This window comes from Streptomyces sp. NPDC107538 (genome assembly GCF_055657445.1).
In genome coordinates this window covers 441,512-553,643 of record NZ_JBVKAY010000005.1, presented here as the reverse complement: position 1 = coordinate 553,643, position 112,132 = coordinate 441,512, and the positions used below count along the sequence as shown (strand labels likewise).

The following is a 112,132-nucleotide window of genomic DNA, read 5'->3' as shown; positions in this document are numbered from 1 at the left end:
GTGACCCGGTCCCGCCAGCCGGGGAAGCCCAGGTCGAGCAGGTGCTCGGCACGGGCGAGACCGTCCGCCCGGGACTCCCGCGGACCGATCGGGAACTGCCCCTGGAGCAGCTGCTCGCCCGCCGGGGCCAGCGTGCGGTCCTGCGCGGTGAACCGTTCGATCCAGCCGGGCGCGTCCAGGTCGGAGACCGCGAACGGGTCACCGCGACGGGTGCGCAGGGCGAGGTCGAGGAGGGCCGTACGGCCGCTCGGCCAGGTCAGCGAGTCGTCCCCGAGCAGCCGGCGGGCGGCGTCGAGGGAGGTGGCGACGATGACCGGGCCCGAGCCGGTGCCTTTGCTCCTGCCGGTGCCGGTGCCGGTGCCGGTGGCGGTGGCGGTGAGGGCGTCGAGGGAGTCGACGCGGCTGAGGGTCTCCATCCGGACGCCGAGGTTCCAGGCGCGGGCCGCCATCCGGTCGATCACGCTCGCCCAGCCGCCGCGCGGATAGTGCGCCTCCGGGGGCAGCTTCGTCGCCCGGCGCAGCCGTTCCTGGACGAACGCGGCGGACAGGGAGCCCGGGTCGTGGTGGAACACCGCCACCGCCGCGTAGTTGGCGGCGGCGCGCGCGGCCTCCTCGCCCGCCTGTTCGGTCGCCCAGGTGAGGAAGTCGACGTCCACGGGCGCGTGTCCGCCCGTACGGCCACGGCCACGGCGCGGGCGGAGCAGCTTGAGCATCGCGAACGGCGGGGTCCGGCGCAGCGCGCCCCGGTGGTGCAGGCGCAGCCGGGCGGCCTCCAGGGGCGGGAGGGGCGCGAGCGGGCCGATCAGGTCCCGCTGGGCGAGCCAGGTCCAGTGCGGGCCGCCGCTGTACAGGGCGTGCGGTCCCTCGTTCGTCCGGTACGGGCCCTCCGCGGTCCGGGCCCGGCCGCCGAGGGTGTGGTGCGCCTCGTACACGGTGACCCGCGCGCCCGCCTCGGCCGCGGTGATCGCCGCGGTGAGCCCGGCGAAACCGCCGCCGACGACGGTGAGGGGGGTGGGGGCGGGGCCGCCTGAGGTGCGGTACGGGGCTGGGGCGCGGTGCATGGCTGGGGCTCCCTCGGTCGGTGCCGGGCCGTCCTTGCGGCTGTCGTGGGTACGACGGGTCGGGGGCGCCGGAATGTGACATGGGGCCGGGTGGGGGTGCGTTTGCGCAGGTCGGGGGGATTGTCAGTGGGTGGGTGCAGGATGGGGGCATGGTACGGGCGAGGTCGGTGGTGAAGGCGGCGCGGCGGCCGGAGGTGCGGTTGCCGGTGCTGGAGGCGTACGCGGGCGGGGAGTTGGAGCCCGACGGGGACTACGACGGGCTGGAGTTCCGGGAGGAGGACTTCGTCGGGCAGGACGGCGGGGGCGCGCGGTTCATGGACTGCGCGCTGACGGGGTGCGCGCTGGACGAGACGCGGCTGCACCGGGCCCGGGTGCTCGACTCCGTCCTCACCGGGATCCGGGGTGTCGGCACGGATCTGGCCGAGGCGACCCTGCGTGATGTGGAGCTGGTGGAGGCGCGGCTCGGTGGGGTGCAGTTGCACGGGGCCGTGCTGGAGCGGGTGCTCGTGCGTGGGGGGAAGATCGACTACCTCAATCTGCGGGAGGCCCGGCTCAAGGACGTGGTCTTCGAGGACTGTGTGCTGGTCGAGCCGGATTTCGGGGGTGCGCGGCTGGAGCGGGTCGAGTTCGTGGGGTGTGCGGTGCGGGGGGCCGATCTGAGTGGGGTGACCTTGGTGGATGTGGATCTGCGGGGGGCGGCGGTGGTGGAGATCGCTCGGGGGGTGGAGCGGTTGTCCGGGGCGGTGATCAGTACGGCGCAATTGATGGATCTGGCGCCGGTGTTGGCGGGGGAGATGGGGATTCGGGTGGAGGGGTGAGCCTCTGGCGGGGGCGGGGTGCCTAATAGCTCGGGGGTTCGGGTGCGTTGGCGGGTGCGGGCCCGGTGGGGCTTCTCGCGCAGTTCCCCGCGCCCCTGAAAAGCCGGGGCTGCGCCCCATGCTTTTCAGCCCGCAGCCCGCAGCCCGCAGCCCGCAGCCCGCAGCCCGCAGCCCGCAGCCCGCAGCCCGCAGCCCGCTGCCCTGTCGCCTCTTCGGGCCCGCAGGGCCGTGGTGTTTCAGGCCCGCAGGGGCCTGGTCTTTTGGGGGCGCGGGGAACTGCGCGAGAAGCCCCACCGGGCCCGCAGACGAACGACGCGGCCCACAACCCTTACGGCACTCGGGGAAAGCGGGCCTGCAGCGTCCAGATCGCCGGATTCTCGGCCAGCGCGTCGTGCAGATCGCACAGGTCGGCGATGACGTCGTGGAGGAAGTCGCGGGCCTCACGCCGGAGTTCGGCGTGGGAGAAGGTGAGCGGGGCCTCCTCCGCCGGCATCCAGTCCCCCTCGACGTCCACCCACCCGAAGCGGCGCTCGAAGAGCATGCGGTCCGTGGACTCGGTGAAGTCGAGTTCCGCGTACTGGGGCCGGGAGGCACGGGACCCCGCCGGGTCCTGGTCGATCCGCTCCACGATGTCGCACAACGCCCACGCGAAGTCCAGCACCGGCACCCATCCCCAGGCTGTGGACAGCTCCCGGTCCGCCTTGGTGTCGGCGAGGTACACATCACCGCAGAACAGGTCGTGCCGCAGCGCGTACACGTCGGCCCGGCGGTAGTCCGTCTGCGGCGGGTCCGGGAAGCGGTTGGAGAGGGCGTAGCCGATGTCGAGCACGTAGGCGATGGTGTCATGTCCTCATAGGATCGCCGTCGTGTCCCGATCCGCACCGGTCGTCCCGGCCGCCCTGCTCACCGTCGCGCTGGCCCTGACACTCACCTCGTGCACCGGGGGCGACGGGGAGGCCACGCCGGCCCGGGGCTCCGCCGGCCTCCGGGACCCGTACTTCCCCCGGCTCGGCAACGGCGGCTACGACGCCACCCACTACGCCCTCACCCTCGCCTACGACCCCGGGGCGGACGCCCTGCTGCGCGCCACCGTCGTGATCACCGCACGGGCGACGCAGGACCTCCGCTCCTTCAACCTCGACCTCAAGGGGATGGACGTCGAGTCGGTCGCCGTCGACGGCGTGACGGCGCGGTGGAAGCGCGCGGGGCAGGAGCTGACCGTCACCCCCGCAGACGCCGGCCTCGAGGAAGGGAAGACGTTCCGCACGACCGTGCGCTACTCCGGCACCCCGGAGACGCTCACCGACCCGGACGGCTCCCGGGAGGGCTGGCTGCCCACCGCCGACGGCGCCCTCGCGCTCGGCGAACCGGCGGGCTCGATGACCTGGTTCCCCGGCAACCACCACCCCTCCGACAAGGCCGCCTACGACCTCACGGTCACCGTCCCCGAGGGCCTGCACGCCGTCTCCAACGGGGAGTTGCGGCGCGAGTCCACCGAGGAAGGCCGTACGGCCTTCTCCTGGCACACCGCCGAACCGATGGCGAGCTACGCGGCCACGCTCGCGATCGGCACGTACGAGATCCGGCGCTCGACAGCGGGGGGAGCAGAGGGTGGGGGCGCGGGGCCGCTTCCCGTGTACGTCGCCGTCGATCCCTCGCAGGCCGAGGACAGCCGTGCCGTGCTCGGGCGGATTCCCGAGATCATCGCGTGGGGGGAGAAGCACTTCGGCCCGTACCCTTTCTCCTCCACCGGGGCGATCGTCGACAGGCCGGAGGACTCGGCGTACGCGCTGGAGACCCAGAACCGGCCCGTCTTTCCCGGTACCCCCGACCTCTCCCTCCTCGTCCATGAACTGGCCCACCAGTGGTACGGCGACTCCGTCACCCCGAGGAGCTGGCGGGACATGTGGCTCAACGAGGGGTTCGCCACGTACGCCGAGTGGTTGTGGGAGGAGGACCACGGCGGTGACAGCGCCCAGGAGACCTTCGACGCGCTGTACGAGGGCGACTACTACCCGGACGCCGCCTCGAACGAGGCCGTGTGGGACTTCCCGCCCGCGCGGCCGCCGAGCGCCGCCCGGATCTCCGACAGCCCGGTGTACGAGCGCGGTGCGATGGTCCTGCACAAGGTCCGGGAGGCCGTCGGCGACGACACCTTCTTCGAGCTGATCCGGGGCTGGGCGGCCGCGCACCGCCACGGCAACGCGGACACGGCCGACTTCACGGCGTATGCGGAGAAGTTCGCGGCGGAGTCCTCGCGCAGGACATCTCGGGACGCGGATCTGACGCCGGTCTGGGAGGACTGGCTGTATGGGAAGGGCAAGCCGCCGCAGCCCTGAGAGGACTCGCTCAGCCGGCCGGATGTTCGGCCTCGAACTCCCTCAGCAGTCGGGGCAGTTGGGGCGGCCATACGGGCTCGGCCGCCGGGTCGGCCAGGTCTGCGGGGGTCCACCAGCGCCAGGTCAGGATGCCCTCCTGGGCGCGGGTGGTGGTGAGGAGGCCGCCGACCGGCTCGCGGCGGGGGCCCCGGGCCACGAAGATGTCGTCGTACTGGCGGACGGGGACGTCGGCGCGGGTGAAGTCGTGCTCCCAGGAGCAGAGGAACGCGCCCGGCTCCACGTCCGTCCAGCCCGTCTCCTCGCGCAGTTCCCGCCGGGCACCCTCGCGCGGTGACTCGCCCTCCTCCAGACCGCCGCCGGGCAGGGCCCAGTGCAGGCCCACCTCGTCGTTGACGTACTGGAAGAGGAAGACGGCCCCCTCCGGGTCGAGTACGGCGACCCGTGCGGCTCGGCGCGTCCTGCGCAGCGACTTGCGCAACACCGTGCAGGGGCGCCCCAGTTGGCGGTCCCGGCGGCGCTCGACGACCTCGTAGCCGAGGGAGGTCCAGAACGCCAGGGCGCCGGGGTTGTTGTCGAGCACCGCCAGCCGTGCGGCGGTGCGTCCGGCCCGCCGGAACCGTTCCTCCACGAGGGCCGCCAACTCCCGCCCGTGCCCCCGTCGCTGAGCCCCGGCGTCGACGAGCAGCAGCCCGATCCACGGGTCGGGGTCGGCCGGATCGGGGTGGCGCGCGAGGGTGATGGCGATCCCGACGAGCGGCCGGCGGCCGGGGGCGTCCCCATCCTCCGTGCCCGGCCCGCCCTCCCCTCCCTCCCCGCTCTCCCTGCTCTCCCTGTTTTCTCCGCTCTCCGTGCCCTCCCTCGCGAGCAGGATCTCCACGTCCGGGTTGGCCAGCTCCACGGACAGGGCCGCGGCCACCTGTTCGGGACGGATGTCGTTCGCGTCCGGGAAGTCACGGCTCAGGGCGTAGAAGTCGCGGTTGGAGGCGTGCAGGGCGGTGAGTTCGGCGAGGAGGGGCCCGGGAACGGTTCCGTCCTCGGCCGTACGGAGGGGTTCGAGACGCAGCATGCCCGCACGGTATCGATCAGGGGACCTGTCAGGGGGACCTACAGTTCCTCCGGATGTGCGGGAGGGGATGAGGCGGTGGAGCAGCGCGTACGCGTGCACAAGGCCCGGCTGGGTGGTGCCGAGTTCCGGGTGATCCGGCCGGAAACGTCGTCGGCCCGGCTGGCGTTGCGCGACGACCGGCACTGGCTGTCGATGTACGTCGACCGGGCCGGCGCGGAGCAACTGGTCGCCCTGTGGGCGCTGGCCGCCCGGTCCGCCCGGTCGCTGGTCCATCTGCCGCTCCGGGCCGCGCCCGTCCCCGACGGCGTCGTCGGCGGCGACGGCGACGGCGAACCTGTCGCGCTGGACCTGGTCCTGGTCCACCACAGCCTGCGGTTCCCGACCGCCTCGTGGAAGGAGGTGCGGTCCCGGCTGGACGCCGGCCGGCCCCAGACCACGGCGACACCGGAGCGGGACTTCCCGGACGAGGACGCCATCGACTACGGGAGATGGCACCACCGTTCGAACCGCGACCAGCTCGCCTTCGACATCGCGGCGCACACCCTGTTCGTCGTGGGCAGCCCGACCGCGTTCCGCGAGCGCGGTGCCGCGCTGCGGGGTCTCATCGACGAGGCGCCGTCGTTCCCGCACCGGTACCCGGACGCCGGGCACTTCTGCGTCGAACTCGATCCGGGGCCCTGGTCCCGGATACGGAACCGGCGGCGTGTCCCCGCCTCGCTGCACATCCAGTACTGCGCCGACTGGCGCGTATGACGGCCGGAGGCCCCGCCGTCACACGGCCGGAGGCCCCGCCGTGTGACGGCGGGGCCTCCGGTGAAGCGGTGAAGCGGTGAAGCGGTGGTGCGGTGAAGCGGTGGTGCGGTGGTGCGTTGAGCCGGGACTCAGACGCTGACGCCGAAGTCCTGGGCGATGCCGACGAGACCCGAGGCGTAGCCCTGGCCGACCGCGCGGAACTTCCACTCGGCGCCGTTGCGGTACAGCTCGCCGAAGACCATGGCGGTCTCGGTGGCGGCGTCCTCGGAGAGGTCGTAGCGGGCGATCTCGGCGCCGCCGGCCTGGTTGACGATGCGGATGTAGGCGTTGCGGACCTGGCCGAAGTTCTGCGAGCGGTTCTCCGCGTCGTAGATCGAGACCGGGAAGACGATCTTGTCGACGTCGGCGGGGAGGCCCGCCAGGTTGACGTTGATCGCCTCGTCGTCGCCCGCGCCCTCGCCCGTGCGGTTGTCGCCGGTGTGGACGATCGTCTGGTCCGGGGTCTGCTTGTTGTTGAAGAAGACGAAGTGTCCGTCCGAGTAGACCTTGCCCTGCGGGTTGACCGCGATCGCGGAGGCGTCGAGGTCGAAGTCCGTGCCGGTGGTGGTGCGGACGTCCCAGCCGAGGCCCACGGTGACGGCGGTCAGGCCCGGAGCCTCCTTGGTGAGCGAGACGTTGCCACCCTTGGACAGGCTTACAGCCATGGTTGGGAGTCCTTCCCTCGTTGCGTACGTGCCTTACGGGCTTCGTGCCGGGGACGAAGCTACCTGTACCCCTATGAACGTCGGGAGGGGCGCCAGAGGTTCCAGCGCTTTTTACTTTCTTTACCCGGACGGTCGCTCGACGCGGCTCCGGAAAAGAGCGTGACGTGGACCGGACATTCGGGTGACCATAGGGGCATGTCCGGTCCTCACGTCATCCGTGGCTCCGTCTCGCTTCCCGAGGCCGAGCTGATGTGGCGTTTCTCCCGGTCCTCCGGTCCCGGGGGGCAGCACGTCAACACCAGTGACTCGCAGGTCGAGCTGCGGTTCGATCTCGCGAACACCGAGGCGTTGCCCGAGGTGTGGAAGGCGCGGGCGCTGGAGCGGCTCGCGGGGCGGCTCGTGGACGGGGTCGTGAGTGTGCGGGCGTCCGAGCATCGGTCGCAGTGGCGGAACCGGGAGACCGCGGCGGTGCGGTTGGCGGCGTTGCTGGCGGAGGCGACTGCGCCGCCGCCGAAGCCGCGGCGGGCGACGCGGATTCCTCGGGGGATCAATGAGCGGCGGTTGCGGGAGAAGAAGCAGCGGTCCGATACGAAGCGGGGGCGGGCGGGGCGCGACTGGGGGTGACGGTGCGGGTCGCTTGGTTGGGGGTTTCTCGCCCCCGCCGCCCCTACCCGTCCCATCCTCCAGGGGCTGCGCCCCTTCGACCCCCCAGGGTCGGTTGTCGGTTGTCGGCTGCGGGTCGGTGGGGCTTCTCGCGCAGTTCCCCGCGCCCCTTAAAAGCACGCGGTCCCCGCGTCCCCTCTGCGAAGCACGGGCGTGGCTCCTCGCGTCCCCGTAAAAGCACGCGCAGTTCCCCGCGGCCCTTGACCCTCTACGGGGCCAGTTGCCTGTAGCGGCCCCGGAAGTACGTCAGTGGGGATCCGTTCGCGCCCGGGGATGTCGAGGACAGGACCTGTCCGATGACCAGGGTGTGGTCGCCGGCGGTCACGCGTTGTTCGGTGCGGCACTCCAGGGTGGCCAGGGCGCCGGTGATCAGGAGGGCGCCGGTGACTTCGCCTCGGGTGTGGGGGAGGTCGGCGAAGAGGAGGCGGTCGCTGACGCGGTTCTTCATGGCGAAGCGGGACGCCACCGTGCGCTGGTGGTCGGCGAGGACGGAGACGGCCCACAGGGGCTGCTCGGCGAGCAGGTCGTCCATGCGGGAGCCCTCGCGGAGGCTGACCATGACGAGGGGCGGGTCGAGGGACACGGACATGAAGGACGTGGCGGTCATGCCGACGTCCTCGCCGCGCGGCCCCTCCGGGTCGAGCGCCGCCTCGTGCGCGGTCACCAGAACCACACCGGCCGCCAGCCGGGACATCGCGGCACGGAACTCGTCTTCACTCACCCCCTCAGCATGCCCGCCGGGGAGGCCGGCGGAGGCAGCCGGGGTCTCCCCGACAGCCACCGAAGGATTTGCGAGCGGAACGGGAGCAAGGGGAGCAGAGGGAGACGCCGGAGCAACGGGAGCAACAGGGGGAACGGTCACCTTCGCACGCTAGGTCGCCGCGGTCGGCCGTCGCATCGGGCCAGGGCCCGAACCGTCACCCGGACCTGCGACCTAGGGCCCGGCTCGCGGCCCGCGCCCGACACCCGCTCGCGGCCCGCGCCCGGCACCCGCTCGCGGCCCGCGCCCGGCACCCGCTCGCGGCCCGCGCCCGACACCCGCTCGCGACCCGCGCTCGCCCCCCGCTCCGCACCCGCTCAACCCCGCTCACAGTGCCTACACAGAGTTCTGAATTCTGTTCAGGAAGCGCACGAGGGAAACGCATAAACTCCACTCAATTGCTCATGTTCTGTTGTGACTTGAGTCACAGGAGCCATATTTTGTTGACCCTGTGTACCGAGTGGGCTTCGCGCTGTGATTCAGTGGCGGGGAAGCTGGAACCTGTAAGCGGGAACTGTAAGCGGTTGTAAGCCCGCGAGTTAAGCGAGTCGAGCAGGTTGGGCAGGTCACCTGGAGCCTGGAGCTGCCACGAGATCTCGGGGGGAGGGCGAATGGAGACCGAGTCGGAGCCCTACGTCCGTCTGGGGACGCTGCGGCAGCTGCACCAGGTGATGGCGGACATGAACACCGCGCGCAGCCTGGCCGACACCCTGCAGACCGTCGCCGACGGCGTGGTCAACGGCCTGGGCTACGAACTGGCCTGTGTGAACCTCGTCCGCCCCGACGGCGACCTGGTCGTCGCCGCCCTCTCCGGGAACAGCGCCGCCGAGGCCCTCATCACCGGCCGCGTCGGCTCCCGTGCCTCCTGGGACCGCCGGCTGACCATGGGCGAGTCCTGGGGCGACCTGCGGTTCATACCGCACACCGAGGGCTGGGTGCTCGACGAGGACGACGTCCCCCAGTGGTACACCGACGGCCCCGCGCCCCGCTTCGAGGACGAGTGGCACCCCTCCGACCGGCTCTTCGCGCCGATGTACACCCCGGGCGCCGGCGGCGCCTCCTGCGGTGAGCTGCTGGGCGTCATCTCCGTGGACCGGCCGCGAAACGGTCGTCGACCGGGCGCATGGGGACGCGAAGCGCTCCAGATGTACGCCTTCCAGGCCGCCATCGCGATCAGCAACGCTCGGCTGCGCGCCAACATGCAGCGTGCACTGGTCAGGCTCGAAAGGGAGCAGCAGGCGCTGCGGGCCAGTGAGGAATCCTTCCGGCAGGCGTTCGAGTACGCCCCCTCCGGTATGGCCATCGCGGAGATGGGCGGCGACCAGCACGGCCGGATCCTGCGGACCAACGACGCGCTGTGCCGGCTGCTGGGCCGCCCCGCCTCCGCCATGCGCCGCTACGCCTTCTCCGATCTCGTCCACCCCGAGGACATCGGCACCCTGCTGCGGACCTCCGCCGAGGGCGGGCGCGCCGAGCTGCGGCTCGGGCGGCGCGACGGGACGTACGTCTGGGTGTCGCTGCGCAACAGCGTGGTCGCGGACGCCGCCGACGGCCCCCGCTTCCTGCTCACCCACGTCGAGGACATCGAGGAGCGCAAGCGGCGTGAGCTGCAGCTCGCGCACCGCGCCTCGCACGACGCCCTCACCGGACTGCCGAACTCCGCGGAGCTGCGCTCGCGCCTGTCCGCCCGGCTCTGCCAGCGCCCCCAGTCCCTCCCGGCGGGCGCGGCGGCCGACTCGATGCATGTGGCCGACTCGATGAACGCGGCCTTCGGGGAGTACGGAGGGGAGCACGGGGAGTTCGGCGGCGCCGAGTCCCCGCCGCGGCTGCCGCACCCGTCGTTCGACGAGTACGAGGCCGCGGGCCACGGCGGGCACGCCTTCGACTTCCACGCGGCGGGCGGGCCGTACGACGCCTTTGACCACCATGTGCACACCGTCGCGCCCGAGGACGAGCGGGACGACGGGACCAAGGGTCTCGCGGTGCTCTTCTGCGACCTCGACGGGTTCAAGTCGATCAACGACCGGTTCGGGCACAACTCGGGCGACGCCGTCCTCATCGAGGTGGCCCGCCGGCTCAGCCGGGGCGTGCGCGACGGCGACACGGTGGCCCGGCTCGGCGGTGACGAGTTCGTCGTCCTCGCCGACGGCCTCGGCCGCGCGGACGCCCAGGACCTCGCCGTACGCCTGCGCAACGAGATCATCCAGCCGATCCGGGTCGACGGCCGCGCGATGCGCGTCGGCGCCAGTTTCGGTATCGGATGGGCCCACTGCGGAATGACGGCGGACGAGGTGTTGAAATCAGCTGACGAGCGGATGTACGTCGAGAAACGATCTCGCCCCAGGCAGCACAGACGGGCCGGATGACGCCCGGAGTGACGTCCGAGACATGCCGGGAAAAGCCCAGGTCAGCGAGGGATCGTGGCGGGATTTCACCTGGTGGACGGTGGCCCGGCCGGGCGATGAGGTCCGAGTCACCCGTTTGGGGCACGGCGAGCGGGTAGGCTCGCTCTTCTACACCCCCACGCAACAACCCGCCACCCGTACGTGTAAGTACCGCACCGCTGAGGAGACCTAGGGATGACGCCCGGCAACAACGGCGCGAGCACGCCCGAGGACGACGACCCGTTCGGCTACCTCTACGAGGACGGGCAGGCCCGAGGAGCCCAGCCGCCCAGCGGGAGCTACGGCTACCCCAACGCGGTCAACCGGGTCCGGCCGGTCGGCGAACGCCAGTACGGGCAGCAGACCCAGCAGGCTCCGCAGGCCGCCACGGCGCAGTACGGGCAGGTCCCGCAGCAGGGGTACGGCCAGCCGCAGGGCGCCCCCGGTCAGCCGAACGCGCACTACCAGGCCCCCGAGAGCTTCGGCGGCGGCGGTGCGCCGACGACCCGTCAGCAGGGGCACGGCGGGGGCGGTGGCCGTGGCCGGGGCCCGAACACCAAGGGTCTCCTCATCGGCGCGATCGCCGTGGTCGCCGCCGTGGTGATCGGCATCGGCGTCGCCATGCTCGGCGGCGACGACTCCGACAGCGCCTCGGGCGACGACACCGGCGCCTCCACCGGCCCCACCACCGAGCAGAGCGCCGACCCCAGCCCCTCGGCCAGCAAGTCCAAGGAAGCGGAGACCACCGAACTCCCCAAGGCCGAGGCGAAGACGCTTCTGCTCGGCGGCACGGCGGTCACCGCGTCCGACATCGCGGGCGCCAAGTCGGACGGCGGCTTCTACGTCACCAACTTCAACTCGGTCGGTTCGTCGATCACCTGGAAGATGGAGGACGTCCCGGCGGGCGGCAAGTACACGCTGTACGTCATCTACGGCGTCCCGGGCAAGAAGGCCGACGCCACCCTCTCGGTCAACGGCACGGCCCAGACCCGCCCGCTCAACCTGGACAACTTCGCGAAGGCGCCCGAGGGCGACTACGAGAAGGGCTGGACGAACACCTACGCGTCCATCCAGCTCAACAAGGGCAGCAACGAAGTAAAGATCTCCTGCGAGAACGGCAACTCCTGCGACGTCAACTTCGACCAGCTGTACCTGGAGAAGGGCTGGAAGTGAGGCCCGCCCTCACCGGCTGAGCCCGCTCACGCCGCCGTGACCTCCCCCGTCACCGCCACCTGACCCACCAGCTCCTCGTACGCCTGGCGGTCGAACTCGCCCGCCACCGGGGTCAGTACGGTCGCCGCCGAGAGGGCTACGGCTCGGGCGAGGCGGTCCGGCCAGGGCAGGCGGTCGATCAGGCCCGACAGCAGGCCCGCGACCGCGGAGTCGCCCGCTCCGGTCGGGTTGCCGCGGAAGCGGCGCGGTGGGGTGGCGCGCCACTGGCCCTCGGGGGTGTGGGCGAGCAGACCGTCCGGGCCGAGGGAGGCGACGACCGCCTGCGCGCCCCGGCGGCGGGCGTCCCGGGTCGCGCGGGACGGCTCGTGGGAGCCGGTCAGTTCGGCCAGTTCGTCGGCGTTGGGCTTCACCAGATCGGGCCGGGCCGCCACCCCGCGCCGCAACGGCTCACCACTGGTGTCCAGCAGCACCGGCACGGAGAGCGTACGGGCCGTACGGACCAGGCCCGCGTACGCGTCCACCGGCACCCCCGGCGGCAGACTGCCGCACAGGGCCACCACCGAGGCGGAGCGCAGCAGTTCGACGTACGCCTCCTGGAACGCCGACCACTCGGCGGGGGTGATGAGGGGGCCGGGTTCGTTGAGCTGAGTCGTGTCACCGCTCGCGTCGGCCACGGCGACCGTCCGGCGCGTCGCGCCCCGCACCGGAAGCAGCGCGTCCACCACGCCCGGTGTGTGCGTCAGCCGGTCCTGCACGGCACGGCCGGTCGCGCCGCCGACGAAGCCGGTGACCGTCACCTCGTGGCCGAGCGCCGCCAGCACCCGGGCCACGTTCAGGCCCTTCCCGCCGGGCCGTTCGGTCACCTCGGTCACCCGGTGCGTGGTGTGCGGACGCAACTCCCGTACGCGGTAGGTGATGTCGAGAGCGGTGTTCAGCGTGACCGTGAGGATCACCTGCGCCGACCCCCTTGAGTCTCGGCTGCGCGGAGGCTCGATCATGCCAAACGAGCGGCGGTCGGCCCAGACCCCCGGACCGACCGCCGCACTGCGCGCCGATGTCAACAAACGGACGGATCAGGTCAGTTGGGGCCGTCCGTCGAGGGGCGGTCACCGAACGGGGCGACCACCCATTCGCCCTTGCGCAGCACGCCCCTGAGGTCGAAGTCCGCGTCGAGGAGGACGAGATCGGCGTCCTTGCCGGGCTCCAGGGAGCCGACGCGGTCGTAGAGACCGAGGAGCTTGGCCGGGTTGGCGGAGAGGGCGGCCACGGCGTCCTCGACGGGGAGGCGGTCCAGGGTGACGGCGCGTTTGAAGGCGCGGTCCTGGGTCAGGGTCGAGCCCGCGATCGAGCCGCCCTCCACCAGCCGGGCCACCCCGTCCACGACCTCCACCGCCAGCGGGCCGAGCGTGTAGAGGCCGTCGCCGAAGCCGGCCGCGTCCATCGCGTCCGTGATGAACGCGACCCGGGCCGCGCCCGCGTGACGGAACGCCAGCTGGAGGGAGGCCGGGTGCAGATGCGTACCGTCGTTGATCAGCTCGACCGTGATCCGCTCGTCCTCCAGCAGCGCCGCGATCGGGCCAGGCTCACGGTGGCCCAGCGGCGGCATCGCGTTGAAGAGGTGGGTCGCCACGGTCGCGCCCGCGTCGATGGCCCGCACCGTCTGCTCGTACGTCGCGTCCGTGTGCCCGATCGCCGCGATGACGCCGTGCTCGGCGAGGAGGCGTACGGAGTCGAGGCCGCCCGGGAGTTCGGTCGCGAGGGTGACCATGCTCGCCCGGCCGCGCGCCGCGTCGATCAGTTTGCGGACCTCGGCGGGGTCGGGGTCGCGGAGCAGTTCCTCCGAGTGCGCGCCCTTGCGGCAGGGGGAGATGAACGGGCCCTCGAAGTGGATGCCCGCGATGTCGCCCTGCTCGGCGAGTTCGGAGAGGAGGCCGGCGCGGTGGGCGAGGCCGTCCATGTCGTCGGTGACCGTGGAGGCGACGAGGGTGGTGGTGCCGTGGAGGCGGTGGGTGTGGATGCCGCGTAGGACGTCGTCGACGGTGCCGGAGGTGAAGGAGGCTCCGCCTCCGCCGTGGTTGTGGAGGTCGATGAATCCCGGGAGGGCCCAGTAGCCGCGGACGTCGAGGGTGGGGGCGTTCTCGGGGGCGCTCGCGGTGATTTTGGTGCCGTCGATGGTGAGGCGGCCGTTTTTCACGATGCCGGTGGGGAGGACGACGTTGGCGCCTTCCAGGACGTACGGGTGCGCTGTGTGGGGCGGCCGCGGGTTCGTGGGGGCTGGTCGCGCAGTTCCCCGCGCCCCTGACGGGGCGCTGCTGTCGGACCCGGTGTCGGAAAGTGTGGGGGCCATCAGGTGGTTACCTCCGAAGGGTCCATGGGGGTCGTGGGGGTGAGGAGGTCCCAGGCCAGGAGGCCGGCGCCTCGGCAGCCCGCGGTGTCTCCGAGGGCGGCCGGGACGATGGCGGGGACCTTCTGGAAGGTGACCCGGTGGTCGACGGCGGTGCGCAGGGGGGTGAAGAGGGTTTCACCGGCCTCCGCCAGGCCGCCGCCGAGAATGAGGGTGCGGGGGTCGAGGAGGGTGAGGGCGGTGACCAGGCCGTCGGCGAGGGCGTCGACGGCGTGCTGCCAGACAGTGGCGGCGCGCGGGTCGCCCGACTTGACGGCCTTGGCGCAGTCCGCCGCGTCGGCCTCCGGGTCGCCGGAGGCCTCCGCCCAGGCCTGGCTGACGGCCGCCGCGGAGGCGAACCGCTCCAGACAGCCGTGCTGCCCGCACGGACACGGGGTGCCCCCGGGCCGTACGACGATATGGCCGATCTCGCCCGCGAAGCCGTGGGCGCCCGCCTCCACCCGGCCGTCGACGCCGATCGCGCCGGCGATCCCGGTGCCGAGCGCCACGAAGAGAAAGCGGTCCGCGCCCTGGCCCGCGCCCACGCGCCCCTCCGCGAGCCCCCCGGTGCGCACATCGTGGCCGAGGGCGACCGGGACGCCGCCGAGGCGCTCGGTGAGGAGCGCGCGCAGCGGGACGTCGCGCCAGCCGAGGTTGGCGGCGTAGACGGCGATGCCCTGGCCGGCGTCGACGATGCCGGGCACGGCGACCCCGGCGGCGGCCGCGGGCTCGCCGAAGTGCCGCTCGCCGTACGCGCGCAGCTCGGCGGCGAAATCGAGGATCGACGCGACCACGGCGTCCGGCCCGCGCTCGCGTCCGGTGGCCCGGCGCGCCTGGTGCAGCAGCTCGCCTTCCGCCCCGACCAGTGCGGCCTTCATCCCGGTGCCGCCCACATCGAGGGCGATGACATGTCTCACGGAGAACAGTGTGACCCTTCGACCCATGAGAGGTCTAGTCCACTTACGTGGTGCAGACCTTATGGAGAAGGGTGGGGAAGAGTGGGGAAGGTTGGCGAAGTTCGAAAAGTTGAGCGATTGACGGCCTTGGGTGCGAGGCCGGTGATCCAGGCTGTTGTGCGCGGGGCCGGTACGACAGGTTGGGGCAGTACGAGTGGGACAGCGGCAGCGGCGGACGAAGACCGGCGTCGGAAACAGCGGAACGGCGGCACTGGCCGCCCTGTCGGCGCTGGGACTGATGGCGACGCTTGCGGGCTGCGGCGCCTCGGAGGCGAGCGGCCCCGGCGTCACCCTGAAGCTGGTCGCCGCCGACTACGGCGACTCCGAGGCGAACAGCTCCCAGAAGTACTGGGACGCGGTCGTGAAGGCGTACGAGAAGAAGACGCCGGGCGTCAAGGTCGACGTCAGCGTCTACTCGTGGAACGACGTCGACCGCAAGATCAAGGAGATGGTCGCCGCCGGTGACCCGCCCGACCTGGCGCAGGCCGGCACCTACGCCGACTACGCCTCGGCCGACCGGCTCTACGAGGTCGACGACCTGCTCTCCATCCCCGTCCAGGCCGGTTTCCTGCCCCAGCTCGCCGACTCGGGCAAGGTACGGCGGATCGCGTACGGGATGCCCTTCGCCGCCTCCACCCGCGTCCTCTTCTACAACAAGAAGCTCTTCGCCGAGGCGGGCATCGACAGCGCCCCGCGCAGCTGGAGCGAGCTGGCGGCCGACGCCGAGGCCCTCGACGAGGCCGGTGTGAAGACGCCGTACGCGCTGCCACTCGGGCCCGAGGAGGCCCAGGCCGAGACGATGCAGTGGCTGCTCAGCGGCGGTGCCGGCTTCACCGACGACGTCGGCACCTACCGGATCGACTCCGAGGAGAACGTACGGACCTTCACCTGGCTCAAGGACAAGCTCGTCGACAAGGGGCTCACCGGGCCCACCGCCCCCGCCGAGCTGAACCGCGCCGACGCGTTCGCGGCGTTCGCGCGCGGGGAGGTCGGCATGCTCAACGGGCACCCCAGTCTGATGCGGATGGCCTCCGACCAGGGGGTCGAGTACGGGACGGCCGCGATGCCCGGGTACGACGGGCGGGAGCACGCGACGATGGGGGTGACCGACTGGATGATGGCCTTCAAGCAGAACGGTCACCGGGAGCAGATCGGGGACTTCCTCGACTTCGTCTACAGCGACGCGAACGTGCTCGACTTCTCCCGTGAGTACGACCTGCTGCCGGTGACCGCGTCGGCGTCGGAGGAGATGGCGGCGTCGTCGCGTGACGCGGGGATGAGGCCCTTCTTGGACGAGTTGCCCAGCGCGGAGCTCTATCCCGTCGGGAAGACGTCCTGGGCGGGTGTCAGCGCGGCTGTCAAGCAGCGGATCGGGCGGGCGGTGCGGTCTGGGGTGAAGCCGGGGGTTGTGCTGGAGCAGCTCCAGCAGACGGCGACGGTGGCGGATCGGGAGGGCTGAGGGTGCCATGGGGGTGGGCCGGGTGGGGTGCGTTGTCGGGTGCGGGTGCGTGGGGCTTCTCGCGCAGTTCCCCGCGCCCCTAAAAGATCGCAGGCCCTCGCGGCCCTGAAAAGCGACCGGGGGCGGTCCTGAAAGACGACCGGGCTGCGGGCTGAAAAGCCTGGGGCGCAGCCCCTGCTTTTCAGGGGCGCGGGGAACTGCGCGAGAAGCCCCACCGGAGCCGCACCCGCCAACGCACCCGCCCCCCCGAGCTCCCCGGCGCAATGTCACCCCCGTCCATTACCGTCGTCGCATGGACGACCTGGACCCCCGTGAACAAGCCATCCTCGCCGTGGAGCGGCAGGGGTGGGTGGGGCCGGGGGCCAAGGAGCGGGCCATTCGGGAGCGGCTGGGGATCGCGCCCGTGCGGTACTACCAGCTGCTGAACGCCCTGCTCGACGACCCCCGCGCACTCGCCCACGACCCGGTCACGGTGAATCGGCTGAGGAGGGTACGAGAGGCCCGCCGGGACGAGCGGTGACGGATCGAGGGCGGATAGGGTCGGAGACATGGGCAGCCACAAGGACGCAGAGAACCCCGTAGCCCCCGTAGCCCCCAAGGCCACCTTGCCGACCCCCGTGACCCCCGCCGGACGGGACGCGCTGGCCGCGATCCTCGCCCGCCCCGCCCGCACGGTGATCGCACTCGACTTCGACGGCACCCTCGCCCCGATCGTCCCCGACCCCGAGCAGGCCCGCGCCCACCCCGACGCGGTCGCCGCGCTCGCCGCCCTCGCCCCGAAGGTCGCCTCCGTCGCCGTGGTCACCGGCCGCCCCGCGGGCGTCGCCGTCCGCCACGGCGGCTTCGCCGGTGTCCCCGGCCTGGAGCGCCTCGTCGTCCTCGGCCACTACGGCGCCGAACGCTGGGACGCCGCCACCGGCACGGTCCGCGCCCCCGCCCCGCACCCCGGCGTCGCGGCGGTCCGCGCGGAGCTGCCCGGCTTCCTGGACGGCGTCGGCGCCTGGCAGGGCACATGGATCGAGGAGAAGGGCCGGGCACTCGCCGTCCACACCCGCCGCGCCACCGACCCCCAGGCCGCCTTCGAGGCCCTGCGCGCCCCCCTCACCGACCTCGCCGCCCGCCACGGCCTCATCGTCGAACCCGGCCGTCTGGTCCTCGAACTCCGCCCCCCGGGCATGGACAAGGGCGTCGCACTCCGCGACTACCTGGCCGAGACCACCGCCGAATCCGTCCTCTACGCCGGCGACGACCTAGGCGACCTCCCCGCCTTCGCCACCGTGGAAAAACTCCGCACCGAGGGCACCCCGGGCCTCCTCGTCTGCAGCGGCAGCACAGAAGTCACCGAACTGTCCGAGCGAGCGGACCTGGTGGTCGACGGCCCGGCAGGAGTCGTACACCTACTGACCACCATCGCCGAGCACGTATAGCACCAGGGGGCGCCTCAGCTCTTTTGTCTTTCAGGGGCGCGGGGAACTGCGCGAGAACCCCCGCCGAACCCGCACCCGCCCACGCACCCCTGCCCCCCGAGCTACCGGGCGCCCTCCAACTCCCTCAACTGATCCAAGAACCACTGCGTAGGCGACAACGCCGTCGCCGCCGCAGCAAGCCGCTTCACCCGCTCCCCCCGCTCAGCCGTCGGCAGACACAACGCCTCGTGCAGCGCCGCGGCCGTCCCCACCACGTCGTACGGATTCACCACCACCGCGTCGTCCCCCAACTCCTCGTACGCCCCGGCCTCCCGCGACAGCACCAGCACGCACCCCTCCTCGGAGACGACGGGCATCTCCTTGGCGACGAGGTTCATGCCGTCGCGGATGGGGTTGACGAGGGCCACGTCCGCGAGCCGGTACGCCGCCAGGGACCGGGCGAAGTCGTCCTTCAGATGGAGGATGACCGGGGTCCAACCCGGCGTCCCGTACCGCTCGTTGATGTCGTCCGCGACGCGCTGGACCTCGGTCATGTAGTCCCGGTACACCGCGAGGTCCTGCCGCGACGGGTAGGCGAAGGCCACGTGCACCACGCGCTCGCGCCAGGACGGCTGGTCGTCGAGGAGCTGCCGGTAGGCGTGCAGGCCGCGCACGATGTTCTTGGAGAGTTCCGTGCGGTCGACGCGGACGATGGTGCGGCGCGGGGTGCCGTCCGGGGCCGTACCGATCTGCTCCCGCAGCGCGGCCATCCGGTCGTCGACGTCCGCCTGGTGCGCGCGGGTCCGCAGGAAGTCCGCGTCGGCGCCCAGACCGTGTACGCCGATCCGGGTGCCGGACGCGGCGTCGGGGCCGAGGACGGCACGGGCGCACTCGGTGAACGCGTCCGCCCACCGCCGGGTCAGGAACGCGGCCCGGTCGGCGCCGAGGATGCCGTCGAGGACCTGCGCGGCGATGTCGTCGGGGAGCAGCCGGAAGTAGTCGACGGGCGCCCACGGGGTGTGCGAGAAGTGGCCGATCCGCAGGTCGGGGCGGAGTTCGCGGAGCATCCGGGGGACCAGGGTCAGGTGGTAGTCCTGCACGAGGACGGCCGCGCCGTCCGCCGCCTCCTGCGCGAGCGCCTCGGCGAAGGCGCGGTTGTACGTCTCGTACGACGCCCACTGGCGCCGGAACTCCGCGTCGAAGGCCGGCTCCAGCGGGGTCTGGTACAGCATGTGGTGCACGAACCAGAGCGTGGAGTTGGCGATGCCGTTGTACGCGTCGTGGTGCACGTCGGCCGGGATGTCCAGCATCCGCACGCCGGGCTCGGAGACGCCGCGCCGTACGGCCTCGCGGTCGCCGTCGCCCAGCGCCGAGCACACCCAGACCGCGCCCGACTCCGGGTCGATCGCGGACAGCCCGGACACGAGACCGCCACCGCCGCGCTTGGAGGCCAGCTCGCCGGTCGTCTCGTCCAGCGTGTACGTGACGGGGCCCCGGTTGGACGCGACCAGGACCTGGGCCGTGCGGTGCGTTGATGACATAGGGCTCAACCTAGCCCTTGGGTTCGGAGGTCAAACGTACGGTTCGGCCGGGCCCCCACCCGCGTGCCCCCACCCGCGCTCACTGGACCGGCGAGTCGGGTGGGGGAAGGCGGATCGTGTGGTCCCGGTCGACGGAGTCGACTCCGTCGACTGCTTCCAGGGTGCGCAACGCGTCCTCGGCGACGGTGCCGGAGAGCGTGCCCACGATCGGCTGGGTGCCGGTGACCGTCAGCCCCGCATGCCGTAGCGCCTCGACGATGTCCGCGAACCGGTCGGGGTCGACCGCGATGATGACCCCGACCGGTTCGGACGTGGACGACTCGTTCACGAGGTCACGGGTCCACGAAGTGGCGAGATCACGAGGTCACGGGGCCTGGAGCAGGCCCGCGCCGACGTCCCTGACCGGCTGCACCAGCGGGAACGCGCCGGCCTTCAGGCTGGCCATGAGCTGGGCCGCGGTGGCGGTGGGGGACGCCTGGGCGAGCAGCGCGACGACACCCGCGACATGCGGGGTGGCCATGCTGGTGCCGCTCAGGACCTGGTACCCGCCGTTGGGGGCCGCCGAGCGGATGTCCCTGCCCGGCGCGGCGATGTTGATCTCGCCGCCCTGGTCGTTGAGCCCGGCGTTGGAGAAGAACGACGGGCTGATCGCCTTGTCGACCGAGGCCACCGCGAGGATGGAGGGGCAGTTGGCGGGTCGGCTGACCGGGATCATCTGCCCGGGGCGCCGGCTGTCGTTGCCCGCGGCGGCGACGATCACCGTACCCAGCTTGAGCGCGCGCCGGGCCAGGATCTCGTACGTCTGCGGGAACAGCTCGCCCGGCTGGACCCGGGCGCCCAGCGACATGGAGATCACCTTCGCGCCGTTGGCGATGGCCCAGGCCATGCCCGCCAGGATCTGGCCGTCGCTGCCGCTGCCCGCGTTGCTGAGCACCTTCGCCGCGAGGATCTGCGCTTCGGGCGCCACGCCGTAGCGGGGGCCCTGCCTGGGGTTGGCCGGACCGGCGGCGGTGCCGACGCAGTGCGTGCCGTGGCCGTTGCCGTCCTCGACGGTCTCGTTGGGCACGAAGGAGGACGTCGCCGTGATGCGTCCGGCCAGGTCGGGGTGGTCGGTGTCCACACCGGTGTCCAGAACCGCGATCTTCACACCCTTGCCGGTGAGGTGGGACAGGTTGGCGCGGATCGCCTGAAGGCCCCAGGTCCAGGTCTTCTCGTGCCAGGCCGGGCCCTGGCCGGTGGCGATCTCGGCCTCGGTGTGGCGGCTGACCACGTCCTCGTCGCTGCGGAAGGCCGGGAAGAACTCGGTCGGCGCCTGCTGCGGGGCGGTGATCGGCATGGCGTAGACCATGCGTTCGGGCTCGGCGGCGATGATCGACGGTTCCGCCTCGGCCGTGGTCACCAGCGCGTGGCGCTGCGCGAGCGGTACCTCGACCACGGCGGCGGCGAGGTCCTCGAACAGGACCGAGACGTCGGGCCGCTCAAGGAGTTCGGTGACGTTCGCGGACTCGGTTCCCCGCACCCGCTCGACGGCCGCGATGTCGGCGTTGGCGCGCAGCGCGTTCAGTCCGCTCTCCTGGTCGTTCGGGTCCAGCAGGACCACATACCGACCGGTGTACTCCGAGTTCCGTCCGGTGAGAGGTTCACCGGGGCGGTGGGGCTGCTCGCCGAAGGCATGGCTGTCCATGGGGCCGTTCGCCATTGAATTCCCGCTTTCTGTGTTTCCCCCGGTTCGAGGTCACGCGCGGTTCTGAGGACACGCGCCGCTCCACGGTCGTCGGGCGCCGACGACGGTGGGCACCACCCCCGATCGACCGTCGCACCGGTCACCGGGGTCCGCAATTCGGTCCCGTCTCCCGCCCGCCTCCGAGGCCGGGCGGCTGGGCCGAATGGCTGGGCCGGACGGACGGGACGGCGGCTTCGGAACGGGTTCGGTGGCGGGACCGGCGTGATAGTGGGCCCATGACTGATCACCAACCGCCGTCCCGGTTCGGGCGGAAGTGCGAGAAGCGGCAGTGGGAGCTCCGCGAGGCGATCCGGTCCCGTATCGGTGAGATCCGGGCTCTGCTGGAGACCAAGAAGCAGAGCGCGGAGCAGGACGACGATCCGGTGGTGCGGGACGCGGCCCCCGTGCTCCACGCGAGGGCGGTCGCCGAACTGGACCTCGCCGAGGAGCGGCTCAGCCACTGCGACTGCCCCCGGCGGCTGGCCGCCACCCACCTCGCCGCGGCGCAGTCACACCTCGACGTGGCGCTCAACCTGCTGCTGCGTCTGGCCCCGCTGGGTGATGTGACGGCGCGCATCCCGAATCTGCTGGCCCTGGTCAGGGAGCACCTCTCCGGCGACGATCCGCGGAGGATCCGGGTCGAGCAGATCGCGAAGAACGCGCTCGCGGCACCGGAGGAGGCGAGGCTGCTCACCCGCGTCGAGCGGGAGACCCTCATCGACGCGGTGACCGTCGCCCGTCAGGTCCTGCAACGCGAGCATCTGCGCGTCCTGAGCTTCGTACGGATCGTGCTCTGGGTGACCCTCGGTCTCGCGGTGATCGTGGTCGGGGTCGCCGTGCTGGGCAGTCTGCACCCCGATCTGGTCCCGCTGTGCTTCCGGGCGGTCCAGCCGGATCTCCAGTCCGTCGAAGCGGTCTGTCCCACGCGGGAAAAGTCGTTCCGCAAGGTGCGTGACGTGGACTTCGCCATGGTCTCCTCCACATGGGACTACCTCGTCGTCGAGGTCATCGGGGTCGTGGCCGCGTCCGTGGCCGCGGCGGCCAGCCTGCGCCGTATCAAGGGCACGTCGACCCCGTACGACGTGCCGGTGGCCCTGGCGCTGCTGAAGCTGCCGACCGGCGCGCTCACCGCGCTGCTGGGTCTGCTGTTGATGCGAGGGGAGTTCGTCCCCGGGCTGACCGCCCTCGACACCCCGGCCCAGATCATCGCCTGGGCCATCGTCCTCGGCTACGCCCAGCAGCTCTTCACCCGGCTCGTCGACAACCAGGGCCAGGCCGTCCTCAACGCCGTGGGCGGCCCGGGAGACTCCCGTTCGACGAGCGAGCGCGAGACACGCGATCCATCAGAAGGGCCCTGACCCGATTGCGCCCTGACCCGATTGCGCCCTCACCCGATTGCTCCCTCCTGGTTGCACCGCACGCCCGGTGTCCGCCTCCTGGAAGCCAGGTGCAGTAGGTGCAGGACCGCACAGGACGGGTGGATCCCCATGGTGGTGACAGGCGTCGCTCGCGCGGAGCAACGGAGACAGGCCGAGGCCGCGGCGGAGCGGTATCGCCGGACGAGTACCGAGCGCCGGCAGATCGAGAAGCAACTGGGTGCCGGGGTGGCGTTCCCGGACTCACCGGAGGCGATCGCGGCCCGTGCCGCCCGGCTGCTCGACCGCCAGGCGGTGTCGGCCTCGGCGGCGGTGGAGAGCATCCGGGAGGAGCCGCTGGACGCGCCCGCCGCGTACGAACGCATCCTCGGCCTCTCCAAGGAGCTGCAGGCCTGGAGCTTCCTGCCGCGCGGCGCCCGCGCCGCCCGTACCGTGGCCCGGATCTCGGCGCGGGAGAACGGCCGGGAAGTGCCGCTCGGCACCGGGTTCCTGGTCTCGCCGCGCCTGCTGCTGACCAACCACCACGTTTTGCCCGACGAGGCGACCGCCCAGCGGTGTGTCGTCGAGTTCGACGCCCAGGTCACCGTCGACAACACCCCCGCCGTACCGGTCCGGCTCGAACTCGACCCCGGCACGCTCTTCCTCGCCGACCAGCGGCTCGACTTCGCGCTGGTGCCGGTCCGGTCCCTCGACGGGGACCAGCCACCGGGAGAGGTGTTCGGGTGGAACAGGCTCAGTGGGCAACTGGGCAAGCTGGTCATCGGCGAACCGGTGAACGTCATCGGTCACCCCATGGGCCGCCTCAAGGAGATCGCGGTCCGCGACAACGCGCTCCAGGTCCGGCTCGACGACTTCCTGCACTACCGGACCGACACCGAGCCGGGGAACTCGGGCTCACCGGTCTTCAACGACCAGTGGGAAGTGGTCGCCCTGCACCACAGCGGGGTGCCGGAGCAGGACGAGGAGGGCCGCACCCTGCGCAAGGACGGCAAGGTGTGGCAGCCGGGCGACGGCGACGACGCCATCTCCTGGGTGGCGAACGAGGGCGTGCGCATCAGCTCCATCCTCAGACACCTCGCCTCCCTGCCCGTCGACCACACGTCCACGGCGAGGGCCCTGCTGGGCGAGATGGGCCGGGACGCCGGCCTCCAGACGCTGACGGCAGCGGCGCCTGCGGTAGCGACCGTTCCGACAGTGGTCCCCGAAACGTCGACCACGTCCGTGCCCGAGACCACCACCGCCCGCACCGGTCTCCGCCCCCGGGCGACCGCCTTCGGCGGCAGACGGCACATCGTCTTCCTCCACGGCAGGAGCCAGGAGAACAAGATCCCCAAGGATCTGCGCATCGACTGGACCGCGGGACTCAACCACGGCCTCACCCGTGCCGGGGTCGCGCCGATCGACCCGGCGGACGCGTGGTTCCCGTTCTACGGAAACAAGCTCATGGACGCGCTCAAGCAGAACGAGTCCGTCCCCCGCGCCCACCAGGAGATGGCGGCCGGCCAGGTGGCGGAGGCCTGTGCGCCCGCCGGTGCGGCCAGGAGCACCTACGAGGCGCTCATCGCCGAAGCCGCCGGCAACGCGGGGATGCCGCCGGAGGCCCAGCTGGCCACCGAGGCCTTCGGCGGACGGATCGTCGGCGCTCTCCAGCGGCAGCTGAGCTGGCTGGCGGCCAACACCGACGTCGACGAGTGGTTCATCGCCGCGGCCCTGCGCGACGTGGCCGCGTACCTCGACGAGCCGGGTGTCCGGGACGCGGTCCTGGACACCGTGCTCGACTGCGTGCCCACCACGGGTGAACTCGTGCTCGTGACCCACAGCCTCGGCACCGTCGTCGGCATGGACCTCATCACCCGGCTCGCGCCGGAGGTGGAGATCTCCCTGCTCGTCACCGCGGGCAGCCCGCTCGGACTGGACACCGTCCAGCGCCGGCTCCTCGCCGGTGGTCCCCAGCGTCCCCAGCGGGTGGCCCGCTGGGTGAACGCCTGGTGCCCGACCGACGGTGTCGCCATCGGCTGCCCGCTCGGCGACGACTGGCAGGGCGAACTGACCGACCTGGCCGTCCGCAACACCCGTGCCCGGGCGCACGACATTGACGAGTACCTGGCCCACCGGGAGGTCGCCGCCGAGATCGGGCGCGTGATCACCGCGGGCTGAGGAACCCTTACGCCGCCTTGCGCTCCACGTACTCCTCGATATCGATCATCGGCGGCCGTTCCTCCAGGTCCACCGAGTACGTGCGCGGCTCGAAACCCTCCCGCCCCCGCTCGAACTGGGTCAGGACGGGCCGGATCAGGTGGCCGCGGGCCAGCCGGAGCTGGGCGGTGCGGTAGATCGCCGCGGACATACGGCCCAGCGCCGCCCCGTCCTGGTGGCGGTGTTTGCGGACGCCCACGTCGACCTGGGAGAGCGCGTCGAGGCCGACGAGGTGCAGCGCGTCGACGAGCATGCCCAGCTCGACGCCGTAGCCGACGGGGAACGGGAGCCGCTCCAGGAGGGAGCGCCGGGCCGCGTACTCGCCGCCGAGCGGCTGGACGAAACCGGCCAGCTGGGGCCAGTGCATGTTGAGGAGGGGCCGGGCCATGAGTTCCGTCACACGGCCGCCCTGGCCGGCGGCGGAGCCGAGGGGGCGGTCGTACATCGCCTTGACGAGGTCCACCCCGGGGTCGGTGAGCAGCGGGCCGACGATCCCGGAGACGAAGTCGGACGAGAACTCCTTGAGGTCCGCGTCGATGAAGCAGACGATGTCGCCGGACGTCACCAGGAGCGACCGCCACAGCACCTCGCCCTTGCCGGGCACGGCCGGGAGGCGGGGGAGGATCGCGTCGCGGTGCACGACCGTCGCCCCGGCGGCAGCCGCGACCTGGGACGTCCGGTCCGTGGAACCGGAGTCGACGACCACGATCTCGTCGACGAGCGGGACCTGCCGCATGAGGTCATGGCGGATGATCGCGACGATGTCGCCGACCGTCTCCTCCTCGTTCAGCGCGGGCAGGACGACACTGACCGTCTGTCCCGTGGCCCGTTTCGCGGCCATGATCTTGTGGAGCGGGCGGTCGGACATGGACCAGGAGCGGGTGCTCAGCCAGCGCTCGACTTCCTTCAGCACAGTGCGCGGCTCCTCTGCGTTCATCTCGCGGTTCGGACGGCTCTCTCAACTGTCCTGGCCTTCGGTTACAGTCTTGGACAACGCTGGTGACCATCGCATGTCGGTGCTCGTCGGCGTATACAACCAAATACCGCTCATCCAGAGGGGCAGAGGGATACGGCCCGATGAAGCCCCGGCAACCCTCCAGCCGGTCTGACCACGTTGTCGTGGTGAGGCTCCCGGCTCGGGAAGGTGCCAAATCCGTCTCACGGCGAAGTGCGTCGTGAGGAAGATGAGGAGAAAGGGCCTCGCCTCCATGGCTGCGCAGACTGTTGCAAGCACCACCGAATCCCCCGTCTCCACCGGTTCCACCGTAGACCTCGGCCCCGCCGCCGCGCTGAGCTGTCGTGAGTGCGGTCACCGCGTCCCCCTCGGACCGGTCTTCGCCTGCGAGGAGTGTTTCGGGCCGCTGGAGATCGCGTACGACTACTCCGCATACTCCACGGAGGAGCTGCGCAAGCGGATCGAGTCCGGTCCCGCGAACATCTGGCGGTACGCCCCCCTGCTGCCCGTCCCGGCGGACGTGGCCACGAAGCCGAACATCAACCCCGGCTGGACCCAGCTCGTGAAGGCCGACAACCTGGCCGCCGCGCTCGGCGTCGACAGCGGCAAGCTCTTCATCAAGGACGACTCGGGCAACCCGACGCACTCCTTCAAGGACCGCGTCGTCGCCCAGGCCCTGGAGGCGGCCCGCGCCTTCGGCTTCACCACGCTCTCCTGCTCCTCCACGGGCAACCTGGCCGGTGCCGTCGGCGCCGCCGCCGCCCGCGCCGGCTTCCGGTCCTGCGTGTTCATCCCGCACGACCTGGAGCAGGGCAAGGTCGTCATGGCCGCGATCTACGGCGGCGAGCTGGTCGGCATCGAGGGCAACTACGACGATGTGAACCGCTTCTGCTCCGAGCTGATCGGCGACCCGGCCGGCGAGGGCTGGGGCTTCGTGAACGTCAACCTGCGGCCCTACTACGCGGAGGGCTCCAAGACCCTCGCGTACGAGATCTGCGAGCAGCTCGGCTGGCGGCTGCCGGACCAGCTGGTGGTGCCGATCGCCTCCGGGTCGCAGCTCACGAAGATCGACAAGGGGCTCCAGGAGCTGATCAAGCTCGGGCTCGTCGAGGACAAGCCGTACAAGATCTTCGGTGCGCAGGCGGAGGGGTGCTCGCCGGTGTCGGTGGCGTTCAAGGCCGGCCACGACGTCGTACGGCCGCAGAAGCCGAACACCATCGCGAAGTCGCTCGCCATCGGCAACCCGGCGGACGGGCCGTATGTGCTCGACATCGCGCGGCGGACCGGCGGGGCCGTGGAGGACGTGACGGACGAGCAGGTCGTCGAGGCGATCAAGCTGCTCGCGCGGACGGAGGGGATCTTCGCCGAGACCGCGGGCGGGGTGACCGTCGGTGTCACGAAGAAGCTGATCGAGGACGGCCTTCTCGACCCGACGCTCACCACGGTCGTGCTCAACACGGGGGACGGGCTGAAGACGCTGGACGCGGTGGCCGGGACCGGGCTGACCGCGACCATCCGGCCCAACCTCGATGCGTTCCGTGAAGCTGGTCTCGCGTAGGACCGCCTCGAAGACCGCCTCGCACAGCACACATTCCTGACCGGAGGTCCCTCATGAGCGTTTCCGTCCGTATCCCCACCATCCTTCGCACCTACACGGGCGGACAGGCCGAGGTGAGCGCCGAAGGGGCGACTCTCGGCGAAGTCATCGCCGATCTCGAGAAGAACCACAACGGGATCGCCGCCCGGGTTCTGGACGATCAGGGCAAGTTGCGGCGGTTCGTGAATGTGTACGTGAATGACGACGATGTCCGGTTCGAGCAGGGGCTGGAGACGGCCACTCCGGACGGCGCCGGTGTGTCGATCATTCCCGCGGTCGCCGGTGGCTGACCGCCGGTCAGTACCCGCCGGTAGTAACCGTCGGTAACATTGATTACCGAGTGTTCATCGAATTGCCCCCTCCGTGAGAGAAGCGGAGGGGGCAATTCTCTATGGTTGAGCACTGTAGAGTTGGGGAAGCCGGTCGGATCACCGTAGTGATTGCATGCCGGGCGCATATGTGATCGCGCCGCACGCCCTATATGAAGTAGCCAAAGTGTGCATGCCTTTTGCGTACTTCTTCCCTTTTGTGGGGCCCGACTTGCCCTGAATTCGGGCGAATTGTTCGTACATTCCCGACCGGTCGTGTCCAGAATTCTCGTCCGATTGACCTGTTGCAGAGGGCAGTTGGACAGATACATTCGGCCGCGGTCGACGCGTTCCGGCGCACACCCCCAACCGTTGGGGGGTGAGGTCTGACCCGGATCCGCGAAGTGTGGATCTGTGCAAGGGCCAGTAATAGGGGAGTTAGGCATGGCTCAGGGCACCGTCAAGTGGTTCAACGCGGAGAAGGGGTACGGCTTCATCGCGGTCGACGGTGGTGCGGATGTATTCGTCCACTACAGCGCGATCCAGATGGACGGTTACCGCACCCTGGAAGAGGGCCAGCGGGTCGAGTTCGAGATCTCGCAGGGTCAGAAGGGGCCGCAGGCGGACATGGTCCGGCTCGCGGCCGGCTGAAGTAACGCGCCGGGTTCAACGCAGCGACGTTCTTCGTTCTTCATCGGAGGGCTCGCATCCCGTTTCGGGGTGCGAGCCCTCTCGTGTGCGCGGCGCGTACCCGCGCAAGGTCCGACGGGGGTGCCGATGGGGGTGCCGACGGGGCGCGCGCGGGCGCGTTCACCTGCGGATCATCGAGAGCCGCTTGCACTCGACCATGCCGAGTGCTAATCATTGGCGTTAGCACTCTGAAGGTGAGAGTGACAACGAGGATCGGGTCGGTGAGGCCCGCAGGCCAAGTGGGGCAAGGAACCACGAGGCAGGCGAGCCGTCCGTCGCGGGCGCCAGCACGGTCCGGAGCAATCCACCCCAGTCCGGGAGGACCACTTCACATGGCCAAGATCATCGCGTTCGACGAGGAGGCGCGGCGCGGCCTCGAGCGCGGCATGAACCAGCTCGCGGACGCCGTCAAGGTGACGCTCGGCCCCAAGGGCCGCAACGTCGTCCTCGAGAAGAAGTGGGGCGCCCCCACGATCACCAACGATGGTGTCTCCATCGCCAAGGAGATCGAGCTCGAGGACCCGTACGAGAAGATCGGCGCCGAGCTGGTCAAGGAAGTCGCGAAGAAGACGGACGACGTCGCCGGTGACGGCACGACGACCGCGACTGTCCTCGCCCAGGCGCTGGTCAAGGAAGGCCTGCGCAACGTCGCGGCCGGTGCCAACCCGATGGCCCTGAAGCGCGGTATCGAGAAGGCCGTCGAGGCCGTCTCCGGTGCGCTGCTCGACCAGGCCAAGGAGGTCGAGACCAAGGAGCAGATCGCCTCCACGGCCTCCATCTCCGCCGCCGACACCCAGATCGGCGAGCTGATCGCCGAGGCCATGGACAAGGTCGGCAAGGAAGGCGTCATCACCGTCGAGGAGTCGCAGACCTTCGGTCTGGAGCTTGAGCTCACCGAGGGCATGCGCTTCGACAAGGGCTACATCTCGGCGTACTTCGCGACCGACATGGAGCGCATGGAGGCGGTGCTCGAGGACCCCTACATCCTCATCGCCAACTCCAAGGTCACCAACGTCAAGGACCTGCTCCCGCTCCTGGAGAAGGTCATGCAGTCGGGCAAGCCGCTGCTGATCATCGCCGAGGACGTCGAGGGCGAGGCCCTGTCGACCCTGGTCGTCAACAAGATCCGTGGCACCTTCAAGTCCGTCGCCGTCAAGGCCCCGGGCTTCGGTGACCGCCGCAAGGCCATGCTCGGCGACATCGCCATCCTCACGGGCGGCGAGGTCATCTCCGAGGAGGTCGGCCTCAAGCTGGAGAACGCGACCCTGGACCTCCTGGGCCGCGCCCGCAAGGTCGTCATCACCAAGGACGAGACGACGATCGTCGACGGCGCCGGTGACACGGACCAGGTCCAGGGCCGGGTCAACCAGATCCGCGCCGAGATCGAGAACAGCGACTCGGACTACGACCGCGAGAAGCTCCAGGAGCGCCTGGCGAAGCTCGCGGGCGGCGTGGCCGTCATCAAGGCCGGTGCCGCGACCGAGGTCGAGCTGAAGGAGCGCAAGCACCGCATCGAGGACGCCGTTCGCAACGCGAAGGCGGCCGTCGAGGAGGGCATCGTCGCCGGTGGTGGCGTGGCCCTGCTGCAGGCCTCCTCGGTCTTCGAGAAGCTGGAGCTGGAGGGTGACGAGGCGACCGGCGCCAACGCCGTGAAGCTCGCCCTGGAGGCCCCGCTCAAGCAGATCGCCGTCAACGGCGGCCTTGAGGGTGGCGTCGTCGTGGAGAAGGTCCGCAACCTCGCGGTCGGCCACGGCCTCAACGCCGCGACCGGTGAGTACGTCGACATGATCGCCTCCGGCATCATCGACCCGGCGAAGGTCACGCGTTCCGCCCTGCAGAACGCCGCCTCCATCGCCGCGCTCTTCCTCACCACCGAGGCCGTCATCGCCGACAAGCCGGAGAAGGCCGCCGCGCCCGCCGGCGGCGGTATGCCGGGCGGTGACATGGACTTCTGATCGACCCCGGTCGATCACCGTCCTGCGGTACCGAGGGCGGCACCCCCTGGAAACGGGGGGTGCCGCCCTCGGGCGTTTCCGGGGCGTGGCACGGGTCACACCGATGCCGTCGCGCCGCTGGAATTCCGTGACGGCGGGGGCGGTTGTGCCGAGGGACGCATGCTATATGCGTGCGCATGGAATTGATTCCGCTCTCCCCCTAGGAGCCCCCGCGTGACCACCGCCTCCACCCCCACCTCCCGTGCCGCCGAGATTCTGTCCCGGCCCGTGACGATCAACGGGCTGACCGTCCCCAACCGGATCGCGATGGCGCCGATGACGCGGGTGTTCTCGCCCGGGGGTGTGCCCGGCGCGGACGTGGCCTCGTACTACGGGCGGCGGGCCGCGGCGGGGGTCGGGCTGATCGTGACCGAGGGGACGTACGTCGGGCACGAGACGGCCGGTGACCTGGACGGGGTTCCGCGGTTCGCCGGGGAGGAGCAGCTCGCCGGGTGGGCGAAGGTCGCGGAGGCCGTGCACGCCGGGGGCGGCACGATCGTGCCGCAGCTGTGGCACATCGGGACCGTCCGGCAGCAGGGCAAGCTCTTCCCCGAGGCCCCCGTCTTCGGCCCGTCCGGTCTTCGGGCCGACGGCACCGAGGCCGAGGGCGGCCGGGCCATGACCCAGGCCGACATCGACGAGGTCATCGCGGCCTTCGCCAAGTCCGCCGCCGAGGCCGAGCGCATCGGCATGGACGGCGTCGAGATCCACGGCGCCCACGGCTACCTCATCGACCAGTTCCTCTGGGCGGGCACCAACCGCCGTACCGACGCCTACGGCGGTGACCTCGTCGCCCGTACGAAGTTCGCGGCGGAGGTCGTGGCGGCCGTAAGGGACTCGGTGTCGGCCGACTTCCCCGTCATCTTCCGGTACTCGCAGTGGAAGCAGGAGGCGTACGACGCGCGCCTCGCCGAGACGCCGGAGGAGCTGGAGGCGCTGCTGAACCCGCTGGTGGCGGCCGGTGTCGACGCGTTCCACGCGTCCACGCGGCGTTACTGGCAGGCGGAGTTCGAGGGGTCCGAGCTGAACCTCGCGGGCTGGACGAAGAAGCTCACCGGCAAGCCCACCATCACGGTCGGCTCGGTCGGTCTGGACGGGGAGTTCCTCGCCGCGTTCGCCGGTGAGGGCGCGACGCTGAAGGGCATCGACGACCTGCTGAACGGTCTGGAGGCCGACGAGTTCGACCTCGTCGCCGTGGGCCGGGCGCTGCTCCAGGACCCCGAGTGGGCGGCGAAGGTGCTCGACGGCCGCTTCGACGAGCTGACGGCCTTCTCGCCGGCGGCGCTGGGTTCACTCAGCTGAGTTCGCTCAGCTGAGTCGTGGCTGTGCGGTTGTAGGGTCGTGGGCCATGGCACGACACAGGCTCGCCCCCACGCTCGCTCTCGTCCCCGCGCTCGCGCTCACCCTCGCCGGTGTCCTCGGTGCGTCGATGCCGGTGCGGGGGGTGGTCGTCGAGACCGTGTTCGCCCCCGCGCACACCGCCGGTGTGGCGCCCGCCGTCACCTATGACACCGGGCGGGTGCCCGTGGCCGCGCGGGTGCGGGTGACGGGGGAGCCGCGGGGCGACGGCGGTACGCGGATCGAGCTGCGGCTGCGGGACCTCGCCGCGCACCGTACGTACGGCGCGCATGTGCACACGCGGTCGTGCGGGAAGCTGCCCGCCGACGCCGGGCCGCACTACCAGGACGAACGGGATCCGAGGCAGCCGTCCGTGGACCCGCGGTACGCCAACCCCGACAACGAGGTGTGGCTCGACGTACGGACGGACGGCACCGGTTCGGCGCGCTCGGTCGCGGCCGTGGACTGGCGCTTCCGGCCAGGCGGGGCCCGCTCGGTGGTGCTGCACGAGGCGGCGACGTCCACGCACGCGGGGCACGCGGGGACGGCGGGGGCACGGCTGGCCTGCGTGAACGTGGCGTTCACGTAGGCCGGGCCCCGGGGCGGGCGGTCAGTCGGCGTAGTCCTTGAGCTTCTCGGTCTTGAGAGTGATGCTGACGGGGGCGGGCAGTTCGACGGTCGCGCCCCATGGATGGGAGGCGGTCTGCTGGTAGCGGCCGTCCTTGGGTTCGCTGAAGACCTTGACGGTGTGGTCATCGCGGTCGACGAGTAGGTAGACGGGGATATCGGCCGCCGCATAGCCGATGGGCTTGTCGACGCGGTCGCGCTGGTCGGTGTCGCGGTCGTGGGAGGTGATCTCCACGGCCATCAGGGCGCCTTCGGGGTTGGACCACTCGCCGTCTCTCCGGAAATGATCCACAGGCACGAGGGTGCCGTCAGTGCGTGCGCGGCCCTTTCGATAGGCCTCGGCCTTCACCCCTGACTCGGGTACGAGGTCCAGGTCGGGGCGGTGTTGCATGCACTGGCGCAGCAGCCACATGAAGATCGAGCGGTGGTTGCCGTCCGGCATGGCCTTGACCTCTACTTTTCCGTTGATGTACTCAAGCCGCACGGTTTCGGGAGCCACGGCGGCCAGCTCCTCGAACTCGTCGACGTCGAGCGGGCCGTGCCGGACGCACAGCCTCCCGGCGAGAAACTCCAGTCGGTTCCGCAGCTCCCTGGGAGCCCTGCGGACCAGTTCCTCGAAGTCCTCCATGGACATCTGCGGGCGCTCAGCGGTGTCAGGGGTCATGGCGTCGCCTCCTTTCTCCCATCGTGCCTTGGAGTGATGTCGACGGACCGTAGGAGCGGTCATGCGGGTGTCCTTTCTCGTGTTTCTCGCCCTTGTTGTGCCATTGCGGCACGGATCCGGTCCGCGTGGCTGTGGACTTCGGCGGAGGAAGGGAGCGTGTGGGGGCGGGCGGGGGCGCGTTCGCCTCGGCAGGCGCTGCACAGGCCTCCCGGTAGGGCCTCCGGAGGGCCTGGGGTGCCGCATTCGCCGCACTCCAGCATGCGGAGGGGTGGGCGTACGGGGTCGGGGGCCGGGGCCGGTTCCGGTTCCGGGGGGACCTTGGTGACGAGGCGGGTGCGGAGGAGGGCGGCCGCGCTGTGGACGGGGGTCGGCAGGCCGGAGGTCAGGGCCTGGCGGATGTGCTCGTCGGTCGCGCCGCGCTCGAACCACGGGAGCAGCAGCGGGGCCAGGTCCGCGCAGTCCGACCGGGAGAGGGAGAGGGCGGGGGTCTCCCGGCCCAGCGCCGCGAGCAGGATGAGGGCGCGGGAACGGGTCGGCGGCGGCTTGTGCGACTCCTCCGGTACGTCGCCCCGCGTGAACCTCGCCCACCAGTCGTCGTCCCGCGCGGTCCGGGTGAACCACGTTCGGGTGATCCAGCGCGAGCTGCCCGAGGCGGCGGTCACCTGTTCGCGGCCCCGCCGCAAGTGGCCCGCCTCCTGGAGCCTGTTGAGGGCCGTGCGGAGCGCGCACTGCCCGTACGGCAGCTCCTTGGCCAGCGTCTTGACGGAGATGTCGGCGCAGTCGGGAAGGCGGTCGAGGTACGCGGCGATGGCTGCCTCGCGGGGTGGGAGGTCCGCGAAGTCGTGGGCCGTACGGGGGTGTTGACCAGGGGCGGTGCGCTTCCCGTAGCCCGGGGCAGCCATCGGGTGGGAGGAGATGGAGGGGGACGCGTGCGCGCGCAGGAGGGCGCTACTAAGCTTGGCCTCAGCCATGGGATCGAACTCTTCTCGATCTTGTAGGTCAAGCCCCCGTTTCAGGTGTTGGTAGCACCTGGCGGGGGCTGTTTCGTGGTGTGTCTGCGGGAACGGTACCAGCATCGTCACCGTGCGTGGCAAGTCGAACGCGTCAAGTCAACTTACCGGGTGGGAGGGTGGGTTGAGGCCCACCTCCCATTCCTTGAAAAGAGGGCTCGAAGCTGGGGGCTTGAGCTTCGGGACGAGCTGGGCCGGTGCGTCAGCCCATGCTCTTGGCGCCGTCCAGGGACTCCCGGATGATGTCGGCGTGGCCGGCGTGCTGGGCCGTCTCGGTGATGATGTGCAGCAGCGTCCTGCGGGCCGACCAGTGGGCTTCGCCCTCGAACCACGGCGCCTTCGGCAGCGGGTGCGAAGCGCTCAGGTCGGGCAGGGCGGCGACGACTTCGTCCGTACGGTCGGCGGTCTCGGCGTACACGGCCAGTACGTCCGCCAGCGTCTCGCCGGGCAGCATGCTGAACTCGTCGGCCCGGCGGGCCCAGTCCGCCTCGGTCATGGCGGTGAAGTCGGGCATCACCGAGGGGCCGTTCAGGATGAAGTCGACCCAGCCCCGTTCCACCGCCGTGACGTGCTTGACCAGGCCGCCGAGACACAGCGCGCTGACCGTGGTCCGTCGACCGGCCTGCTCGTCGGTGAGACCGCTGGTGGTGAGGCGCAGGAAGTGGCGGCGCTGGGCCAGCGTTTCGAGCAGGTCGGCGTGCTCGGCGGTGGGCAGGGCGGCGGGGGTCGGGTTGTTCGTGGTGGTGTTCATGGAAGCAAGGTAGGAGCCATATAGGTCAGATCCTGACCTTGAGGCCCTCGACGAACGCGGCCCAGGTCTCGGCCCGGAACACGAGCTTCGGGCCGAGGGGGGTTTTGGAGTCGCGCACGGGGATGTGGGTGACGTGGGGGTGGGGGGCGGCTATTTCGAGGCAGTTGCCGCCGTCGCCGCCGCTGTGCGTCGACTTGTGCCAGCGGGCGACCTCCAGGCAGTTGCCGCCGCTGCCATCGCTGTAGCTGGACCTGTACCAAGGGGCCGAGCCGAAGCCGTACTCAGGGCTGATCTCCATGGGCGTAATCCTCCGCCACTGATTCGATCAAGGCCAGAGATTCGGGGGGCGAGAGCGCGGTGGCCCCCAGCAAATCGTAGGCCAGTTCGTAGCGGGTGATGGTGGCTGGGTCGTCTTCCAGCCTGCCGGTTCCGGGGCCCTCGAAGTACACGAGGGGCGGCGCGTCGTCGAAGGCCATCAGCTTGATCGCCCCGCCCATGAGAGTGTGCGCACCCGCGTTGAACGGAATCACTTGTGCAATGATCCGGCGCCGGTTGATCAGGGCGATGACGTGGCGCAGGGCCTCGGCCATGACTACCGGGCTGCCCGTCGTCCGACGCAGTGCCGCCTCGTCAAGCACCACCCTCAAGAGCGGCTTTGTCGGATCGGCGAGCAGCTTGGCCCGTTCCAGCCGCGCCGAGACCAGCTTGTCGATCTCCTCGTCAGGGGTGGTCGGCTGATGCCCGATGAACAGGGCCTCGGCGTAGCCGCGGGTCTGGAGGAGCCCGGGGATCAGCATCGGCGCGTACTCCCTGATCCTCGTGGCGACCGCCTCTGCCTCCGCCGCCTCCGCGAAGTGTTCCGGGTACTTGGACTTGGCCGTGGCGCCACAGTTCCGGCTGAAGAAGTCGCTCGTGCCGAGGGCGAGGTCGGTGAGGCGGGCCAGATCCGGCTGCATGCGTCGCATCCCCGCCTCCAACTGGCTCACGAACGAGCCGCTCACGAACAACTGTTGGCCCAACTCCTCCTGGCTGAGGCCCGCCTTCTCGCGCGCGTGCCGTAGCTCGGCGCCCAACAGCGCGCGGGGGGATGACGACGGGTCGAGGTCCCTCGGTCCTGGCATCGCGGTACTCCCTGTTCGACAGCCGCCGTTGTCAAGGCTCTGCGTCTGGCCAGGCTAGAGCGCGGTCCGCCACGCTGTGTGGTGAATCGGGAACCCAGCGTGGAGGCATGGAGGAAGTGGACGTGAAGAACAGAGCTGCGGCGAAGGCGCGGAGCACGATGCGGTCGACCGAGGAGGCCGTGGAGCAGCTGGACCACGCACTGCGCGGCGTCGGGATCGTGCTGCCGTCCCTGCGGGTCGACCCGGTGACCGCCGCCGGTGACCGGCCCTATCCCCTCGTCGAGTTGGGCTGTTGCAACCTCCAGGTCGCCGCCGACCTCGCCGCGGTTCTGCGCAAGGCGGCGGAGACGTGACGCGGCCGTCGTACGGCGTGGACGTACGCGACGGGCGGCTCGGGGAGGTGATGGGGCGCGAGGGCGGTTACGTGCAGCTGCGGCCGGTCGGGGGCGGCCGGGAGTGGGACTGTCCTCCGGACGCGCTGCGTGAGGCCGCCCCGGCGGAGGTGTTGCGGGCCAGGGTGCGGAGAGTCAACGGGGAGGGGCGGCTGCCGTGTTGAGGCCGGGTGCGGGTCCGGTGGGGCTTCTCGCGCAGTTCCCCGCGCCCCTGAAAAGCAGGGGCTGCGCCCCGTGCTTTTCAGGCCCGTCGCCGGTCGCCTTCAGGCCGCGGAGGGCTGGTCTTCCAGGCCCGCAGGGGCCTGGTTTTCCAGGCCCGCAGGGGCCTGGTCTTTCAGGGGCGCGGGGAACTGCGCGAGAAGCCCCACTCACCCGCACCCGCGAACCGAACCCGCGGCCCCGAGCCATGAGGCGCCCTCACGCGTTCCCCATCGGCTCGATGTCCATCCTGACCGGCTCGCCCCAGATACGGGTCACGTCGTAGTCGGTGAACTCCTGGACGAGGCGGTAGGCGATGGCGGGACGCGGCCCCCGCCGCTGGGCCGCGAGGTACAGCTCGGCCTCGCGGCGGTCGCGGCGGGGCGTGCCGCAGAGCTGCCAGACCTGGCCGTTCCACGCCTCCGGGAGCCAGCGCTGCTGGGGCTGGGGGCGGTCGTCGCGTACGCCGTACCGGGAGGGGGCCTGGGCCGCAGGGCCGGCGGGGCGGGGAGGGCCGTAGCTGTCGTTCAGCTGGGTGCGGCGGGCGGCGCGGCGGCGGGTCTCGCAGAGCAGACAGAGGTCGGGGGCCTCCTTGTCCACCGGGCCGTTCGGATGCTCGGCACAGCGGGTGGTGGGGGCGGCCGTCGAGACCGTCTCGTCCAGCAGCTCCAGCGCTCGTCTGATGTCCGCCTTCACCTCATGCAGCCGGGCGTCCGGAGTGTCGGCGTTCAACGCGTCACCATGCTCCCCGAGCACACGCAGGGCACGGCCGAGGGCGGTGAGCTGGGCGTGGTTCACGGGCCAGGTCCTTCCAGGGGCAGCGGTCCCCACCACCGTGCCACACCCCACTGACAGTCCCGCCGAGACCGGGCTCGGCCCTGCGCGGCTTGTACATTGAACAACGGGATTGTCGAGAATTCTGTACATCGCGGGAGGGCCGCATGTCTCTGACGCACATCGACATCGACGACGAGGCCCTGGAGACCGCCAAGCGGCTGGGCGGGCATCGGACGAAGACCGCCGCGGTGGCCAAGGCGCTGGAGGAGTACAACCTGCGGCTGCAGCGCGCCAGTGCCCATGACAAGTACTTCGAACTCGCCCAGGACTGGGACATCGAAGGGGCCGAGGCCGCACATCGCGCGGACAAGGAGGCCCACCGCGGGTGAGCGGCTACCTGTTGGATTCCTCGGCCCTGCGGCGTCTGCTTCGGGACCGGCATCTCCACAACGCGTGGCGCCCGGTCGTCATGGACGGCGACATCCGATCGTGCTATCCGCAGCGGGCTGAATTTCTGCGGTCGGCGCGCGGCCTCAAGGAGTACGAGGCGTACAGCGCGATGTTCGCGGAACTCTACGACGACGTCTCCGTTCCGAAGGGGACGCCCCACTGGATCGGCGGCCTGCAGCTGCGGGCCGCCGAGCGGGGGGAGCATCAGGCGCTGTCCGCCGTCGATCTGCAGATCTGTGCCACCGCCGCTCACCACGGTCTTGTCGTCCTGCACGACGACAGGGACTTCGTGACGGCTGCTCGCCTGGCGGTCGAACTGCGACAGCTCAACGTGCATCAGGGGCCGCTGTAGGGCTGCGTCGGGGTACGGCCAGCAGGGCCAGCATCCCGGACTCCGGACTCCCTCGTACCCCTCAGCCCGCCGGGTCCGTCAGTGCCGCTGCCAGGGCCGCGCGCAGGTGGCCCCCGTTCGCGGTGAGCAGGCGGGCCGCCGTGGGGGCGTCGACGCCGGTCAGGATGGTGAGGATGGCGTTCTTGACCTGGCCGTTGGTGGCCGTGAGGGCCGTTTCGATCTCGGTGTCCGTCGCGCCCGTGGCGAGCGCGACGATGCGGTGGGAACGGGCCCGGAGCTTGTCGTTGGTGGCGCGGACGTCGACCATCAGGTTCCCGTACGTCTTGCCCAGACGGATCATCGTGATCGTCGAGAGCATGTTGAGCACCAGCTTCTGGGCCGTGCCCGCCTTGAGCCGGGTCGAGCCGGTGACCAGCTCAGGCCCCGCGACGATCTCGATCCCGTGATCCGCCGCCGCCGCGAGCGCGCTCGACGCGTTGCAGGACAGCCCCACCGTCAGCGCCCCGGCCGCCCGCGCGTGCTCCACCGCGCCCACCGCGTACGGCGTGCGCCCCGACGCCGACACGCCCACCACCGTGTCGTCCGGCGTCAGCGCCAGCGCGTCGAGGTCGGTCCGGGCCAGCTCCGCCGAGTCCTCCGCCCCCTCGATCGAGGTGACCATGGCCTCGATGCCACCCGCGATCAGGCCCACGACCTGCGACGGCGCCGTGTTGAACGTCGGCGGGCACTCGGACGCGTCCAGCACGCCCAGCCGCCCCGCCGTGCCCGCGCCCGCGTAGATCAGCCGGCCGCCCCGGCCCATCCGCTCCGCGATCGCGTCGATCGCCGCCGCGATCAGCGGCAGCTGCACGGCCACGGCCGTCGGTACGGTCGCGTCCTCCGCGTTCATCAGCTTCGCGATGTCGAGCGTCGGCAACTGATCGATGTCGGCCAGCTCCGGCCGGAACGCCTCCGTCGTCAACGACTCCAACTCGGCCCGCACGGAGAGGTGGTTGGGGAAGGGGAAGGGGGACGGGGAGGGGGAGGTGTTGGGGGAGATGGGGGGCATGGCTGCTCATTCCGTACGGGTTGGTGCTGCTGTGCCTTGGCGGATGCCATCGTCGTCCGCCGGTTCGTCGTGGTTGCTCGCGCAGTTCCCCGCGCCCCTTACGGGGCGCTCGATCCCGCCTACCTCGACGGGCCGCCGACCCGGTGCCGGTGGGCCAGGGCCTCGTACGACGCCGACAGGGCCGGGGCCGCCGACTCGTACGTGCGCTGGGCCACCCCTACGAACAGGCAGTCCACCACCAGCAGCTGGCTCGTCCGGGAGGACATCGCGGCCGGCCGCAGCTCGCTCTCGCGGGCCGTGGACGTCGTCAGGACGTGGTCGGCGTACTGGGCCACCGGCCCGTCCGGCCGCCCGGTGACCGCGATCGTCGTGGCCCCGTGGTCGAAGGCGACCCGCAACGGCTCGATGACGTCGCCCGTCGAGCCGGAGTGCGTGATCGCTATCGCCACGTCCTTCGCGCGCAGCTGCACCGCGTTGGTGACGGCGAGGTGCGGATCGCTGTGCGCGTGGGCTATCAGGCCTATGCGCAGCAGCTTCTGTGTGAGGTCCTGGGCGACCAGCCCGGACGCCCCGACGCCGTAGATGTCTATGCGGCGGGCCCCGGCGAGCGCCGCGACCGCCGCGCCGAGCTGGGCCATGTCCAGCCCGGCCGCCGTGTCCGCGAGGGTCTGCTGCTCGTCGTACGCGAGCTTGGCGACCACGTCGGGCAGCGGGTCGTCGACCGCGATGTCGGCCGTGACCGAGGGCGCGCGGCCCGACTGCTGGTGGGCGGCGAGACCGGCGAGGGCGAGGCGCAGATCGCGATACCCGGGGTAACCGAGGAGCCGGGCCGTGCGGACGACCGTCGCCTCGCTGGTGCCGGTCAGCTCGGCGAGACCGGTGACCGTGAGCGCCGCGCAGCCCGCCGGGTCGCTCGCCACGGCCTCCGCGACGCGCTGCATCGAGCGGGTCATCGAGGGGGCCAGCGTCCGCACCTTCGCCGCGAGGGCGGCGGGGGCGGGGGGTGCCGGTGGCCCCGGCGAACCTGGTGGCGTGGGCGCCGGTGCGAAAATTTCCTTCACGTCATCGCTCACATCTTGAAAGATATTTTCTGTCCGGGGGTGAGGTCAAGGGCCGCACAATGGACCCATGAGTACCGGCAGTGACCCCGTGAGCCCCCTTGAGCAGGCCCTGCACGCCGCCCGCGCCCTCGTGCTCGCCGATCTGGTGTCCGGTGAGGTCGCCGAGGCGGACGTCGTCTCCATGGTCGAGGACTCCGTCGTCCAGCGCCGGTGGTGGGTCGAGCAGTGGCCGGACGGGGTGGCGTACGTCGCCGGGCTCGTCGCCCAGGACGTCCAGGACGCCCTGCGCGAACGGTACGGGCGCTGGCCCCTCTGCCCGGTCTGCGGCACCGGCGACCCGCACGCGCTCGACGTGGAACCCGAGCTGGGGCCCGATCCGCAGTGGGTCTGCCACAAGGCGGGGGTGCGGGTCGCGGCGCTGGGCGCGCTGGGCGGGGCGTCGGCCTCGTGACCCTGTACATCGACCCGCCCACCTGGCCGGGGCACGGCCGGATGTGGTCGCACCTGGTGAGCGACGCCTCCTTCGACGAACTGCACGCCTTCGCCCGGGAGTTGGGCATACCCGAGCGCGCCTTCGAACGCGACCACTACGACATCCCGTCCCACCGCTACGTGGAGGTCGTACGGGCGGGCGCCGTGGAGGTGGGCTCCAAAGAGCTGCTGCGACGGCTGACGGGGGCGGGGCTGAGGCGGCCGAAGCGGCGGGGCGGCGGGCGCTGAGGAGCAGACGATGACGTACTACGTCAGGCGCGCAGACGGAGTTCGTACGCGAACTGCTCCCCGTGCTCCCCGTCGCCCCAGTCCTCGCTCACCTTGTTGAATCCGGCCCGTGAAACGACGCCCTGCGAAGGGGAGTTGGCCTTGTCGACGACCGCGAACAGCGACCGTACGTCCCCCTGTTCCCGGCTCCGCTCCCGCGCCCAGCCGACCAGCGCGCCCAGCGCCTCGGTCATGTAGCCGCGCCCGCGCGCCCCCTCGACCAGGTCGTAGCCGACCTCGACCCGGCCCTCCTCGTCGGGGACGCCGTGATAGCCGAGCGCGCCGACGGCCAGCCCGTCCTCCTTGCGCACGAGCACGAACATGCCCCACTCCGGACGGTGCACCCCCGCCTCGTACGCCTGGAACACCAGGCCCGCGCCGATCCGGGTCCCCTCCACCGGGCCGCCCACGATCCAGTCGAAGCCGCCGGTGCCGCCCTCGGCGAGATCGGCCGCGGCGGCCGGGTGGACGCCCTGGAGGACGAGCCGCTCGGCGTCGATGTGCAGCGGGTTGTTCCACCGCCACCCGGTGACGGGCGCGCGCTCCGGCAGGTCGCCCCGGCCGGTGGCCCACAGCAGTGTCGCCCAGGGGTCGTCACCGGGCCTGACGTGCGGGAAGAGGCGCGCGAGAACCGTCTCGCACAGGTCGGTGGACGGTACGGACGCGGACGCCGGGAGGCCGAGGCCCTCGGCGATGTCGTACGTGTGCAGCAGCACCTCGGCGACACCCATCGCCGCGAAGCCCTCGCGGTCGGCCGCGCGGAACGGGTACGGGTGGAAGGCGCGGACCTCGCGCGGGGTGGCGGCGACCGTGGCGGAGAGCAGGACACCCGTCGTGCGGATCACCTCCAGGGCGTCGGCGTTCCGCTCGTCCCCCTGGCACTCCGACATGTCGATCTCGAACGGCACGTAGCGGGTCGTCGGCCGCCCCGCCAGCTGCCCCGCGTACGAGATCAGGTCCGACGCGACGTGCTCGGCGGTCTCCCGGCAGTTCCAGTCCAGCCGGCCCGCCTTGGTGCCCTCCCAGTCCCGGTCCAGCACCGTCCCCAGCACCGCGAGACAGTGCTCGACGGCTTCCCCTACCTGTTCCCCGCCCATTGGTCGCATGGGCGCGAGGATAGGCGGGGTCAGACGTCCGTACGTACCGGATTTACGACGCTGCCGGTGCTGTCACCGCTTCCGGCCACCAGGCGGGAGGCGCGGGTGCGCCGGTGGAGACGGAGCGAGACGGCGGTGGTGCCGAGGGCGGCGGCGGTGAGGGCGCCGCCCGCCCAGGCGGTGGCGGCGAAGCCCTGGCCCGCGTCGATGACGACCCCGCCGATCCAGGGGCCACCGGTGTTGCCGAGGTTGAACGCGGCGGTGGTGGTGGCGCCGGCCAGGGTCGGGGCGGCGCCCGCGACGTTGAAGAGCCGGGCGTTGAGGGCCGGGGCGGTGTAGAAGCAGGACACCCCGAGGAGGAAGGAGAGGAGGACGGCGGCGACGGCGTACTGCGCGAGCAGCGCCAGGGCGGCCAGGAAGACCGTGGAGGCGGTGATGCCGCTGAGCAGCACCCCGAAGAGGTGCGCGTCGGCGACCCGGCCCCCGACCGCCGTGCCGATCAGCGCCCCGATCCCGAACAGCGCGAGCACCGTCGGCACCCAGCCGTCGTCCAGCCCCGCCACGTCCGTGAGCAGCGGCGCGAGGTAGCTGAACGCGCAGAAGACACCGCCGGCGGCGAGCGCCACGACGGCGATGGAGAGCCAGACCTGCCGGTCGCGGTAGATCCGGGCCTCCTGGCTGATCCGGGGCCGCTCGTCGGGCAGCGGGATGGCCGGGACGAGCGTGACGACACCGGCCAGCGCGACCGCCGAGGCCACCGCCACGGCCCAGAACGCCGACCGCCAGCCGAAGTGCTCCCCGAGGAACGCGCCCGCCGGGACGCCCAGCACATTCGCGATCGACAATCCACCGATCATGATGGCCAGCGCGCGGGCCCGCGCGTTCACCGGCACCATCGCCACGGCCACGGCCGCGCCGACCGCCCAGAACCCGGCACAGGCGAGCGCGCTCACGATCCGGGAGGCGAAGAGGACGGCGTAGTTGGGGGCGAGGGCCCCGGCGATCTGCCCGAGCCCGAAGACGAGGATCAGAGTGACGAGGGTCGTGCGCCGGGGCAGCCGCAGCGTCGCCACCGCCAGTAGCGGCGCCCCGATCACCATCCCGATCGCGAACGCGGAGATCAGCAGCCCCGCCCGCGGAATGGACACGTCCATGTCCTCGGCGATGGGCGGCAGCAGCCCCGAGAGCATGAATTCGCTGGTCCCGAGCGCGAACACGGCCAGACCGAGGACGTACACAGAGAGGGGTATGCGGAAGGGAGCGGGGTGAGCGGCGTGGTCGGTGGGGTCCGGAGCGGCGGCGGGGGAGGGCATATCCATGGGCAACCAAGAGCCGCCGGGCCGCATTCCCGGACGCGCCCGGCCTCCGGCGGCTTGCCGTCAGCCGGTGCCCTCCTCCAGGGCGGCCAGCTCCGCCCGCAGATTCTCCCGGGCCGGCCCCTCCCACTCCCGCTCCCCGTACGGCGTCCTGAACAGCCTTGGCAGGGCGAGGAGTTGACGCAGTACGGCAGCCCGGCCCGCCCGGAAGGCGTCGTCCGGCACGAACCCGTACTCCTCCCGGACGGCGGCGGCGTAGGCGGCGTACGCGTCCGGGGCCGAGGCCAGGACCGCGAGGTCCGCGTCGCACAGCACCTGCCCGTTCGGGTCGTCGTCGGCCGGATCGTGCGTGACGGTGAGCCGCACCAGCCGCGCCACCTCCGCCGTCCGCTCCGCCGACACCCCGGCCTCGGGCAGCGCCCGCTCGGCGAGCCGGGCGGACCGCTCCTCGTTCTCCGACCGGTCCGGCAGATACACGGCGTCATGGAACCAGGCCGCCAGCCGCACGAGGTCCGCGTCCGCCGCGTACTCCTCCAGCACCTCGATGCGGTCCAGCACCGCGACGAGGTGATCGAGCGTGTGATAGCGCCGCTGCGGCTCCGCCCACCGCTCGATCAGATTGTCGCCGTACGGCCCCGGCGCCGGCTCACACGCCCCGTCACGGGCGGACAGCAACGCGGGCAGCCAGCGGTGACGCAGGGCTTCCCTCAGGGTTTCGGAGTCGGGCATGTACGCATTGTGCCGTGGCCGTGCGTCCGGCGGGCCTCTCCCCCTAGCGTGGACCGCATGACCGCTACCACTGACACACACGACGTACGAGACCCCGAACTCCCCGCCCGGCTGCTGGCCGGTGAGCGGGACGCGCTGGTGCCGTTGTTGCGGGGGCGGGCGGAGGCGGACTTCGCGGTGGGGACCTGTTGTCCGGGGTGGAGTGTGCGGGATGTGCTGGCGCACTGCTCGGCCGCGTTGTCGCGGGTGGTGGAGGGGCGCTTCGAGGAGGGCGTGTTCAGCCCGGAGGCGAACGACCGGGACATCGCCGAGCGGGGCGAGTGGCCCGTCGCGCGGATCGTGGACGAGCTGGAGCGCGGGATGACCGAGGCCGGCCCCGTGATCACGAAGGCCGGCGGGGCGCTGGACGGGCTCGCGCTGGGGGAGTGGGTGCACGCCGGTGACGTACGGGAGGCGTGGGGCCTGCCCGGAGCGTACGGCGGTGACCGGCTCGGCCTGGCGATGGAACTGCTGGCCCACCTCACCCGGGTGCGCGGCACCCGCCCCCTGCACGCCGACCTCGACGACGCCGACGAACCCCTGCTGCTCGGCGCCCCGAGCGGGGAGGCGCCGCCCGCGCGCTACCTCGGCGACGCCACCACCCTCGTACGCCTCTACGCGGGCCGCCGCCCACCGGCCGGGACGACGTACGAACTGGCCGGTGCGACCGAGGCAGAGCTGAACCTCTACGGCTGAGCCCGGCCCCGGCCCTCGGGGTCAGCCCCAGGTGGCGATGAGCTTCGCCGCGTAGCCCTTCTCGTGGCCCGCCGCGTTGGGGTGGAAGGACTCCGTCGCGTCGGCCGGGTTGACGCTGTGCACCCACGGGTCGGTGCCGCACGCCCCGTGGCCGGTGAACTTCCTCCGCATGTCGAGGAAGTGCACGCCCGCGTCGGCCGCGGCCTTCCCCGTGCCCTCCGCGAGGGCGTCGGCCAGCCCGTTCATCCCGGCGCGCTTCTTGGCGCTCAGCTCGATCGGGGAGCACACCCCGGTCGTGGAGAGCGTCTGCGGGTAGCCGAGGACGAGGACCAGGGCCTTCGGCGAGCGGGCCTTGATGTCCTTGTAGAGACCGCTGAGTTCACCCACCAGCTGGTTCCTCGCCGCGATCGACATCCACCCCGTGGCGAGCGTGCAGGCGTCCTCGGTGTCGGTCAGACACGTCCTGACCACCGTCGAGAACTTGGTGTCGTTGCCGCCCACCGTGATCGTGACGAAGTTCGTGCTCGCGCTCAGCGCGGACAGCTGGTTCGCCCGCACGTCCGCGATCGTCGCCCCGCTGCACGTGACGTCCTTCAGCGTGTACTCGGGGTTCGCCGCCGCCCACAGACGCGGGTAGTTCTTCGTGCTCCGCTTGCAGTCACCGCTCGCCGGGTCGTACGACCCCGCACCGACCCCGGAGGCGTACGAGTCACCGAGCGCGACGTACTCGGCGTTCGGCGTCGCCGCCTGGGCGGGGGCGGCACCTGCCGCGAGCAGTCCCGTGAAGGTCATCAGACTGGCGGCGACGGCCGCCGTGAGCTTGCGCATTGAGTTCCCTCTGCCCTCTGCGTCGATTTGTGAAGCGTGTGAAGCCGGAATTGATCGCAGAGCGTACAGCGGGAAATGGGCCCCGCAATTCACTGTGTACGGGAGGGCAACGGCCTTTGCCCTCAAGGGCATTGGTTCGACGACTTTGCCGATACGAAGCAACCTGATGGGCTTCCGGTGACTCTCACTCGCCGAATTCCCGTCGCGGGAGTCACGCGGGAGTCATGTGCGAGTCCGAGAGTCAGAGGGGCCTTCGATGCCGGCGCGGCGCTGGCGGCCACCGTCGCCACCGCGCTGCCCGCCCACGCCATCAACCGCGTGGACTGCACCCCGGGCAACGACTTCCTCTTCTTCGAGGTCGACGGCGTCAACCCCTGCTTCGCCAACGCCGGCACGATCGATGTCGCCATCTACGGCGTCGGCTGGATGGACACCGGCAACAACGAGGTCAGCTTCAAGTACCGCACGGTTTTCGGCGGCCCCCAGTGGGACTCCGGCCGCCTCCCGAAGCACTACGCCTTCGACCTCGGCCGCGCCTCCGGTTCCCCCAGCGGCAAGGTCCACAAGATCGAGCAGATCACGATTTACTGAGCCGAGCTGATTTCCCGGGCCGCCGCCACGAAGCACGACCAGGCGGCGGCCTCGAATACGAGAACAGCACCGGTGGCATTCTTGCTGTCGCGGACGGGGACGATTCCGGGGAGGTCGTCGGACACTTCGACGCACTCCGCGCTGTTGCCCCCGCTGTAGCTGCTCTTACGCCAAGTCGCGGTCCTCAGATCGGGTGCGGTGCGCATCCTCGTACTCCTCGGCCGCCTGCTCGATCAGGGCGAGGGACGCGCCAGGCGACAGTGCCGCACCCCCAATCAGATCGTAGGACAGCGTGGAACGGGTCACTACGGCAGGTTCGTCCTGGAGACGGCCACTTTCGGACCCGTCGGCGTACGCGAGAGGCGGGGCGTCCTCGAACGTCATGAGCTTGAACATGCCTGTCATCCCGGCGTTCGCTCCCTCGGCCAGCGGGAGCACCTGGACGATGATCCGGTGGCGCCTGGCCATGGCCGCGATGTGCTGCAACTGCTCCGCCATGACCGCTGGTCCGCCCACCGGACGGCGTACGACCATCTCGTCCAGCACGGCCCAGTACTGAGGCTTCCTGGAGTCCTCGAAGATGTGCGCTCGGGCGCGGCGGGCGGCCACCCGGGCCTCGGCCGCCTCCTCCGCCAGGAACGGGTCGTACGCCCGGACCACCGCCCGCGTGTAGTCCGCTGTCTGAAGCAGACCGGGGACCAGGATCGGCGCCCAGTCCTTGATCGTGAGGGCCATCCCCTCGAACTCGACCACGTCCGCGAAGTGGTGCTCGTACGGGGACTGCCGCGCCGCCTCCAGGTTCCGCGTGAAGAACCCGTCCGTGTTCAGCACCTCGTCCGCCATCCTCGCGAACTCCGGCTGCATCCGGCGCGTGCCGACCTCCAGCATGCCGACGTACGCCCCGCTGATGAACAGCGCGGCCCCCAGGTCCTCCTGGGACATGCCCGCCCGCTCACGCCGGTGGCGCAGCTCGGCGCCGTACATCGCTCGGGTGGACTGGGACGGGTCGATGGTCTTCGGCTTCGGCATGGCCAACTCCCTCTCGAACAGCCGGTCTTGTTGAACGGCGCCCAAATGAGGGTAGATGCGGACGGTGGTCGTCCGCGTGCTGAACGTGACGATCACGTCCAACAGTCCTGCTTGTTGCTAGATTGGACAATTGGACTAGACCTGTTGTCCTCACGTGCCGCACGACGGAAGGGGCCCCATGACCACGCGCGCGCTTCTGGAGGTGATCGCCCTCGACGCCGAGGACGCCGCCGCCGCCCAGGCCGGAGGTGCCGACCGGCTGGAGCTGGTGGCGGACATGGCGGCGGACGGGCTCACGCCGAGCGTCGCGACGTTCGTGGAGGTGCAGGCGGCCGTCGACATCCCGGTACGGGTGATGCTGCGGCTCGCGGACGGGTTCGCGGCGGGGGACGTGGACGCGCTGGTGCGGGTGGCGTGCGACATGCGGGCGGCGGGGGCGGAGGAGTTCGTGCTCGGGTTCCTGGGGGAGGACGGGGGGCTGGATCTGGCGGCCGTGGAGCGGGTGGTGGCCGAGTTGGACGGGCGGGCGTGGACGTTCCACCGGGCGATCGACCGGGCCGCCGACCGGGATGCGCTGCGTAAGCAACTCGCGGACCTGCCGGGGCTGGACACGTATCTGACGGCGGGGTCGGGGGTGGGGGTGGACGACGGGCTGCCCGTGCTGTTGGCGGAGGCGGCGCGGCGGGGTGACCCCGGGTATGCGGCGCGGCTGATGGTCGGTGGCGGGCTCCGCCTCGCCCACCTGCCCCGGCTGCGGGCGGCCCGCGTGGACGCCTTCCACATCGGTGGCGCGGCCCGCCCCGGGGGGTGGGCCGCGCCGGTCGCCGCCGAGGCGGTACGCGCGTGGCGCACGGCCCTCGACACGCGCGCCACCGCTCCGCGCTGACGGAGGGGGCGCGTTGTCGGGTGCGGCCCGGTGGGGGCTGGTCGCGCAGTTCCCCGCGCCCCTGAAAAGCAGGGCTGCGCCCGCTGCTTTTCAGGCCCGCAGGGCCTGGTTTTTCAGGGGCGCGGGGAACTGCGCGAGAAGCCCCACCCACCCGCACCCGACGACGCACCCGAACCCACCACGCACCCCCCGGCCAAGCCCCCGCCGCAGGCGCTACGCGTTCGGGTTGAAGGCGATCCCCGACGGCATCGCGGCCGTCAGGTTGGACTCGAAGCTGCCGTCCTTCAGACCGAAGTTCGCGCTGCCGAAGTTGTACGCCACGAGCGTGTCGCGGATCGCCGTCGACGGGTATCCGTTCCAGCCGACGAGCGTGGGGTACTGCCACACCCCCTCGTGGTTCTCCGGCGGCTCGTCGTTCGAGCCCGCGAGCCGGAAGCAGTGCGTGCTGACGCCGTCCTTGTGGTAGACGATCTTGGGGTGCGTCCCGGTCCAGATCACCGAGGACGCGGCGTGGACGGTGAAGTCCCCGTGGTTGGACGTGGAGACGTACTTCGCCGCCCCGTCCTGCACCCAGACCACCACATGCTCCCAGTCGTGCCGGTGCCCGCCGAGGCTGCTGTTGGCGAGCGCCTGGTCCTTCTCGAAGTAGAGGTCGTACATGATCGCGCACCAGCCGTTGTTGCACTTGTAGCGCGAGTAGCCGTTGGTGTTGTCCAGGTCCGACTGGTCGTGGCAGTCGCCGCTCAGCGAACCGGTCGGGCTGAGCCCGCCGTTGACCGTGCCGGTGGGGCCGATCGCCGGGGTCGGGTAACAGCCGTCCGTGTCGTAGTCGTACGCCGGCTGCCAGGTCGTCTCCAGGGTCTCCGCGTTGGCGGGCAGCGCGGCGGGCGGCGCCGCGTACGCGCTGCCGGCGATGCCGACGACCAGCGCGAGGGCGCCGCCGACGGTGAGCACGGATCTGCCGATGCGGGAGCGAGTCTTCACTGCGTCCTCCTGGGGGCCGCGGCGGGGAAACGCCGCTGGGGGGATGCCGATGTGGGGGTGGCATGCGCAGGTCAGATTCGCCTTACCCGTGGGTAGTGCACAAGTGTCGGGAGGTGTCGGAGTGATGAAGAATCAATCAATGTGCAGATCCTGTGAGTTGTCTCTGTGAGCTGCCTCTGTGGGCTGTCTCTGTGGGTTGCCCCAGTGGGCGGCGGGCGTCGTGAACCGTCAGGACCCGGCGTCACATCACGGGCAGATATCCGCCACGTAGTTGTTGTGTGCGAAGTCGCCGCGAAGGCCCCCTCGGAGATCGTTTCGCGCCCGCCCACGTGCATAGTTGTCTCGCCCCGCTAAGCGAGGGCATGACAAGGTTTCAGTCACACGGGGGACGGGCGCTTCATGCCACTCATACGTCTACACACACGTCGTCGCGGCCTCACGGCCGCCGCCGCGGTGATCGCCGCGATCATGGTCACCACCACCGCATGCAGCAAGACCGAGGAGAGCGGGGCCAAGGCCTCGGACTCGACGACCGCCCAGGCGGACGCCGGTGACGGCGTCGACACCGGCGAGAACGAGAGCGGTGGTGACACGACCGTCGGCGGGTTCAAGCTCCCGGAGGGCGTGCCCACCGAACTGACCGGCGACGCGCTCCAGAAGTGGAAGGACGGTGGCTGGCAGGACTTCAGCGGCGACTGGGCCTCCAAGGCGGAGGACTTCGCCAACCCGTACATCGAGGACTTCTGGACGCCGGAGCGCATCGCCGAGGCCAAGGAGAACCTGCCCGACCTGCCGGCGGTCGCCGAGGCGGGCAACACCGCCACCGGGTCGAGCAAGACCACCCAGGTCTGGCTGCCGGACGGCAAGGTCAAGAAGCAGCAGGCCGGCAAGGTCAAGGCGACCTACCACAAGTACGCCCCGCCGGTCGGCAAGCTCTTCTTCACCACGCCCCAGGGGTCGAGCGTCTGCTCCGCCGCGGTCGTGAAGGACCCGGCGCACCCGGGCAAGTCCAACCTCGTGTGGACCGCCGGGCACTGTGTGCACGCGGGCAAGGGCGGCGGCTGGTACCGCAACATCGCCTTCGTCCCGTCCTTCAACAACACGGGCAAGCTGAACATCGCCCAGGCGTCCAAGAACTACCGCGCCGGCAACGTCTCCCCGTACGGCATCGCCTGGGCCGACTGGGCCACCACCTCCGGCACCTGGATCAAGGGCGGCGCCGCGAGCAAGGGCACCGTGGCCGCCGCGTACGACTACGCCGTGCTGCACGTGAAGCCGGAGAAGGGCTCCAAGTCCCTGGAGGAGCGCCTCGGTTCGGCCCTGCCGGTGTGGTTCAACGCCCCCGCCGCCAACAAGGTCAAGAACATGAAGGTCCGCGGCTACCCGGCCGAGGCCCCGTACGACGGCTCGAAGATGTACCACTGCCAGGGTGCCACCAAGCGGTTCGTCCTCGGCTACAGCTACCCGAGCGACTACCCGGCCCAGTACATGGTCGGCTGCACCATGAACGGCGGCGCCTCCGGCGGCCCCTGGTTCACCACCTACAAGGGCCGCACCTACCTGGTCTCCAACAACTCCCTGAGCGACCGCTCCACGTTCATCACCGGGCCCCGCCTCGGCAAGAACGCCAAGCAGGTCTACCTGGCGACCAGCAACAAGTTCAAGTAAGCCGCCGGTCAAGAGCGTTCGGCCCCCGGTGACCTCGGTAATTCGAGAGGTCGCCGGGGGCCTTTCGCGTACCTTCTGTGGCGTGAACACGTCCGAGTGGTGGGAACTGCTGCCCGCCGGCATCCGTGCACAGGTCGACGGCTACGTCCTCCAGGACGCCCGCTTCCAGGCGATCCGCGTGGTCTTCACGGTCGGCCGCGCCCTGGGCCTGGGGCTGACCGACGCCCAACGCGTCGTCCACGACCGCTACCTCCACCACGGCGACCGCGTCGCCCGCACCCCCGACAGCCCCCTCGACCCGGAGTCCCTGGCCGCCCTCGCCGCCGGATGCCCGGGCCGGGTCGTCGCGATCGAGGCGGAGTGGGACGGTGACACGGTCCACGACTGGTTCGTCGACCTGCGGGCCGTCACCGCCGACCCCGAGGGCGAGCATCCGCTGGCCACCATCTACTGGGGAACGGCCGAGCGCTACCTCGGCGAGGACGCGGACCGGGCCGGGGGCCACCCGTCGGCCGTGGCCGCCGACCGCTGCGGCAGAGCCCTGGCCGCCCACCTCTCGGTCCCGTTCCACTTCGCCGACCCGGACACCCCGGGCGGGCTCTAGACGAGCTGCTCCGGCAGGGGCGCCGTATGGGTCACGATCAGGCCCGACACCGCGCGCGTGAGGGCCACGTACAGGCGGCGCAGGCCCGTCCGTTGGTCCGGCTCGCCGTCCACGACCGCACGTGGTTCGTCCAGGACCACGTAGTCGTACTCCAGACCCTTGGCGAGCGAGGCCGGGACGAGGGTGAGGCGGGTCTCGTACGTCGTCTCCTCGCCCGGCGCGAGATACCCGATGCCGGCCGCCGTCAGCGCCTCGGCGAGGGCGGGCACGCGGGCGTCGGCGGCGATGAGGCCGACGGAGCCCTCATTGCGCAGCAACTCCTCGCAGGCGGCGATGACTTCGGCGTCGGCGGTGGTCGGCCGTACGTCGAAGAAGCCCGGGTTCTCCCGGACCGACGCGACCGGGGTCAGACCGGGCGCGATATGGGGGAGGAGGCGGGAGGCGTAGGTGATGACGTCGGTCGGGACGCGGAAACCGGCTGTCAGCTCCTCCACATGGGCCTCCGTCTTGCCCAGATGGGTCAGCGCCTCCTGCCAACTCCGCGTCGCCCAGGGCGTCGTGCCCTGCGCGAGGTCACCGAGGACGGTCGCGGACCCGGTCGTGCAGCGGCGGCCCACCGCCCGGTACTGCATGGGGGAGAGGTCCTGCGCCTCGTCCAGGACGACATGGCCGAGCGAGTGCGTGCGCTGCACCAGGTCGGTGGTCTCGTCGACCAGCACGGCATCGGCGGCCGACCACTTCACCGACTTCACGCTCCGCGCCGGTTTCGCCCACAGGATCGTCTGCTGCTCGTCGTCCGTGAGGATCCCGTCCGCGTGCGCGGCGAGGAAGTCCGCGTCGGAGAGGAGGCGCAGGACGAGCTTGGCCGGGTCGACCGGCGGCCAGATCGCCTTGACCGCCGCTTTCACGGCCGTGTTGCGGGCCACCGCGTCCTGCACCCGGTCGTCGGGCGCCTCCCCCGACCGCTCCATCTGCACCAGCACCGCGTGCGCGATCCGCTGCGGCAGCGCGTCCCGCGCGGCCCCGTAGCGGATGTCCCGGTCCAGCAACTCCCGCACGATCGCTTCGAGTTCGTACGCCGGTACGCGCCAGCGCCGCGACCCCCGGACCACCATCACGGGCTCGGTGGGGAGCGTGACGTGCGACCGTACGGCCCTGCGCAGCACCTCCGCCATCCGGGCGTCGCCCTTGACGACGGCGGCCGGTGCCTCGTCCGTGCCCCGCACCTCGACGTGGGCGACGAGGTCGTCGACGGTCGCCTGCTTGACCTCCAGCTCGCCCAGCGCCGGGAGCACCTGTTCGATGTAGTGGAGGAAGGAGCGGTTCGGGCCGATGACGAGGGTGCCGGTGCGGGACAGCCGCTCGCGGTGGGCGTAGAGGAGATACGCGACGCGGTGCAGGCCGACGGCGGTCTTCCCGGTGCCGGGGCCGCCCTGCACGCAGAGCGAGCCGGCGAGGTCGGAGCGGACGATCTCGTCCTGCTCCGGCTGGATCGTCGCCACGATGTCCCGCATCGGACCGACACGCGGGCGCTCGATCTCCTGCTGGAGCAGCTTGCTGGTGGGCGCCGCCTCGGCCGGATCGGAGAGATGCTCGTCCTCGTACGCGGTGAGGTCGCCGCCGGTGTACCCGAAGCGGCGCCGCAGGCCGACGTCCATCGGGTCGGTCTTGGAGGCCCGGTAGAAGGGCTGGGAGACGGGCGCGCGCCAGTCGATCACCATCGGGTCGCCGTCCGCGTCGTGCACATGGCGCCGCCCGATGTAGAACCGCTCCCCCTCCGCGCCCTCGGCCTGCTCGGCACCGGGCGCGTGCAGATAGTCGAGGCGGCCGAAGAAGAGCGGGGTGTGGCTCAGGTCGGCCAGCGCCTTGATCCGCTCGCCGATCTGGCGGGCCAGCACCTCCGCGTTCACCCAGTTCGCGGTGACGTCCTTGATGTCCAGCGCCTCCACGTCCTCCCGCATGGCGCGCAGAGCGGAACGGGAGGCGGCGAGGTGGGAGCGCTCACGGGAGAGGGGGTCGGCGAGGTTGGCGCGATCGGTGGGGTCGGCGGTGGGGTGCGCGGACAAGGGGGTGCCTCCGGGGGCCTACGGGAGCTAGTGGGAGCCAGGGGTACGCCTGACGGCGGTGACCGACCGGTTTCCGTCCGGGCGGCGGCGCTCCACGGACGGGAGGCGGGCAAGAGCGGAGAGTGTAGGTGAGGGGACGGGGCGGAGGCGAACGACTTTTTTCTCGACCGGGGGCGAGTCCGGCCGTCGTACCCCTAGGGGGCCCGTACGTCGGGGGTACTAGGGGTGGGCAGGACCTGAGGGTGAGCCGGAGACTCAGCGGGTTCACTCCGGAGACCGATGTCATCCAAAGGCGGACGTTCCACCATGGAGACATGAGTGCAGCGACCTTCATCCCAGCCTCGGCCTCCGGCCGACCCGGTCCGCCGCCCGGCGCGACCGGCCTCGACGACCACCACAACCGCCACCGCCTCGCCGACGCCCTGCGCGCCGTCAAGGTCTTCGCGAGCGCCGCCTTCGGCGTCGTCATCCTCGGCGAGTACGCGGAGGAAGCGGGCATACGCCGCCGGTGAGCCCCGGCTCACCGCGCTTCCTCCCCTGATCCCCGCCGCATCTCCGCCGTCGGCCCGTCTCCGTCCCCGACGACCTGGTACCCGCTGCCCGCACTCAAGGCGGCCTCGGTCCTCGGTGACACGGCCCGGCCGGTTCTCAGCCCCTCTGCCAGCCCTCTGTCAGCCCTCCGTCAGAAGCTCGTCCGCGTCCATGATCCGGTAGGCGTAGCCCTGTTCGGCGAGGAAGCGCTGGCGGTGGGCCGCGAAGTCCTGGTCGATGGTGTCGCGGGCGACGACCGAGTAGAAGTGGGCCTGGTGGCCGTCGGCCTTCGGGCGCAGCACGCGGCCGAGGCGCTGGGCCTCCTCCTGGCGGGAGCCGAAGGTGCCGGAGACCTGGATGGCGACGGTCGCCTCCGGGAGGTCGATGGAGAAGTTCGCGACCTTCGACACCACCAGGACGTTGATCTCGCCCTGGCGGAACGCGTCGAAGAGCTTCTCCCGCTGCGCGTTGCTGGTCTCGCCCTTGATCACCGGCGCGTCCAGATGGGCGCCCAGTTCGTCGAGCTGGTCGATGTACTGCCCGATGACGAGGATCTGCTGCCCCGCGAAGCGGCGGACGATCGCCTCGGCCACCTTCCGCTTGGTCGCGGTGGTGGAACAGAAGCGGTACTTCTCCTCCTGCTCGGCCGTGGCGTAGGCGAGCCGCTCGGAGTCGGTCAGGTTCACCCGGACCTCGACACAGTCGGCGGGCGCGATATAGCCCTGCGCCTCGATCTCCTTCCAGGGCGCGTCGAACCGCTTGGGCCCGATGAGGGAGAACACGTCCGACTCACGCCCGTCCTCCCGGACGAGCGTCGCCGTCAGCCCGAGCCGCCGGCGCGCCTGGAGATCGGCGGTGAACTTGAAGACCGGAGCGGGAAGGAGATGCACCTCGTCGTAGACGATCAGACCCCAGTCGCGGGAGTCGAACAGCTCCAGATGCGGATAGACGCCCTTCCGGCGGGTGGTCAGCACCTGGTACGTGGCGATGGTGACCGGCCGGATCTCCTTGCGCGTCCCGCTGTACTCGCCGATCTCCTCCTCGGTCAGCGAGGTCCGCTTCACCAACTCGTGCTTCCACTGCCGCGCGGAGACCGTGTTGGTGACGAGGATCAGGGTGGTCGACTTCGCCTGCGCCATGGCCCCGGCGCCGACCAGCGTCTTGCCCGCGCCGCAGGGCAGCACGACGACCCCGCTGCCGCCGTGCCAGAAGTTCTCCACGGCCTGCTTCTGGTAGGGGCGCAGCGCCCAGCCGTCCTCGGCCAGCTCGATCGGGTGCGCCTCGCCGTCCACGTACCCGGCGAGGTCCTCGGCGGGCCAGCCCAGCTTCAGCAGGGTCTGCTTGATCTGGCCGCGCTCGGAGGGGTGCACGGCGACGGTGTCCGGGTCGATCCGGGCGCCGACGAGCGGGGTGACCCGCTTCGACCGCAGGATCTCCTCCAGCACCGGCCGGTCGGTGGTGGTGAGGACGAGCCCGTGGACCGGGTGCTTGGAGAGGGTGAGGCGGCCGTAGCGGTCCATCGTCTCGGCGACGTCCACGAGCAGCGCGTGCGGCACGGGGTAGCGGCTGTACTGCACCAGCGCGTCGACGACCTGCTCGGCGTCGTGCCCGGCGGCCCGCGCGTTCCACAGGCCGAGCGGGGTCACCCGGTAGGTGTGGATGTGCTCGGGTGCCCGCTCCAGCTCGGCGAACGGCGCGATGGCCCGACGGCAGTCGTCCGCCTGCTCGTGGTCGACTTCCAGGAGCAGTGTCTTGTCGGACTGGACGATTAGGCAGGACACACATACCTCCGGAGATAGGGTCGTCTCATGACAGAACCAACGCCTGTCACAGCACGGGCTATGCCCCGTGCCCGACGCCGGAAGGGCGTCCCGGCCAGCGCGCCTGGGATGCGCGCCGCTATCTATGTTCGCCTATCGCGGGAGACCGACGAGACTACTTCGCCCGAACGTCAGCGCGCGGCCTGTGAGGCGTTGTGCGAGGCACGCGGCTGGGAGGTCGTAGCCGCCGAGGAAGACATCGATGTCTCGGGCTTCTCGCGCGGGCTCGACCGGCCGGGACTGCAACGCATCCTGACCAGGCTCGCCGAGCTGGACGTGATCGTGTTCTTCAAGATCGACCGGCTTGCCCGCTCGACGGTCGACTTCGCGGAGATCATGCGACTCGCCGAGCACCAGAGCGTTGCGCTCGCGTCGGCGACGGAGCCGCTCGACCTCACGTCGTCCATGGGCCGGGCCATGGCGAAGGTGATCGCGGTCTTCGCGGAGCTGGAGTCCGACACCATCGGCATGCGGGTGTCCAGCGCGCACGAGCACCTGCGCCGAGAGGGCCGCTACACCGGCGGTCGGGTCCCGTACGGGTACATGGTCGTCCCCAATCCAAACGGGGCGGGCAAGGTCCTCGCGGTCAACGAGGACGAGGCCAAGACGATCAAGCGGATCGTGGAGCGGGCCCTGGTCAAGGACTCGCTCATGCAGATCATCAACGACCTCAACAAGGAGGGCGTGCCGTCACCCGGCCACACTTCACGCCAGACCACGGGCAAGCGCAGCGACTCCAAGCAGTGGTACACGACCACGCTGCGCAGCATGCTGGGCAACCCCCAGTTGCTCGGCCAGGTCATCGAGGACGGAAAGCCGATCCTGCGGACGGACGGTCTGCCGCTGGTCAACCGGCCGCCGATCCTCGACACGGATACCTGGCAGACCCTCCAGGACGAGTTGGAGCGCCGGGCCAACCCCGGTGAGAAGCGCCGGGAGGGTACTTCGTTGCTGCGCGGCATCATGCACTGCGGAGTCTGCGGCGAGCGCATGTACACCTTCAGCGGGCGCAACGGTCAGCTTCGGTACCGGTGCATCGGTCCGCTGAAGTACCGCCAGCGGGCGGCCAAGGGGGAGGAGAAGCAGGGCGTGAAGTGCTACGGGCCGACCGTGGCCGGGGTGACCACCGAAGAGCACGTCACCGAGCAGTTCCTCGCGAAGTATGGGCACCTTTCCGTGATGCGGATGGTCCAGGAGGTGGGCGAGGACTTCCGCCCGCAGATCAGGCAGGCCGAGGAAGCGTTGGCCGACCTGCAAAAGGATCGCTACGACCGGGGCCTGTTCAGAGGCGACGACGGAGCGATTCGGTACGCGGAGCAGTACGCCAAGCTGGAAGAGCGACTGGCGACTCTGAAGGAGAGGCAGCGAACGGCGAAGCCGGGTGGCGTGAAGGCAGAGCCGACCGGAGAGACGCACGCCGAGCAGTGGAAGCGCTCGGACGTGGCCGGTAAGCGAGATCTGCTGTTGAACGCGGGCGGCTACGTGGAGGTGGCACCCGCGCGGCGTGGCGGCAAGAAGCTGGACACCTCGCGTCTGTCGGTGCACTTTGGCGAGGAGGGGCACATGCGGCGGGCGGCAGCGGCGCAGGGTAGCGGACGGGAGACTGAGGCGGCCGACGGCCAGGACTGACGCCGACGTCACTGGACACGCAGCGGCGCCCCCGCCGGACGGACGAGGTGGGGGCGCCGCTTTCTGTGTACAGATCAGGCAGCGTGCTCGTTGGGGTTGTGCCAAGGGCCGATGACCTTGATAGAGGGCGGCGATACGACAGCGCCGCACTGTCGCGGGTTGTGAACTCGACTGTCTCTGCGACGAGTTCGCAGGGCGTCCCCGTTTGTCTCGGACAGTGCCGCCCTCAGCGTGGGGGCGGAGCTGAGGGGTGGTCCGGTTTTTTCTTGTGGGCGTCCGCCGCCACGCGCGGCACCTTTCGATTCGGCTCGATTCGGCCAAACGTCCAGTGTGCCTGATCGTTCCCGCTTCACCGGCTCCCGTCCGCGCCGATCTCACCGATCTCACCGACTCCAGTCCTATTGGATGTCTATTCATTCCGATGAGTGGCTGGAATTCAGATTTGCGCCTGGGGTTCCGAAGAATGCGAACCGTGCAGCCAACCATCCCGCCAGACCCGGTCACCCCGTCCGTCTCCCCGCAGGGCACCACGCTCGGCTACGCCCTGTTCGCCACCCGCTGGCTCCAGGCACCGCTGTACTTCGGACTCGTCGCGGCACAGGGGGTGTACGTCTACAAGTTCTTCAACGAGCTGTGGACGTTAGTCGTCCGGTGCGTGAGCGGAAGTGCCACCGAGACCTATGTGATGCTCGCGGTGCTCAAGCTGGTCGACGTCGTCATGATCGCCAACCTGCTGATCATGACCATCGTCGGCGGCTACGAGACCTTCGTCTCGCGCATCGGCCTCCAGGGCCACCGCGACCAGCCGGAATGGCTCTCGCACGTCAATTCCAACGTGCTCAAGGTCAAGCTGGCCACCGCCATCGTCGGCATCTCCTCCGTGCATCTGCTGCAGATGTTCGTGGACGTCCACCACACCTCCCACCACGCGCTGCTGTGGGGCACGGTGATCCACATGGCCTTCATCGCCTCGGCGGTGCTGCTGGCGTACATGTCGGGGCCGATGCTGCGCGAGGACAAGGGGCACGGCTCCCACCACGGCGGCCATCACAGCCACCACCACGGGCCGCCGGACGACCCGAAGCCGTCGCCGGCCCGGACCGAGGAGCCCGCCCCCGCCTCCGCCCCCGCCCCCGTGGTCGTGCGGACGCCGCTGCCGATCCCGGCCCAGGCCGGCTCGTCCGAGAACTACCTGGCCCCCGAGAACCGGGCCACCCCCTACGAGACCCGCTTCACGCAGGGCGGGTTCACCCAGGGCGGGACCCGGCTCGTGCGGTACGAGGCCCGGCGCGCGCCGCACGCGGGCGAGAGCGGGGTCGAGGGGCGGGTGCGGGCGGCAGGCTTCCCGTCCCGGAAGCTGCTGGAGGAGTTCGACGAGGGGTACCCGCGCTCCTTCGACCGGCGGCTGCTGGCCCGGCTCGGGACGCTGGACTTCCTGGCCACCGGGCGGAACGTGGTGTTCGTCGGCGCCCCCGGCACCGGCAAGACGCATCTGGCGATCGGGCTCGGCGTACGGGCCTGCCAGGCTGGGCACCGGGTGCTGTTCGCGACCGCCACAGAGTGGGCCGCGCGGCTGGCCGGGGCACGGGCCGAGGGCAGGCTCGCCGAAGAACTGGCCGCGCTCGACGCCTGCCCCCTGCTGATCGTCGACGAGGCCGGCTACCTCCCCTTCGACCCGGACACCGCCCGGCTCTTCTTCCAGCTGATCGCCCACCGCTACGAGAAGGCCTCGCTGATCGTGACCAGCGACCGCCCCCTCGGCCGCTGGGAGGAGATCTTCGGCGGGGCCGCCCCGGCCATGGTGGACCGCCTCGCCCACCACGCCGAGATCGTCCGCCTCGAAGGGGACAGCTACCGGCTGCGTCGCGCTACTTCAGCAGGCTGACGTTCTGGATCAGCGGCCCCTCCACGCTCAGGCCCTCGCCCACCAGCGTGCCGAGTTCGGGGAGGGGCAGGGGCGGGTTCGCCGCGGCCGGGGTGGCGAGCGCGCCCAGCAGGACGACGGCGGCTGCGGCGGTGACGGCGGCGGTGGCGGACGTGGCGAGCTTGGCGAGAGGGCGCATGCGTACGGGTGGCCTTTCGAGCGCAGGAGTCGATCTCGATCGGACACAGGGTGGCTGCCCCACGGCACGGGCCGGGATGCGCCGGGTGCCGTGCTCTCCCTCGTGCGAGGGAAAAACGGGGATGGCCTGCATGAACGCGCACGTACACCCGAACGGGTGAGGGTGGAGAGGCGGTTTGATCGACTCGCTCAGGGCGCGTCGTCCGCCAGCTCCGCGACACCCGTGATCCGGTGCAGCGGGAACGTACGGACCTCGTCCGCCGTGTGGTCGTACGCCGTCACGAAGCCGCCCTCGACCCGGACCGGGGCGATGACACGCTGGCTGGCGGAGCCCTCGGCGTTGACGTAGCCGATCCACAGGGCCTCGCCGGTGAGGACGGCGGCCTGCATGGTCGCGAGGGTCTCGGCGGAACCGGTGCGGGGCAGGGCACCGGACGGTGCCGCGTCGCCGTTCGTCCGGCGGGGCGTGGTGGAGGCGAGATCACCGGCGCGGATGGCACGGATCGCGGCACCCAGCAGGGTGTCGTCCGGCACCGGCGGACCGTCCGGGACGGGCTCCGGGGCCGTACGGGGCGGGGTGCGGTGGGCGTGCGCCCGGGTGATCAGCACGTCGCCCTCCGCCGACTCGGCGGCCGGCGCGTACCCCATCGCCCGCAGCCCGTCGAGCAGCGTCCCCGGGTCCGTCTGCGCGGCGAGGACGGTCGGCGCCAGCCGCCGCAGCCCGAGCCCCTGCGACCGCTTGTCGGCGAGGATCTCGCTGAGCATCGCGTCGTCGTCGCAGCGCACGTACGCCGACGCCGCGCCGATCCGCAGATGGCCGTGGCGCCGGGCCACGTCGTCGATCAGATACGCGAGCGGCTGCGGGACCGGCGTCCGGGAGTGGGCGGTCAGGAAGTCGTGCAGGTCGGAGGCGCTGCGCCCGGCGTCCAGCGCCCGGCGCACGGACCCCGGCGTGAACCGGTAGACCGTCGCACCACCCTTCGACTCCACGTCCGCCAGTACGCCCAGCGCGTCGGCCAGCGGCCGTTTCAGCGGGCCGGGCGCGACGGCCGTCAGGTCCGCCTGGAGCAGGACGTGGTCCAGCGGCTCGGGAAGCAGCGGCGCGAGCAGCCGGGCGGCCCGGGAGGCGGCCGCCGCCTGCTCGGCGACGGGGTCGGGGGCCGGTGCCGGTGCCGGGGCCGGACGCTCCGGCAGCGGGACGTGGTGCGCGGGGAGCTTGTCGCCGGGCGTCTCCGGCAGCTCGGCGCCGGCCGGGGCCTCCTGCGACAGCCCGAGGAGCGCACGGCCGTGCGAGGACAGCGCGCCACGCCCGGTCACCCCGAGCGACTCGGCCTCGGAGAGCGCCCACCGGGCCATCCGGGCCCGCAGATCCTCGCCCTGCCGGGACAGCTGCCCGGACGGCTGCCCGGAAGGCTGCGCGGAGTGCGGCTGGGGCTGTGACTGGGGCTGTGACTGTGGGGGCCCCGGCTGGCCGCCGCGCGTGGGGCGCTCCCAGTGCAGACGGGCCAGTACGGAGTCGGGGGTGGCCGAGGTGCCCTCGGGGAGCCCGGCGAGCAGCGCCAGCACCCGGTGCCGCACCTCGGGCGCCGCCGAACGGTCCAGTCCCGGGCCCAGCGCCGACAACGTACGGTCCTTGGCGTCCCGTTCACCGATCACGCCCGGCGTACGGGTCGCGCTCAGCCAGGCCGTGGCGAGCCGCGCCCAGCGCTCGGCGGCGGGCAGCTCCAGCCACTCGTCGTACGCGGGGGTCGCGGCGTACCGCTCGTCGGCCTCGCCGTCCGAGGCCAACAGCCCGGCGGCGTAGGCGAGTTCGACCCAGAAGGCGGCGACCGGCTCGGGCATGTCGAGGGCCACCGCCGTGCGTTTCAGGTCCCGCACACTGAGCCCGCCCGCGCGCAGGACGCCAGGACCGCCCTCGTCCCAGTCCTTCAGCAGCTCCTCCACGGTCGCCAGCGCGGTGTACGCCTGCCCGGCCGCCGTCGCGTCCACCACCTGTGGGCGGTGCGCGGCCGACGCCTCCACCGGCGGCGGCACCGGCCGGACCTCCCGGTGCGCCCGGCCCGACCGCAGATGCAGGGCGACCTCGCGGGGGATGACGACCGTGCCCGGGGCGGTCGGCAGCAGCAGGCCCCGGTCCAGCAGCCAGCGCAGATGCGCCGCCGGGCTGGCGGTGACCTGGCCGTACGGCGGCCCCCACACCAGCCGCGTCAGGACGTCCAGCGACTCGGCGGGCGCGGTGGCGAGGAGCGCGGCCATCCGGGACCGGTCGGTGAAGAGCGTGGCGAGGGAGGTGACCGCCGAGACCGAGTCATGGGTGCTCGGCAGCCCCGCCGCCCCGACGATCTCCTGCACCCGCCCCGGCGACATGCCCGCCGTGGCCTCCGCGACGGTCGGGCCCAGACCGGTGGGGGACGGGTGCTGCGGCGAGGGCGCGAGCAGCTCACGGGCCGTGCGGACCAGGCGGAGGTGGTCGTCGGCGCCCCAGACGAGCGCCTGGTCGCGCAGGGCGCCGAGGGCGCGGGGCAGCGCGGCGGTCACGGCGGGGTCCGCGTCGTCACCGGCCAGCAGGCCCGCGAGGGTGTCGTACGGCGCCGGGTCGGGGGCCACGGCCAGGGCCTGGGCCGTCTGGAGGGCGAACCGGTCCAGGCGCTCCAGGGCGCGGACGACCGATGCGCGGGTTCCGGCGCGGGTGGCCAGCTGGGTCAGGTCGGTCGGCACGGGGGTGATGAGATCCGGCCGGGCGCGGAGCAGCACGGCGAGCGAGCGGTCGTCCCGTCCGCGTAGGGCTTCCGCCAGGGAACGGGGGGTTCCGCCGGCCGGCGCCGTCTCCGTGGGGGTGTGCTCCTCGGGGCTCATCCGGCCAACGTTAGCGGCTGTGGGGGGCCGGGGCGGCTAGTAGCTCGGGGGTGCGCGGAGGCTGCGCCGAGCTGGGGGCGCCTAACAGCTTGGGGGTGCGGGTCTTCGGGCGGCTGCGGGTCGGTGGGGCTTCTCGCGCAGTTCCCCGCGCCCCTGGAAGGGCTGCGCCCGTTCCAGCGGCATCTCGTCACCGCCGAGCACCCCGCTCGGAGGCGATACCGTCGGAGGACGTATGCGCGCCAACCCCGGAGGGGCTTCGTGGGGATTGAGAGCGACCAGGTCGTCTACGAGTACCTGAGCCGGGTCGGTGATCTGGCTCAGCAGCGGCAGTTGCCGTCGGGCACGCGGATGCGGCTCGTGTCGGGGCTGCGGGACGAGATCGACCGGCGGCGGGCGAAGGCACCGGTCGACAGCCCGGCCGCCGTGCGGCGCATCATCGCCCGCCTGGGTACGCCGGACGAGGTCGTCGAGGCGGCGGGCGCGCCCGGTGACGTACCGGAGCCCCGGGCCGCCGCCGTTCCCGTACAGCGGGACGGGGCCGAGAGCGACGACGAGGGTGCCCGGGAGCGGGGCAAAGGGGTGGGCCGGGGGCTGCGGCGGGTCGTGCCGCGGCCCCGGCCCGCCGATGACGTGGCGCCGCCCGCGGTGCCGGGGGGTGCCGCTCCGCCGCATCTCGCTCCGCTGCATGAGCTGGGGGACGGGGATGTGCAGCCCGACTGGTGGCGGGTCGGCGGAGGTGGTGGGCCCGGTGTGGACATCGGGTTCGGGCTCGGGGACTCCGTGCCGGGGTTCGTCGGCGGGGTGGAGATTCCCGAGCTGTTGAAGCCGCCGCCGGTGAAGGGGGAGGCCGCCGCCGATCAGGGGGCGGGCGAGAAGGAGGCCGTCGCCGCGACTGTCGTGGAGGAGGAGGCTCCTCGGCGGCGGCGTCGGCTGCCGTTGCCCCGGTTGCGGGGTGGGGGTGAGGGCGGGGGCGCGGGGTGGAGCAATCCGTTGTTGCTGCTGGCGGCCGCGTTGTTGGTGGCGGGGGCGGTGATGGGGAGTCTGGTGCCGCTGGGGCTGGGGTGGCTGATCGCCTATCTGTCGCGGAGGCTGTCGCCTGTGGAGTCGAAGTGGGCGGTGATGGGGGTGCCCGGGGTGGTGGCCTCGGGTGGGGTGGTGTGGCTGTGGGGGCGTAGTGACGGGCGGTGGGGGGAGCCCATCGTGCGGGGGCAGATGGATGTGGCGGTGGCCGAGACGTGGCCGTGGGTGCTTCGGGTGGCCGCCGTGTCCTCCGCGCTGTATTTGCTGTGGCGTTCCCAGCGGGCCCGTTGACCAGGCTTTTTCCTCGCCCCCGCCGCCCCTACCCGTCCCATCCCCAGGGGCTGCGCCCCTTCGACCCCCTTTCGCGCTCCGCGCGGGGTGGGTACGTGCGGGTCCGGTGGGGGCCGATCGCGCAGTTCCCCGCGCCCCCACCTTGCTTGCCGGGCAGGGTGCCCTGTCCTTCACCTGCGTTCCGCGTAATTCAGCGGCATAGAGTCACGAATCTACGTTCCGACCTGCGCGGATATCGGTGAGGGCGCCTGAGCGCCGTTTCTCTAGGCGCTGGTGTTGGCGCTGGTCAGCGGGATGCGGGTTCGAGGGCGATGATCTGCTTCGGTGCGGGGATGGAGAGCTTGGCCAGAAGGTCGGTCTGGGGCTTGGTGGGGGTGGTGACCTGCTGGAACAGCCGGTGGGGCCGGTGAACGTGCCGAGGTGGAGCCGGTCGAGTTCGCGGCGGATGGTCGGCCAGGTCGCGCCGGTGGTGGTCTCGGTGATACGGATCAGCAGCAGGGCGAGCCAGCAGGGGATGACGTGTGCGCGTATGCGTTCCTCGAGCCGGTGATAGACGGGCCGTATGTCGATCATCTGCTTCATGTCCCGCCAGCCCCGCCCGACTTCGAGGAGTTGTTTGTAACCGAGGGCGATGTCTTCGGCGGACAGGTGCGGGTCGGGGCATCGCAGCAGGTGGCCGGCAGGCCGTGCGGGTTGAGGGCCCGGTGGGCGGTGGGTGCCCTGGAAGGCGACGGCGTGCCGGTCACTCGCACGGGTGATGTTGGTCGAAGGCGTGGGCGGGAGGGGAACGGGGTGTCTAGGTTCGCGGCATGTCACGTTTCCGGATGTATCCGTCGCGCGCGCAGGCCGAGCAGATGCTCACGCACTGCGCGCACGCGCGCTACGTCTGGAATCTCGCTGTCGAGCAGCATGCGCACTGGCGGCGGTGGCGCAAGAGCGCGCCGGGTTTCGTGGAGCAGTGTCGTCAGCTCACCGAGGCGCGGCGGGAGAACGCGTGGCTGGGTGCGGGAAACGCGGATGTGCAGCAGCAGGCGCTCAAGGACTTCGCCAGGGCCAAGAACGCGCGCTTCACGTCCGGGTTCGGTGAGCCGACCTGGCGCAGGAAGCACGTGCACGAGGGTTTCCGGGTCATCGGCACCGACCGCGTACCGGAATACCACGTAGACGGGTCGCCGAGGCTGAACGCGAAGACCGGCAGGCAGGTCATGGGCCGCTCGGTGGTCGTGCAGAAGCTGAACCGGCGGTGGGCGCAGGTGAAGGTGCCCGGCTGCGGCTGGGTCCGCTTCCGCCTCAGCGCACAGGGCAAGGGCGCGAAGCTGCCCGACGCCAAGACGTTCCGGGTCACCTTCCGCAACGGGCAGTGGCATGTGGCGTTCGCCGTGATCCCCGGTCCGGTCGAGGGGCCGGGCACGGGCGAGGTGATCGGCATCGACCGGGGCGTCACCGTCACCGCCGCCCTTTCCGACGGACGGAAACTGAACTGCCCCCAGCTCACCACCCGCGAGCGGGCGCAGATCCGCAAGCACCAGCGGCGGGCCGCTCGCGCGAAGAAGGGCAGCCCGGAGAAGACCGCCGAGTACGCGAAGGCCGCCAAGCTGAAGGCGCGGGAGGCGAACCGGCGCAAGGACTGGTGCGAGAAGACCTCGACCATGCTCGCCCGCTCCTACGACCTGGTGCGGTTCGAGAAGCTGAACATCAAGACAATGACCGCCAAGGCCAAGGCGAAGCCCGACCCTGACCAGCCCGGCCAGTACCTCAAGAACGGCCGGGCCGCGAAAGCCGGACTCAACCGGGGCATCCTCGCCCAAGGATGGGGTCTGCTGCGGCAGCGCACCGGACACAAGGCCCCCGGCCGGGTCGAGGACGTTCCCGCCCCCTACACGTCTCTGCGGTGCAGTGCCTGCTGGGGGCACCTCCCACGCCCTTAAGGCAGTGGGGGAGGATCGACAAGAACTCACGCAAGAGCCAAGCCGAGTTCGAGTGTTCCTCCTGCGGCTTCACCTGCAACGCGGACACCAACGCAGCAATCAACGTCGCGGCAGGACAGGGCGGGATCCCCCGCCCCCGGCGCACAGCCGGTGCCGGAGGGACGACACCGCCCAACCAGCGGCCGAGCGTCCGTGAACCTCAACCCGCATGGGTTGGAATCCCCCTCTTTTGAAGAGGAGGAGGATGTCAAAATGGTCGGTATGGACTCTCGCGTGCTGACCGTCGGGTTTGATCTCGACATGACGTTGATCGACTCGCGGCCGGGGATTCACGCCTGCTATGTGGCGTTGGCGGCGCGGACGGGGGCGTACATAGACGCCGATCTGGCGATCACACGGCTGGGGCCGCCGCTCGCGGAGGAGCTGGCGCACTGGTTCCCGGCGGCGGAGATCCCGGCGATGGCGGACCTGTACCGGGAGATGTACCCGGCGATCGCGATCGCCGCGACCCCCGCGATGCCGGGCGCGCCGGAGGCGATCGCGGCGGTCCGGGCCGCCGGTGGCCGGGCGATCGTGGTCACCGCCAAGTACGAGCCCAACGCCAAGCTGCACCTGGAGCACCTCGGGATGGAGCCCGACCGACTCGTCGGGGACCTGTGGGCGGAGGCCAAGGCGGACGCGCTGCGCGAGCACGGCGCGACCGTGTACGTCGGCGACCACACCGGCGACGTACGCGGCGCGCGCACCGCACAGGCGTACGCGGTCGCCGTCGCCACCGGCCCCTGCGACGAGCGGGAGCTGCGCGAGGCCGGCGCCGATGTCGTGCTCACGGATCTGACCGCGTTCCCGGAGTGGCTCAGGAGCCACCGTCCCCTGGACTAGAAACGCGCCTCGCGGGCCCTTCTGCGGCCCGCCGCCACGGACTGGAGGACTCCCGCGCCCGCGATGAGGAATCCGACGCCCATCAGCATGCTCAGGACGAACATGTAAGTGGGGAACGGATTCGTTCCGAGGAAGAGCGGGGCCACGGTGACGAGTGTGGCCACGGCGCCGACGATGAAGACGACGGCACCGGCACGGATCAGCCGGTCACCGGGTTCGGCGGAATTCGGTTGGGTTTTGTCACGCACCCGACCAGGGTAGTTCCCAGCGCGAGGGAACAGTCGGCCGACGTCTTGTCACCCGCCCCCGGACCAATAGGCTGGGGACCGGCGGGTCCGACGACCCGCTGTAGTGCTGTCCAGAGCAGTTTGCACACACCGAGAACACATTTCAGACGCAGTTTCCGACGAGTACGAGGACGAGGACAGACGTGCCTACCGGCAAGGTCAAATGGTTCAACAGTGAGAAGGGCTTCGGCTTTCTCTCCCGTGACGACGGCGGTGACGTCTTCGTCCACTCCTCCGTACTGCCCGCCGGTGTCGACACCCTGAAGCCGGGCCAGAAGGTCGAGTTCGGAGTCGTCGCGGGTCAGCGCGGCGACCAGGCTCTCTCCGTGACGATTCTGGAACCGGCCCCCTCGGTCGCCGCCGCGCAGCGCAAGAAGCCCGACGAACTGGCCTCGATCGTGCAGGACCTGACGACGCTGCTGGAGAACATCACGCCGATGCTGGAGCGGGGCCGCTATCCCGAGCGCACCGCGGGCAAGAAGATCGCGGGCCTGCTGCGCGCCGTCGCCGACCAGTTGGACGTATAGCGCCGGGTAGGCGCGTCAACTGCGAGGGTTCTTACGGGAATTCGAGTGCGTCCGGGCCGAGGGGCGGTACCAGTCCCTCGGCCGCCGCGCGGGTGAGCAGGCCCCTGACCGCCGCGTAGCCGTCCTCGCCGAGGTCGGCGGTGAACTCGTTGACGTACAGGCCGATGTGCTGGTCGGCGACGGCCGGGTCCATCTCCTGGGCGTGTTCGAGGACGTACGGGCGGGAGGCCTCGGGGTTGTCCCAGGCCGCGCGGACCGAGGCGCGGATCGTCTCGGCGAGAGAGGTCAGCGTCTCCTCGCCCAGCGAGCGCTTCGCGATGATCGCGCCCAGCGGGATCGGCAGACCCGTGGTGTCCTCCCAGTGCTCGCCCATGTCGGCGAGCTTGTGCAGGCCGTAGTTCCGGTACGTGAAGCGGGCCTCGTGGATGACGAGACCGGCGTCGACCTTCCCGTCCCGCACGGCCGGCATGATCTCGTGGAACGGCATCACCACGATCTCGCCGACCCCGCCGGGCAGCGTGTCCGCCGCCCACAGGCGGAAGAGGAGATACGCCGTCGACCGCTCGCTCGGCACCGCCACCGTACGGCCGGTGAGGTCCGTGCCCGGCTCCCGGGTCAGCACCAGCGGACCGCACCCCCGGCCGAGCGCACCGCCGCAGGGCAGCAGCGCGTACGTGTCGAGGACGTACGGCAGGACGGCGTACGACACCTTCAGTACGTCGAGGTCGCCGCGTTCGGCCATGCCGTTGGTGAGGTCGATGTCCGCGAACGTCACCTCCGGCGCGGGCGCGCCCGGGATCCGGCCGTGGGCCCACGCGTCGAAGACGAAGGTGTCGTTGGGGCACGGCGAGTACGCCATCCGCAGCGTGCCGGTCGGCGCGTCAGCGTTCGTCAGGCTCTTGGGGGTCATGGGGGTCATGTGGGTTCCAACTCTCCAGTGCGGGTGTCAGCTTCCCGAAGGCGTCGGTGAGTGCGGTCAGCGCGTCGCCGATGCGCCAGGCGGCGCGGTCGCGGGGGCCCACCGGGTTGGAGACGGCGCGCAGTTCGAGGACGGGCGTGGTGTGCGCGGCGGCGGCCTCGGCGACGCCGAAGCCCTCCATCGCCTCCGCCAGCGCGCGCGGGTGGCGGGCGCGCAGGGCCGTCGCGCGCTCCGCGCTGCCGGTGACCGTGGAGACCGTGAGCACGGTCCCGGTACGGGCGCCGGTGGCGGTCGCGGCGGCGTGTACGAGGGCGGGCGGCGGGTGGTGGGTGACGGTGCCGAAGCCCAGGTCGGTGACCGGGAGGAAGCCGTCCGGTGTCTCCGGTGTCCGAGCTGTCTCCGCGCCCAGGTCGGCCGCCGTGATCTCGTCGGCGAGGACGAGCGAGCCGAGGGGCGCCTCGGGTGCGAAGCCGCCCGCGATCCCGGTGGACACGACCAGCCCGTACGGCCGCCCCGCCAGGACCGCGGCGGTCAGCGCCCCGGCGGTGGAGGCGGCGGCGAGGGCGGGGCCGACACCGGCGGCGAGGAGGTCGTACTCCAGGCCGGCGACCCGGTGGCCGTGGAGGGTCGCGGCCGGGAGGCGGAGTTCGGTGCCGGGGCCCGGAAACGCTCGTGCCACCGCGTCCCGTTCGGCGGGGACGGCGGTGGCCACGAGGATGCGCATGGGCGGCGGCAGGGGATCAGGCGTCCGGGTTCTTCAGCTCGAAGTTCCACACGCCCTTGATCTCCGAGCCCGCCTCGTTCTGCTCGACGATGCTGATCGTCAGCGACTTCTGGGCGGTCTGGCCGGGCTGGGCGGCGAAGAGACCGGGGTTCTCGAAGGACCAGTAGGTCTTGTCGAACGTCTCGCTGGTGGCCTGCTCCCCGTTGATCCACAGGGCCCAGCCCGTGTCCGCCACCTCCGGGTCGACACCGATGCGCAGGGCCTTGCCCTCCGGCAGCTCGATCGACTTGGAGGGCTTCTCCTGCGCGCACTCCCTGGCCTGGGCGGTGTCGAGGGTCCGGTAGCACGCGGCCTCGGCGCTGATCGAGTCGGTGCCGATCGTGACGGTGGCCATCGGCGTCGGCTCATCGCAGGCCGACAGGACGAGAAGTCCGGCGGAAACGGCGCCGAGAGTGGCTGCGGCGCGACGGGAACGCGGGAAGGTCATGGGCGAAGGCTATCTGGCATGTCCAGGGGTGCCCCTACGTGGGGTACGGCGTGCCGGTACGCGGGGGGCGGAGAGCTGGTACGCGGGGTGCGGAGAGTTGGTACGTGCGGTGCGGCGTGCCGGGTCGGCCGGGGCGTGCGCGGGGGCTCGGTCAGGCCACGCGGGCGCGGGGGGCGCCGCCGTGCCGGGCGGAGGAGAGGAGGCCGCGGACCGTGGTGAGCCAGCCGGCCGCGACGATCGTGGCGGCCACGGCCATCCCGAGGGTGCCGTTGAGGGGGAGGGCGATACCGATGGCGCCGCCGACCACCCACGACATCTGCAGCAGGGTCTCGGAGCGGGCGAACGCGGAGGTCCGGACGAGTTCGGGGACGTCCCGCTGGATCAGGGCGTCCAGGGACAGCTTCGACAGGGCCTGCGAGAAACCGGCGACCGCGGCGAGGAAGGCGACGAAGAACCAGCCGAAGAACAGGGTCGCCGTGATCGCCACCCCGAGTTCGACGCCGACGACGGTCACGATGATCAGCTCCGGCGAGCGCTGCTTCGCCCACGCCCCCACGGCCGTGCCCAGCGCGTTGCCCGCCCCGGCCGCGACCGCCACCATGCCCAGGGAGACGGCGGCGCTCTGCCCGTGCAGGGGATGGATGCGCAGCAGGAACGCCAGATAGAAGATCAGGAATCCGGAGAGGCCGCGCAGGGCGGCGTTCGCGGCGAGCGCGTGCGTGACCGCCGGGCCGACCGTCCGCAGACCCGGCCGTTTGAGGGTGCTGCTGCGGTGCGGGCCGTGCAGATGCTCGGGGTCCGCCGCGAGCAGGGCCCGGTCCTCGCCCTTCGCCGAGTCCACCTTCGCGGGGAGCGTGAAGGACAGGACCGTACCCGCGACGAAGATCACGAAGGCGCCGTAGAGCGGCCAGCGCGGGCCGAGCGCCTGCAGTCCGGCGCCGATGGGCGCGGCGACGCCGGTGGCGAGCAGTCCGCAGAGGGTGACCCGGGAGTTGGCCTTCACCAGGGAGAACCGTGGTGGCAGGAGACGGGGGACGACCGCGCTGCGGACCACCCCGTACGCCTTCGACGCGACCAGGACGCCCAGGGCGGCCGGGTACAGCTCGATGCCGCCGGTCTCTACGGCGCCGACGAGGACCAGCGCGAGGAACGCCCTGGCCAGCATCGCGCCGGCCATCGCGGCGCGGCGGCCGTGCGGGAGGCGGTCCAGGAGGGGGCCGACTACGGGGGCGAGGAGGGCGAAGGGGGCGAGGGTGATGGCGAGGTAGAGGGCGACGCGGCCGCGGGCCTCGTCGGTGGGGACGGAGAAGAAGACGGTGGAGGCGAGGGAGACGGTGATCATCACATCGCCCGCGCCGTTCACACCGTGCAGTTCGATGAGTTTGCCGAGGCCGGACTCGCCGGCGCCGTGGGCGTGCGTGGCCCTGCGGATGCCGCGGGCCGGGCCGGTGAACGGGAGGTGCAGGGCGCGGCCCATCGAGCGGACGGCGCCGGTCACCCGACCCGATCCGCGCGCTCCGCTCCGCTCGGCGCCGGTCACCTCGTCATAGTGCCCCGAGAACGGGGGGCGTAGTGCGTTTGCCGCGCGGATGGCTGTGGGAGGGCGCCTCATAGCTCGGGGGTGCGGGTCGCTTTGGCGGGTGCGGGTGCGGGTGCGGGTGCGGGTGCGGGTGCGGGTGCGTGGGGCTTCTCGCGCAGTTCCCCGCGCCCCTGAAAAGCACGGGCTGCGCCCCGTGCTTTTCAGGCCCACCGCCGGTCGCCTGAGGGCTACGGGGACCTGGCATCTTTTAGGGGCGCGGGGAACTGCGCGGTCAGCCCCCACCGGGCCCGCGCCTGCCCACGAAATCGCACCCCCGAGCCCCCAGGCACCCCGTTCAAGCCAACCCCCGCCCAACCCCAGCGGAGCCGAACCGTACGTCGGTGTGGGCGTGGAGCCCGGGAGAAGGTAGCGTGCATAGCGCGCCTGCGGCGGTTGTTCTCGGCCGCGCGCCTCTCGTTCATCCCGCAGAATGGATGACATAGGTGCGCCCGAGTGCGATCGGGCGCGGACGTCGACGCGGCCCCCTGGTCCGCTCCGTCCGCACCCCCCGCCGAGGGAGGCGCACTCGTGAGACGGCGTAGGAGAGAAGCGATACCTGTGAGCGCAGCGACAACGCGAAGCCGCACCCCCGACCGTCTGTGCGCCGAGGCCGTCGACCTCGCCCGCTCCGCCGCCGAGGAGGCCGCCGCGCCAGGCGTGGTCGGCGAGCACGCGGGGCTCGTCTCCGAGGGCGACCGGGTCGTGACGCACTTCTTCGAATGCAAGGAGATGGGCTACCGGGGCTGGCGCTGGGCCGTCACCGTCGCCCGTGCCTCCCGCGCGAAGTTCGTGACGCTGGACGAGGTCGTGCTGCTGCCCGGCCCCGACGCGCTGCTCGCGCCGGAGTGGGTGCCGTGGAGCGAGCGGCTGCGGCCCGGTGACATGGGCCCCGGCGATCTGCTGCCCACGGACGCCGAGGATCTGCGGCTGGAGCCCGGGTTCTCCGGCGAGGACGAGCCGCTGCCGAACTCGCCGGTCTCGCACGACATGGCCGAGCTGGTGGAGGCGGAGGACGCCGAGGTCACCGGTGGGGTGCCGGCGAACCTGCCGTTCGCGCCGACCCGTGGGTCGATCGCCGCGGTCGCCGAGGAACTGGGGATGCGGCGGGCCCGCGTCCTGTCCCGGTACGGGCTGCACACGGCCGCGGACCGGTGGGAGGAGGGGTTCGGGGCGAAGACCGCGATGGCGCAGGCCGCGCCCGCCGCGTGTGTGAGCTGTGGATTCCTCGTGCCGATCGGTGGGTCGCTGGGGCAGGCCTTCGGGGTGTGCGCGAACGAGTTCGCTCCGGCGGACGGGCGGATGGTGTCGCTGACGTACGGGTGCGGGGGGCACTCCGAGGCGGCGGTCATGCCGGCCCCGCCCCGGCCGGCGCCGCCGCGGCTCGACGAGACCCGGGTGGATCCCTTCCCGCTGCGGCCGTCGCCCGATTCCGGGTCGGTGTCCGTGGGCGCGGAGGAGGCTGACTCCGAGGCCGACCTGGGGCATTCGTAGGGCGCCTCATAGCTCGGGGGGCGGGTTCGGTTGGCGGGTGCGGCTCCGGTGGGGCTTCTCGCGCAGTTCCCCGCGCCCCTGAAAAACCAGGCCCTGCGGGCCTGAAAGGCGGCGGGGCGGCGGGTTGGAAGGCGGCGGGGCGGCGGGCTGAAAAGCATGGGGCGTAGCCCCTGCTTTTCAGGGGCGCGGGGAACTGCGCGACCAGCCCCCACCGGACCCGCACCCGCCCACGTACCAGCTACCCCCCACCCCCCTGGGCGCCCGGCCCAAGCAGCGCAGCGACCCGGTACCTTCGGGGGCACCAGGCGACAGGGAGAAGTGACCGTGAGCAAGTTCGTGCGACCGGCGGCCGAGGGCGCGGACCCGTTCGGGACGGCTCGGCTGCGGCGGGGCGTGCTCGACGCCTGGGCCACCAGCCCGGCCCGGTTCCGTGAGGACGCCAACGCCGAGGAGGACCTCGTCCTCGGCGGCTACCGGGACCGGCTCGTCGTGGAGCTGGCGCAGAACGCCGCCGACGCGGCGGCTCGCGCCAAGGTCCCGGGGCGGCTGCGGCTGACCCTGCGCGACGGTGTCCTCGTCGCCGCCAACACCGGCGCCCCGTTGGACGCGGGCGGCGTCGAGTCGCTGTCCACGCTCCGGGCGTCCGCGAAGCGGGAACCCGCGGACGGGGCCGGCGGTGCCGTGGGCCGGTTCGGTGTCGGCTTCGCCGCCGTGCTCTCCGTCACCGACGAGCCCGCCGTCGTCGGGCGGCACGGCGGTATCCGCTGGTCGCTCGCCGAGGCCCGGCTGCTCGCCGCCGACACCGCCCGGCACAGCCCCGGCCTGGGGGACGAGATCCGCCGCCGGGACGGCCATGTGCCGCTGCTGCGGCTGCCGTTCGCGGCCGAGGGCTCCGCCCCGGACACGTACGACACCGTCGTCATCCTGCCGCTGCGCGACACCGCCGCCGCCGATCTCGCCGAGCGGCTGCTGCACGCGGTCGACGACGCGCTGCTGCTCGCCCTGCCCGGCCTCGACGAGGTCGTCATCGAGGTCGGCGCCGATGAGGCGCGGACGCTGCGACGGCGCGTGGAGGGGGCGTACGTCGTCGTCGAGGACTCGCGGGACGGGGTCACGCGCTGGCGCACGGCCGCCGAGCACGGGTCGATCGAGGCCGAGCTGCTCGCCGAGCGGCCCGTCGAGGAGCGGCTGCGCCCGTACTGGTCCGTCACCTGGGCCGTACCGACCGGGCCCGAGGGGGCGCCGGTCCGGCCGCGCACCAGCCCCGTCGTGCACGCGCCCACGCCCAGCGACGAGGCCCTCGGCGTTCCCGCGCTGCTCATCGCCTCCTTCCCGCTGGACACCACCCGGCGGCACACGGCGCCCGGGCCGCTCACCGACTTCCTGGTGCAGCGCGCGGCCGACGCGTACGCCGGGCTGCTCGCCGCCTGGGAACCGGTGGGCGAGGGGATCATCGACCTCGTACCCGGCCCGCTGGGCAAGGGGGAACTGGACGGGGCGCTGCGCCAGGCGATCCTGGAGCGGCTGCCGCGGACCGCCTTCCTGCCGCGCGCGGTGGCCCCGGAACCCGACGACGAGCCGGATGATATTTCGGGATTGCCCGACATCTCCGAGCCGTCCGTGGCCATCCGGCCCCGGGACGCCGAGGTCGTCGAGGGGGCGGGTGCCGAGACCGTACGGGTCCTCGCCGACGTGCTCCCCAGCCTGCTGCCCGCCGGGCTCGAACGGCGCGTGGAGCTGCGCACGCTGGGCGTCGCGCGCCTGCCGCTGGGCGACGCCATCGACCGGCTCGCGGGCCTGGAGAAGGCCCCCGACTGGTGGCGGCGGCTCTACGACAGCCTCGCCGGGGTCGACCCGGACCGGCTCTCCGGCCTCCCGGTGCCGCTTGCCGACGGGCGCACGACCATCGGCCCCCGGCAGGTGCTGCTCCCCACCCCCGACGGCCCGCAGACAGCCCCCGAGACCCTCGCCCGCCTGGGCCTCAAGGTCGCGCACCCGGATGCCGCGCACCCGCTCCTGGAGAAGCTGGGCGCGCTGCCCGCGACCCCGCGCGCCGTGCTCACCACCCCGCAGGTACGGGCGGCCGTGGCCGCGTCCCTGGACGACGACGGCGGGGTGTGGGACGAGGAGGACGGCCGGCCGGACGCCGACGAACTGGCGGACCTGGTCCTCGCGTTGGTCCGTGACGCGGCCCTCGACCCCGGTGACGAGCCCTGGCTCGGCGCCCTCGCCCTCACCGACGAGGACGGCGAACTGGCGCCCGCCGGTGAACTCGTCCTCCCCGGCAGCCCCTTCGCCCGCGTCATGCGCGAGGACGAACTCGCCTTCGTGGACGCCGAACTGGCCGACCGCTGGGGCGAACAGCCCTTGGCCGCCTGCGGAGTTCTGGCGAACTTCGCCCTCGTCCGCGCCACCGATGTCGTCCTCGACCCGGACGAACTGGAGCCGCGCGACGGGGACTTCGCCGAACCCGACGACGCCGGGCTGCTGGACGCGGTGGACGTGTGGTCCGAGGACATCCTCGACCGGTTCCCGGACAGCCCCGTACCGCCGGTCGCGACGGAGATCGTGGCCGTGCGCGACCTGGACCTCGTCGACGAGGACCGCTGGCCGGAGGCGCTCGCCCTGCTCGCGAAGCCGCCGCTGCGCGACGCCCTCGTACAGCCGGTGCGCGTGCTGCTCCCGGACGGCACGCACGAGGTCGTCCGCCCCTACACCGCCTGGTGGCTGCGCGGGCACCCGGTCCTCGACGGCCGCCGCCCGGCGGGCCTCCTCGCGGCCGGCGGCGACCCGCTGCTGCACGGCCTGTACGACGAGGCCGACGCCACCGGCTTCGACGACGAGCAGGTCCTGCGGGCGCTCGGCGTCCGCACCTCGGTGGCCGCGCTGCTCGACGAACCGGGCGGCGCCGCCGAACTGCTGGACCGCCTGGCCGACCCGGACCTGCCGGTGGGCGCCGCCCAACTGCACGGGCTGTACGGGGCGTTGGCCGACCTTGACCCCGAACAGGTCACTCTTCCGGATGAGTTGCGCGCGGTGATGGACGGCGAGGTGACCGTCGTGGACGCGGCCGACGCCGTGGTCGTCGACTCGCCCGACCTGTTGCCGTTCACCTCCGGGGTGCCCCTGCTCCCCGTACGGCCGTCCCGGGCCGCCGAGCTGGCCGAACTGTTCCAGGTGCGGCGGCTCAGCGAGTCGGTGACGGGCGAGGTGGACTCACAGGGCACGGCGCACGACGTACCGGAGCCGGTGCGGGTCCTGCTGGGCCCGGCCACCCCTTCCTCCTACGTCGAGCACGAGGAACTGGTCGTGGACGGTGTCGAGTTGGACTGGCGCCGCACCCGGGACGGTGTCCTGCACGCCGCCACCCTGGAGGGCGTCGCGGCCGGTCTCGCCTGGGCGGCGGGCCAGTGGCCCCGCCGCTTCGAGGTCGCGGCTCTGCTCGAAGACCCGTCCAGGACGGCGGAGTTGGCCCGGGACCGCTGGTTCGACTGAGGGGCGCCGCCGGGTAAACCTATGCGATGTGATCTGCGCAACAATCGCAACGCTTCTTCACAACTCGTACAACCATTCCCATGCGTCCCGTGTCTGGTCTGGTGAGCCATCCGGCTCTCCAGACACAACGTGGGGAAAACATTGCACAAGCGTGCCATCGTGGGGGCCGTCACCGGCGCCCTGGCCCTGACCGCTTTCGTCGCCCCGGCCGCGCAGGCCGCTCCGACCGCCGGGGACACGAAGATCTCCAACGTCGTGGTCAACGGCGGTAAGTCGGTCGTCGTGGGTACCGGCAAGAAGACCTTCACGGTCTCCTTCAATGCCTCGGACGACTCGGGCATCAGCCTGAAGGACGTCACCGTGGTCCTGTACCACGGCGCGAGCCTGGACACCTCCGACAGCGGCGCCGTCGCCAACGGCAATGACAAGAGCCGCGCCACCTGCACGAAGGTGAACTCCACGACGGCGTCCTGCAAGGCGAGCTTCACCGTCGAGACGCAGGAGAACCTGATCAACTCGGTGGCCGGCACCTGGAAGGCCTGGGCGTTCGCCTGGGCCAACGACGACGACAACGTCGAGAAGGACCCGGCCAAGACCTTCAAGATCCAGCGCCAGACGAAGCTCACCGGCGCCAACGCCTCTCCGGAGCCGGTCAAGAAGGGCAAGACCATCACGGTCACCAGCAAGCTGACCCGCGCCAACTGGGACACCGAGAAGTTCCCGGCGTACGGCGGCCAGTCGGCGAAGCTGCAGTTCAAGAAGGCGGGCACGTCCACCTACAAGGACGTCAAGTCGGTCAAGTCGTCCTCCACGGGCGCCCTGAAGACCACGGTCAAGGCGTCCGCGGACGGTTCGTACCGTTACGTCTTCGCCGGCAGCTCGGGCACGGCGGCCGTGACCTCGGCGGCCGACGCCATCGACGTGAAGTAGGGCGGGCGACCGCCGGGGGACGTGCCGGGCGCACCGGGGCGTCCCCCACCCGCATAGCCCGCGGGTCGACCGACCCGCGATCACCCGGCCCACGTGACGACGACCGTCGGGCCCACCTCTCCACCGGGGGAAACATGCGTAAGCGTGCCACTGTCATCGCCGTCTCCGGCGCACTCGCCCTGTCCGCCTTCGCCGTTCCGGCCGCGCAGGCCGATGAGGCGCCGGTACCCGGCAGCCTCGCGGCGGCCACCCCGTTCGGGGCCGTCGCGGACGAGATCGTCGGCGACACCGTCATCAAGAAGGTCACCGTCAACGGTGGCAAGGACATCGTCGTCGGCACCTCCAAGAAGAAGAGCGTGACCATCTCGGTCACCGCGACCGACCCGTCGGGCATCGAGGACGGCTACGCCTTCCTGTGGAAGGGCGACGACATCGACTCCGGCGACGTCGTGGGAGTGGTGGCCCCGGACGCGGAGAACGGCACCTGCACCGTGGTCAACGCGACCACCTCCACCTGCAAGGTGACCGTCGTCGCCGACCCGAACGAGAACATCTACGGCAACGTCCTGGCCGGTAAGTGGCACGTCTGGGCCGGTGCCGCGGCCAACGACGGCGACTACATCATCAAGGAGAAGTACTCCACGGCCAGCGTGAAGCGCGCCTCCGCGCTGACCGTCAACGCCGCTCCCGAGCCGGTCAAGAAGGGCAAGACCATCACGGTCACCGGCAAGCTGACGCGCGCCAACTGGGACACGCTCAAGTACGCGGGCTACACCAGCCAGTCGGTGAAGCTGCAGTTCAAGAAGAAGGGCACGTCCGTCTACAAGGACGTCAAGACGGTCAAGTCGGGCTCCGGCGGTGCGCTGAAGACCACCGTCAAGGCGTCCGCCGACGGTACGTTCCGCTACGTGTTCGCGGGCACCTCCACCACGCCCGCCGTGACCTCCGCGGGCGACGCCGTCGACGTGAAGTAGGTCGCGGGCGGCGGTAGGTGAGACAGGGCGTCGGCTCCGGGATTCCCGGGGCCGGCGCCTTTTCCGTAAGGCGGGAGTCGGACTTTCGTAAGAGGTGACTTAAGGGATCGGGGAGCGTGGGGAACGCGTGTTCTGATCATCCGGGCCAAAAGGTCCCACGATCACTCTTTCTCCACCTGGGGAACGCATGCGCACAAGAGCCACCGCGGCAGCCGCCTTCGGCGCCCTGGCCCTCTCCGCCCTCGCCGTGCCGTCCGCGCAGGCCGCCGACGCGGCCGCGACGAGCGGCACGCCGTACACGCTGAACGTCAGCTTCTCGAACTTCAAGGTTGCCAAGTCCGTCAAGGTCGGCATCGGCGGCACGGTCAGCACGGCGGTCTCGTTCACGCTGACCCACGGCAGCACGGTCAAGGTCACCGCGAAGGACTTCTTCGTCGAGCCCTTCCTGTACCACGGCACCTTCGGCGATGACGACACCCCGCAGCTCTTCGGTGACGACTTCGCCACCTGCAAGGTCGTCACCTCGACCACGGAGAGCTGCACCGGCACCATCGACATCCGGCCGGGCGAGGGCGATCTGCTCAACTCGCAGGCCGGGGCCTGGAAGGCGGGCGCCGACGCCATCGCCTTCAACGGCCAGGACCCCACCAGCGACAAGATCGACTACAGCAAGCTCGGGTACAAGGAGCAGGGCGGCCTCGGCTCCACCCTCGTCCAGCGGCTCTCCAAGCTGACCGTCAACGCCGGGCCGGAGCCGGTCACCAAGGGCAAGACGGTCACCGCGACGGGCAAGCTCACCCGCGCCGACTGGCAGAGCCACACCTACAAGGCCTTCGCCAAGCAGCCGGTCAAGCTGCAGTTCCGCAAGGCCGGCACCAGCACGTACACCACCGTCAAGACGGTCTACTCGGACGCCTCCGGCAATGTGAAGGCCACCGGCACCGCCCGGTACGACGGCTACTGGCGCTTCAGCTACGCCGGTGTGACCACGACGGCGCCGGTCAGCGCCAGGGGCGATTACGTCGACGTGAAGTAGAGCCAGGCGTGAAGTAGGGCCAGGCGTGAAGTAGGGCCCGGGACAGGCTCGTTCATGCGGGGAAGCGGCGGTCCACCCACCTCCACAGGAACTCCAGGGCCGCCGCGGCCCCGGCCGCGATGGCGACCGCGGTCCACGGCATCGTCGTACCGACCAGGCGCAGGGCGAAGAAGTCCTGGAGCCAGGGGACGACGAGGACCACGACGAAGCAGGCGGCCATCGCGGCGACCAGGCCGAGGCGCCACCAGGTGTAGGGGCGGGCGATGATGGCCAGCACCCACATGGAGATCAGGAAGAGCGTGAGGGTGGCGGCGCTGGTCTCCGCCTCCAGCGCGCCGTCGCCCGTGTAGTGGTGGCGGGCGATCAGGTAGGTGACGAAGGTGGCCACGGCCGCCAGGACGCCGCCCGGGATCGAGTAGCGCATCACCCGCCGGACGAAGTGCGGTCTCGCCCGCTCCTTGTTGGGGGCGAGGGCCAGGAAGAACGCCGGGACGCCGATCGTGAGGGTGGAGAGCAGGGTGAGGTGGCGGGGGAGGAAGGGGTACTCCACCTGCCAGCAGACCACCAGGACGGCCAGCAGCACCGAGTAGACCGTCTTCACCAGGAAGAGGGTCGCCACGCGCGTGATGTTGCCGATCACCCGGCGGCCCTCCGCGACCACCGACGGCAGCGTCGCGAAGCTGTTGTTGAGCAGGACGATCTGGGCCACCGCCCGTGTCGCCTCCGAGCCCGAGCCCATCGACACCCCGATGTCGGCGTCCTTGAGGGCGAGCACGTCGTTCACGCCGTCGCCGGTCATCGCGACCGTGTGGCCGTGCGACTGGAGCGCGCCGACCATGTCCCGCTTCTGCTGGGGGGTCACGCGGCCGAAGACGGTGCCCGAGTCGAGGGCCGTCGCCATCTCGGCCCGCTCGGCGGGCAGCCGGCGGGCGTCGACGACCTCGCCGCTGAGGCCGAGCTTTCCGGCGACCGCGCCCACCGACACCGCGTTGTCGCCGGAGATGACCTTCGCGCGGACGTTCTGCTCCTCGAAGTAGCGCAGGGTGTCGGCGGCGTCGGGGCGCAGCCGCTGTTCGAGGACGACGAGGGCGGTGGGGTGGGCGCCGGTGGCGACCTCGGGGTCGTCCAGTGCGCGGGTGACCCGGGCCAGCAGCAGGACTCGTAGCCCCTCCTCGTTCAGCCGTTCGGTTTCGGTGAGGGCCGGGTCGTCCTCGGGGAGCAGGACGTCGGGGGCGCCGAGCAGCCAGGTGCTGGACTCGCCGCCACCCTCGCCGAAGGACGCGCCGCTGTACTTGCGGGCCGAGGAGAACGGCAGCGACTCCGTGCACCGCCAGTCCTCGCTGTCCGGGTAGGCGTCGATGACGGCCCGGAGGGAGGCGTTCGGGCGCGGGTCCGATTCACCGAGCGCGCCGAGGACCTTGCGTACGTACGCCTCGTCCGTCCCGTTGAGGGGGCGCAGCTCGGTGACGTCCATGCCGCCCTCGGTGAGGGTGCCCGTCTTGTCGAGGCAGACGGTGTCGACGCGGGCCAGGCCCTCGATCGCCGGGAGTTCCTGCACCAGGCACTGCTTGCGGCCGAGGCGGATCACCCCGATCGCGAAGGCGACGGAGGTGAGCAGGACGAGGCCTTCGGGGACCATCGGGACGATGCCGCCGACCGTGCGGGCGACGGAGTCCTTGAAGTCGTTCTCCTTCACGATCAGTTGGCTGATGATCAGGCCGATCGCGGTGGGGATCATCATCCACGTCACGTACTTGAGGATGGTGGAGATGCCGGAGCGCAGTTCCGAGTGGACGAGGGTGAAGCGGCTCGCCTCCTCGGCCAGCTGGGCGGCGTAGGCCTCCCGGCCGACCTTCGTGGCGGTGAACGCGCCGCCGCCCGCGACCACGAAGCTGCCCGACATCACCTGGTCGCCGGGCTGCTTGACGACGGGGTCGGCCTCGCCGGTGAGCAGGGACTCGTCGATCTCCAGGCCGTCGGTCTCGACGCACTCGCCGTCGACGACGACCTTGTCGCCGGGGCCGATCTCGATCAGGTCCCCGAGGACGATGTCGGAGGTGCCGACGGACGTGGCGGCCCCGTCCCGGCGGACCGTCGGTCTCGCCTCGCCGATCACCGCGAGGGAGTCGAGGGTCTTCTTCGCCCGCCACTCCTGGATGATGCCGATGCCGGTGTTGGCCAGGATCACGAAGCCGAACAGGCTGTCCTGGATCGGCGCGACGGCCAGCATGATCACCCAGAGGACGCCGATGATCGCGTTGAACCGGGTGAAGACGTTCGCGCGGACGATGTCCACCAGGGAGCGGCTGCTCCGTACGGGTACGTCGTTGACCTCGCCGCGGGTGACGCGTTCGGCCACCTCGGCGGCCGTCAGGCCACGGGCCCGCCCCGGTGGTGCGGTGGCCGGGGCGGGGGTGGGGTGCACAGGATCGAGCTCGGTACCCGCGTCGATGTGCGTCATGCATTCGACGGTACGTGGGGCTCCGCCGTTGTGCCGGGTGTTGTGGGCCGGGGGTTGAGTGGGTGCCCTCGGTCGATGCCGGACTCCGGGGGCTGCCGCCCCCGGGCCCCCGCTGTCGCCCTTCGGGCTCGTCCTCAATCGCCGGACGGGCTCAAGGGGTGGGGGGCGGTGCTTCTACGTCTACGTCGCCGGACGGCTCAGCTGCCTGCGGGGCGCGCCGTCACATCGTCGGCGTCGGCGTCGGCGTCGGCGTCGGTGGCCTCGGCCGCGATGCGGTCGGCTTCGGCGGCCTTCGCGTGGGCCTTGGTCTCGGCGGCCTCCGCGGCCTTTGTCTCCGTCACCGCCCTGCGGGCCGCGTCGCGCTTGATCGCGGCGTCGCGGCGGCGGACGTAGTAGATGCCGATGAAGCCGAGGCCGCCGCCCGCGAGGCAGGTCCAGATCCACCAGGTGTGGCCGTGGTCGTCGTACCAGCCGTAGAAGGGGAGCTGGACGACGAAGAGGACGAGCCAGAGGATCGTGCCGCCGATGATGACCGGCACCACGGGGCCCTCCAGGGGCTCCGGTGCCTCGTGCTTGGGGGTCCACTTCGCCATGGGGCACAGCTTACGAGGCGTCGGGGTCTACGCGCGGAGATGGCTTTACCGGCCATGTATGTTCATACTGAAACGGTTTCTGATTGGCTACTTCTGTTCGTAGAAAACTCCAACGGTCGGGGGATCGGTGGGGGATGAGGTCTCGTATGTCCCCGCAGGGCTCCTTCGACCGCTACTTCCGGATCACGGAACGCGGCAGCACGCTGTCGCGTGAGATCCGAGGCGGTTTCGCCACCTTCTTCGCGATGGCGTACATCATCGTGCTGAACCCGATCATCCTGAGCAGCGCGAAGGACATGTACGGGCATCAGTTGGACTACGGCCAGCTGGTCACCGCGACCGCGATCACCGCCGCCTTCACCACGCTCCTCATGGGGGTCATCGGCAATGTGCCGATCGCGCTGGCGGCGGGCCTCGGCGTGAACACGGTCGTCGCGTTGCAGCTCGCGCCGCGGATGTCGTGGCCGGACGCGATGGGCATGGTCGTGCTGGCCGGTTTCATCGTGATGCTGCTGGTGGCGACGGGGCTGCGGGAGCGGGTCATGAACGCCGTGCCGCTGGGTCTGCGCAAGGGCATCTCCATCGGTATCGGTCTGTTCATCATGCTGATCGGGCTGGTGGACTCCGGTTTCGTCACCCGTATCCCGGACGCCGCGCACACCACCGTGCCGCTGCAGCTGGGCGCGACCGGGCATCTGAACGGCTGGCCGGTGCTCGTCTTCGTCCTCGGCGCGCTGCTGACGCTCGCGCTGATCGTGCGCAAGGTGCCGGGGGCGATCCTGATCTCGATCGTCGCGATGACACTGCTCGCGGTGGTCGTCGAGGCCGTCGCCAAGCTGCCGGCCGGGGCCTGGGGGCTGACGACGCCGAAGTGGCCCGGCAACCCGGTCGCGACCCCCGACTTCGGGCTGATCGGAGAGGTCAGTCTCTTCGGCGGCTTCGCGAAGGTGGGTGTGCTGACCGGCGTCCTCTTCGTCTTCACGGTCCTGCTGTCGTGCTTCTTCGACGCGATGGGCACGATCATGGGCGTCGGTGACGAGGCGAAGCTGACCGACGCGGACGGTCAGCTGCCGGGGATCAACAAGGTGCTCTTCGTCGACGGCATCGCCGTCGCGGCCGGTGGTGCCAGCTCCTCGTCCGCCACGACCTGCTTCGTGGAGTCGACGGCGGGGGTGGGCGAGGGGGCGCGCACCGGCTTCGCGAATGTGGTGACCGGTGCGCTGTTCGCGGTCGCGCTGTTCCTGACGCCGGTCGCCACGATGGTGCCCTCCCAGGCGGCGACCCCGGCGCTGCTCGCGGTCGGGTTCCTGATCCTCGCGAACTCCGTCCGCGAGATCGATTGGGCCGACTATACGATCGCGATTCCGGCGTTCGTGACGATGGTGATGATGCCGTTCACCTACTCGATCACCAACGGCATCGGCATGGGCTTCATCACCTTCGTCGTGCTGCGCCTGGCCGCGGGGCGTGGACGCGAGGTTCCGGTCGCGATGTACGTGGTGGCGGCGGTCTTCGGCTTCTACTACCTGATGCCGGCGCTGGGTCTGACGTGAGCCGCCCGCAGGCTCCCGGGGTCCCCCTGACCCCGGCCCCTCAGGTCACCCCGTAGAACTTCTCCGTCTCCTCGACGGCGGTCTGGAACCGCTCGTCGAAGTCGTCCCGAATGAGCGTCCCGATGACATAGTCCTGGACGCTCATTCCCCTTTTCGCCGCGTGGGTCCGGAGCCGTTCGAGCAGCTCCTCGTCTATCCGCAGGCTGAGCACAGTGGTCCCCATGTGTACGAGGGTCAGGTGTGCACTGTTCTGTCGTGTCACGTTCTGCGTACTAGTCACTCATATGAGTGACGTGAGGGCTGGATCGGTGTGAATCGGCAGGCATGTCGGCGTGAGTGGCGGGTCTCACGGGCACGGGTGTGGAGTTCCGGTGGTCTTTAGCGAGAGTAATGAGTTACGCTAAAGAACATGCCTGACCTGAACCATGGCGACGACGAGGCCGCTGTGAACGCCCTCCGTTCCGCCGTGATGCGCCTGTCCCGACGGCTCAAGCACCAGAGGGTCGACGAGTCGCTGAGCCCGACCGAGATGTCGGTGCTCGGCACCCTCGCCCGCTGCGGCACCGCCACCCCCGGTGAGCTGGCCCGCAAGGAGCATGTGCAGCCGCCGTCGATGACCCGGATCGTCGCCCTGCTGGAGAGCAAGGGGCTGGTGAAGCTGGAGCCGCATCCCGAGGACCGGCGGCAGAAGGTGGTCACCCAGACCGAGCGGGCCGAGGCGATGTTGGAGGAGAGCCGGCGCAAGCGGAACGCGTTCCTCGCCACGCTGGTCGAGGGGCTCGACGAGGAGGAGTGGGCCGCGCTCCGGACCGCCGCGCCGGTGCTGGAGAAGCTCGCGCACCTCTGATCCCGCGCCCGGCCGCCGGGTGCGCGCCGGAGCCGGTCGGGCACGCCGGATCGACCGCCGGTACGCCCCTGCCGACAGCCCGTGCGCCGCCTGGGGGTGGGCATGGGCCGAGCCGAAAACCAGCAGACAGAACAGGAGCGGTGAGGCTTACGCAACCGCACGACGTACACACGTGTCACGCAAGGAGGCGAACCCCTTTGAGTACGGGCCCCGGAACACCTTCCGTCCCCGCACCCCCGCCCGCCCACGAGCCCCCGCCGCCCCCCACCGACGTACGGGAGGCACCGCCGGATACCACCGGCCCCGCGAAGTCCGGGGCCCCGGCCCCCGCCGACCCGCTTGACGCCGCCGAGGCCTCCGAGGCCTCCCGGGCGGTACCCGAGGCGGCCGAGACCGCCGATCTCCCGCCGATCGGCCCCGATTTCGCGCCGGTCGGCCCGGGGCCTTCGCCGGTCGGCCCCGAGGTCCCGGCCGATGTCTCTGCCGCCGCCGGTTCAGCCCCCGTCGCCCCCGGTCCTCCGGCGGACGCCCCCAAGGGCCCGGCTGGCCGTGAACGGGTGTCCATGTTCCGGTCGTTGCGGGTGCGGAACTATCGGCTGTTCTTTCTCGGGCAGGTCGTGTCGAACATCGGCACGTGGATGCAGCGGATCGCGCAGGACTGGCTGGTGCTGAGTCTGACGGGGGCGTCGACGGCCGTCGGGGTGACGATGGCGCTGCAGTTCCTGCCGATGCTGCTGTTCGGGCTGTACGGCGGGGTGCTGGTCGACCGGTTCCCGAAGCGGCGGCTGCTGTTCCTGACGCAGACGTCGATGGCGGTCACGGGGCTGGCGCTCGCCGCGCTGACGCTCTCCGGCCAGGTCCAGGTGTGGCACGTGTATGTGGCCGCCTTCGCCATGGGCATGGCCACCGTGGTGGACAACCCGGCCCGGCAGTCGTTCGTGTCGGAGATGGTCGGGCCGGAGCAGCTGCAGAACGCGGTCAGCCTGAACTCGGCGAACTTCCAGTCGGCCCGCCTCGTCGGCCCCGCCGTCGCCGGTGTGCTGATCACCACCGTCGGCACGGGCTGGGCCTTCCTCTACAACGGCCTCTCCTTCATCGCCCCCATCACCGGCCTGCTGCTGATGCGGACCCGCGAGCTGCACCCCGTCCGCCGCGCCCCCCGCGCCAAGGGCCAGCTCCGCGAGGGCCTGCGCTATGTGGCCGGACGCCCCGAGCTGCTGTGGCCCATCGTCCTCGTCGGCTTCATCGGCACCTTCGGCTTCAACTTCCCCGTCTGGCTGTCGGCGTACGCGGACGACGTGTTCCACGCCGACGCCGGCGCGTACAGCCTCTTCAACACGCTCATGGCGGTCGGCTCCGTCTCCGGCGCCCTGCTCGCGGCCCGCCGCGGCACCGCCCGGATGCGCGTGCTGATCGGGGGCGCGCTCGCCTTCGGCCTGCTGGAGATCGTGGCCGCGCTGGCACCGGCGTACTGGATCTTCGCCCTGCTCATGGTCCCGATAGGGATGTTCGGGCTGACCGTGAACGTCACCACCAACACGGCGATCCAGATGAACACCGATCCCGTGATGCGCGGCCGGGTCATGGCCCTCTACATGATGGTCTTCCTCGGCGGTACGCCGCTGGGCGCGCCGATCGCCGGCTGGGCCACCGACGCGTACGGCGCCCGGATCGGCTTCGTCGCCGGCGGTGTCGTCGCCACGGTCGCCACGGTCGTCGTGGGTCTGATCCTCGTCAGGGCCGGTGGGATGCGGCTGTCGGTGGGGTGGAACCAGGGGCATCCCCGGGTTCCCCGGGTGCGGGTTCTGGCCCGGGAGCGGGCTGGGAAGAAGGAGTCGGTGCCCGTCTGAGCGGTCGCGCTCCGCCGGGGTCGCGCTCCGCCGGGTCGCGCTCCGCTGGGTCGGCCGACGCCGAAAGGGGTGCCGCGCCGCGTCTTCGGCGGCTGCCGCGCCGTCGTGGCTCGGCGCGCCGTTCCCCGCGCCCCTGACGGGGCGCGGTGGGAGGGTGGCGGGCATGAGACTCTTCGCCGCTGTGCTGCCGCCCGATGAGGTCGTCGAGGAACTCGGCCTGCTGGTCGGGGAGTTGAAGGGGCTGCCCGGTGCGGACCGGTTGCGGTGGACCGCGTCGCCCGGCTGGCACTTCACGCTCGCCTTCTACGGAGAGGTCGAGGAGGACGTCGTACCGGAGCTGACGCGGCGGCTGGAGCGGGCCGCGGGGCGGAGCGCGCCGTTTCCGCTGGCGGTGCGCGGCGGCGGACAGTTCGGGCACGGGCGGGCGCTGTGGGCCGGGGCCGAGGGGGACCTCGGGGCGTTGCGGCTGCTGGCCGACCGGGCGGAGGCGGCGGCGCGGAAGGCCGGGGTGCCGATGGGGGAGCACCGCCGGTACACGCCCCATCTGACCGTGGCCCGCAGCCGGACGGACCTCGACGTACGGCCGTACGTCGCCGCGCTCGGCGCCTTCGCCGGGCGGACGTGGACGGTGTCCGACCTGGCGCTGGTGCGCAGCGCGCTGCCGACGTCGGGGGTGGCGGGGGAGCAGCCTCGGTACGAGGCGGTGGGGCGGTGGGCGCTGGCCGCGGGGCGCTGACCGCCGGGGGTGTTCGATGGGGGCCGGGGGTGGGCGGTTAGGCTCGGTGGTGTGGACCCGAAGACCCGTAACCGGATCATGGCCGGTGTGCTTGTGCTGATGTTCGCGGTGGTTGCTCTCGCGGCGGCGCTTGGTAGGTGACCGCCGGGTGAGTGAGTGCCCTGTGTGTGACCGCCGGGTGAGTGAGTCGGGGAACTGCGGGCCGTGGTCGGCTGCGGGCCGGTGGGGCTTCTCGCGCAGTTCCCCGCGCCCCTGAAGACGTAGGGCGCCCCCTGTTACCAGGCGAAGGCCTCCGGGGATGGGCCCGGGCCCGGGAAGATCTCGTCCAGGGCGGTCAGGAGTTCCTCGCTCAGGTCCAGCTCGGACGCCCGGATCGCGGAGTCGAGCTGCTGGGCCGTGCGGGGGCCGACGATCGGGCCGGTGACGCCGGGGCGGGTCAGCAGCCAGGCGAGGGCGGCCTCGCCGGGTTCGAGACCGTGCTTGTCGAGCAGGTCCTCGTACGCCTGGACCTGGGCGCGTACGGCACTGTCGGCGAGGGCGTCCGCGGCCCGGCCCGAGGCGCGGCGGCCCTGCTTGGCCTCCTTCTTGATGACGCCGCCGAGCAGCCCGCCGTGCAGCGGTGACCAGGGGATGACCCCGAGGCCGTACTCCTGCGCGGCCGGGACGACCTCCATCTCGGCGCGGCGCTCGGCGAGGTTGTAGAGGCACTGCTCGCTGACGAGGCCGATGGTGCCGCCGCGGCGGGCGGCGGTCTCGTTGGCCTGGGCGATCTTGTAGCCGGGGAAGTTGGACGAGCCGGCGTAGAGGATCTTGCCCTGCTGGACCAGTACGTCGACGGCCTGCCAGATCTCGTCGAACGGGGTGGCCCGGTCGATGTGGTGGAACTGGTAGACGTCGATGTAGTCCGTCTGCAGCCGCTTGAGGCTGGCGTCCACGGCGCGCCGGATGTTGAGGGCGGACAGCTTGTCGTGGTTGGGCCACGCATCGCCGTCGGCGGCCATGTTCCCGTAGACCTTGGTCGCGAGGACGACCTTGTCGCGGCGCTCGCCGCCCTGGGCGAACCAGTTGCCGATGATGCTCTCGGTGCGGCCCTTGTTCTCGCCCCAGCCGTAGACGTTCGCCGTGTCGAAGAAGTTGATGCCCGCGTCCAGCGCCGCGTCCATGATCGCGTGGCTGTCCGCTTCGTCCGTCTGCGGACCGAAGTTCATCGTGCCGAGGACCAGCCTGCTGACCTTGAGTCCCGTGCGTCCGAGCTGTGTGTACTTCATGACCCCTAAGCCAAGGCGGTGGAGTGCGCTCTAGGCAAGCGGGATCTTGACGCTAACCAGGGGTTAGTGCTTTCCTTCGGGAAGTGTCCTCGCTTGAACTTTCAAGGAGAAACGTGTCCCCCACCACGCCTGCCCGCCGCGCCCTCGTCGCCGCCCTCGCGGCCGTAGCGCTCACGTCCACCGTCGCCGTCGTCCCGGCCGTCGCGGCACCGCGCGCGGTCGCCGAACGGGGCGCGTACGGCGATGCCGCGCGCGTCGGCCAGTACCAGAAGGCCGTTGCCGTACGGGTCCTCAAGGGGGTGTTCGAGGACGGGAACACGGCGGTCGTGGACCGGTATGTGCGGCCGGACTACATCCAGCACAATCCGCTCGCGCCGGACGGGGCGGAGACGCTGAAGGGGCTCGCCGGGATGATGAACCAGCAGTTCCCGGACGCCGCGTACGACGTCAAGCGGGTCATCGCCCAGGGCGACCTCGTGCTCGTGCACTCCAACGTCGTGCTGACACCCGGCAGTCGGGGCTCCGCCGTCTTCGACGTCTTCCGGTTCCAGGGCGGGCGCATCGCGGAGCACTGGGACGTCGTCCAGGAGGTGCCGGAGTCCTCGGCCAACGGCAACGACATGTTCTCCACGGTCAGTCGGCCGCGCACCGACGTGCCGGGACCGGCCTGGCTGACCTCGTACAACGAGAAGCTCGTGACCAAGGCGTTCGACCGGCTGCTGGCGCGGAAGGATCTGTCGGCGATCGACAGGTACTGGGGCCGTGAGTACCACCAGCACAACCCGAACATCCCCGACGGGGTGGAGGGCGTGAAGGCCGGTCTGGGCGCCTACTTCCAGCAGTTCCCGTCCCTCACCGTCTCGCGCAAGCGCGTCGTCGCCGAGGGCGACCTCGTCGCCGTCCACAGCCACTACGTGAACGCGCCGGGGGAGCGGGGGCAGGCGGTCATCGACCTCTTCCGGGTGCGGAACGGGAAGATCGTCGAGCACTGGGACGCGCTCCAGGACGTACCGGAGACATCGGCGAACGACAACACGATGTTCTGACCCCCCGCGAACGACAACACCATGTTCTGACCCCCCGCGAACGACCCGCCGCCCGCCTCCGCCTCACCGGGCCGGTCGCCGATCCGGTCGCCGATCGTCCGGGGCGGGGGCGGGCGGTGGCTCGGGCGGGCGGCGGTGGGGGAGGAGGAGCAGCGGGGTCGCCAGGAGGAGCAGGCCGCCTGTGGCGATCGCGGTGCGGGGGGTGGTGACGGCGGCGAGGAGGCCCCAGAGGGCGGTCATGGCGGCGGTGGTGAGCTTGCCGGTGACGGACCAGGCGGTGAGGGTACGGGCGACGCGGTCCGGCGGGGTCCGGGTGAGGCGCTGGGTGGCCAGTACGGGGTTGAAGACGCTGATGCAGAGGATCAGGCCCAGCTCGACGACCATGACGAGCACGAGGCCGGCGGGGCCGGGCCCGATGAACGCCAGCCCCAGCCCCCAGCACGCCCGCAGGGTTCCGGCGGTCCGGACGACCTTGCGGTGACCGTGCCGGGCGACCAGGCGGGGGGAGAGGCGGGAGCCGATCAGACCGCCGAGGCACGGGACGGCGAAGGCGAGGCCGTACTGCCAGGGCGCGAAGCCGAGTTGACCCACCATGAGGACGAGCAGCAGCGGTGCCGGGGCCATGATCAGGGCGTTGACCAGGACGGAGTTGAGGAAGAGGGGGCGCAGGGCCGGGTCGCGGAGGATGAACCGCCAGCCGTCGAGGAGATCGCCTGCGCGGAGGCGGGGGGTGGTACTCGCGGCCGGTTGGGCGGCAGGTTTCGCGGCCGGTTTCGCAGCAGGCTTCGTGGCCGGTTCCGTTCGGGCCGGTCGGGGCTCTTTGCCGTCGATCTTTCGGAGGCCCGCTGCTGAGAGGAGGTAGCTGGTGGCGTCGATCAGGAGGGTGATGACCGGGCCGAAGAGGCCCATCGCGGCGCCGCCGAGGGGTGGGCCGAGCATGGTCGTGGTCCAGGTCGTGGCCTCGAAGCGGCCGTTGGCGGCCACGAGGTGCTCCGGGGGGACCAGAAACTTCAGGAAGGCGCCGCTCGCCGCGGTGAAGGTGATGTCGGCCACGGCGACGACCATGGAGACCAGGAGGAGTTGGGGGAAGGTGAGCAGGTCGAGGACGTAGGCCGCCGGGACGGTCAGCAGGGCGGCGCAGCGGACCAGGTCCGTCGTGATCATCACCGGGCGCTTGGGGCGGAACTCCACCCAGGGGCCGAGCGGCACGGCCACCACCGCGCCCACCGCCAGGCCGGTCGCCGCCAGCACGGAGACCTCCGCCGGGCCGACGTCCAGGACCAGCACCGCGATCAGGGGGAACGCGTCGAACGACAGCCGCGTACCGAACGCGCTGACCGCGAACGCCGCCCACAGCCACCGGAACTCCCGCCCCAGCCCACGGTCCCGCCCGGCTCGCGCCATCCCCACCCCACCCCGCGTTCGTCACCGCCCGTCCGACCGGGACATCCAAGCGAGGGGGAGGCGGCGGATCAAGTAGGGGACGGCGGGCGGAACGGGTGGGGCGGTTACGGCACCTCGTACGGGCCGCCGAGGTCCCACGCCTCGTGCATCGCGTTGGCGAACGTCGCCGCGAGCTTGTGTTCGCCGGAGGTGTTGGGGTGGGTGCCGTCGTAGGTGTCCCGGTGGATGTCGTACGACGGGGGCGGGGAGGCGAGGAGGAGGGGGGAGCGGGGTTCGTCGAGGTCGGCGGCCGTCTTGGCGAGGAGTTCGTTGAAGCGGGCGACCTGGGCGGCGAAGGGGGCGTCGGTCTCGGCGCGGACGTTCGGGGTGACCGGGAGGAGGACCATGCGGATGCGCGGGTTCGCCTCGCGGGCGGACTCGACGAAGCGGCGGGTGTTCTCGGCGGTCTGCTCGGCGTTGGTGTAGAAGCCGAGGTCGATGAGGCCGAGGGAGACAAGGAGCACGTCGGCCCGGTGGGCGCGGACCGCGTCGGCGATCAGCGGGGCCATGTGCAGCCAGCCCTCGCCCCAGCCCGCGAGGTGGGCGCGGGGGAAGCGGGGGTCGGGGTCGGCGTACTCGTACGACGTCGGCGCGTTCGTCGCCTTGTCGTAGAGCGTCTCGCGTGGGCCGACGATTTTGAACGGGCCGTCGTACGTGGTGCGCAGGTGCTCCCAGAGCCGGAAGCGCCATGTGTGTTCGCCCGCGCTCCCGATCGTCATGGAGTCGCCTACGGGCATGAACCTGAGCATCCGCTCATCATGAACGATCGCTACCGGTTGGTAGGTGGCCGCGGCCTACTGGACGTTGTGAACCTGGCCACGTGCGCCCCAAGGGGTGGGGTCAGGGGTGCGTCGGCGGGTGCGGGTCCGGTGGGGGCTGGTCGCGCAGTTCCCCGCGCCCCTAAAAGACACGGCCCTGGCGGGCCGTGAAAAAGCAGGGGCGCAGCCCCGCTTTTTCAGGGGCGCGGGGAACTGCGCGAGAAGCCCCACGCACCCGCACTCGACCACGCACCCGACACCCCCACGGCGCTCCCCACCCCCACCCAGCGGAGCGAGATGGCAGGCTTGGCCCCATGCGCCGTCGCCCCCTCCACCCGCTCCGCCGCCTCCGCGCCGGCTTCGCCGGTCTCGCCGCCCTGCTGCTCGCCGCACTCCCCGCCGCGCCCGCGTTCGCCGATGACGACGGGTTCACGATGAAGGACTCGCGGATCACCGAGTCGAGCGGTCTCGCCGCGTCGCGTCAGCACCCGGGGGTCTACTGGACCCACAACGACAGCGACGACGGGGCCTTCCTCTACGCCGTCGACAGCAAGACCGGCGAGACGGTCGCCACGGTCACCATGACGGGCGTCGGCACCCCGCGTGACGTCGAGGCGATCTCCATGGGCCCGGACAACAAGCTCTACGTCGGCGACATCGGCGACAACCTCGGCGGCACCTGGGCGTACGTGTGGATCTACGAGCTGCCCGAGCCCAAGGAGTTGAAGGACCAGACGATCAAGGCCACGCAGTACGTCGTGAAGTACGAGGACGGGGCGCGGGACGCGGAGGCGCTGATGGTGCATCCGAAGACCGGGCGGGTCTACATCGCCGACAAGAACGAGGCGGGCGGGTCCCTGTACGAGGGGCCGGCCGAGCTGTCCGCCTCCGGCACGAACGTGTTCAAGAAGGTCGCCGCCGTGCCCGATCTGGAGGTCACCGACGGCGCGTTCTCACCGGACGGCAAGCAACTCGCCCTGCGCGCCTACTTCGGCGGCATCCTCTACGACTGGAACGGCGGCAAGATCAAGAAGGTCGAGAAGCTGAGCGTGCCCCTGCAGCGGCAGGGGGAGTCGGTGACCTTCGAGACGGACGGCTCGAAGATCATGTACGGCAGTGAGGGGTCCGGCAGTTCGGTCGTCGCCCGGGACGTGCCCGGCGGTGGCTCCGGCAGCGGCGGCTCCGGTTCGTCCTCCGGCTCCTCCGACGGAGACGGTTCGGGTACGGCCCAGGCCGACGGCGAGGGCACCAGCTCCACCTTCAAGGTCGGCGCGCTCGCCGTCGGCGGTGCGATCGTCGTCGTATGGGGCTTCAAGCGGCTGCTGCGCCGACCGTCGTCCTGAGCCGCCCGTCATTCTGAGCCTGAGCCGACCGTCGTCCTGAGCCGACCGTCGTCCTGAGTCACCCCTCCGTGCCCGTGCCCGCGTCCGCGTCCGTGCCCGCGCCCCGGCGTCCCACGAACGCCTCCAGCCCGTCCAGGAGGCGCTGGAGGCCGAACTCGAAGTGGTCGAAGGCCGTGCCGAAGGCGTCGTCGGAGAGGCCGGCGAGCAGGGGATAGCGGCCGGAGGTCATGAGTTCCGTGAGGACGGGTGCCTGGGCCTGCCAGAACTCCGCGTCGGTGAGGCCCGACCGGTGCTCCGCCTCCTGCTGGTAGAGCTGGGTACGGGCGGCGCCGACGACATACCCGTCCACGGCGACGATCGCGGAGATCAGCTCGGGGTCGGTCAGCCCCATCGACTTGATCCGGGAGAGCACCTTCTCCATGCCGTCCAGGGCGCTCGGGCCGAGGACCGGGCGGGACTGGTTGACCTGGAGCAGCCACGGGTGGCGGCGGTAGAGGGCGAGGGTCGCGCGGCCCATGGCCTCCAGGGCGGAGCGCCAGCCGCCGTCGCCGAGGTCGGCGGGGTTCTGCGAGGGCCGCTGGACGTGGTCGAGCATCAGGTCCAGCAGTTCGGCCTTGCCGGGGAGGTACCGGTACAGGGACATGGCGCCGGTGCCGAGTTCGGTGGCGACCCGGCGCATCGACAGGGCGTGCAGCCCCTCCGCGTCGGCGACCTGGACGGCCGCCTCCACGATCCGCTCCAGGGTGAGCCCCGGCTTGGGTCCGCGGCTGGGCCGCCGGCCGGTGTCCCACAGCAGCTGCAGGGTGCGCACGATGTCGCCGCTGCCGCTGGTCTCCGTACCGTCGGCGGTACCGCCCTTGCCCCTTGTCATGGCCCCGAGTTTAGGTCCTCGCGGAAAAACTGGGTACGTCGTACGCGTAATCGGGTACGGTGTACCCAGTTCTGATCGGAAGGGGGACCCATGAGCGACGGACGCTACGGACGCGGCGGAAGCGACGGAAACAGCGGAAGCGGGGCCGGGGGCGGCGCCGCGTACGCCGTGCGGGCGGAGGGGCTGGAGAAGCAGTACGGGGAGAAGCGGGCGCTCGACGGCTTCGACCTCACCGTCCGCGCGGGCACGGTGCACGGTCTGCTCGGCCCGAACGGCGCGGGCAAGACCACCGCCGTCCGCATCCTCTCCACCCTGCTGCGCCTGGACGGCGGCCGGGCGACGGTGGCCGGTCTCGACGTGGCGGCGCACCCGCGCGAGGTGCGGGCCAGGATCGGCCTCACCGGTCAGTACGCCGCCGTGGACGAGGTGTTGACGGGGCGTCAGAACCTGGAGATGTTCGGCCGGTTGTTCCATCTGGGAGGGAAGCGGGCGAAGCTGCGGGCCGTCGAGCTGCTCGACCAGTTCGACCTCACCGACGCCGCCGACAAGGGTGTGGGCAAGTACAGCGGCGGCATGCGGCGCCGGCTCGACCTCGCCGCGTCGATGATCCTCGCCCCCGCCGTGCTCTTCCTCGACGAGCCGACGACCGGCCTCGACCCGCGCAGCCGGGGCGAAGTCTGGGAATCCGTACGGGCGTTGGTGGCGGGCGGTACGACCGTGCTGCTCACCACGCAGTATCTGGAGGAGGCCGACCGGCTCGCCTCGCGCATCACCGTGATCGACCAGGGGCGGGCCATCGCGGACGACACCCCGGATGGGCTGAAGAGCACGGTCGGCGGGGACCGTATCGAGGTGGTCGTCGCCGAGCGCGCCGACATCCCGCGCGCGGTGAAGGTCGTCGCCCGGGTCTCGGACGGTGAACCGGAGTCGGACGAGACGGAGTTGCGCGTCCACGCGCCCGTGACCGACCGCGTCTCGGCCCTCACCGAGGTGGCCCGCACCCTCCAGGACGAGGGCGTACGGGTCGAGGACATCGGCCTGCGCCGGCCCAGCCTGGACGACGTGTTCCTGCGCCTGACCGGCCACCGCACGGAGACGACCACCGACCAGGACGCGAACGAGAAGGCGAACGAGAACGCGAACGAGAAGGCGAAGGGGGCCGCCGTATGAGCATCGTCGAGCCGAACACCGTGGACGCGCGCGCCGTGGACGCGCGCGCCGTGGACGCGGGCGCCGTCGACCTGGCGGTGCCGGGTACGCGCGGCCGTACGTACTGGCTGCTCGCCGACGTCTGGAACATCGTCCGCCGCGGCCTCACCCACTACCAGCGCCAACCCGTCAACATTGCCTGGCAGTTGGGCTTTCCCATCGTGTCCGTGCTGCTGTACGGCTATGTCTTCGGCAGTGCCATGAAGGTGCCCGGTGGCGGGGACTACCGGGACTTCCTGATGCCGGGCATGTTCGTGATGACGATGGCCTTCGGGTTCATCAACACGGCGACGCTGGTGGTGTACGACTCCACCAAGGGGGTCATCGACCGGTTCCGCTCCATGCCGATGGCTCCGTCGGCGGTGGTCGCGGGGCGGGGTGTGACCGATCTCCTCGCGGCCTGCGCCGAGTTGGCCATCATGATGCTGACGGCCTTCGCGATGGGCTGGCGCCCGGACGCCGGACTCGGCTTCCTGGGCGCGTTCGGGCTGCTGCTCTGGCTGCGCTTCGCACTGATCTGGATCGGGGTCTGGCTGGGCCTCATGGTCCCCAACCCGGAGGCGGCGGGCGGTCTCTTCGCGGTCGCCTTCCCGCTCACCATGATCTCCAGCATCTACGTCGCCCCGCAGCTCATGCCCGACTGGCTGGGCTGGATCGCCGCGTGGAACCCGATCTCCTCCACGGCCGCCGCGTCCCGCGAGCTGTTCGGGACACCGGTCGGCGGCGGGGACTCCTGGGTCGAGCAGCACGCTCTGCTGATGGCCGGGGTGTGGCCGATGGTGCTCACGCTGGTGTTCCTGCCGCTGGCGGTACGGAGGTTCCAGAAGCTGAGCCGGTGACGCGGGTCGTCATGGCCATGTGTCGGGGCGTCCGGTGTATCAGGTGGCGCCGGACGCCTTGACGTGTTCATGCGACCTGTCTTCCATGGGAGGTGCGGGTGGGTGGGAGCGCTCCCACCGGTTCCGGGCCCGGGCCTCCCAAGGAGGAAGCAGCGATATGTTCCGCATGTTCCGCAGCTTACGGAGAACCCTGGGCGCCCTGTGCGCGGCCGCCGCCGTGCTCGCGCTGCCCCTGACCGGCGCGCACCCCGCAGCGGGGGCGGACGCCGGTACGGCGGCGGCCGGTGCCGGTTACTGGCACACCAGCGGCCGGCAGATCCTGGACGCGAACGGCCAGTCGGTCCGGATCGCCGGGATCAACTGGTTCGGCTTCGAGACCGCCAACCACGTCACCCACGGCCTCTGGTCCCGCGACTACAAGAGCATGATCGACCAGATGAAGTCGCTGGGCTACAACACCATCCGGATGCCCTACAGCGACGACATCCTCAAGCCCGGCACCATGCCCGACAGCGTCAACTACTCCGACGGCAAGAACGCCGACCTCCAGGGCCTGACCTCCCTCCAGGTCCTGGACAAGATCGTCGCGTACGCCGGTCAAACCGGCCTGAAGGTCATCCTCGACCGGCACCGTCCGGACGCGGCGGGGCAGTCGGCCCTCTGGTACACCTCGGCCGTCCCCGAGACGACCTGGATCACCAACCTCAAGGCGCTGGCGACCCGTTACAAGGGCAACTCGACGGTCGTCGGCATCGACCTCCACAACGAGCCGCATGATCCGGCGTGTTGGGGCTGCGGCGACACGGCGAGGGACTGGCGGCTGGCCGCCCAGCGCGCCGGAAACGCGGTCCTCTCCGTCAACCCGGACCTGCTGATCCTCGTCGAGGGCGTCCAGACGTTCAACGGTGTATCGGGCTGGTGGGGCGGCAATCTGATGGGCGTGGCCCAGTACCCCGTGCAGCTGGACGTGTCGAACCGGGTGGTGTACTCGGCCCACGACTACGCCACGAGTGTCGCCCAGCAGAGCTGGTTCAGCGATCCGTCGTTCCCGGCCAACATGCCCGGGATCTGGGACCGTTACTGGGGCTATATCTTCAAGCAGAACATCGCCCCGGTGTGGGTCGGCGAGTTCGGTACGACCCTCCAGTCCACGATCGACCAGCGCTGGCTGGCGGCCCTGGTCACGTACCTCCGCTCGACCTCCACGTACGGCAACGACTCCTTCCACTGGACCTTCTGGTCCTGGAACCCCAACTCCGGTGACACCGGCGGCATCCTGAAGGACGACTGGCAGACGGTCGACACGGTCAAGGACGGCTATCTGACGAGCATCAAGGCGCCCGGCTTCCCGCCGGGCAGCGGTGATCCGACCGACCCCGGCGACCCGGGCGATCCCGGTGACCCCGGCGGCGGGACGCCCGCCTGCACCGCCGCCTACACCGTCACCAGCGACTGGGGCAGCGGCTTCAACGCCGACGTCAAGGTCACCAACTCCGGTACGTCCGCGATCACTTCCTGGAAGGTCACCTGGACCTGGCCCGGCGCCCAGCGGGTGACGAACATGTGGAACGCGTCGCACACCCAGAGCGGCGCCACGGTCACCGCCACCAACGCCGCGCACAACGGCGCGCTCGCCGCAGGCGGTTCGGCGACCTTCGGCTTCGGGGGCGCGCCCGGGGGCGGGGGTGCGCCGAGTGTGAGTTGTACGGCTGCGTGAGGGGTGCGGCCGCGTGGGAGGGGGTGCTCGGTGGTTGCCGGGTGCCCCCGGCGGCGTAGATCAACTGCGGTCGGGAGGGGGCGGGTTGGGACCGGGGGCAGGCTGTAGTGTCCTGTCGCGTGCTGGCTGAACGACGACACCGACTCATTCTGCGGGCCCTGCGTTCCGGCGGCACGGCTTCCGTGGCCGGTCTTGCCGAGCAGCTCGGGTCCAGTGCGGCGACGATCCGCCGGGATCTGCTGAAGCTGGAGGCGGACGGGCTGCTCACCCGGGTCCACGGCGGGGCGGTCGTCGACGATCGGCCGGCGCCGTTCGACGAGGCCGCCGAGGTGCTGGTCGCGGAGAAGGACGCCATCGCCGCCCGGGCCGCCGCCCTGATCGAGGACGGTCAGTCGGTCATCCTCGACAGCGGTACGACGGTGCACCGGCTGGCCCTCCAGCTGCACGGCCGTCGGCTCACCGTGATCACCAACAACCTCGCCGTGTACGACGAACTCGTCGACGACGAGGCCGTCGACCTGATGCTGCTCGGGGGCATGGTCATCCGAGAGTCCCGCATGCTGGACGGGTTCATGGCGGAGGACAACCTGCGGCAGGTCCATGCCGACTGGCTGTTCATGGGTGCCTGTGGTGTCCGCCCCGGGGGCCAGGTCATGGACACCACCGTGGCCGAGGTGCCCGCCCGGCGTGCCATGATCGCGGCCGGGGACAAGGTCGTCCTGCTGGCCGACCGGAGCAAGTTCCCCGGCGACGGCATGGTGAAGATCTGCGGCCCCGAGGACCTGGACGCGCTCGTCACCAACGCGCCGGAGGGGGACGCGACCTGTGTGGCCCTGCGGGAGGCGGGGGTGGACGTGATCCGGGCGACCGGGACGGAAGCGGAGTAGGCGGGGCGGGCGGGCGCGGTTCTCGCTACGAGCCCTAGGGCCCTTCTGATGGACCCTAGAGCCGGCTGAGGGCCTGCATCGCCTCGCGCTCGATACGGGCGAGGTCGTGGAGGGTGGAGGCGGCCTGGGTGAGGGGCACCGTGCCGTCGGATTCGGCGGCTGTCGCGATGAGGGTGGCCACCTGGGTCCAGAGGGTGGCGGCCTCGGTGTACAGGGTGTGGCCGGTGCGCAGGTGGGGGCTGTCGATCAGTTGGGCGGACTCGGCGAGGAAGTCCCGGTAGAGGTTGCGGAACAGGGCTCCGCCGGTGCCGGCCTGCTCCATGAGGACGGCCGTGCGGCGCATGCCCTCGCGTGGATCGCCGTCGCGCCGCGGCCACTTCGGGAGCTGCCGGGCGGTCTTCTCGATGCCCCGGTGGCCCAGGTTCGCGATGGGCGGGTTCAGGAAGGCGGCGGCGCAGGCCCTGATCGCGGGGATGATCCGGTCCCGCGGTGCGGGCGGCGGGCCGCCGGGGGCCGTGAGGGTGAAGGAGCGGTGCCGGGCGGTCATGGGGCCGCGTGCGGCTCGGGCGTCGGCCAGCGAGGCGAGGCTCGTGGTGACGGCTCCGCCCTGCGGGGCGGTGTCCACCAGGTGGGCGACCTGGTCGTCGTAGCCGTACATCGCGACGACGTGTCCGCCGAAGTGCACCTTGGTGCCGAAGTAGTCCAGGTGGTAGCTGTCGAGCTGGAGGCCGACGGGGCGGCCGGTGTCGAGGGACGCCGTCACGTTCTGCCAGGCCTTGCGCGGAGAGGTGGTCTCCTCGACCGTCAGATCGAACCTGAGGGTGGCGGCGAGGTTTCTGGTCAGTTCGAAGGGCTTGACCCGGCCGCCGAGGAAGGGGAAGTCCATCGCCTTGCTGTCCCAGTAGACGAAGGACAGCCCGGAGCCGAGGCCGAACAGCATGGGCTCGGAGAGGTCGACTCCCTCGTGCCGCAGGAGCACACCCAGCGCCGTCGTCTCGCAGTGCCGCATGCCACGGGCGTCGACGCCCTCCACCATGACCATGCGGCTCATTCTCCTTCACCTCGCTTCTTCATCTCGTGTCCCGGATGGATTCAACTGCCCCATTCTGTGAGGTTCTTGAGTGGATCCAATGACTCAATTCGGTCAAGTCTTCGTCTAATGAGTGCGTGTGTGGGGTGCTCTTCCGGAACCATGCGGCACGGGCCGCGTACCTCGCGGACCTGAACCCCCCTCATCGTTCTGAGAGATGTCTATGAGAAGAAGCGCAGCCGTGTTGAGCGGTGCCATCGTGGTCCTGGCCGGGACGGTCAGTGCCGTTCCCGCCAACGCCAGCGGGGCGTCCGCCGCGGGCAACACCGTCCAGGCCGCCGCCGCGAAGGTCGCCTGGAAGAAGTGCGCCACGGACAGCTCCCCGACGCTGCAGTGCGCGTCGGTGAAGGTGCCGCTCGACTACGCCAAGCCGAGCGGGAAGAAGATCACGCTGGCGCTGACCCGCGTGCCGCACACCTCGAAGACGTACCAGGGCCCGCTGCTGGTCAACCCGGGCGGCCCCGGCGGCAGCGGTACGGGTCTGGCCTCGTTCGTGGCGTCCTCGCTGCCGAAGAAGGTGGCGGCGCAGTACGACGTCATCGGCTTCGACCCGCGCGGCGTCGGCGCGAGCAAGCCCGCCCTGAACTGCAAGCCGGGCTACTTCAACCCCGTGCGCCCGGACTCCGTGCCCAGCACCGCCGCGATCGAGAAGGCGAACGTCTCGCGCGCCCAGTCCTTCGCCAAGGCCTGCGGCACGAAGTACAAGGACGTCCTGCCGTACATCAACACGATCAGCGCCGCCAAGGACCTGGACTCGATCCGTAAGGCCCTCGGCGCGAAGAAGATCAACTACTTCGGCTACTCGTACGGCACCTACCTCGGCGCGGTCTACGCCAAGCTGTACCCGACGCGGGTGCGGCGCCTGGTGCTGGACTCGATCGTCGACCCGACGGGCGTCTGGTACGAGGACAACCTCGACCAGGACTACGCCTTCGACAAGCGCCACAAGGCGTTCACGAAGTGGGTCGCGAAGTACAACTCCACGTACAAGCTCGGCACCGACCCGAAGAAGATCGAAGCCAAGTGGTACGCCATGCGGGCGGCCCTCGCCAAGAAGCCCGCGGGCGGCAAGGTGGGCGCCTCCGAGCTGGAGGACACCTTCATCCCGGGCGGCTACTACAACGGCTACTGGCCCTTCCTCGCCGAGGCGTTCGCCGCGTACGTGAACGACAAGGACGCCGACCCGCTGGTCGAGGCGTACGAGAACTTCGCCGCCATCGACGCCTCCGGTGACAACGGCTACAGCATCTACACCTCGGTGCAGTGCCGTGACGCGTCCTGGTCGCGCGACTGGAAGAAGTGGCAGAAGGACAACTGGGCGGTCTACAAGAAGGCGCCCTTCATGGCCTGGAACAACGCCTGGTACAACGCGCCGTGCGCGTTCTGGCCGACCAAGTCGCTCAAGCCGGTGAACGTCGCCAACTCCAAGCTCCCGCCGGTGCTGCTGTTCCAGGCGACGGACGACGCGGCCACGCCGTACCAGGGCGGTGTCACCGTCCACAAGCTGCTCAAGAACTCCAGCCTGGTCGTCGAGCAGGGCGGCGGCAACCACGGCATCTCGCTGAGCGGCAACAGCTGCCTCGACAAGCACCTGGCCACCTACCTCACCAACGGCAAGGTGCCGCGCGGCAAGGGCACGGTCGACGCCACCTGCAAGAAGCTGGCCGACCCCAAGCCGGCGGCCCCGCAGGAGGCTTCGGCCCAGTCGACGCTGAGCTCGGTACAGGGCCCGACCGCGACCAGCGGTGAGACCCTGCACGGGATACTCGGCTTCCGCGGCTGAGCATCGCCGTCACGGTGAAGCACGCGAAGGGCGCCCGGCATGTGCTGCCGGGCGCCCTTCGGTGTCGTACGAGACGGTGTTACAGCTTCTCGATCACGTGGTCGACGCACTTGGTGAGGGCCTCGACGTCCGCCGGGTCGATGGCCGGGAACATGGCGACGCGGAGCTGGTTGCGGCCGAGCTTGCGGTAGGGCTCGGTGTCGACGATGCCGTTGGCGCGCAGGACCTTGGCGACGGCGGCGGCGTCGATCTCGTCCGAGAAGTCGATCGTGCCGATGACCTGGGACCGCTTGGCCGGGTCGGTGACGAAGGGGCTCGCGTACTTGCTCTCCTCCGCCCAGGTGTACAGCCGGGTCGAGGAGTCCTTCGTCCGGGCCGTGGACCAGCTCAGACCGCCCTGGCCGTTGATCCACTTCAGCTGCTGGTCGAGCAGGAAGAGGGTGGCGAGGGCCGGGGTGTTGTACGTCTGGTTCTTACGGGAGTTGTCGATCGCCGTGGGGAGGCTGAAGAACTCCGGGACGTGGCGGCCGGAGGCGTGGATCCGCTCGGCGCGCTCGATGGCGGCCGGGGAGAAGACGCCGATCCAGAGGCCGCCGTCGGAGGCGAAGGACTTCTGCGGGGCGAAGTAGTAGACGTCGGTCTCGGCGATGTCGACGGGCAGGCCGCCGGCGCCGGAGGTGGCGTCGACCAGGACGAGGGCGCCCTCGTCGGCACCGGACACGCGCTTGATCGGGGCGGCGACACCGGTGGAGGTCTCGTTGTGCGTGTAGGCGTAGACGTCTACGCCCGCCTCGGCGGCCGGGTCCGGGTGGGTGCCGGGGTCGGAGGAGACGACGGTGGGCTCGGCGAGCCAGGGGGCGAGCTTCGCGGCCTTGGCGAACTTCGAGCTGAACTCGCCGAAGGTCAGGTGCTGGCTCTTGTTCTCGATCAGGCCGTGCGTCGCGACGTCCCAGAAGGCCGTGGAGCCGCCGTTGCCGAGGACGACCTCGTAGCCCTCGGGGAGGGAGAACAGCTCGCTGATGCCCTCACGGACCTGGCCGACCAGGTTCTTCACCGGGGCCTGGCGGTGGGACGTGCCGAGCAGAGAGGTACCGGTGGCGGCCAGCGCGTCCAGCGCGTCCGTCCGCACCTTGGAGGGGCCCGCGCCGAAACGTCCGTCGGCGGGCTTGATGTCAGCGGGGATCTGGATATCAGCCACGGCGCGAGCCTATCGGCTCCGGGAAACGGGGGTGAAACGTCGTCCGTCGGGTGAGATGGGGTCGGGCGCGTCGTAGCTCGGGGGTGCGGGTCGCTTTTTCGGGTGCGGGTGCGGGTGCGGGTGCGTGGGGCTTCTCGCGCAGTTCCCCGCGCCCCTGAAAAGCAGGGGCTGCGCCCCATGCTTTTCAGCGCCGCCGCCGGTCACCTTTCAGACCGCGCAGGGCTGGTCTTCCAGGCCGCGGAGGGAGTGGTCTTTCAGGCCCGCAGGGCCTGGGCTTTTAAGGGGCGCGGGGAACTGCGCGACCAGCCCCCACCGGACCCGCGCGTACCCACCCACCCCGCGCGGAGCGCGAAGGGGGGCCGAAGGGGCTCACGCCCCGCGCGCCGGCCCCGGTGTGAAGCGCACCGGCAGCTCCACCAACCCCCGCAGCCAAGGTGAGGCGCGGCGGGTCAGGGACTCCGGGGGGATCGCGAGGTCCAGGTCCGGGAGGCGGTCGAGGACGACCTCGATGCCCGTGCGGGCGATGACCTCGGCCGTCTCCTGGGCGGGGAACGGGCAGCGGTGATCGCCGTGGCCGAAGGAGAAGTGCGCGTTGTTGCCACCGGTGAGGGCGGACCCGCGCACCCGGACGCGGGGGTCGGAGTTCGCGCCCTGGAGACCGAGGAGGACGAGATCACCCGCACGGAGGACCCGGCCACCGAACCGCGTGTCCCGCGTCGTCCAGCGCCCCGCCGCGTTCTGGATCGGCGCGTCCTCCCACAGCACCTCGTTCATGGCCTCCGCCACACTGCTGCGCCCCCCGAACAGCGACGCCGCGAACCGCTCGTCCGTCAGCATCAGCCGCAGCGAGTTGCCGATCCAGTCCGCCGTCGGCTGGTGCCCCACCGCCAGCATCACCATCACGTCATGGGTGACCTCCTCGACCGTCACCTCGTACGCCCGCGCGTTCGCCAGCAGCCGCGAGACCACGTCGTCCCCGGGCCGCTCCCGGCGCTCCGCCACCAGCCGGGCCATCGCCGTCCGCAGATACCCCTCGGCGGCCATCGCCCGGTCCTGGCCGTCGAGGATGTCGTTGAGCGCCGCCACCAGCCCCGGACCGTGCTCCTCCCGGAAGCCGAAGAGATGCGCCAGCACCCGCGCGGGCAGCGGCGCCGCGAACTGCCCCACCAGATCGGCCGCCCCCACCCCGCACACCCCGTCGATCAGCTCGTCCGCGAACCGCTCGACATGACCCCGCAGTTCCAGCGGCTCGACCGCCTCCAACGCCTCCTCGATCAGCGCCACCCGCTGCCGGTGCCGCTCACCGACCGTGCCGAGCACCGACGGCTGCTCCGGGCTGATCACGGGCAGCAGCGGCCAGTCGGCCGGAATGCGCGGCCACTGGTTCCACAGCGCCGAGTCCCGGCTGAACAGCTCCGGATCGCTCGTCACCTGGTGCAGCTCCCGGTAGCCGAGCACCAGCCACGCCGGTACGCCCCCGTCGAGCAGCACGGGCACCACCTCGCCGTGCTCCCGCCGCAACTCCCGGTACAGGGAGGCGGGTTCACCCTGGAAGCGGGCACCGAAGAGGGGCACGGGGGCCGGTACGGAGGCGGATCCGGGCGTGGATCCGGGCGTGGATCCGGGGGTGGATCCGGACGCGGCGGAGGGCGCGGGGGCCGCGTGGCCGCCGCCGCCCGGCCCGTCGCCGGTCTCAGAGATTGCGAAGTCCAACTAACACCTGCTCCAGAATGTCCAGATCGACCAGCGTGGCCTGGTTCGGATGCCGGGCGCTGACCCGGCCCGCCGTGAGGAGGTCGGAGAGCAGCACCTTCGTGATGCTCACCGGCAGTCGCAGCTGGGCGGCGACCTCCACCACCGCCGTCGGCCGCTCCGTCAGCCGCAGGATCGCCACATGCTCCGACTGCATGCCCGGCGTCGGCTGGCTCTCCGCGACCACCAGCGTCACCAGGTCGAACGGCGTCCCGGGCGCGGAGCGGCTGCGCCCCCCGGTGAGCGTGTACAGCCGGTCGGGCAGATCGTCCCTGCCGGGCCGGCTCATGACGTACGGGGCGCCAGAGCCGTAGCGGCGGTCGTCGTCGTAGCCGTGGTGGCCGTACCGGTGGTGGCCGTGTTCCCCCGTGTGGTCGGGGCCGCCGGGCCCCGGCGCGGCTTCGCGCTCAGGTGCTCGCCCAGCTGTTCGACCAGCTCACTCATGTTGTGGCCGACGAGCCCGGCGTCCGCCTCCTCGTCCGTCACCACGGCCAGATGCGCGCCCTCGCCCGCCTCCACGATGAGCAGGACCCCGCCGTGGAACTCCGCCATCGCCGAGCGCACCCCTCCGCTGCCGTCGCCGAACTCCAGGGACGCCCCTTGGGACAGCGACTGGATGCCGGCGGCGATCGCGGCGAGCTGGTCGGCCCGGTCGACGGACAGCTCGGGCGTACGGCACAGCCGCAGGCCGTCCCGGGAGAGGACGAGCGCGTGCCGGGCGCCGGGAGTGCGTTCCAGCAGTCCTTCCATGAGCCAGGTGAGCCTGTCGTCGGCGGTCGTGCCGAAGCCGGTGCCGGTCATGGGGTGGGGTCGCCTTCCAGGTGGGGGTGCGTACGCGGGTCCGGGGCGGGGGGCCGCTCGTCGGCAGGGTCGGGGTCCGGTTCAGGGGTGTGGTGGGAAGGGGCGGCGGAGGTGGTGCCGGCGTCCGGGGCGGGCCGGGTGTCCCCTACGGGTTCCCAGGCCAACTCCCGTACGGGGTCCAGCTCCCACTTCGCCTCCCGTACGGGGCCGGGCGCCCACGGAAGCTCACGCGAGGCATCCGCGTCCCACGCCGGGTCCTTCGCGGCTTCCGGCCTCCACGCCGCGTCGTCCTGCGCGGCACCGGGCTCCCATGCCGGATCCTGTGTCGTTCTCGGCTCCCAGGTCTGTGCCGGTCCCGGGTCCCCTGCCGGGGCCTCGGCAGAGTGCGGCTGCCGTGACACGTCATCGGCGGATCCCCGTCCCCATGCCGGTTCCCCGGCCGGTCCCGGTGTCCACGCCGCGTCCTCGGCAGGTCCCGGTTCCCACGCGAGTCCCCGCGCGGGCTCGGGCTCCCAGCCGGTCTCGGGGCCGGGATCCCACGCCGTCTCCCGTACGGGCTCCGGCTCGGGTTCGGGCCCGGACTGCCACGGGGATCCCCCCATGGCCCCTACGGCACCCCACTCGGACTCCCGCACCGGCTCCAACTCCGGCTGCCGTAGGGCCTCCGGGGGCGGAGCGACATCCCGTACGGGTTCGAGGGCGGCCTCCTGTACGGGTTCCAGGTCGGCGTCCCGTACGGGCGGTGCGGCCGGGACGGGGTGGTAGCGGTCCACGGCGGCGGACGGCTCCGGCGCGGTCGCCGGAACCGGTGCGCCCGTGGAGGCCTCGTCCCCGGTGGCCGTCCCCTGGACGAACGCCTGGTCCAGCCCGCCCGTGCCCCGTACCGCCCGGCGGAAACTGCTGAAGCGGACGGCGCCGGTGCTCGCGTCCTCGGCGGGCCGGGCGGGCCGTTCCGCCCGCGCGGCGGCCTCGGCGGCCTGCGCCCGGCTCCGGGCCTCCGCCTCGGCGAGCGACTGGCCGCGGCGGCGCCGGGGGAGGCCGTCGGAGGGGGTCGGGTCCTCGTGGCCGCCCGAGCCGAACTCGGAGCTCAGCGAGGAACCGTACGTCGGAAAGCCGGGCGAAAAGCCTGTCGGAGCGCCTGTCGGAGTGCCCGTAGGAGAGCCCGTGGGAGCGTCCGCCGTCGGGTCCGTCGGCGTCGTGGTCGACGCATCGGCCGGTGCCGTGGGCCCGGTCCGGTAACCGGACAGGGAGTCGATCAAGGCGTCGGCCACCGGGTCGGCGCCGGGCGCGGCGGGCGCGTCCGACGGGAACGAATGGGTCGGCGTCGGCTCGGTGTCCAGATCACGCGGGGCGCGCACCCCCGCGTACGACGACGGTTGCGCGTACGACGACGGCTGCGCGGGCGCGTACGCCGTGGACGCGTTCGACGTGAAATCCGGGGCGGCGGCATGCGAGGCCGAGGAAGGCGCCGTCGAGGATGGCGCCGCCGTAATAGGCGCCGTCGTCGGGATCGTGCTCGCCAGGACGTCCTGGGGGATGAGCATCAGGACGCCCGTGCCGCCGCGCGCGGACGGCCGGAAGGAGATCCTCAGCCCGTGCTTGCGGGCGAGCCGGCCGACGACGGCGAGGCCGAGGCGCGTACCGGTGAGGTGGGTGAGGTCGGCCGCCTCGCCCGACACGGCGCGTTCGGCGCGCCGGAGCTGTACGTCGCTCATGACGAGCCCCGCGTCCTCGACGGAGATGATCGCGCCGGCCGGGACCTCCTCGACGTACACATGGACCTCGGCGGTCGGCGGCGAGAAGTTGGCCGCGTTGTCGAGGAGTTCGGCGAGCGCGTGCATGACGCCCTCGGCGGCGTGACCGGCGACGGCGGTCTCGCTGGAGGAGTGCAGCCGCACCCGGCGGTAGGCGCCGATACGGCCCATCGCGCCCCGCAGGATCGACTCCATCGGGATCGGCCGCGCCCAGCGGCGGCCCGAGCGCGCGCCCGCGAGGACGGCGACGGAATCGGCCAGCCGGCCGGCCTGGGCGGTGCGGTGGTCGAGGTGGAGGAGGTCGGCGAGGACGTCCTCGTCGGCGTGGCGTTCCTCCATGGCCCGCAGGTCGGCGAGGGTGCCGGTGGCGAGGGCCTGCATCCGGCCCGCCACGTTGGCGGTGACGGCGAGGAGGGCCGTACGGACGGTCTCGGCCTGCTTGGCGCGTTCGGTGAGCAGAACCCGTTCCTGGGTGCTCTCCTCGGCCGTACGGTCCCGTTCGTCGGACAGCCGTTCGCGTTCACGGTCGGACTCGGCGGTCAGCCGGGCCCGTTCGCGCGCGAACTCGGCCGCGATCCGGGCCCGTTCCTGTACGAACTCCTCGGTCAGCCGTCCCCGCTCCTGCGCGAACTCCTCGGCCAGCCGGGCCCGTTCCTGGAGCAGCAGTCCGGTGTCCCGGGCGACGGCGTCCAGCCGGCGACGCAGCAGCCGTACCGACACGCGCGCGTGCACGGCGACCGTGACGGCCAGCGTGAGCAGCAGCGCGGCTCCGCCCGCCCCGCCCGCGACGGGCAGCCGCGCGGACTGCGGGGTGAACGCGACCGCGACGCCGGCGGCGATCGCGGCGAGCAGGGCGGTTACCAGGGGAAGCGGAAGGACTGAGCGCAGTGCGGGGCGATCGCCCGGGGGGCGAGGGGAGCTGGGCGCGGTCATCGGCTGGTGTCCTCGGTCGGTTCTGAACTCGGTAACTCAGTCGGTTCCTGGGTGCGGTAACTCGGTCGGTCCCTGAACGAGAAGCGACGTCTGGTGCTAGATCAATGCTCGGTCTGTGCTCAATCTGTGCTCAATTGGGCGTCACTATAGGGGAGTTCGCGACGGGGGTTGGCCGGTTTCAGGTTAGCTCTCCGGAATCAAGCCAACGTTCCCGGTGAGCGGCGCGCCGCCTGTCCACCGGAAAACACGCCCTCGGCACGTCACCCGATGGTCACTGTCAGTGGTCGGGTGCATCCTGGGACGCATGACGGAAATCGGGGGTGCGGCGGGGCCGCGGGGCGCGCTGGAGGCCGCGCTGCGGGCGGCGGGCGTGCGCGGCGAGGTCTCCTTCGGCGCGACCGCACGCGCGCTGACGACGATGGACGCCTCCAACTACCGGCGGGTGCCGCTGGGCGTGGTCGCGCCCCGGGACGCGGACGACGTGGCGGCCGTCCTGTCCGTGGCCCGTGAGCACGGCGTCCCGGTCGTCGCGCGCGGCGGCGGCACGTCGATCGCCGGGCAGGCCACGGGCACGGGCCTGGTCCTGGACTTCACCCGGCACATGAACCGGCTGGTCTCCCTCGACCCCGGGGCGCGGACGGCGGTCGTGCAGCCCGGCCTCGTCCTGGACCGCCTCCAGGAGGCCGCCGCCCCGCACGGCCTGCGCTTCGGCCCCGACCCGTCCACACACAGCCGCTGCACCCTCGGCGGCATGATCGGCAACAACTCCTGCGGCTCCCACTCGGTCGCCTGGGGCACGACGGCCGACAGCGTGCGCGAGCTGTCGGTGCTCGGGGGAAGAGGTGAGGCGCTGCGGCTGGGGCAGGGCTGGGCGGGCGCCCCGGACGGCCTCCGCCCGCTGGTGGAAGGCGAGTTGGCCCGCCTGCGCATGGGCTTCCCCGACCTCCCCCGCCGTATCTCCGGTTACGCCCTGGACGCGCTGCTGCCCGAGAAGGGCACCGACGTCGCCCGTTCCTTCTGTGGCTCCGAGGGCACGCTCGGGGTGCTCACGGAAGCGGTCGTACGGCTCGTCGAGTCCCCCCGCGCGCGTGCCCTCGCCGTTCTGGCGTACGCCGACGAGAGCGCGGCGGCCGAGGCGGCGTCCGGGCTGCTGCCGCACGACCCGCTCACGGTGGAGGGCATGGCGGCGGACCTCGTCCCGCCGGGCGAGACCGGGCTGCCGCGCGGCGGGGCCTGGCTGTTCGTGGAGGCGGGCGGCGGCACGCCCGCCGAGGCGCGGGCGCACGCCGACGCGCTCGTCCGCGCGGCCGGCGCCGACGGCGCGCTCGTGGACTCCCTCGTGGTGACGGACGCCGCCGGCCAGCGCGCGCTGTGGCGCATCCGCGAGGACGCGAGCGGTACGGCTACCCGGATGCCCGACGGCAGCGAGGCGTGGCCCGGCTGGGAGGACTGCGCGGTGCCCCCGGCCCGACTGGGCGCGTATCTACGGGACTTCCGGTCCCTGCTGACCGCCCACGACCTGCGTGGCACGCCCTACGGCCACTTCGGCGACGGCTGCATCCACGTCCGTATCGACTTCGACCTCCTCACCCCGGCGGGCATCGGCCGCTTCCGCCGCTTCTCCGAGGAACTGGCCGAACTGGTCACCGCGCACGGCGGCTCCCTCTCCGGCGAACACGGCGACGGCCAGGCCCGCGCGGAGCTGCTGCCGAAGATGTACGGGGCTGATCTCGTCCGGCTGTTCGAGCGCGTGAAGGGCGTCTGGGACCCCGACGACCTCCTCAACCCCGGCATGCTCGTCCGCCCCGCCCCCCTGGACTCGAACCTCCGCTTCGCGGTCCTGCCGCGTACACCCGTGCCGGTGGAGTTCGCGTACCCGGACGACGGCGGTGACTTCTCGGCGGCGGTACGGCGCTGTGTGGGCGTCGCCAAGTGCCGTACGACCGAGGTGAGTCCGGCGTCCGGAGCGGTGATGTGCCCCTCGTTCCGCGCCACCGGGGAGGAGGAGCACTCCACCCGGGGCCGGGCCCGTCTGCTGCACGAGATGCTGGCCGGCGAGGTGGTCACCGACGGCTGGCGCTCCCTGGAGGTACGGGACGCGCTCGACCTCTGCCTGTCCTGCAAGGGCTGCCGCTCGGACTGCCCGGTCGGCGTCGACATGGCCACGTACAAGGCGGAGTTCCTCCACCACCACTACGCGGGGCGCCGCCGCCCGGCGTCCCACTACGCGATGGGCCGACTGCCGGTGTGGCTCGGCCTGGTCGCCCGTACGCGCACGGCGGGCCTCGTCAACCTCCTCGCGGGCGTACGGCCCGTCGCCGCGCTCGCCAAACGGCTGGGCGGGATCGCGGGGGAGCGGGAGCTGCCGCGGCTGGCGAGGGTGCCGTTCACACGGTGGTACCACCGGATGCTCACGGAGGAGGCACGGCGGGAGGAGGCGGCCGCGGGGGAAGTGGTTGCGGGGGAGGCGGGGTCTGCGGGGGTGGGGTCTGCGGAGGTGGGTTCTGCGGAGGTGGGAGAGGAGGCGGACGGGGGCGACAGGGCACCCGTGACCGTGTTGCTGTGGCCGGACACCTTCACGGAGCATCTCTCGCCGTCCGTGGGGCAGGCCGCGCTGAAGGTGCTGGAGGCGGCCGGGCTCCAGGTGATCGTGGCGCCGACGCTGTGGATGAAGCGAAAGCCGGAGTGGGTGCGGCGGGCGGCGGCGGGCGAGGAGGTCGCCCTCACCCAACTGCGCCTCACCCGCACCCTGTTCGCGATGCGGACCGGCCGGGTCTGCTGCGGACTGACGTACATCTCGACGGGCCAGCTCGACCGGGCCCGCGCGGTGCTGCGCCGCACGCTCGACATCCTCGACGTCCTCAGCCCGGTCCCGCAACGGCTGCTGGCCGAGGACCCGGACCTCACCCCACCCCACCTCCCCGTCGTCGTCCTCGAACCGAGCTGCGCGGCGACGCTCCGCACCGACCTCCCCGAGCTGCTCCCCGACGACCCCCGGGCCCACCGGCTCGCCGCCTCGGTCGTCACCTTCGCGGAGGCGCTCGAACGCCATGCCCCGCACTGGACCCCGCCCGCCGTGGACCGCCCGGTCGTCGGCCAGACCCACTGCCACCAGCACGCGGTCCTGGGCGACGCCCCCGACCGCCGCCTCCGCACCGCCGCCGGCCTCACCGGCGACCTCAGCGGCGGCTGCTGCGGCCTCGCCGGCAACTTCGGCTTCGAGAAGGGCCACTACGACGTCTCCGTGGCCTGCGCCGAGGACCAACTCCTCCCGGCGGTACGGTCCGCGACCGACGACACGCTGGTCCTGGCGGACGGCTTCTCCTGCCGGACGCAGCTGGAGCAGTTGGCGGGGAGGCCCGGGCTGCACCTGGCGGAGGTACTGGCGGAGGCACTGGAGAAAGCGGTGCCTCCCTCCCGCTGACCGCCTCGAAGAACGTCCGGAAAACGCGCCCGACTCCGCCGCTACTTCTTCTCCGCCGGTTCGTCGGCACGCAACTGACCACGGGTGCGCACCAGAATGCGCCCGAGCATGTTCTTGCCGGTGCCGGTCCTGCCCCGACCCCAGTAGTGGTCGGTGGTGGTGTCCTCGACGATCTCCTCGTCACCGGTGGACAGCAGAACGGCGCGGATATCGGCGTGCGCACGGAACTTGGCGGCCACCGCGCGACGCATCACGTCGTCCTTGACCCGCTCCCAGTCCCTCCGCAGGGGCTTGGACGGGTCACGGCCCAACTCCGCCGCCCGCAGCGGCGTCCGCGCACGCCGGACGAGTTCCGCGTGGCGGGTGCCCTTGAACTTCTGCGCCTGGAAGTAGTGCTCCGACGTCGGCCACCGGACCCCGTCGAGGTCGAAGCCGTGATCGGAGAAGTTCGAGAAGCATCCGTAGGGGACCTCGTCGGCGCCATAGAAGTAGATCGTCACGAGAACCTCACGGGGACTTCATGGGTGTACATGGGTGTACATGGGTGTTACGGAACACCGCACCGTGCCAGTCGTACCCCCGCCCCCACAACCGGTTTTCCCCGCCACGAAACCGGCGCCCGGCGGTCGGGGGCTCCCTGCCCGCGCCCCCGTGCGCCGCCTCGCTCACCGTTCGTGTCCGGCCGGACACGGGGAGCATCGGGAGAGTTCCATACGGTTCCACCCCAGCTCTCGGCACGACGGGCGGCGCATGGACCGGCACGACGGGGAGACGGAGAAGGCGCACGAGGCGGTGCAGAGCCCCCAGGTGCAGGGTTGGTCCCGCCGCCGGAGAATCCGCCTGGGTGTCGCGATCACGGCGGCCGTACTGGACGTTCGCGTTCCTCGGCATGTGAACCACGCGGAGGCCGCATGCGGTGTGCGGCAGGTGTCCGGCGTGATTATGTGGCGATCATGTTCAGTGTCACCGTGTCACGGGCACTCACCGTCGCCGACGTCGTCGCGGCATTCATGGGATTGGTCCCGCCCGGTCTGCGGTTGGTGATTCAGCCCCCCGGAGCCGATGTCCCGGACGCGGACGACCTGGGAAGCCTGTGGGCGAGTCTGGAGCCCACCGAGGATC

At 71.4% G+C, this 112,132-nt stretch carries 104 protein-coding genes, 1 pseudogene and 1 riboswitch (2 of these 106 cut by a window edge); of the genes and pseudogenes, 54 read left to right on the top strand and 51 right to left on the bottom strand.

Annotation, left to right across the window (positions count from 1 at the left end; translation table 11 throughout):
* Positions 1-1,061 carry the 5' portion of an FAD-dependent oxidoreductase gene (locus tag ACZ7MG_RS20890; protein WP_471388784.1) on the bottom strand. 229 nt of this gene lie to the left of the window's left edge, so 1,061 of the gene's 1,290 nt are visible here — the first part of the coding sequence; the start codon lies at positions 1,059-1,061; its stop codon lies off the left edge, out of view.
* Between the two features lie 149 nt (positions 1,062-1,210).
* Between ACZ7MG_RS20890 and ACZ7MG_RS20885 the strand changes: the two genes are divergently transcribed.
* Positions 1,211-1,879, top strand: a complete 669-nt coding sequence (locus ACZ7MG_RS20885; RefSeq protein WP_471388787.1) for a pentapeptide repeat-containing protein — start codon at positions 1,211-1,213, stop codon at positions 1,877-1,879.
* Between the two features lie 328 nt (positions 1,880-2,207).
* Here the strand turns inward: ACZ7MG_RS20885 and ACZ7MG_RS20880 are convergent, their stop codons facing one another.
* Entirely contained in the window at positions 2,208-2,708 is a 501-nt protein-coding gene (locus ACZ7MG_RS20880; protein WP_471388790.1) for a hypothetical protein, read from the bottom strand.
* Between the two features lie 7 nt (positions 2,709-2,715).
* On the opposite strand from ACZ7MG_RS20880, the gene ACZ7MG_RS20875 reads away from it, so the two are divergent.
* Entirely contained in the window at positions 2,716-4,218 is a 1,503-nt protein-coding gene (locus tag ACZ7MG_RS20875; RefSeq protein ID WP_471388792.1) for a M1 family metallopeptidase, read from the top strand.
* A gap of 10 nt (positions 4,219-4,228) precedes the next feature.
* Here the strand turns inward: ACZ7MG_RS20875 and ACZ7MG_RS20870 are convergent, their stop codons facing one another.
* Positions 4,229-5,281, bottom strand: a complete 1,053-nt coding sequence (locus ACZ7MG_RS20870; protein ID WP_471389163.1) for a bifunctional GNAT family N-acetyltransferase/NUDIX hydrolase — start codon at positions 5,279-5,281, stop codon at positions 4,229-4,231.
* A 78-nt stretch (positions 5,282-5,359) separates the two neighbouring features.
* Between ACZ7MG_RS20870 and ACZ7MG_RS20865 the strand changes: the two genes are divergently transcribed.
* Positions 5,360-6,037 carry a hypothetical protein gene (locus ACZ7MG_RS20865; protein ID WP_471388795.1) on the top strand — a complete coding sequence of 226 codons (678 nt, stop codon included), beginning with the start codon at positions 5,360-5,362 and terminating at the stop codon, positions 6,035-6,037.
* A gap of 128 nt (positions 6,038-6,165) precedes the next feature.
* Here ACZ7MG_RS20865 and ACZ7MG_RS20860 read toward each other — a convergent pair whose 3' ends face one another.
* Positions 6,166-6,741: a TerD family protein gene (locus ACZ7MG_RS20860; protein WP_086762889.1), complete on the bottom strand. Its 576-nt coding sequence runs from the start codon at positions 6,739-6,741 to the stop codon at positions 6,166-6,168.
* 195 nt (positions 6,742-6,936) lie between these two features.
* Between ACZ7MG_RS20860 and arfB the strand changes: the two genes are divergently transcribed.
* Positions 6,937-7,365 carry an alternative ribosome rescue aminoacyl-tRNA hydrolase ArfB gene (gene arfB / locus ACZ7MG_RS20855; protein WP_471388798.1) on the top strand — a complete coding sequence of 143 codons (429 nt, stop codon included), beginning with the start codon at positions 6,937-6,939 and terminating at the stop codon, positions 7,363-7,365.
* Between the two features lie 247 nt (positions 7,366-7,612).
* On the opposite strand, the gene ACZ7MG_RS20850 is transcribed toward arfB, so the two are convergent.
* Positions 7,613-8,125, bottom strand: coding sequence for a flavin reductase family protein (locus ACZ7MG_RS20850; protein WP_471388801.1), 513 nt, complete (start codon positions 8,123-8,125; stop codon positions 7,613-7,615).
* A 650-nt stretch (positions 8,126-8,775) separates the two neighbouring features.
* Between ACZ7MG_RS20850 and cdgB the strand changes: the two genes are divergently transcribed.
* Together cdgB and ACZ7MG_RS20840 are read left to right on the top strand one after the other, a co-directional pair.
* The gene (gene cdgB / locus ACZ7MG_RS20845) at positions 8,776-10,530 is read left to right on the top strand and encodes a diguanylate cyclase CdgB (protein ID WP_471388804.1); all 1,755 of its coding nucleotides are present in this window, start codon (positions 8,776-8,778) and stop codon (positions 10,528-10,530) included.
* A gap of 213 nt (positions 10,531-10,743) precedes the next feature.
* A complete protein-coding gene (locus ACZ7MG_RS20840) occupies positions 10,744-11,721 on the top strand; it encodes a CBM35 domain-containing protein (RefSeq protein WP_471388807.1) in 978 nt (325 codons plus the stop codon).
* A 26-nt stretch (positions 11,722-11,747) separates the two neighbouring features.
* Here ACZ7MG_RS20840 and ACZ7MG_RS20835 read toward each other — a convergent pair whose 3' ends face one another.
* The 3 genes from ACZ7MG_RS20835 to ACZ7MG_RS20825 form a co-directional block, all read right to left on the bottom strand.
* A complete protein-coding gene (locus tag ACZ7MG_RS20835) occupies positions 11,748-12,674 on the bottom strand; it encodes a 1-phosphofructokinase (RefSeq protein WP_471388810.1) in 927 nt (308 codons plus the stop codon).
* A 125-nt stretch (positions 12,675-12,799) separates the two neighbouring features.
* Entirely contained in the window at positions 12,800-14,068 is a 1,269-nt protein-coding gene (gene nagA, locus ACZ7MG_RS20830; RefSeq protein ID WP_471388813.1) for an N-acetylglucosamine-6-phosphate deacetylase, read from the bottom strand.
* Complete coding sequence (locus ACZ7MG_RS20825) at positions 14,068-15,048, bottom strand: ROK family protein (RefSeq protein WP_471388815.1); 981 nt, start codon at positions 15,046-15,048, stop codon at positions 14,068-14,070. The genes nagA and ACZ7MG_RS20825 overlap by 1 nt, the downstream gene beginning before the upstream one ends.
* 250 nt (positions 15,049-15,298) lie before the next feature.
* Here ACZ7MG_RS20825 and ACZ7MG_RS20820 point away from each other — a divergent pair, with 250 nt between their 5' ends.
* The 3 genes from ACZ7MG_RS20820 to otsB all read left to right on the top strand — a co-directional run bounded on the left by ACZ7MG_RS20820 (position 15,299) and on the right by otsB (position 17,946).
* Positions 15,299-16,519, top strand: a complete 1,221-nt coding sequence (locus ACZ7MG_RS20820; RefSeq protein WP_471389166.1) for an ABC transporter substrate-binding protein — start codon at positions 15,299-15,301, stop codon at positions 16,517-16,519.
* Positions 16,520-16,811: 292 nt separating this feature from the next.
* Positions 16,812-17,039 (top strand): DUF3263 domain-containing protein, encoded by a 228-nt coding sequence (locus ACZ7MG_RS20815; protein WP_471388818.1) that lies wholly within the window; start codon positions 16,812-16,814, stop codon positions 17,037-17,039.
* Positions 17,040-17,067: 28 nt separating this feature from the next.
* Positions 17,068-17,946 (top strand): trehalose-phosphatase, encoded by an 879-nt coding sequence (otsB, locus tag ACZ7MG_RS20810; protein ID WP_471388821.1) that lies wholly within the window; start codon positions 17,068-17,070, stop codon positions 17,944-17,946.
* 101 nt (positions 17,947-18,047) lie between these two features.
* Here the strand turns inward: otsB and ACZ7MG_RS20805 are convergent, their stop codons facing one another.
* The 3 genes from ACZ7MG_RS20805 to ACZ7MG_RS20795 form a co-directional block, all read right to left on the bottom strand.
* Positions 18,048-19,466 carry an alpha,alpha-trehalose-phosphate synthase (UDP-forming) gene (locus ACZ7MG_RS20805; protein ID WP_471388823.1) on the bottom strand — a complete coding sequence of 473 codons (1,419 nt, stop codon included), beginning with the start codon at positions 19,464-19,466 and terminating at the stop codon, positions 18,048-18,050.
* A gap of 79 nt (positions 19,467-19,545) precedes the next feature.
* On the bottom strand, positions 19,546-19,794 hold the full coding sequence (locus ACZ7MG_RS20800) for a hypothetical protein (RefSeq protein ID WP_471388826.1): 249 nt from the start codon (positions 19,792-19,794) through the stop codon (positions 19,546-19,548).
* A 36-nt stretch (positions 19,795-19,830) separates the two neighbouring features.
* Positions 19,831-21,150 carry a S8 family peptidase gene (locus ACZ7MG_RS20795; RefSeq protein WP_471388829.1) on the bottom strand — a complete coding sequence of 440 codons (1,320 nt, stop codon included), beginning with the start codon at positions 21,148-21,150 and terminating at the stop codon, positions 19,831-19,833.
* Positions 21,151-21,425: 275 nt separating this feature from the next.
* Between ACZ7MG_RS20795 and ACZ7MG_RS20790 the strand changes: the two genes are divergently transcribed.
* Both ACZ7MG_RS20790 and ACZ7MG_RS20785 read left to right on the top strand, forming a co-directional pair.
* Positions 21,426-22,547, top strand: a complete 1,122-nt coding sequence (locus ACZ7MG_RS20790) for a hypothetical protein (protein WP_471388831.1) — start codon at positions 21,426-21,428, stop codon at positions 22,545-22,547.
* A gap of 129 nt (positions 22,548-22,676) precedes the next feature.
* Positions 22,677-24,722, top strand: coding sequence for a trypsin-like serine peptidase (locus ACZ7MG_RS20785; RefSeq protein WP_471388834.1), 2,046 nt, complete (start codon positions 22,677-22,679; stop codon positions 24,720-24,722).
* 7 nt (positions 24,723-24,729) lie between these two features.
* Here ACZ7MG_RS20785 and ACZ7MG_RS20780 read toward each other — a convergent pair whose 3' ends face one another.
* Positions 24,730-25,674 carry a glucosyl-3-phosphoglycerate synthase gene (locus ACZ7MG_RS20780; protein ID WP_471388836.1) on the bottom strand — a complete coding sequence of 315 codons (945 nt, stop codon included), beginning with the start codon at positions 25,672-25,674 and terminating at the stop codon, positions 24,730-24,732.
* A 131-nt stretch (positions 25,675-25,805) separates the two neighbouring features.
* Positions 25,806-25,952, top strand: a riboswitch (SAM riboswitch).
* 17 nt (positions 25,953-25,969) lie between these two features.
* Here ACZ7MG_RS20780 and thrC point away from each other — a divergent pair.
* The 6 genes from thrC (at position 25,970) to ACZ7MG_RS20750 (ending at position 32,232) form a co-directional block, all read left to right on the top strand.
* A complete protein-coding gene (gene thrC, locus ACZ7MG_RS20775; RefSeq protein WP_471388839.1) occupies positions 25,970-27,274 on the top strand; it encodes a threonine synthase in 1,305 nt (434 codons plus the stop codon).
* A 53-nt stretch (positions 27,275-27,327) separates the two neighbouring features.
* Positions 27,328-27,603: a ubiquitin-like small modifier protein 1 gene (locus ACZ7MG_RS20770; protein WP_316727574.1), complete on the top strand. Its 276-nt coding sequence runs from the start codon at positions 27,328-27,330 to the stop codon at positions 27,601-27,603.
* Positions 27,604-28,065: 462 nt separating this feature from the next.
* Positions 28,066-28,272 (top strand): cold-shock protein, encoded by a 207-nt coding sequence (locus tag ACZ7MG_RS20765; protein WP_005486335.1) that lies wholly within the window; start codon positions 28,066-28,068, stop codon positions 28,270-28,272.
* A 371-nt stretch (positions 28,273-28,643) separates the two neighbouring features.
* Entirely contained in the window at positions 28,644-30,266 is a 1,623-nt protein-coding gene (groL, locus tag ACZ7MG_RS20760; RefSeq protein WP_471388844.1) for a chaperonin GroEL, read from the top strand.
* A 213-nt stretch (positions 30,267-30,479) separates the two neighbouring features.
* Positions 30,480-31,607 (top strand): NADH:flavin oxidoreductase, encoded by a 1,128-nt coding sequence (locus ACZ7MG_RS20755; protein ID WP_471388847.1) that lies wholly within the window; start codon positions 30,480-30,482, stop codon positions 31,605-31,607.
* A gap of 46 nt (positions 31,608-31,653) precedes the next feature.
* Complete coding sequence (locus ACZ7MG_RS20750) at positions 31,654-32,232, top strand: superoxide dismutase family protein (RefSeq protein ID WP_471388850.1); 579 nt, start codon at positions 31,654-31,656, stop codon at positions 32,230-32,232.
* 21 nt (positions 32,233-32,253) lie between these two features.
* Here the strand turns inward: ACZ7MG_RS20750 and ACZ7MG_RS20745 are convergent, their stop codons facing one another.
* From ACZ7MG_RS20745 to ACZ7MG_RS20725, 5 genes are all read right to left on the bottom strand, one after another.
* Entirely contained in the window at positions 32,254-32,934 is a 681-nt protein-coding gene (locus ACZ7MG_RS20745; RefSeq protein ID WP_471388853.1) for a Uma2 family endonuclease, read from the bottom strand.
* A gap of 59 nt (positions 32,935-32,993) precedes the next feature.
* On the bottom strand, positions 32,994-33,836 hold the full coding sequence (locus ACZ7MG_RS20740; RefSeq protein WP_471388855.1) for a hypothetical protein: 843 nt from the start codon (positions 33,834-33,836) through the stop codon (positions 32,994-32,996).
* 310 nt (positions 33,837-34,146) lie between these two features.
* Positions 34,147-34,695 carry a DinB family protein gene (locus ACZ7MG_RS20735; RefSeq protein WP_471388858.1) on the bottom strand — a complete coding sequence of 183 codons (549 nt, stop codon included), beginning with the start codon at positions 34,693-34,695 and terminating at the stop codon, positions 34,147-34,149.
* A gap of 25 nt (positions 34,696-34,720) precedes the next feature.
* Positions 34,721-34,993 carry a DUF397 domain-containing protein gene (locus ACZ7MG_RS20730; protein ID WP_471388861.1) on the bottom strand — a complete coding sequence of 91 codons (273 nt, stop codon included), beginning with the start codon at positions 34,991-34,993 and terminating at the stop codon, positions 34,721-34,723.
* Positions 34,977-35,816, bottom strand: a complete 840-nt coding sequence (locus ACZ7MG_RS20725; RefSeq protein WP_471388864.1) for a helix-turn-helix domain-containing protein — start codon at positions 35,814-35,816, stop codon at positions 34,977-34,979. Before ACZ7MG_RS20725 ends, ACZ7MG_RS20730 begins: the two co-directional genes overlap by 17 nt.
* Before the next feature lie 122 nt (positions 35,817-35,938).
* On the opposite strand from ACZ7MG_RS20725, the gene ACZ7MG_RS20720 reads away from it, so the two are divergent.
* Positions 35,939-36,169 carry a hypothetical protein gene (locus ACZ7MG_RS20720; protein ID WP_471388867.1) on the top strand — a complete coding sequence of 77 codons (231 nt, stop codon included), beginning with the start codon at positions 35,939-35,941 and terminating at the stop codon, positions 36,167-36,169.
* Positions 36,166-36,372, top strand: a complete 207-nt coding sequence (locus tag ACZ7MG_RS20715) for a hypothetical protein (protein ID WP_471389183.1) — start codon at positions 36,166-36,168, stop codon at positions 36,370-36,372. The genes ACZ7MG_RS20720 and ACZ7MG_RS20715 overlap by 4 nt, the downstream gene beginning before the upstream one ends.
* A gap of 253 nt (positions 36,373-36,625) precedes the next feature.
* Here the strand turns inward: ACZ7MG_RS20715 and ACZ7MG_RS20710 are convergent, their stop codons facing one another.
* A complete protein-coding gene (locus tag ACZ7MG_RS20710; RefSeq protein ID WP_471388870.1) occupies positions 36,626-37,204 on the bottom strand; it encodes a hypothetical protein in 579 nt (192 codons plus the stop codon).
* Positions 37,205-37,347: 143 nt separating this feature from the next.
* Between ACZ7MG_RS20710 and ACZ7MG_RS20705 the strand changes: the two genes are divergently transcribed.
* Entirely contained in the window at positions 37,348-37,572 is a 225-nt protein-coding gene (locus ACZ7MG_RS20705; RefSeq protein WP_471388873.1) for a type II toxin-antitoxin system VapB family antitoxin, read from the top strand.
* Positions 37,569-37,985: a PIN domain-containing protein gene (locus ACZ7MG_RS20700; RefSeq protein ID WP_471388876.1), complete on the top strand. Its 417-nt coding sequence runs from the start codon at positions 37,569-37,571 to the stop codon at positions 37,983-37,985. The genes ACZ7MG_RS20705 and ACZ7MG_RS20700 overlap by 4 nt, the downstream gene beginning before the upstream one ends.
* A gap of 61 nt (positions 37,986-38,046) precedes the next feature.
* On the opposite strand, the gene murQ is transcribed toward ACZ7MG_RS20700, so the two are convergent.
* On the bottom strand, positions 38,047-39,033 hold the full coding sequence (murQ, locus tag ACZ7MG_RS20695; RefSeq protein ID WP_471388879.1) for an N-acetylmuramic acid 6-phosphate etherase: 987 nt from the start codon (positions 39,031-39,033) through the stop codon (positions 38,047-38,049).
* Between the two features lie 119 nt (positions 39,034-39,152).
* The gene (locus ACZ7MG_RS20690; RefSeq protein WP_471388882.1) at positions 39,153-40,106 is read right to left on the bottom strand and encodes a MurR/RpiR family transcriptional regulator; all 954 of its coding nucleotides are present in this window, start codon (positions 40,104-40,106) and stop codon (positions 39,153-39,155) included.
* Positions 40,107-40,161: 55 nt separating this feature from the next.
* Between ACZ7MG_RS20690 and ACZ7MG_RS20685 the strand changes: the two genes are divergently transcribed.
* Positions 40,162-40,545, top strand: coding sequence for a hypothetical protein (locus tag ACZ7MG_RS20685; protein ID WP_471388884.1), 384 nt, complete (start codon positions 40,162-40,164; stop codon positions 40,543-40,545).
* Positions 40,542-40,814: a DUF4031 domain-containing protein gene (locus tag ACZ7MG_RS20680; protein WP_471388887.1), complete on the top strand. Its 273-nt coding sequence runs from the start codon at positions 40,542-40,544 to the stop codon at positions 40,812-40,814. Before ACZ7MG_RS20685 ends, ACZ7MG_RS20680 begins: the two co-directional genes overlap by 4 nt.
* A gap of 23 nt (positions 40,815-40,837) precedes the next feature.
* Here the strand turns inward: ACZ7MG_RS20680 and ACZ7MG_RS20675 are convergent, their stop codons facing one another.
* The 3 genes from ACZ7MG_RS20675 to ACZ7MG_RS20665 form a co-directional block, all read right to left on the bottom strand.
* Entirely contained in the window at positions 40,838-41,950 is a 1,113-nt protein-coding gene (locus ACZ7MG_RS20675; protein WP_471389169.1) for a GNAT family N-acetyltransferase, read from the bottom strand.
* 29 nt (positions 41,951-41,979) lie between these two features.
* Positions 41,980-43,200 carry a Cmx/CmrA family chloramphenicol efflux MFS transporter gene (locus tag ACZ7MG_RS20670; protein ID WP_471389172.1) on the bottom strand — a complete coding sequence of 407 codons (1,221 nt, stop codon included), beginning with the start codon at positions 43,198-43,200 and terminating at the stop codon, positions 41,980-41,982.
* Positions 43,201-43,329: 129 nt separating this feature from the next.
* Positions 43,330-43,995: an HD domain-containing protein gene (locus ACZ7MG_RS20665; RefSeq protein ID WP_471388890.1), complete on the bottom strand. Its 666-nt coding sequence runs from the start codon at positions 43,993-43,995 to the stop codon at positions 43,330-43,332.
* Between the two features lie 57 nt (positions 43,996-44,052).
* Between ACZ7MG_RS20665 and ACZ7MG_RS20660 the strand changes: the two genes are divergently transcribed.
* Positions 44,053-44,730 (top strand): maleylpyruvate isomerase family mycothiol-dependent enzyme, encoded by a 678-nt coding sequence (locus ACZ7MG_RS20660; protein WP_471388894.1) that lies wholly within the window; start codon positions 44,053-44,055, stop codon positions 44,728-44,730.
* A 21-nt stretch (positions 44,731-44,751) separates the two neighbouring features.
* Here the strand turns inward: ACZ7MG_RS20660 and ACZ7MG_RS20655 are convergent, their stop codons facing one another.
* Entirely contained in the window at positions 44,752-45,558 is an 807-nt protein-coding gene (locus ACZ7MG_RS20655; RefSeq protein ID WP_471388897.1) for an SGNH/GDSL hydrolase family protein, read from the bottom strand.
* Positions 45,559-45,876: 318 nt separating this feature from the next.
* Here ACZ7MG_RS20655 and ACZ7MG_RS20650 point away from each other — a divergent pair, with 318 nt between their 5' ends.
* Positions 45,877-46,149, top strand: a complete 273-nt coding sequence (locus tag ACZ7MG_RS20650; protein WP_471388900.1) for a beta/gamma crystallin domain-containing protein — start codon at positions 45,877-45,879, stop codon at positions 46,147-46,149.
* Here ACZ7MG_RS20650 and ACZ7MG_RS20645 read toward each other — a convergent pair.
* On the bottom strand, positions 46,143-46,355 hold the full coding sequence (locus ACZ7MG_RS20645; protein ID WP_471388903.1) for a DUF397 domain-containing protein: 213 nt from the start codon (positions 46,353-46,355) through the stop codon (positions 46,143-46,145). The two genes, ACZ7MG_RS20650 and ACZ7MG_RS20645, sit on opposite strands and share 7 nt — an antisense overlap.
* Positions 46,315-47,178 (bottom strand): helix-turn-helix domain-containing protein, encoded by an 864-nt coding sequence (locus ACZ7MG_RS20640; RefSeq protein ID WP_471388905.1) that lies wholly within the window; start codon positions 47,176-47,178, stop codon positions 46,315-46,317. Before ACZ7MG_RS20640 ends, ACZ7MG_RS20645 begins: the two co-directional genes overlap by 41 nt.
* Positions 47,179-47,356: 178 nt before the next feature.
* On the opposite strand from ACZ7MG_RS20640, the gene ACZ7MG_RS20635 reads away from it, so the two are divergent.
* Entirely contained in the window at positions 47,357-48,064 is a 708-nt protein-coding gene (locus ACZ7MG_RS20635; protein ID WP_471388908.1) for a copper homeostasis protein CutC, read from the top strand.
* A 213-nt stretch (positions 48,065-48,277) separates the two neighbouring features.
* Here ACZ7MG_RS20635 and ACZ7MG_RS20630 read toward each other — a convergent pair whose 3' ends face one another.
* The gene (locus tag ACZ7MG_RS20630) at positions 48,278-49,048 is read right to left on the bottom strand and encodes an NPP1 family protein (RefSeq protein WP_471388910.1); all 771 of its coding nucleotides are present in this window, start codon (positions 49,046-49,048) and stop codon (positions 48,278-48,280) included.
* 399 nt (positions 49,049-49,447) lie between these two features.
* Here ACZ7MG_RS20630 and ACZ7MG_RS20625 point away from each other — a divergent pair, with 399 nt between their 5' ends.
* A complete protein-coding gene (locus ACZ7MG_RS20625; RefSeq protein ID WP_471388913.1) occupies positions 49,448-50,716 on the top strand; it encodes a trypsin-like serine peptidase in 1,269 nt (422 codons plus the stop codon).
* 82 nt (positions 50,717-50,798) lie between these two features.
* Positions 50,799-51,320 carry a hypothetical protein gene (locus ACZ7MG_RS20620; protein WP_471388916.1) on the top strand — a complete coding sequence of 174 codons (522 nt, stop codon included), beginning with the start codon at positions 50,799-50,801 and terminating at the stop codon, positions 51,318-51,320.
* On the opposite strand, the gene ACZ7MG_RS20615 is transcribed toward ACZ7MG_RS20620, so the two are convergent.
* Positions 51,317-53,386, bottom strand: a complete 2,070-nt coding sequence (locus ACZ7MG_RS20615; protein WP_471388918.1) for a HelD family protein — start codon at positions 53,384-53,386, stop codon at positions 51,317-51,319. The genes ACZ7MG_RS20620 and ACZ7MG_RS20615 overlap by 4 nt on opposite strands.
* 314 nt (positions 53,387-53,700) lie before the next feature.
* Between ACZ7MG_RS20615 and ACZ7MG_RS20610 the strand changes: the two genes are divergently transcribed.
* Entirely contained in the window at positions 53,701-53,898 is a 198-nt protein-coding gene (locus tag ACZ7MG_RS20610; RefSeq protein ID WP_086765221.1) for a hypothetical protein, read from the top strand.
* A 159-nt stretch (positions 53,899-54,057) separates the two neighbouring features.
* On the opposite strand, the gene ACZ7MG_RS20605 is transcribed toward ACZ7MG_RS20610, so the two are convergent.
* Positions 54,058-55,698 carry a DNA repair helicase XPB gene (locus ACZ7MG_RS20605; protein WP_471388921.1) on the bottom strand — a complete coding sequence of 547 codons (1,641 nt, stop codon included), beginning with the start codon at positions 55,696-55,698 and terminating at the stop codon, positions 54,058-54,060.
* Positions 55,699-55,806: 108 nt separating this feature from the next.
* Here ACZ7MG_RS20605 and ACZ7MG_RS20600 point away from each other — a divergent pair, with 108 nt between their 5' ends.
* Both ACZ7MG_RS20600 and istB read left to right on the top strand, forming a co-directional pair.
* Entirely contained in the window at positions 55,807-57,366 is a 1,560-nt protein-coding gene (locus tag ACZ7MG_RS20600; protein WP_471388924.1) for a recombinase family protein, read from the top strand.
* Between the two features lie 463 nt (positions 57,367-57,829).
* Positions 57,830-59,251, top strand: coding sequence for an IS21-like element helper ATPase IstB (istB, locus tag ACZ7MG_RS20595; RefSeq protein WP_471388927.1), 1,422 nt, complete (start codon positions 57,830-57,832; stop codon positions 59,249-59,251).
* Here istB and ACZ7MG_RS20590 read toward each other — a convergent pair.
* Together ACZ7MG_RS20590 and ACZ7MG_RS20585 are read right to left on the bottom strand one after the other, a co-directional pair.
* Positions 59,235-59,429: a hypothetical protein gene (locus ACZ7MG_RS20590; protein ID WP_471388930.1), complete on the bottom strand. Its 195-nt coding sequence runs from the start codon at positions 59,427-59,429 to the stop codon at positions 59,235-59,237. The genes istB and ACZ7MG_RS20590 overlap by 17 nt on opposite strands.
* A gap of 188 nt (positions 59,430-59,617) precedes the next feature.
* Entirely contained in the window at positions 59,618-62,284 is a 2,667-nt protein-coding gene (locus ACZ7MG_RS20585) for a helicase-associated domain-containing protein (protein ID WP_471388933.1), read from the bottom strand.
* A gap of 258 nt (positions 62,285-62,542) precedes the next feature.
* On the opposite strand from ACZ7MG_RS20585, the gene ACZ7MG_RS20580 reads away from it, so the two are divergent.
* A complete protein-coding gene (locus ACZ7MG_RS20580) occupies positions 62,543-63,595 on the top strand; it encodes a hypothetical protein (RefSeq protein WP_471388936.1) in 1,053 nt (350 codons plus the stop codon).
* A gap of 286 nt (positions 63,596-63,881) precedes the next feature.
* On the opposite strand, the pseudogene ACZ7MG_RS20575 reads toward ACZ7MG_RS20580, so the two are convergent.
* Positions 63,882-64,270, bottom strand: a pseudogene (locus ACZ7MG_RS20575) (IS1634 family transposase); the annotation flags it as partial.
* Between the two features lie 134 nt (positions 64,271-64,404).
* On the opposite strand from ACZ7MG_RS20575, the gene ACZ7MG_RS20570 reads away from it, so the two are divergent.
* The 3 genes from ACZ7MG_RS20570 to ACZ7MG_RS20560 are packed head-to-tail and all read left to right on the top strand — an operon-like array spanning position 64,405 to position 66,405.
* Positions 64,405-65,523, top strand: coding sequence for an RNA-guided endonuclease InsQ/TnpB family protein (locus ACZ7MG_RS20570; protein WP_471388938.1), 1,119 nt, complete (start codon positions 64,405-64,407; stop codon positions 65,521-65,523).
* Positions 65,406-65,756, top strand: coding sequence for a zinc ribbon domain-containing protein (locus ACZ7MG_RS20565; RefSeq protein WP_471388940.1), 351 nt, complete (start codon positions 65,406-65,408; stop codon positions 65,754-65,756). The genes ACZ7MG_RS20570 and ACZ7MG_RS20565 overlap by 118 nt, the downstream gene beginning before the upstream one ends.
* A gap of 28 nt (positions 65,757-65,784) precedes the next feature.
* Positions 65,785-66,405 (top strand): HAD family hydrolase, encoded by a 621-nt coding sequence (locus ACZ7MG_RS20560; protein ID WP_471388943.1) that lies wholly within the window; start codon positions 65,785-65,787, stop codon positions 66,403-66,405.
* On the opposite strand, the gene ACZ7MG_RS20555 is transcribed toward ACZ7MG_RS20560, so the two are convergent.
* A complete protein-coding gene (locus ACZ7MG_RS20555) occupies positions 66,402-66,653 on the bottom strand; it encodes a hypothetical protein (RefSeq protein WP_471388946.1) in 252 nt (83 codons plus the stop codon). The genes ACZ7MG_RS20560 and ACZ7MG_RS20555 overlap by 4 nt on opposite strands.
* Positions 66,654-66,835: 182 nt before the next feature.
* Between ACZ7MG_RS20555 and ACZ7MG_RS20550 the strand changes: the two genes are divergently transcribed.
* The gene (locus ACZ7MG_RS20550; RefSeq protein ID WP_086764151.1) at positions 66,836-67,219 is read left to right on the top strand and encodes a cold-shock protein; all 384 of its coding nucleotides are present in this window, start codon (positions 66,836-66,838) and stop codon (positions 67,217-67,219) included.
* Between the two features lie 31 nt (positions 67,220-67,250).
* Here ACZ7MG_RS20550 and ACZ7MG_RS20545 read toward each other — a convergent pair whose 3' ends face one another.
* The 4 genes from ACZ7MG_RS20545 to ACZ7MG_RS20530 form a co-directional block, all read right to left on the bottom strand.
* Positions 67,251-68,129 carry a 1,4-dihydroxy-6-naphthoate synthase gene (locus ACZ7MG_RS20545; RefSeq protein WP_471389175.1) on the bottom strand — a complete coding sequence of 293 codons (879 nt, stop codon included), beginning with the start codon at positions 68,127-68,129 and terminating at the stop codon, positions 67,251-67,253.
* Positions 68,101-68,862, bottom strand: coding sequence for a futalosine hydrolase (locus ACZ7MG_RS20540; protein WP_471388950.1), 762 nt, complete (start codon positions 68,860-68,862; stop codon positions 68,101-68,103). The genes ACZ7MG_RS20545 and ACZ7MG_RS20540 overlap by 29 nt, the downstream gene beginning before the upstream one ends.
* 16 nt (positions 68,863-68,878) lie before the next feature.
* The gene (locus ACZ7MG_RS20535) at positions 68,879-69,349 is read right to left on the bottom strand and encodes a hypothetical protein (protein ID WP_471388953.1); all 471 of its coding nucleotides are present in this window, start codon (positions 69,347-69,349) and stop codon (positions 68,879-68,881) included.
* Positions 69,350-69,500: 151 nt separating this feature from the next.
* The gene (locus tag ACZ7MG_RS20530; RefSeq protein ID WP_471388956.1) at positions 69,501-70,847 is read right to left on the bottom strand and encodes an MFS transporter; all 1,347 of its coding nucleotides are present in this window, start codon (positions 70,845-70,847) and stop codon (positions 69,501-69,503) included.
* A 639-nt stretch (positions 70,848-71,486) separates the two neighbouring features.
* Here ACZ7MG_RS20530 and ACZ7MG_RS20525 point away from each other — a divergent pair.
* The 5 genes from ACZ7MG_RS20525 (at position 71,487) to ACZ7MG_RS20505 (ending at position 78,854) form a co-directional block, all read left to right on the top strand.
* Positions 71,487-72,419 carry a DUF3027 domain-containing protein gene (locus ACZ7MG_RS20525; protein WP_471388959.1) on the top strand — a complete coding sequence of 311 codons (933 nt, stop codon included), beginning with the start codon at positions 71,487-71,489 and terminating at the stop codon, positions 72,417-72,419.
* A 324-nt stretch (positions 72,420-72,743) separates the two neighbouring features.
* On the top strand, positions 72,744-75,914 hold the full coding sequence (locus ACZ7MG_RS20520; protein WP_471388962.1) for a sacsin N-terminal ATP-binding-like domain-containing protein: 3,171 nt from the start codon (positions 72,744-72,746) through the stop codon (positions 75,912-75,914).
* 141 nt (positions 75,915-76,055) lie between these two features.
* Positions 76,056-76,844: a DUF5707 domain-containing protein gene (locus ACZ7MG_RS20515; protein WP_471388965.1), complete on the top strand. Its 789-nt coding sequence runs from the start codon at positions 76,056-76,058 to the stop codon at positions 76,842-76,844.
* A 134-nt stretch (positions 76,845-76,978) separates the two neighbouring features.
* Entirely contained in the window at positions 76,979-77,818 is an 840-nt protein-coding gene (locus ACZ7MG_RS20510; RefSeq protein WP_471388968.1) for a calcium-binding protein, read from the top strand.
* Positions 77,819-78,005: 187 nt separating this feature from the next.
* Entirely contained in the window at positions 78,006-78,854 is an 849-nt protein-coding gene (locus tag ACZ7MG_RS20505) for a hypothetical protein (RefSeq protein ID WP_471388970.1), read from the top strand.
* A gap of 52 nt (positions 78,855-78,906) precedes the next feature.
* Here the strand turns inward: ACZ7MG_RS20505 and ACZ7MG_RS20500 are convergent, their stop codons facing one another.
* Both ACZ7MG_RS20500 and ACZ7MG_RS20495 read right to left on the bottom strand, forming a co-directional pair.
* The gene (locus tag ACZ7MG_RS20500) at positions 78,907-81,315 is read right to left on the bottom strand and encodes an HAD-IC family P-type ATPase (protein WP_471388973.1); all 2,409 of its coding nucleotides are present in this window, start codon (positions 81,313-81,315) and stop codon (positions 78,907-78,909) included.
* A 197-nt stretch (positions 81,316-81,512) separates the two neighbouring features.
* Positions 81,513-81,908 carry a DUF2530 domain-containing protein gene (locus tag ACZ7MG_RS20495; RefSeq protein ID WP_471388976.1) on the bottom strand — a complete coding sequence of 132 codons (396 nt, stop codon included), beginning with the start codon at positions 81,906-81,908 and terminating at the stop codon, positions 81,513-81,515.
* 146 nt (positions 81,909-82,054) lie between these two features.
* Here ACZ7MG_RS20495 and ACZ7MG_RS20490 point away from each other — a divergent pair, with 146 nt between their 5' ends.
* Positions 82,055-83,461 (top strand): NCS2 family permease, encoded by a 1,407-nt coding sequence (locus tag ACZ7MG_RS20490; protein ID WP_471388979.1) that lies wholly within the window; start codon positions 82,055-82,057, stop codon positions 83,459-83,461.
* Positions 83,462-83,501: 40 nt separating this feature from the next.
* On the opposite strand, the gene ACZ7MG_RS20485 is transcribed toward ACZ7MG_RS20490, so the two are convergent.
* On the bottom strand, positions 83,502-83,684 hold the full coding sequence (locus ACZ7MG_RS20485; RefSeq protein WP_086764347.1) for a ribbon-helix-helix protein, CopG family: 183 nt from the start codon (positions 83,682-83,684) through the stop codon (positions 83,502-83,504).
* Positions 83,685-83,870: 186 nt separating this feature from the next.
* Here ACZ7MG_RS20485 and ACZ7MG_RS20480 point away from each other — a divergent pair, with 186 nt between their 5' ends.
* The 3 genes from ACZ7MG_RS20480 (at position 83,871) to thpR (ending at position 86,894) form a co-directional block, all read left to right on the top strand.
* Entirely contained in the window at positions 83,871-84,308 is a 438-nt protein-coding gene (locus ACZ7MG_RS20480; RefSeq protein WP_216591233.1) for a MarR family winged helix-turn-helix transcriptional regulator, read from the top strand.
* A 197-nt stretch (positions 84,309-84,505) separates the two neighbouring features.
* Positions 84,506-86,158, top strand: coding sequence for an MFS transporter (locus ACZ7MG_RS20475; protein WP_471388983.1), 1,653 nt, complete (start codon positions 84,506-84,508; stop codon positions 86,156-86,158).
* 163 nt (positions 86,159-86,321) lie between these two features.
* On the top strand, positions 86,322-86,894 hold the full coding sequence (gene thpR, locus ACZ7MG_RS20470) for an RNA 2',3'-cyclic phosphodiesterase (RefSeq protein WP_471388986.1): 573 nt from the start codon (positions 86,322-86,324) through the stop codon (positions 86,892-86,894).
* Between the two features lie 275 nt (positions 86,895-87,169).
* On the opposite strand, the gene ACZ7MG_RS20465 is transcribed toward thpR, so the two are convergent.
* The gene (locus ACZ7MG_RS20465) at positions 87,170-88,162 is read right to left on the bottom strand and encodes an aldo/keto reductase (protein ID WP_471388988.1); all 993 of its coding nucleotides are present in this window, start codon (positions 88,160-88,162) and stop codon (positions 87,170-87,172) included.
* Positions 88,163-88,275: 113 nt separating this feature from the next.
* Between ACZ7MG_RS20465 and ACZ7MG_RS20460 the strand changes: the two genes are divergently transcribed.
* The gene (locus ACZ7MG_RS20460; protein ID WP_471388991.1) at positions 88,276-89,208 is read left to right on the top strand and encodes a nuclear transport factor 2 family protein; all 933 of its coding nucleotides are present in this window, start codon (positions 88,276-88,278) and stop codon (positions 89,206-89,208) included.
* A gap of 63 nt (positions 89,209-89,271) precedes the next feature.
* Here the strand turns inward: ACZ7MG_RS20460 and ACZ7MG_RS20455 are convergent, their stop codons facing one another.
* Together ACZ7MG_RS20455 and ACZ7MG_RS20450 are read right to left on the bottom strand one after the other, a co-directional pair.
* Positions 89,272-90,612, bottom strand: coding sequence for an MFS transporter (locus tag ACZ7MG_RS20455; protein WP_471388994.1), 1,341 nt, complete (start codon positions 90,610-90,612; stop codon positions 89,272-89,274).
* A gap of 104 nt (positions 90,613-90,716) precedes the next feature.
* Positions 90,717-91,400 (bottom strand): SGNH/GDSL hydrolase family protein, encoded by a 684-nt coding sequence (locus ACZ7MG_RS20450; RefSeq protein ID WP_471388997.1) that lies wholly within the window; start codon positions 91,398-91,400, stop codon positions 90,717-90,719.
* 323 nt (positions 91,401-91,723) lie between these two features.
* Here ACZ7MG_RS20450 and ACZ7MG_RS20445 point away from each other — a divergent pair, with 323 nt between their 5' ends.
* The gene (locus ACZ7MG_RS20445; protein ID WP_471388999.1) at positions 91,724-92,752 is read left to right on the top strand and encodes a WD40 repeat domain-containing protein; all 1,029 of its coding nucleotides are present in this window, start codon (positions 91,724-91,726) and stop codon (positions 92,750-92,752) included.
* A gap of 58 nt (positions 92,753-92,810) precedes the next feature.
* Here ACZ7MG_RS20445 and ACZ7MG_RS20440 read toward each other — a convergent pair whose 3' ends face one another.
* On the bottom strand, positions 92,811-93,623 hold the full coding sequence (locus tag ACZ7MG_RS20440; RefSeq protein WP_471389002.1) for a TetR/AcrR family transcriptional regulator: 813 nt from the start codon (positions 93,621-93,623) through the stop codon (positions 92,811-92,813).
* 90 nt (positions 93,624-93,713) lie between these two features.
* Here ACZ7MG_RS20440 and ACZ7MG_RS20435 point away from each other — a divergent pair, with 90 nt between their 5' ends.
* The 4 genes from ACZ7MG_RS20435 (at position 93,714) to ACZ7MG_RS20420 (ending at position 98,275) form a co-directional block, all read left to right on the top strand.
* Positions 93,714-94,793, top strand: a complete 1,080-nt coding sequence (locus ACZ7MG_RS20435) for an ATP-binding cassette domain-containing protein (RefSeq protein ID WP_471389005.1) — start codon at positions 93,714-93,716, stop codon at positions 94,791-94,793.
* On the top strand, positions 94,790-95,671 hold the full coding sequence (locus ACZ7MG_RS20430; protein WP_471389008.1) for an ABC transporter permease: 882 nt from the start codon (positions 94,790-94,792) through the stop codon (positions 95,669-95,671). Before ACZ7MG_RS20435 ends, ACZ7MG_RS20430 begins: the two co-directional genes overlap by 4 nt.
* A 166-nt stretch (positions 95,672-95,837) precedes the next feature.
* Complete coding sequence (locus ACZ7MG_RS20425) at positions 95,838-97,388, top strand: cellulase family glycosylhydrolase (RefSeq protein WP_471389178.1); 1,551 nt, start codon at positions 95,838-95,840, stop codon at positions 97,386-97,388.
* A gap of 119 nt (positions 97,389-97,507) precedes the next feature.
* Positions 97,508-98,275 carry a DeoR/GlpR family DNA-binding transcription regulator gene (locus ACZ7MG_RS20420; RefSeq protein ID WP_471389011.1) on the top strand — a complete coding sequence of 256 codons (768 nt, stop codon included), beginning with the start codon at positions 97,508-97,510 and terminating at the stop codon, positions 98,273-98,275.
* Between the two features lie 55 nt (positions 98,276-98,330).
* Here ACZ7MG_RS20420 and ACZ7MG_RS20415 read toward each other — a convergent pair whose 3' ends face one another.
* The gene (locus ACZ7MG_RS20415; RefSeq protein ID WP_471389181.1) at positions 98,331-99,317 is read right to left on the bottom strand and encodes a BtrH N-terminal domain-containing protein; all 987 of its coding nucleotides are present in this window, start codon (positions 99,315-99,317) and stop codon (positions 98,331-98,333) included.
* A 211-nt stretch (positions 99,318-99,528) separates the two neighbouring features.
* Here ACZ7MG_RS20415 and ACZ7MG_RS20410 point away from each other — a divergent pair, with 211 nt between their 5' ends.
* A complete protein-coding gene (locus ACZ7MG_RS20410; RefSeq protein WP_471389014.1) occupies positions 99,529-101,148 on the top strand; it encodes an alpha/beta hydrolase in 1,620 nt (539 codons plus the stop codon).
* Between the two features lie 79 nt (positions 101,149-101,227).
* Here ACZ7MG_RS20410 and serC read toward each other — a convergent pair whose 3' ends face one another.
* The 5 genes from serC to ACZ7MG_RS20385 form a co-directional block, all read right to left on the bottom strand.
* Positions 101,228-102,346 (bottom strand): phosphoserine transaminase, encoded by a 1,119-nt coding sequence (serC, locus tag ACZ7MG_RS20405; protein ID WP_471389017.1) that lies wholly within the window; start codon positions 102,344-102,346, stop codon positions 101,228-101,230.
* Positions 102,347-102,715: 369 nt separating this feature from the next.
* Positions 102,716-104,059 carry a cytochrome P450 gene (locus ACZ7MG_RS20400; RefSeq protein WP_471389020.1) on the bottom strand — a complete coding sequence of 448 codons (1,344 nt, stop codon included), beginning with the start codon at positions 104,057-104,059 and terminating at the stop codon, positions 102,716-102,718.
* Positions 104,040-104,387: a DUF742 domain-containing protein gene (locus ACZ7MG_RS20395; RefSeq protein WP_471389023.1), complete on the bottom strand. Its 348-nt coding sequence runs from the start codon at positions 104,385-104,387 to the stop codon at positions 104,040-104,042. The genes ACZ7MG_RS20400 and ACZ7MG_RS20395 overlap by 20 nt, the downstream gene beginning before the upstream one ends.
* The gene (locus ACZ7MG_RS20390; RefSeq protein ID WP_471389026.1) at positions 104,384-104,899 is read right to left on the bottom strand and encodes a roadblock/LC7 domain-containing protein; all 516 of its coding nucleotides are present in this window, start codon (positions 104,897-104,899) and stop codon (positions 104,384-104,386) included. Before ACZ7MG_RS20390 ends, ACZ7MG_RS20395 begins: the two co-directional genes overlap by 4 nt.
* Complete coding sequence (locus ACZ7MG_RS20385) at positions 104,896-107,586, bottom strand: sensor histidine kinase (protein WP_471389029.1); 2,691 nt, start codon at positions 107,584-107,586, stop codon at positions 104,896-104,898. Before ACZ7MG_RS20385 ends, ACZ7MG_RS20390 begins: the two co-directional genes overlap by 4 nt.
* A 304-nt stretch (positions 107,587-107,890) precedes the next feature.
* Between ACZ7MG_RS20385 and ACZ7MG_RS20380 the strand changes: the two genes are divergently transcribed.
* A complete protein-coding gene (locus ACZ7MG_RS20380) occupies positions 107,891-111,010 on the top strand; it encodes an FAD-binding and (Fe-S)-binding domain-containing protein (RefSeq protein ID WP_471389031.1) in 3,120 nt (1,039 codons plus the stop codon).
* 41 nt (positions 111,011-111,051) lie between these two features.
* On the opposite strand, the gene ACZ7MG_RS20375 is transcribed toward ACZ7MG_RS20380, so the two are convergent.
* Positions 111,052-111,510, bottom strand: a complete 459-nt coding sequence (locus ACZ7MG_RS20375; RefSeq protein ID WP_471389034.1) for an NADAR family protein — start codon at positions 111,508-111,510, stop codon at positions 111,052-111,054.
* A 468-nt stretch (positions 111,511-111,978) separates the two neighbouring features.
* Between ACZ7MG_RS20375 and ACZ7MG_RS20370 the strand changes: the two genes are divergently transcribed.
* On the top strand, positions 111,979-112,132 hold the 5' end (the start) of the coding sequence (locus tag ACZ7MG_RS20370; protein ID WP_471389037.1) for a hypothetical protein. Its footprint extends 317 nt past the window's final position; 154 of the gene's 471 nt are visible here — the first part of the coding sequence; its start codon is at positions 111,979-111,981; its stop codon lies beyond the right edge, outside the window.

Coding starts and splice junctions, on each gene's coding strand:
- ACZ7MG_RS20490 (WP_471388979.1), top strand. CDS start 82,055: ATGTCCCCGCAGGGCTCCTTCGACCGCTACTTCCGGATCACGGAACGC.
- ACZ7MG_RS20590 (WP_471388930.1), bottom strand. CDS start 59,429: ATGCGCCCTCTCGCCAAGCTCGCCACGTCCGCCACCGCCGCCGTCACC.
- ACZ7MG_RS20795 (WP_471388829.1), bottom strand. CDS start 21,150: ATGGACAGCCATGCCTTCGGCGAGCAGCCCCACCGCCCCGGTGAACCT.
- ACZ7MG_RS20540 (WP_471388950.1), bottom strand. CDS start 68,862: ATGCGCATCCTCGTGGCCACCGCCGTCCCCGCCGAACGGGACGCGGTG.
- ACZ7MG_RS20730 (WP_471388861.1), bottom strand. CDS start 34,993: ATGGAGATCAGCCCTGAGTACGGCTTCGGCTCGGCCCCTTGGTACAGG.
- ACZ7MG_RS20450 (WP_471388997.1), bottom strand. CDS start 91,400: ATGCTCAGGTTCATGCCCGTAGGCGACTCCATGACGATCGGGAGCGCG.
- ACZ7MG_RS20875 (WP_471388792.1), top strand. CDS start 2,716: ATGGTGTCATGTCCTCATAGGATCGCCGTCGTGTCCCGATCCGCACCG.
- ACZ7MG_RS20660 (WP_471388894.1), top strand. CDS start 44,053: ATGACCGCTACCACTGACACACACGACGTACGAGACCCCGAACTCCCC.
- ACZ7MG_RS20735 (WP_471388858.1), bottom strand. CDS start 34,695: ATGAACACCACCACGAACAACCCGACCCCCGCCGCCCTGCCCACCGCC.
- ACZ7MG_RS20505 (WP_471388970.1), top strand. CDS start 78,006: ATGCGCACAAGAGCCACCGCGGCAGCCGCCTTCGGCGCCCTGGCCCTC.
- ACZ7MG_RS20825 (WP_471388815.1), bottom strand. CDS start 15,048: ATGGGTCGAAGGGTCACACTGTTCTCCGTGAGACATGTCATCGCCCTC.
- ACZ7MG_RS20765 (WP_005486335.1), top strand. CDS start 28,066: ATGGCTCAGGGCACCGTCAAGTGGTTCAACGCGGAGAAGGGGTACGGC.
- ACZ7MG_RS20495 (WP_471388976.1), bottom strand. CDS start 81,908: ATGGCGAAGTGGACCCCCAAGCACGAGGCACCGGAGCCCCTGGAGGGC.
- ACZ7MG_RS20545 (WP_471389175.1), bottom strand. CDS start 68,129: ATGACCCCCAAGAGCCTGACGAACGCTGACGCGCCGACCGGCACGCTG.
- ACZ7MG_RS20465 (WP_471388988.1), bottom strand. CDS start 88,162: ATGAAGTACACACAGCTCGGACGCACGGGACTCAAGGTCAGCAGGCTG.
- ACZ7MG_RS20635 (WP_471388908.1), top strand. CDS start 47,357: ATGACCACGCGCGCGCTTCTGGAGGTGATCGCCCTCGACGCCGAGGAC.
- ACZ7MG_RS20570 (WP_471388938.1), top strand. CDS start 64,405: ATGTCACGTTTCCGGATGTATCCGTCGCGCGCGCAGGCCGAGCAGATG.
- ACZ7MG_RS20675 (WP_471389169.1), bottom strand. CDS start 41,950: ATGGGCGGGGAACAGGTAGGGGAAGCCGTCGAGCACTGTCTCGCGGTG.
- ACZ7MG_RS20435 (WP_471389005.1), top strand. CDS start 93,714: ATGAGCGACGGACGCTACGGACGCGGCGGAAGCGACGGAAACAGCGGA.
- ACZ7MG_RS20385 (WP_471389029.1), bottom strand. CDS start 107,586: ATGACCGCGCCCAGCTCCCCTCGCCCCCCGGGCGATCGCCCCGCACTG.
- ACZ7MG_RS20565 (WP_471388940.1), top strand. CDS start 65,406: ATGGGGTCTGCTGCGGCAGCGCACCGGACACAAGGCCCCCGGCCGGGT.
- thrC (WP_471388839.1), top strand. CDS start 25,970: ATGGCTGCGCAGACTGTTGCAAGCACCACCGAATCCCCCGTCTCCACC.
- ACZ7MG_RS20655 (WP_471388897.1), bottom strand. CDS start 45,558: ATGCGCAAGCTCACGGCGGCCGTCGCCGCCAGTCTGATGACCTTCACG.
- ACZ7MG_RS20410 (WP_471389014.1), top strand. CDS start 99,529: ATGAGAAGAAGCGCAGCCGTGTTGAGCGGTGCCATCGTGGTCCTGGCC.
- otsB (WP_471388821.1), top strand. CDS start 17,068: ATGGGCAGCCACAAGGACGCAGAGAACCCCGTAGCCCCCGTAGCCCCC.
- ACZ7MG_RS20600 (WP_471388924.1), top strand. CDS start 55,807: ATGCGCGCCGCTATCTATGTTCGCCTATCGCGGGAGACCGACGAGACT.
- ACZ7MG_RS20725 (WP_471388864.1), bottom strand. CDS start 35,816: ATGCCAGGACCGAGGGACCTCGACCCGTCGTCATCCCCCCGCGCGCTG.
- murQ (WP_471388879.1), bottom strand. CDS start 39,033: ATGCCCCCCATCTCCCCCAACACCTCCCCCTCCCCGTCCCCCTTCCCC.
- ACZ7MG_RS20395 (WP_471389023.1), bottom strand. CDS start 104,387: ATGAGCCGGCCCGGCAGGGACGATCTGCCCGACCGGCTGTACACGCTC.
- ACZ7MG_RS20560 (WP_471388943.1), top strand. CDS start 65,785: ATGGACTCTCGCGTGCTGACCGTCGGGTTTGATCTCGACATGACGTTG.
- nagA (WP_471388813.1), bottom strand. CDS start 14,068: ATGGCCCCCACACTTTCCGACACCGGGTCCGACAGCAGCGCCCCGTCA.
- ACZ7MG_RS20740 (WP_471388855.1), bottom strand. CDS start 33,836: ATGGCTGCCCCGGGCTACGGGAAGCGCACCGCCCCTGGTCAACACCCC.
- ACZ7MG_RS20510 (WP_471388968.1), top strand. CDS start 76,979: ATGCGTAAGCGTGCCACTGTCATCGCCGTCTCCGGCGCACTCGCCCTG.
- ACZ7MG_RS20500 (WP_471388973.1), bottom strand. CDS start 81,315: ATGACGCACATCGACGCGGGTACCGAGCTCGATCCTGTGCACCCCACC.
- thpR (WP_471388986.1), top strand. CDS start 86,322: ATGAGACTCTTCGCCGCTGTGCTGCCGCCCGATGAGGTCGTCGAGGAA.
- ACZ7MG_RS20430 (WP_471389008.1), top strand. CDS start 94,790: ATGAGCATCGTCGAGCCGAACACCGTGGACGCGCGCGCCGTGGACGCG.
- ACZ7MG_RS20750 (WP_471388850.1), top strand. CDS start 31,654: ATGGCACGACACAGGCTCGCCCCCACGCTCGCTCTCGTCCCCGCGCTC.
- ACZ7MG_RS20380 (WP_471389031.1), top strand. CDS start 107,891: ATGACGGAAATCGGGGGTGCGGCGGGGCCGCGGGGCGCGCTGGAGGCC.
- ACZ7MG_RS20860 (WP_086762889.1), bottom strand. CDS start 6,741: ATGGCTGTAAGCCTGTCCAAGGGTGGCAACGTCTCGCTCACCAAGGAG.
- ACZ7MG_RS20610 (WP_086765221.1), top strand. CDS start 53,701: ATGAGTGCAGCGACCTTCATCCCAGCCTCGGCCTCCGGCCGACCCGGT.
- ACZ7MG_RS20745 (WP_471388853.1), bottom strand. CDS start 32,934: ATGACCCCTGACACCGCTGAGCGCCCGCAGATGTCCATGGAGGACTTC.
- ACZ7MG_RS20885 (WP_471388787.1), top strand. CDS start 1,211: ATGGTACGGGCGAGGTCGGTGGTGAAGGCGGCGCGGCGGCCGGAGGTG.
- ACZ7MG_RS20815 (WP_471388818.1), top strand. CDS start 16,812: ATGGACGACCTGGACCCCCGTGAACAAGCCATCCTCGCCGTGGAGCGG.
- groL (WP_471388844.1), top strand. CDS start 28,644: ATGGCCAAGATCATCGCGTTCGACGAGGAGGCGCGGCGCGGCCTCGAG.
- ACZ7MG_RS20440 (WP_471389002.1), bottom strand. CDS start 93,623: ATGACAAGGGGCAAGGGCGGTACCGCCGACGGTACGGAGACCAGCGGC.
- ACZ7MG_RS20485 (WP_086764347.1), bottom strand. CDS start 83,684: ATGGGGACCACTGTGCTCAGCCTGCGGATAGACGAGGAGCTGCTCGAA.
- ACZ7MG_RS20640 (WP_471388905.1), bottom strand. CDS start 47,178: ATGCCGAAGCCGAAGACCATCGACCCGTCCCAGTCCACCCGAGCGATG.
- arfB (WP_471388798.1), top strand. CDS start 6,937: ATGTCCGGTCCTCACGTCATCCGTGGCTCCGTCTCGCTTCCCGAGGCC.
- ACZ7MG_RS20535 (WP_471388953.1), bottom strand. CDS start 69,349: ATGACCTTCCCGCGTTCCCGTCGCGCCGCAGCCACTCTCGGCGCCGTT.
- ACZ7MG_RS20685 (WP_471388884.1), top strand. CDS start 40,162: ATGAGTACCGGCAGTGACCCCGTGAGCCCCCTTGAGCAGGCCCTGCAC.
- ACZ7MG_RS20665 (WP_471388890.1), bottom strand. CDS start 43,995: ATGCCCGACTCCGAAACCCTGAGGGAAGCCCTGCGTCACCGCTGGCTG.
- ACZ7MG_RS20645 (WP_471388903.1), bottom strand. CDS start 46,355: ATGCGCACCGCACCCGATCTGAGGACCGCGACTTGGCGTAAGAGCAGC.
- cdgB (WP_471388804.1), top strand. CDS start 8,776: ATGGAGACCGAGTCGGAGCCCTACGTCCGTCTGGGGACGCTGCGGCAG.
- ACZ7MG_RS20705 (WP_471388873.1), top strand. CDS start 37,348: ATGTCTCTGACGCACATCGACATCGACGACGAGGCCCTGGAGACCGCC.
- ACZ7MG_RS20390 (WP_471389026.1), bottom strand. CDS start 104,899: ATGACCGGCACCGGCTTCGGCACGACCGCCGACGACAGGCTCACCTGG.
- ACZ7MG_RS20425 (WP_471389178.1), top strand. CDS start 95,838: ATGTTCCGCAGCTTACGGAGAACCCTGGGCGCCCTGTGCGCGGCCGCC.
- ACZ7MG_RS20820 (WP_471389166.1), top strand. CDS start 15,299: ATGGCGACGCTTGCGGGCTGCGGCGCCTCGGAGGCGAGCGGCCCCGGC.
- ACZ7MG_RS20840 (WP_471388807.1), top strand. CDS start 10,744: ATGACGCCCGGCAACAACGGCGCGAGCACGCCCGAGGACGACGACCCG.
- ACZ7MG_RS20455 (WP_471388994.1), bottom strand. CDS start 90,612: ATGGCGCGAGCCGGGCGGGACCGTGGGCTGGGGCGGGAGTTCCGGTGG.
- ACZ7MG_RS20785 (WP_471388834.1), top strand. CDS start 22,677: ATGGTGGTGACAGGCGTCGCTCGCGCGGAGCAACGGAGACAGGCCGAG.
- istB (WP_471388927.1), top strand. CDS start 57,830: ATGCGAACCGTGCAGCCAACCATCCCGCCAGACCCGGTCACCCCGTCC.
- ACZ7MG_RS20415 (WP_471389181.1), bottom strand. CDS start 99,317: ATGGTCATGGTGGAGGGCGTCGACGCCCGTGGCATGCGGCACTGCGAG.
- ACZ7MG_RS20480 (WP_216591233.1), top strand. CDS start 83,871: ATGCCTGACCTGAACCATGGCGACGACGAGGCCGCTGTGAACGCCCTC.
- ACZ7MG_RS20770 (WP_316727574.1), top strand. CDS start 27,328: ATGAGCGTTTCCGTCCGTATCCCCACCATCCTTCGCACCTACACGGGC.
- ACZ7MG_RS20625 (WP_471388913.1), top strand. CDS start 49,448: ATGCCACTCATACGTCTACACACACGTCGTCGCGGCCTCACGGCCGCC.
- ACZ7MG_RS20805 (WP_471388823.1), bottom strand. CDS start 19,466: ATGTCATCAACGCACCGCACGGCCCAGGTCCTGGTCGCGTCCAACCGG.
- ACZ7MG_RS20790 (WP_471388831.1), top strand. CDS start 21,426: ATGACTGATCACCAACCGCCGTCCCGGTTCGGGCGGAAGTGCGAGAAG.
- ACZ7MG_RS20445 (WP_471388999.1), top strand. CDS start 91,724: ATGCGCCGTCGCCCCCTCCACCCGCTCCGCCGCCTCCGCGCCGGCTTC.
- ACZ7MG_RS20585 (WP_471388933.1), bottom strand. CDS start 62,284: ATGAGCCCCGAGGAGCACACCCCCACGGAGACGGCGCCGGCCGGCGGA.